A 115,343-nucleotide genomic window follows, 5' to 3' on the forward strand; every position below is an offset into this window, starting at 1 on the left:
CAGCCCGGTCAGTGTTTCATCGCGGCTAAGGTTCAATAGCGGCTCAAAGAGGGCTGCAATCTTTCGGTCAATGAAATGTTGTAGGCGGCGCTGTACTTTCTGCGCAACCTCCGGACCGGCAATATCGTCCACGAACACCTCAACCTGAGGTTTCAACGCATCCGCTCCGGCCACAAGTTTGCCCACCGCGTCTTTGCCCCAGATCAGGCCGCCCTGTTCGGTGAAATCTATCTCGGTGTCAGGCGCGTTGTAAAACCGATCAGCGCGCAAATGAAACTGCGGCGCGAGCGCTTGGAGCGCAGCCGTCTTGATCGTCTTCGCCTCCGCGCCGCCAGCCCCCTTGTCCTGGCTAAACCGGAACCCTTCCAGTTTGCCTACAAATTCGCCTTCGACGGTTACTTCGCCGGTATTGCTTACTTCTGCCACCATGGCTTCCTTCTGGCCGAGCCGGCGCAAAAGCACGGATGTGCGCCGGTCTACAAATCTTTGGGTCAGACGCTCGTGCAGCGCATCCGACAATCGGTCTTCTACAGAACGCGCGGCATCACGCCAATGACTTTCATCATCTGTCCACCCTTTGCGTTGCGCGACATAGGTCCATGTGCGGATAAACGCCAATCTTTTGGACAATGCATCGATGTCGCCATCGGTCCGATCGATCCTTTTGATTTGCCGTGCAAGCCAATCGTTGGGCAATTGGCCTGACTGATGTAAGTAGTTGAAAATACTTTCCAACAGACCGGCATGCTCGGCATGGCTGATGCCGCGAAAGTCCGGGATTCGACAGACGTCCCATAGCAATTTTACAGATTGTCCGTCGCTGCACCGCGCCTCAATTTCTGCAATCTGCGCCAAGGCCTTGAGCGCGCCCAAATCATCAGATTCGCGCGCCTTTACCAAAATTGCATGATCGGGCGGGGCTTCCAATGTCTGGATCAACCGGTCGATTGAACCGAATTGCAAAGCGTGATTGCGCCAGTTCAGCTTGCGCTGCGGAGTAAAGCGATGGTCCATGATGGACTGTGCAACCGCGTCATCAAGCGGCGATGCCTCACCAGTCACGCCGAATGTGCCATTTTTCATACCCCGCCCGGCGCGCCCGGCAATTTGCGCCAACTCATTTGGTGCCAGTGGCCGCATCCGTCGCCCGTCAAATTTGGACAGACTGGAGAAGGCGACGTGATCCACGTCCAGATTGAGGCCCATTCCTATGGCATCCGTCGCCACAAGAAAATCAACCTCACCGTTTTGATACATATCGACTTGCGCGTTGCGAGTTCGGGGCGAGAGGGCACCCATCACAACCGCCGCACCGCCTTTCTGACGGCGGATCAGCTCTGCTATGGCATATACATTTTCAACCGAAAACCCGACGATAGCGCTACGGGGACGCATCCGGCTTATCTTTTTCGCACCTACATAGGAAAGCGTCGACATCCGTTCGCGTTGCACGAATTGCGCTGATGGAACAAGTTCCCGTATGGCTCCGCGCATCGTATCAGCACCCAGAAACAGTGTTTCATGCAATCCGCGCGCGCGCAACAATCGGTCGGTGAACACATGGCCTCGCTCCGGATCAGCACAGAGCTGGATTTCGTCCACTGCGAGAAAGTCGCACCCCATCCCTTCGGGCATGGCTTCGACGGTACAGACCCAATACTGCGCGCGCGGCGGTACGATGCGTTCTTCGCCTGTCACCAGCGCCACAACGGAGGGGCCCCGCGCCGCCACCACGCGATCATAGACTTCGCGCGCCAGCAGGCGAAGAGGCAGTCCGATAATACCTGTACGGTGGCCCAGCATACGCTCAATGGCATAGGTGGTCTTGCCTGTATTGGTTGGGCCCAATACGGCCACAACGCGTGTTTCACCTGTCACGGTGCTGTCCTTGCCTGCCTGGGGTCAGAGAGTGCGACCGATACCACTCTGTTTGAGCTGTTCCATCGCTTTATTGGCGTTTTCGTGGTGGGGGTTCAGTTCCAGAGCCCGTTGAAACGCCTCGCCAGCTCGCTCCAGATCACCGAATTCCTGCAACATCACGCCGAGGCCAAATATCGCATTGTAATTGTTGGGATTTAAAGCCAAAGCGCGCTCCAGATCGTCCAGTGCCGGGCCGTAAAGACCAGCCTGATAGTAGGCCGTCGCCCGCGCGTGCCAGCCTTCGGCAAAGTCCGGCGCATGATCTGTCAGTGCCGTCAGGTGATCAATCGCAACTGAGTTCTCTTTCGCCTCCATCGCATCGCGCCCACGAGTCAACAACAAATCCATGGCAGGGGAGCCAGAGCGCTCCCATATGAGGGTCAACTCACGGTCCAGACGATTGGCTTCCGATTCGGACGCCTCCAGCAGTTGTTGCAACAGTTCTTCTTCGCTCTGTTGAGCGTGCAGCGGCGCAACATTTAGCAAAAGGACGGTAAATGCCGTAACGATAGGTTTGAGGAAGGGGTATTTCACAGTCATAACACCGTGGAATGTAACAGGCGCACGGAGCAATTCCAGTACCCTTGTGCGCAGAATGTCAAAAGGACCAAAAAATGAGCGATATTGTTAACCAAGCTGTAACAGTTCTGAACGAAAAGTTGGTAGGCGCGGACTTTGGCGGCACTGCCAAATTCGATATCTCAGGAGAGGGTTGCATCATGATGGACAGCGCTGGAGCGCGTGCAGGAGACGCGCCTGCCGATGTCACGCTGACCGCTGATGCAGAAACGTTTCAATCCATACTTGAAGGCGACACCAATCCGACCAGCGCATTTATGACGGGCAAACTCAGTGTTGACGGCGATATGGGCATGGCAATGCAATTGGCAACTGTTATCGCCTGATGCCTCTGATCCCCGCCCCCTTCCTGAGCGATATCGCATATGGCGCGGCGGGCGGGGCAGCACATTGGGCCCAAACGTCGGATAATCTTCGCATTCGCATAGGGCATTGGAAACCGTTTGATGCCAAGGGAACGGTTTTGATTTTTCCCGGCCGCACCGAATTCATTGAAAAATATGACCAATGCGCCGCCACCTTTGCGCATCGTGGATTGGCCAGCATGGCCATTGACTGGCGCGGTCAGGGATTGTCGGATCGATTGCTGCACAATCCTATGGTGGGCCATGTCGCCCATTTCAGTGACTATCAGAAAGACGTTGATGCCTTGGTGCGCGCCGCACGCATGCTGGAAATGCCCAGGCCGTTTTTCCTGCTTGCCCATTCCATGGGAGGGGCGATTGGTTTGCGTGCAGCGATGGAAGGTCTCAGCGTTCAAGCCACAGCATTTTCCGCGCCCATGTGGGGCATTCATCTTGCCCCACACCTGCGCCCGATGGCCTGGGTGCTCAGCCATCTGATGCCACAGGTCGGACAGGGCCACCGTCTGCCACCTGGTACCAAGATCGAACACCATGTGTTGAGCGATGGTTTTGACGACAACCTACTTACGCGTGACCCGGAACAATTCGCCATGATGCGCCAGCAGCTCGAAGCGCATCCGGAACTTGCCCTTGGCGGTCCCAGTTTTGTGTGGCTGCGCGAAGCATTGCTGGAAACACGACACCTTGCCAGCCGTCCACCGCCCTATCTGCCCTGTGTTACGTTTCTCGGCACAAATGAGAGAATCGTCGATGTGCCTGCAATCCGCGAACGCATGTTCACCTGGAAGCGCGGACATTTGGAAATTGTAGAAGACGGGGAACATGAGGTTTTGATGGAAAATGCGGCGCGTGTCAGCCCGCTATTTGATATCATGATCGAGTTGTTCAAAAGCGGCGGACATGGCTAAGTCTGGGCAAACGGGTTTGTTCCGCTAAATTGCCTGCAATGGATACCTCGCCCACCCTCACTTTTACGGATCGCGGCATTTACTGTGCTGCAGGGGATTTCTACATTGATCCTTGGCGCCCCGTAGAGCGCGCATTGATTACCCATGGCCACGCGGATCATGCCCGCAGCGGGCACAAATCATATCTGGCTACTCATGCGGCAATCCCTGTAATGCGTCACAGACTGGGCGATATTGCTGCTCAGGGCCTGTCCTTTGGTGAGACCCTGCAGATAGGGGATGCCACCGTGTCCTTTCATCCAGCCGGTCATGTGCCGGGGTCAGCTCAAATCAGGGTTGAAGTAAATGGAGAAATCTGGATTGCCTCAGGTGACTACAAGACCGAGAATGACGGGCTTTCGGAAGGTTTTGAATCGCAAAAATGCCATCACTTCATAACCGAATCGACTTTCGGGTTGCCGGTGTTTCGGTGGCAACCACAGGTGAAAGTGGCACGGGAATTAAATGACTGGTGGGCCAGCTGTGCAGCTGCAGGAAAAACCGCTTTTCTTGGTGCCTACGCTTTGGGCAAAGCACAACGACTGATGACAATGTTGGATCCTGACATAGGACCAATCCTCACGCATGGGGCCGTTGAGGCCACCAATACAGTGCTGCGCGCCCAAGGTTTGAGCCTGCCCGCAACCGTCCCCGTCACGGCACAAACGGATCCAAAGGCCCATAAGGGAGCGCTGGTGCTGGCACCGCCCTCTGCTCTTGGCAGCAAATGGGCGCGCAAATTCGGCGCGCAAGAAAGCGCTTTCGCCAGCGGATGGATGCAACTGCGCGGTGTGCGCAGACGGCGCGCGGGGGACCGGGGCTTCGTGATTTCTGATCACGCCGATTGGAATGGATTGCTGGAAGCGATCAAGGCGACAGGTGCGGAAAACATCTATGTCACACATGGATATACCGATGTTTTCACGCGCTATCTTACTGAAAACGGCTGGAACGCGCAGGTTGTCCCCACCGAATTCGAAGGCGAGACGATAGATGTCGAGAGTACAGAATGAAGCGTTTCGCGACCCTCTTCAATGCAATTGATCAAAGCACAAAAACAACCGTAAAAGTGTCTGCTTTGGCCGATTACTTCGACGCCGCTCCGCATCAGGATCGCATGTGGACGATGGCGTTGTTTTCAGGGCGGCGTCCGAAACGGGCGGTGACCACAACGAGGCTACGCGAATGGGCTTCAGAGGCGGGGGACATCCCGCTTTGGCTTTTTGAGGAAAGTTATCCGATTGTCGGGGATCTGGCTGAAACGATCGCGCTGGTATTGCCGCCAAATGACACCACCAGTGATCAAAGCCTGTCTCATTGGATAAATGCCCTGCGCGATCTGGCCAAAGAGGAAGAAGACGCACGCAAGGCTTTTGTCCTTGCGGCATGGGCCCAGCTTGGCGGGACCGAACGGTTTGTTTTCAACAAGCTGATCACCGGCGGGTTTCGCATGGGGATCAGTCAAAAACTGATGACCCGCGCTCTGTCCCGCGCCACGGGCAAACCGGAAGCGGAACTGGCACATCGCCTCATGGGGAACTGGCACCCGGATGACACCACATGGGACGCATTGATCGAAGCCGAAGACGCGATGGCAGACGCTTCGCGCCCCTATCCGTTTTATCTGGCCTATGCGTTGGAAGACACGCCAGAAGCCCTTGGCGATCCCGCAGGATGGCGCGCGGAGTGGAAATGGGACGGCATTCGTGGGCAGTTGATCCTGCGCGACGGGCAATATTTCATCTGGTCGCGCGGCGAAGAACTCATGACCGACCGTTTTCCCGAGCTTTCGCGCGCGGTTGATTTTCTGCCGCCCGGCACGGTTTTGGACGGCGAATTGTTGGTCTGGCAGCCGGGTGCGAACGGGCCAGACAGCTTCAATGCCTTGCAAAAACGTATCGGGCGCAAAACCGTGCCCAAAAAGCTGCTGGCGGAGGCACCGGTTGCCCTGCACGCTTATGATCTTTTGGAATGGGAAGGCGCGGACCTGCGCGAAGCACCTTTTGCCAGGCGCCGCACGCTATTGGAAGAGGCCTGCGCCGACCTGCCCGTTGACGCTCCTGTGCGTTTGTCACCGCAACTGACGTTTGAGGCCTGGTCGGAGCTGGCCGATCTCCGCAATATTGCGCGCGACGAAAATGCTGAAGGACTCATGCTGAAACGTGCCGACAGTCCGTATCGCATCGGACGCAAAAAAGGTGATTGGTGGAAATGGAAACTGGACCCGCTGACGATCGACGCGGTCATGATTTACGCGCAGGCCGGACACGGACGGCGCGCGAACCTGTTCACGGATTTCACTTTTGCGGTTTGGAATGGCGACGATCTGGTGCCATTCACCAAGGCTTACTCCGGTCTCAAGGATGCGGAGTTTCGCGAGATCACCAAATGGGTGCGCAAGAATACCCTGCAACGTTTCGGGCCCGTGCGGCAGGTCACTCCCCACCACGTATTTGAAATCGCGTTCGAGGGTATTCAAGCAAGCCCACGCCATAAATCTGGCGTGGCCCTTCGATTTCCGCGCATGTCACGATGGCGACAGGACAAACTCCTGCAAGAGGCCAACACGTTAGACGACCTAAAGCAGATGCTTGCGACGTTTGGGTGATGTTCAGCTACAACTCCCCTCCAGCCCGACCATACCATTGCCGACACCTGTGACAGTGACGGTGCAGGTCAGATCACCAGCCATTTTTTCAACGGAGGCGCCTGCGCCAACAGTCTGTGTCTCCACCCCATTGATCGCGATCCGCGCGCTGGAACCATCACCGGCCAAACCGGACACAAAAACCTTCAATGCGCCATCTGCCATAACGGCAACCGTTCCCGGACGATGGCCACTTTCCGGCGCTGGCGGCAGCGCAGACGCGCTTGATGCATCCGACATACCGCAATCGGATCCAACCGTCACACCATCGCCGCTCAACGACGCGACTCCAATCTTGCAATCTGCACCGGCAACAGTAGCTGTTTCACCGACACCGACGGACATAGATGCACCGTTCACGCTGAGCCGCGCTGAGCCGTTTTCACGATCCAGTCCAGACACAAACGCGCGCACTGCGCCCTCGGCAAAGACCGCGGTCTCACCGACACCCAAAACGCCCGAGGTTTGCATGTCATCGGTCGCGTCGCCCGTCGACTCGGAAGAGGAACCGACCGCCGCCGCCGAAAGCGCGCTCAATGCTGCTTCCAAATCCTGAGCCTGAGCTGTTGCTGCCTCTGAGACTGCATCGATTCTGGCACTGACATCTTCTTGCAGCGACGCCAGCTTGTCTTCCAAGCCGGTCGCGGCGGCGGCGCTACTCTCACCAAGACTGGCTTCAAGCTCTGCGAGCCGGGCACTCATGCTCTCCGTCGCTTCGCTCAACGTGGTGGCACTGGCATCCTGTGCTCGCTCCAGCGCTGCGGATATTTTTGAATTGGCGCGCGACTCGCTGATCGCGACGGCCAGAAGAACGCCGAATATCAAGCCCCCGATCGCGATGATTTTTGGTTGATTGTCCATTAATGATTTTCTCCCCATTTTTTCACAATTAAAAACAAACTTGCGATTTTTGATCCACAAAGTTTACCGGATTCGTTTCAGTTTCCTACCGAATTTTTGTCGTGCCGGTTGCGATATGCGGGCAAGGCCTTTACCTGCCTTAGGGCATGCAACCTCGGGTCGCCAGACACCGGGGCATGTTCATGAAAGTTTCAGAGGACAAGAGATGGCCAACCACATGCTTTTCGACGCCAATGCCCATGACTCCGGTTCATCCAATCCATTGGGCGATCTGCCCGAATGGGACTTGGATGACCTTTACACCGGCGAAGATGCTGCGGAGCTAAAACGCGATCTGGATTGGCTGGAGCAGGCCTGCGACAGTTTCGCCACAGATTTCGAAGGCAAACTCGCCGACCTGGATGCAGGTGGATTCCTCGATTGCGTATTGCGTAACGAAAAGATCAATCAGGTGGCCGGGCGCATCATGTCCTTTGCAGGCTTGCGGTATTACCAGAAAACCACAGATGCGGATCGTGCAAAATTCATGTCTGACTTGCAGGAAAAGATCACCAATTTCACCACGCCTCTGGTGTTTTTCACGCTCGAAATTAATCGCTTGGCGGATGATCATCTGGACGGGCTTTATGCTCAAAATACCGATCTGGCCCGCTACAAACCCGTTTTTGACCGGGTGCGCGCAATGAAACCCTATCAGCTCAGTGACGAGTTGGAAAAGTTCATGCATGATCTCGGCGTGGTCGGGGATGCATGGGAACGGTTATTTGATGAAACCATTGCGGGTCTGGAGTTTGAAGTTGATGGTGAGCAACTGAACATTGAAGGCACGCTGAACCTCTTAACCGATCCGGATCGTGCAAAACGTGAGGCTGGTGCACGCGAGTTAGCGGATGTTTTTAGCGCCAACATCAAAACCTTTGCCCGCGTGCATAACACACAGGCGAAGGAAAAAGAGATCATCGACCGCTGGCGCGGCATGGAATCAGCGCAGCTCGGGCGTCACCTCAGCAATCAGGTGGAACCCGAAGTCGTAGAGGCGCTGCGCAACGCGGTTGTGGAGGCCTATCCAAAACTCAGCCACAGGTATTATGAATTGAAACGCAAATGGCTCGGCCTTGATAAAATGCAGGTCTGGGACCGCAATGCGCCGCTGCCGATGGAAGACACGCGCGTAGTGCATTGGGATCAGGCGGAAAAGACCGTAATGGATGCCTATAATGCCTTTGATCCCCGCATGGGGCAGATCGCTGAACCTTTCTTCAGCAAAGGTTGGATTGATGCAGGCGTGAAACCGGGCAAAGCGCCGGGTGCTTTTGCCCATCCAACGGTCACGAATGTTCATCCCTATGTGATGCTGAACTACCTAGGAAAACCGCGCGATGTCATGACCTTGGCGCATGAACTAGGGCACGGCGTGCATCAGGTTTTGGCGGCAGAACAAGGTGAAATGCTGTCCTCTACCCCCTTGACGCTGGCAGAAACAGCCAGTGTTTTCGGGGAAATGCTGACCTTCCGCAAAATGCTGGATGGGGCCACGGATCCAGCACAACGCAAGGTCATGCTCGCGGGTAAGGTCGAGGACATGATCAACACCGTTGTGCGACAGATTGCGTTTTACGACTTTGAATGCAAACTCCATGCCGCGCGGCGGGGTGGCGAATTGACGCCTGACGATATCAACGCGCTTTGGATGTCCGTGCAGGGCGAAAGCCTTGGGCCAGCTTTTGAGTTCATGGACGGATACGAAACCTTCTGGGCATATATCCCGCATTTCGTGCATTCGCCGTTTTACGTCTACGCCTATGCGTTTGGTGATGGTTTGGTGAACGCACTCTATGCCGTCTACGCAGAAGGCGATGCTGGATTTGAAGACAAGTATTTCGAGATGCTCAAAGCAGGTGGCTCAAAGCATCACAAGGAATTACTGGCGCCCTTCGGGTTGGATGCGTCCGATCCTGCGTTCTGGGACAAAGGTCTGTCGATGATCTCCGGCTTCATCGACGAATTGGAAGCGATGGAGAACTAAGGCCCTTTAGGCGGGCGCTCCCCCTGCTTGAAACGTCATGTCCATCATCCTCTGCGTGCCTTTGCTGAACTCCAGCGGGCACGCGTAGGGCACGCCATCACGCGCGGACGTGGCAAAGGCTTCGACCTGCAAGACGTAGTGGTTTACACCGGGAAAGCGCTCTACGATCCGCTTTTGTCCCGAGGTTTCAAGGCACAATTCTGCCTGATCATGCACGGCAGCATTGAACGGACATGTCATGCGTAACACCCCCTCATCCCCATGAAAAACAACCTCCTGACGGTTAAACAGGCGCATAGAAATCACAGCTGAATAGGTAAAATCAGGGAATTTTGCGGCCATCTGCACAAATGTGTCCACGCCGTTTTCATAGTCGATATGCGCGAAAGGTATCGATTGCGGCTCTTGTCCCGTGACAAATCTGACGGATCCAAACGTATAGACGCCAATATCTGGCAGTCCCCCGCCCCCCGCGGCAGACTGGTTGCGGATATTGCCCTGATCCGCGTTGAAATATGAAAAAACCGCGTCCACGTGGCGCAGCGTACCGATCGCACCTGCGTCCACGAGTTCCTTGGCGCGCAGGAATTGCGGATGATGCACGATCATAAATGCCTCAGCCGCCAACAGTCCGGAGGCGTCACGCGCCGCGATCAGGCGATCAAATTCATCTGCCTGCAAGGTCATCGGTTTTTCGCACAGCACATGTTTGCCAGCTTCGAGCGCTTTGATCGACCAGGCGACATGCAAATGGTTTGGCAGTGGGATGTAGACCGCATCAACCGTTTCATCCGCCAAAAGCGCGTCGTAATCGCCATGTATGGTCAGCCCGGGTGCAAAAGCCTGAAACGCTTCAGCTTTTTCAGGCGACGACGTGGCAAGAGCAACCAGTTGAGCGCCCTTGGCCGCGTGGATTGCAGGCCCCATGAAGTTCGCTGCAAAATTCGATGCTCCCAGAATACCCCAACGCAATGGTTTCATTTATCCGCCCTCCCCCAATTTGGAACACGTTAGCGCAAGCACAATCGGGAGCGAATAGCAGAATCTCGATAAGATACGAAAAATCCCCGCACGACGATTGTCTGCGGGGATCTAAATTGGTCAGGCCGAGGCCATCATACCTTTTTCTTTTGCCAGATCGCGCATTTTCTTTTGCAGCTTTTCGAATGCCCGCACTTCGATCTGGCGGATCCGTTCGCGGCTCACGTCATATTCCGCGCTCAGATCTTCAAGCGTCACTGTTTTGTCGGACAATCGGCGTTGCGTCAGAATGTCCTTCTCACGGTCATTCAGCACTGTCATCGCATCAGCCAGCAACTCGCGCCGCGCCTCAAGTTCGTTGCGCGCTTCATAATCGCCTGCCTGATCTGCTTCTTCGTCTTCAAGCCAATCCTGCCACTGCATGGTCCCTTCGCCCTCAGAGCCGACGGTTGCATTCAGAGAGGCGTCGCCACCAGACATGCGACGATTCATGGAAATGACCTCTGCTTCGGTCACGCCCAGATCCGTTGCGATCCGCGCGACGTTTTCCGGACGCATGTCGCCTTCTTCCAACGCGCCAATTTTATTCTTGGCCTTGCGCAAATTGAAGAACAGCTTCTTTTGACCAGACGTCGTGCCAAGCTTCACGAGGCTCCAGGAACGCAGGATATATTCCTGAATAGAGGCACGGATCCACCACATTGCATAAGTGGCCAGTCGGAATCCTTTTTCCGGGTCAAACCGTTTTACGGCCTGCATCAGGCCCACATTGGCCTCCGAGATGACCTCGGCTTGCGGTAAGCCATACCCACGATACCCCATTGCAATTTTTGCGGCCAGGCGCAGGTGCGACGTGACCATGCGGTGCGCCGCTGCGGTGTCTTCCTTTTCGACCCAGGCTTTCGCCAGCATGTATTCTTCTTCGGGTTCCAGAAGTGGAAACTTCCGAATCTCCTGCATGTAGCGGTTCAATCCGCCTTCCGGTGTTGGGGCCGGTAGATTTGCATAATTAGCCATGAGCGCCTCCCAATGTTTAAGGGCTTAACATAGATATGGTATCTAAACTGATCGGTTCAAGTCTGGGACCGTGAAAATCTTAACAGAACCAGTACAAGTGTTCGATTAATGAAGGTTTGACATGCCGCGCCAGGGTTAACGCTTCACATGTCAGTGCGTTCACGCAGGCTTGCGATTTATGTCATACACTACGCAAAACATCGAGCAACCTGGTCATGTCAGCTGGAAGAGGTGCTTCAAACCGCACTTTTTCCCCACTAACAGGGTGATCAAACCCCAAAACTGCCGCATGCAAAGCTTGCCGTGAAAAAGCGCGCACAGCCTCTGAAGCTGCGTCAGGCAGCGCCTTGGCCGCGAGTTTTCGTTTTCCCCCATAAGTTGGATCCCCAACCAACCCGTGCCCCGCATGTGCCATATGCACCCGTATCTGGTGCGTGCGCCCCGTCTCCAGCCAGCATTCCATGAGGGCAAGAACGGGTGGGACACCAAACCGTTCGATCGTGCGCGCCCGTGTGACGGCATGGCGACCGCCATGGAACAGGACCGCCTGACGTTGCCGGTCAGTCTTGTGCCGGGCCAGCTGTGTCGTGATTTTCAGGATGTTACCAGACTCGAAATTCGTGCCTTTGACGCCGCGCAAGCGGGGATCGTTTGCATCCGGGACGCCATAGACCAACGCGCGGTAATATCGCTCCACGGTATGGGCTTCGAATTGCCCTGCCAACCCATGGTGTGCGGCATCCGATTTGGCCACGACGAGCAAACCAGACGTCTCCTTGTCAATCCGGTGCACAATGCCAGGGCGCTTCACCCCGCCCACGCCGGAAAGATCATCACCACAATGCGCCAAAAGCGCATTCACCAATGTCCCTGACGGCGTACCGGGCGCTGGGTGCACGACCATGCCAGCCGGTTTATTGAGGACTATAAGGTCGTCATCCTCGAATATGATCTCAAGAGGAAAATCCTCAGGAAGAATATGACTATCCTGCGCCTCCTCGACCTTGATCGATACTTCCGCGCCAGCTGCAATGCGTGCGCGTGGATCTGTCACCACATCCCCGCCGACAGTCACCGCGCCCTCTGCGATCAATCGACCCAAGCGTGTCCGCGATAGTGCAGCCTCCACTGGCACATCACGCGCAAGCGCCTTATCAAGGCGCGGCGGCGGTGTGTCGTTAATGGCGAATTGGATGTAACGAAACGGCATGGAAAATCCCGACGTAAAACCTGAGGAAGAAACTGCCGAACCCGCGAATCTGCGGTTTTTACGGCGGTTGGTGACCTTGCTGACAGCGACGATGATTGGCGGTCTTCTACTGATCATTGCGTTGATTGTCATCCGCTTCAACGATGCCCCCCCCAAATTACCGGCAGAAATTGAACTACCAGGGGGTGCGACAGCCATTTCGTTCACACAAGGCCCTGATTGGTTTGCGATTGTAACGGATGCAGATGAAATTTTGATCTTTGATCGGATCACCGGCGGTTTGCGCCAAAGCATCCAGATCGAGTAAAATAAGATAGCCGGGTAGTACCACCTCCCCGACGTGAACGGCGGGTCCCCTTATCCACAATCAGCGACTTTGTCCTGCGAGCCATTGTCTTTGCTTAGCTTTATAGGGGCTCGTGGCAGACTAGTCACCGAGTTAGAGTGAGAAAAAGAGTTTGTTATGGAGCAGAGTGTGGACTGGGCTGACTTATGAAGGAAAGCGCTGTCTAAGGAGCGACACGCAGACTGGCCCACCGGAGGCTACGCGATTTCTTTGGAAGGCCTCACATTTCTTGGCATTCATGAGAAGGATCAAAAGCTGTACTGGGACGGTAAAGAGATTGTCACCAGTACAGTAGTTCGACTGAGAGGTTATGAGTTACTACTCGCTACGCTAGCTACTGGTGCGACCGTTGGTATGTTTGTACTAGGGTCAGGTACCGCACTTGGGTAGTGGGTCGAGTAATTCAGTAGCCAACTTCGGAAGTGGTCGAGCCCCTGAGACCTTGGCCAAAACAACGTCGTCATGATTACCATGTTGTTCAATGGACAGCACGGACCTGTTTGCTAGCATCGTCTCATATGTCAGATTGTGCTCTCCAAACAGAAGCTTAATTTGAGCTTCCCTTGCTTCAACCAACATCCTGACATGGCCTCGTCCCAACCAACGTTAATTTTCCTTACTGATGTGCTTTGCGCAGTTGGCTTTTAGAATGTTTAGCTTTTCATTGAATTCCATGTGACCTCATGGTGCCACAAACCCAAAATCCTGCGACCACACCCTGTGGATAAGTCCCATTCTTAGTCTCTTCTGAAAAAGAGGCCAGTTTAGCCTCTCCCAACTACCTGGAATTGTTTATCTTTTTAGACCTCCCGATAAAAGATCAGGAGGTAAAAGAAACTAATTCTGACAAAAAGTGGCTAAAAAAAACCCTAAGATGCCACTTTTCTTGAGGTTTAATGGTACCACCTCCCCGGCTTGAACGGGGGACCTCCTGATCCACAATCAGGCGCTCTAACCTACTGAGCTAAGGCGGCACTGATGTGGATTTAGCGGCCCGGATCGCAGATTGCAAGAGGGTTAGAACCGATAGGTCCAGCTCTGCTCCACCAAATCCTGACCGAAAGAATGCACTGGTTTGCTACTGATCATGCGCCATCCGACCGAACGATACAGCGCGCAGGCCGCTGAATGACTTTCATGAGTCCACAATTGCATATCGGTGTAACCGTGATCTTTGGCAAAGCCCATACAGGTCATCAGAAGGCGTTTGCCCAATCTCTGACCACGTGCCTCGGGAACCAGTAAGAACAAGCGCAGCTTCGCCGTCGTGGCCGTCAGCCCGACGCAAAAAATAGATCCCAACCGTGCGCCTTCATCCTCGGCAATCCAGCCTTTTTCCCGCTCGGGGTTATGTCCTAATACAAATGCATCAAGGATTTCTCCCACAAGCACACCAAAGCTGGCGTCAAACCCGTCGTTCTTTGCATAGAGACTGCCGTGCTGCTCGACCAACCAGTCCCGGTCCTCGGCGGTAAAACTGCGAATGCGAACCTGATCCATACTCACAGAAAAGCGCATGTCAGCTTGCGTTTCAAGCCTGTCCGCGTTAGCCATGCGGCCAATTTATTCCGGAGAGCAGACATGGGCATTGATACCGAACGCGACATTGAAGCCAATCTGCAAATCGGCCCGACAGACAAGGGTATGGTGCGCATTTATGTCGAGGCAGGAGGTGCGGAAATTCCAATGGATTTTTCCCCCGATGATGCGGACGAGATTGCCGAAGAAATCGCCGCGGCGGCAAATCGTGCCCGGTCCATGCAAGGTGGCCGCCGCTAACCCCAGATCGCGCCGCACTCAGGGTCACGCAACATGTGCAGGCGTCGCGCCGCCGTGTTCGCAATTTTCTGAACCATGCTCTTGCGGCGCGCGGCGGCCAATTTTTGCTCTGGCCCCGTGCGTATGATTTCCGCACCATAGGCATCACCTATGATCAGACCGGTCTCCGCAGGTAACAGTTCGGTTGGAAAATCCGAATCGACAGCCCAGAAAAAGCGGTCGCACCATTCCAGATACCCCTGCCACTTATGATCTGATTGATAATCTGCGCGACTGGATTTGCATTCTACGATCCAAATCTCGGCTTTTGGCCCCAATCCGATCACATCAACACGCAAATGGCGCGCTGGCACGAGTTCCTCGACGCTGACGAAACCGTGCTCCGCCAAACAGCGTGCTACTCCGCGCGCAATCAACTGTCCGGGTTGGAATGTCTTAACGTCACTTTGTAGCATACTGCAGATATGAACATTTCAAGAACATCATGCAAGCCTATTCGGTGACGTCGGGCAGTTTGCCTCTTGTCGATCGTGACTTGTCGACCTACATAAGCTGAGTGGCGGGTTCTGCTCTTCGCGTGATTGGTTACGTTCCAGTGGCCTTAAGCAAATCCGAGGGAGCTGGCTCTGTCCTGGCCCTGGCCTGGTTACCTGGCGCCCACCTGTATATACAGGTCCTCGGGAATATAGAACCAAAACGGTTGCAACGGGCCCGTCACACCGAACCCGTCAGCTCATTCAAAAAAAGTCCGTATCAGCGGCGGAACGGTTGTTTCCGCTCATCGTCGGCGCGCACAGGGATGAGCAATGCTTCGTGCTGCGGCTGAGAAAACAAACTTCGGATTATTTGCAGGATGGTATCAATCATTTTCGCTCTCCTCATATGTAAGATGGCATCTGAATGCCAAAAGTCCATAGGGTACTGTCAACAAATGGGCTTAAGATTCCGTAAATCTGAAATTTAGGTAAACAAACCGACAGAAAACCGCAATATTCCACAGGACATCAATCGGATTTCTTGGCGAGCTGCGCCATGGAATAAGCGAATTGCACGCCTGAAAAAACAATGCCATTCAGAATCCAGAACGCCAAGGTTGCAAGTACCCCGATGTCTGATGTGAAAATCAGATGGCGCAAGTTCACCACATTGAATCCAATGATCATTGCAACAAACACTGCGGAAACCGCAAAACCGATGATTGCACTGGAGATGTATAATCGGAAAATCCGTGGCATGAGATACCTATCGCGCTGTTGGTATAAAAATAGCCCAACACAAGCGCGATGCAAATGCTTCAAAACGCCTCGGGCTGGGCTTCGCGCGCCATGTGATCCAGTACCGCATTCACGAATTGCGGTTCTTTACCATCTGGGAAGAACGCCCGCGCCACGTCAACATATTCGCTAATGACGACCCTGGGCGGGGCTTTCTTGTCATTCAACTCTGCGCCTGCTGCACGGAATAAAGCCCGCAATGTAGGATCAATGCGCTTCAACGGCCATTTCACCACAAGTGCGCGATCCGTCATCTGGTCGATGGGAGCCTGATAATTCACGGCACCGTCAAGTATGAGGGCAAAGAGGTCGATGTCCCCGTCCTGCATTTCGTTACCGTCATAGGTGGCCCCAAACCGGTGATCGAGAAACTCGGCGCGCACCACATCAACGGTTTGCGCTGAATGTTCCATCTGGAACAACGCCTGTACTGCGTAAAGGCGCGCCGCCGATTTCATTTTTCGGCGTTGATTGCCAGAGAGATTGCCGTGCAGTGATGTCATGCGATTGTGGATCCGTCCTTTGAACTGGCGATCAGAATATCCTGCCCTGTTGGCTTGAATCCGATGCCTTTGGATTGGGAGGCCCACTTACGGGCCATCGCCACCAGATGCAAGGCTGCGGCCGCCGCGCCGCCACCTTTGTTCTGGCCGCCTGTTTCGGCGCGTACTTCGGCTTGGGCGCGGTTTTCCACGGTCAATATGCCATTGCCGACGCACAACCCCTGAAGGCCCAGCAATTGCAAAGCGCGGCTGCTGTCATTGCACACGGTTTCGTAATGCGTTGTCTCGCCACGGATCACACATCCCAACGCCACGTAGCCATCAAAATTGCTGCGCCGGTCCGCGATGCCAATCGCGGTGGGCACTTCCAGGGCGCCGGGCATTTCAACTAACTCCCATGTGCCGCCCGCGGCTTCGATCTCCGCCTGCGCGCCCGCAACCAGATTATCGGCAATGTCCCTGTAATAAGGCGCAACCACGATCAGGATCTTGACCGGTTTGTCAAATTCAGGGCGGGGCAGGACATAGTGTTGTTCGGCTGTGGCCATGGTCTATTCCTTGGTGATCGGGCGCGTGCCCACGATGGTCAGGTTATAAGCTTCAAGCCCAAGGTATTTGGTTTGCGGGCTGTCCGTCAGCAAAATCAGATCGCTGAGCCCGAGTGTTGACATGATCTGCGCCCCCACCCCAGTTCGTTTGATGGTGCGAGGACCTTCGTCTTCATCTCCTTCAAGGCGCAGTTTTGGGTGCGGTTCCCGAAACAGAAGCACCGCACCTCTGCCTTCCTCTGCGATGATTTGCATCGCGCGGGGCAGTTCATCCGCCGGGCTGGGCCCCAACCCCAACACATCTTCAAGCGCGTTGAGCGCGTGGGTTCTTACCAGAACCGGTGCGCCCGTTGCCAGGTCGCCCTTGGACAGCATCACATGATCAGTCCCGGTGATCTCATCGGCGAAGACTCGCATCAGCCATTCGCCACCGTATGCCGATGTCACAGTCCGCTCACTGCGCAGGCGCAAAAGGTTGTCATGCTTGAGGCGGTAGGCGATCAGATCGCTGATCGTGCCAATTTTCAGACCATGGGCTTTGGCAAAATCCACCAAGTCGGGCAAGCGCGCCATCTCGCCATCCGGCTTCATTATTTCACAGATTACGCCAGACGGATGCAGCCCGGCCAAACGACTGATGTCCACTGCCGCCTCCGTATGTCCCGCCCGCACCAGAACACCCCCTTGCCGGGCGCGCAAAGGAAAGACATGGCCCGGTGTGGCGATATCCGCCTGCCCCTTGTCCTGATCGATGGCAACAGCAACGGTCAACGCGCGATCCGCGGCAGATATCCCGGTACTAACGCCCTCGCGCGCTTCGACAGACACCGTAAAAGCCGTTTCATGACGCGAAGAGTTATTCACCGCCATCATCGGCAAACCCAGTGTCTCAATACGCTCTGCCGTGAGCGGCATGCAGATCAGACCGCGCCCGTAAGTCGCCATGAAGTTGATCGCGTCAGCATCGGCAAACTGCGCCGGGATTACCAGATCACCCTCGTTTTCACGATCCTCATGATCCACCAGAATGAACATGCGTCCGTTGCGGGCGTCCTCAATGATCTCTGAAATTCCTGAGATGCTTGTGCTCAGGTCTATTTCTACCGGTCCCGGCGTTTCAAAACTCATCGCGCACATGCCTTTCATTCAGCTTGGCTGGCTCATACCTCAGCCAAACATCATTGACCAGATCTGCGGCATGCTCAATGCGCGGGCATTTCGGCAAGGCGCGCAACGTAACGCGCCAGAGTGTCGATCTCCAAATTGACCAGATCACCAACCGCAACGTCGCCCCATGTGGTGACGGTCTTGGTGTGGGGAATGAAGTTAATCCCGAAATCCGTGCCGGAGACATCGTTGACCGTCAAAGACGTACCGTTCAATGCAACAGATCCTTTGGGGGCAATGAAGCGCGCCAATGCCTCCGGTGCGCGCAGCGTCACTCGGGTGCTGTCGCCTTCGTCAAGCACGGATACAACTTCGGCAACACCATCGACGTGTCCGGAGACGATATGGCCCCCCAATTCATCCCCAACCCGCAAGGCACGTTCGAGATTGACGCGTTTGCCCTGTGACCAGTTGCTGCGCCCGATATTGGTTTTCTCCACGGTTTCTGCACTGACTTGAACTTCGTACCAATCCGCGCCCAGGTCCACGACGGTCAGGCACACCCCATCCGATGCGATGGAAGCGCCCATGTCGATGCCTTTGGTATCGTAAGAGGTTTTGATCCGGACGCGTAAATCGCCCTCCTGCACCAAAGAAGTAATCGTGCCGATGTCGGTGATAATGCCTGTGAACATGGTCAATCCTTCTTGCATCCTTGCCCATGAACTAGCCTCGCATGAAATTGCTGACAAGACCCAGTTGTCGGCCGGGATGAGAAAGGCTCAGAACACATCGTAGCAAATTTGAACACGCAGCAACCAGAAACTCATGGTTTGCGGGACAATGACTCTGCGCAATCATTATTGTGTATGGAGCTCGGCTTCACGCAATCTGGTCATTCAATCACGATAGCCGGAGTGATCAAACGCAAAACACGGGCACCAACCTGCGGATCACACCATTTTTTGCTTGCAAGCACGGAACTGGATCAGCCGCCCATCCGGTGCCAGATGTGAAGGACATCCTTGCCAATTGGTTTGCAGTCAACAAGTGAATAACGCGCAGCATTGCGCAGGTGACTGATGCCCAGAGCCCCGACGGACGGCAAGCCTTCAGCGCCTAGGGTCAACCCCGCCGTGTATCCTACCATTTGATCAACCAGGTCCGCCTCTATGAGGCTGGCGGCCAAAGCACTGCCGCCTTCACAAAAAATGCGCGTCACCCCGTGACCCGCAAGTTGCTTCAACACATCGGCCGGATCCAATTGGTTGCCGCTGAGCCCACAAGAAAGCAGATGCGCGCCCAGATCTTCCCACGTTCGGACCAGCGTCGGGTCCGCATCACTGCCATGGCACAGGATCACCGGCACGTCCTGCGCGGTCCTGGCCAGTACTCCCATCAGTGGCAGATCCAGACGGCGGCTGACCACAATACGCGTTGGTTGCCAATCCGTCCCAAGCCCGCGTACGGTCAGGCTCGGATCATCTTGTCGGGCAGTCCCGCCCCCGACCATCACCGCATCATGACGTGCGCGCAGCATATGGACGTGACGACGCGCAGCAGCGCCAGTGATCCACTGGCTTTCACCCGTTGCAGTGGCAATCCGGCCATCAAAGCTGCTCGCTAATTTTAGCGTGACCCACGGACGGTTGCGCTCAATTCGAGTGAAAAACCCCGCATTTGATGCGCGGGCTTCCGCTTCCAGCACACCTGTATGCACGGCTATCCCGGCAGCACGCAACATGTCGCAACCCCGCCCACTGACCCTCGGGTCACTGTCAAGCGTCGCCACATGAACCGCCGCAACCTCAGCATCAATTAAAGCCTGCGCACAAGGCGGCGTTTTGCCGTGATGCGCACAAGGTTCCAATGACACGAATACATCCGACCCACGGGCGGCCTCACCTGCCTGCAAAAGCGCTTGTGTTTCAGCGTGCGGACGCCCGCCCGGTTGCGTCCAGCCCCGACCCACAATGCGCCCCTGTTTGGTGATCACGCAACCCACAGACGGGTTCGGCCAAGTACGTCCCTGCCCGCGCCTGCCTAAGGATAACGCAAGCGCCATAAAACGTTGCGGGTCATTCACTCTTCTGGTGGAACGTCTGGGCGCAATTCACTGACAAATTTGTCAAAATCATCTGCCGCCTGAAAGTTCTTATAAACGCTGGCAAAACGCACATAAGCGACGGTATCAATCCGCGCCAAGGCCTCCATCACGATCTCGCCGATTTGTTTCGATCCGATATCGGTTTCACCCATGCTCTCGAGGCGGCGCACGATGCCGGAAATCATCTGGTCGATGCGTTCAGGATCAATCGGGCGTTTTTGCATGGAAATACGGATCGAGCGTTCAAGCTTGTCCCGGTCAAAGTCTTCGCGCTTACCGTTGGATTTGATCACGACCAGATCGCGCAATTGCACACGCTCATAGGTTGTGAACCGCCCGCCGCAGGCCGGACAAAAACGGCGGCGACGGATCGAAACATGATCCTCTGCCGGGCGGCTGTCTTTCACCTGGGTGTCAATGTTTCCGCAAAACGGGCAGCGCATGGGCCGTCCCCCTTCTTTTATCCGCCTCTTTTGTGGGATCATCGCCCCACTTGGGCATACTTATAGGGGAGCGGCTAGGTTTTGGGTAGGGGGGAAATGCGCGCCCAGATGTGGTAGATCAACCGTTGCCGAGAAAAGACACTGCGATGTGACGCTGATACGCCTCTGTGCGATGCTCAAACAGGAAAATGCCCTGCCATCTGCCAAGCGCCAACCGGCCGTCTCTCACTGGGATCGAGAGATGTGTGGGTAAAAGGGCCGCCTTGATATGGGCGGGCATGTCGTCCGGTCCCTCATAAGTATGGGTCAGGTAGGACATCGCCGGATGCGAGGATGGTGGCACCAGACGCGCAAAGAAGTTTGTCAGGTCAATCTGCACCTCAGGGTCTGCGTTTTCCTGAATGAGCAGGCTCGCCGAGGTATGGCGGATGAAGAGCGTGAGCAGACCCGAGCCTGTAAGGTGTGTGATCTGATCGGTAACTTCATAAAGCCCCGGCCCTTGTGTTGAAATGGTGATCTCATCGGGGAGGGCAGATGTCACCGAAACAACCTATCACCCTGTTCATCGATAACTTGCTTGGCCTTGCGGAAACAGGCCGCCTGCGCATCCTCAAAACCCTGCACGGTATCGGCGCGTATCAACTCGTGACTAAGCGTTTCGCCCTCAACGTCTTTTTCGATCGTTGCGCAGACGCGAAACGTACTGCCTTCCGAAATCGGCTTGGCGGTAATGCGGTAACCTTCATAGGTTTCGGTTACCGCTTTGGTTTCCGGCGCACTGCCCCCACCGCCGAAAAGTTTCTTGAGAAATGACATTGGCGTTCCCCTGTTCCTTTTGAATTAACCTAACGCGGCAGGTGACAACTTGAAAGCGGGATGCCGGTGCGTGCCATCATACCTAATTAATCAGTTCAATCTCGTCGTAGAAAACGCCCCAGCGGTTACCGGTGCCAGACAGGCGGATCGTATCGCCGGGGCTTGCCGAATTCCAGATTTCATCCGGCGGATACGGAACGCCACTTGTGAATTTAAAATTCCCTTCAAATTCAAGTACGTCGGGACCCTTACTTCTTTCATCAAGCGCTTTAACAGTGAAATCGTGCGTGATCGGGCCCCTCACAAAAATCGTGGTCGCCATAGGCACCCACATGACCAAAATGCAGACTGAAAGAAATCTCATCACCAAAACCGCACCCAGGAACATTGCCAAGGATTTGGCTGGCGTCTCCGAAATGCGCGGCGGGTCCCCCTTCCAACCTTTTCGTTTCCAACGGTCAGCGGTAAATGCATCGTACTGCTCTTTGAAAGAGTATTTCATTAGCACGTGAAGCAAAGCCAGCGACCACAAGCAGGGAACAGCGATCCACCAAACTTTCGCCACCCATTCATTACTGGCCGCGAACCGGATGATGGGGAAGAAGAAAATCGCGAACCAAGCAGCAGTGCCCACAAAAAAGACGCTGGCCTCGATCCACAGCGACCACCGCATCCAGACCGGGAACGTCTGGCCCTCGCTCACGCTTTAGCTACTGATCTAGGAAACTACGGAGTTTCCGGCTCCGCGAAGGATGCTTGAGCTTGCGCAGCGCCTTCGCTTCGATCTGGCGGATGCGTTCGCGGGTCACAGAAAATTGTTGGCCGACCTCTTCGAGCGTGTGGTCAGTGTTCATGCCGATCCCGAACCGCATGCGCAGCACGCGTTCTTCACGCGGCGTGAGCGACGCCAGCACCCGTGTCGTGGTTTCCTTGAGGTTTTCCTGAATGGCGCTGTCCAACGGCAGCACGGCGTTCTTGTCCTCGATGAAATCGCCCAGCTGGCTGTCTTCCTCGTCGCCGATGGGCGTTTCGAGCGAGATCGGCTCCTTGGCAATTTTCATCACCTTTCGGACCTTCTCAAGCGGCATCTGCAGCTTTTCGGCTAATTCTTCTGGCGTCGGCTCGCGGCCAATCTCATGCAGCATCTGACGGCCCGTGCGCACCAGCTTGTTGATCGTCTCGATCATGTGCACAGGAATACGGATCGTGCGTGCCTGATCCGCAATGGAACGCGTGATCGCCTGCCGGATCCACCATGTGGCATAGGTCGAGAATTTATAGCCACGGCGGTATTCGAATTTGTCCACGGCCTTCATCAGACCGATGTTACCTTCCTGAATGAGATCAAGGAACTGCAAGCCGCGATTCGTGTATTTCTTGGCGATCGAAATTACCAGACGCAGGTTGGCTTCGACCATTTCTTTCTTGGCCTGACGGGCTTCTTTTTCGCCCTTCTGAACCTGCTGAACAATGCGACGGAATTCTGAAATATCCAAACCGACATATTGTCCGACCTGCGCCATATCCGTGCGCAACTCTTCCACTTTGTCAGAGGAGCGTTCGATGAACATCTGCCAGCCGCGACCCGCCTTTTCGGCCATCCGCTCCATCCAGTTGGGGTCAAGCTCATAGCCGCGGTATTCGTCGACAAATTCGCGACGGTTGATGCGCGCCTGATCTGCCAGCTTCACCATCGCAGAGTCGATCTGCATGATGCGGCGGTTGATGCCGTAGAGCTGGTCAATCAGCGCTTCGATCCGGTTGTTATGCAGATGAAGTTCATTCACCAGCAACACAATCTCTGTCCGCAATTTCTGGTAGAGCGCCTCATCCGCTTCTGTAAAGCTGCCGTCCTCGTTCAACGTGGCCGAAATCCGGCTGTCCTGCATTTCCGAGAGTTTGACGTAGTCATCAGCAATGATATCGAGCGCTTCGAGCACCTGAGGTTTGAGCGCGGCCTCCATCGCGGCAAGCGACATGTTGGCCTGTTCGTCTTCATCATCATCATCATCTTGCGCAATGGGGTTGCCATCGGCGTCCAACTCTGGGCTGGCCTCTTCTTCCTTTTTGACGGCGCTGCCGTCTGCCGCCACGATGGGCTCATCCACGGCTCCGTCTTCGTCCATCTGGTTGCCAAATGTGGCCTCCAGATCAATCACGTCGCGCAACAGGATGTCTTCGGACAAAAGTTCGTCGCGCCAGATCGTGATGGCCTGAAATGTCAGCGGACTCTCACACAGCCCGGCGATCATCGTATTGCGACCCGCCTCGATACGCTTGGCGATGGCAATTTCGCCTTCGCGGCTCAGCAACTCAACGGAACCCATCTCGCGCAGATACATGCGGACCGGATCATCGGTACGGTCGAGCTTCTCGGATGTACCGGAACCAAGCGTTACTTCGCGCGTGCCTTCAGTAGTTGCCAGTTCGGTGGAGCCCTTGGCTTCCTCTTCCTCGGCGTCTTCGTCTTCGATGATGTTGATGCCCATCTCCGACAGCATTGACATCACATCTTCGATTTGTTCGGAACTTACCTGATCGGGCGGCAAAACCGTGTTGAGCTGGTCATAAGTGATGTACCCTTTTTCACGCGCCTCGCCGATCATTTTCTTGACGGCGGCTTGACTCATGTCGAGAGAATGGCCTGCGTCCTGATCGTCCGGTTTTGCGTCGGTATTGCTATCTTTGGCGGCCATTGCTGCTCCTAACGGTCTCGTCGATTCGCTTGCACGAATCACTTACGGATGATCTAGCGGTTTTGGGTGATTCGGCCACCCACTTAACTGCTTTTTCTGAAGGTTTCCCGTTCAAATATGGTTAATCCTTAGATCGGCCCCGCTTTTTGAAGTCAATTGATTCGAAAAAACCGCGACTCTTTTTCAATTGATTCGCGTCAACGAGGGCACCATTGTCAGCAACTTCAAAATCACCGCCCCTGTTTTCCTCATTCCGCTGCGCCGAGTCTGCGGCGCGTTTCGCCTCCAACAAACGCCATGTCAGACCCTCATCAGCAACACTTGTCATATTGTCTTCAGCGGCTTCCTCAATCTCGACACGCAGGCCTCGCGCACTCTGCAGCTTTGCCAGATAGTCGGCGATGGTCATGGTGGCCATTTCCACGTTACCGCGTTGTCGGATGCATGGTTCAAGGGCGACATGGCGTTGCGCCAAGAGAATTTCAAGAGCGTCCGGCCCCATTGCATCCGAAATTTTGTCTCTGAGGGCGGCCGCATCCAGATCCATGTGTTGCAATAGCAACAACCGAATTTCGGAATGCACCGTATCGTCACAGCGCATTTGTTCAATGCCGGACTCGTAGGTTTCGATCAGTTCGGGACAGGTCGAAAGCGCCGCCAGAATAACCGCTTCGCGCAAGTGATCGGTGAAATCCGCCTCCTCTGCCGCAGCCAACACGGAAGACTTCGCCGTGGGTGAGGCCCCCGCCTTCGGGGGTGTCCACTTACCCGAATTGCCGCTTCGCTGCGGTTTCCTTGCCGTATTCTGTGGACGAAAAAGCTGCCACCGCAGGTCTTTGATTTCCTGCCCATAGTGGCTTCGGATCGATGCGTCCCTGATCGTCATGATTTTGTCACGCAACGCTTTGTCCAAAGCCGCCTTGCGTTCAGGGCTGTCAAAAACGCGTCCCTCGGTCTCGCGCTGCCACAACAACCGGACCATGGGCATCGCCTCATCCAGACGCTTTTGCAGCGCGGCGCGCCCTTGTTCGCGCAACAGATCATCCGGATCCTTGCCCGCAGGCATGATCGCAAACCGCAAGGATTGCCCGGCCTCGACCAAAGGCAAGGCCAGATCGATCAAACGCATCGCCGCGCGCAAACCTGCCGTATCCCCATCAAGCGCAATGATCGGTTCCGGAGCAATACGCCACAGCATCTGTAACTGGTTTTCTGTAATCGCCGTACCCAAGGGCGCCACGGCCGCCTCGAATCCAGAGGAGGCCAGCGCGATGACGTCCATATAACCTTCGGCCACGATCAAAGGTTGCCCCTTGCCGGCTGCCGTGCGCGCAGGTCCTTGATTGTAAAGGCTGCGGCCTTTGTCAAAAAGCTCCGTTTCAGGTGAGTTCAGATATTTCGCATTGTCATTTGGGTCCATCGCGCGACCGCCAAATGCAATTGCACGTCCGCGCGCATCCCGGATCGGGTACATAATGCGTCCGCGAAACGTATCATAGGGTTTGCCGCCTTTAGCTGAAGGTTTGGCAAGTCCCGCATCAAGGATCAACTGATCTTCGACGTTTTTACCTTTGAGATGATCCCAGAGCCCCTGCCACTGATCCGGCGCATACCCGATTTCCCAGCGTTCCAGGGTTGCACCGTCCAAGCCGCGACGTTCTAAATAACCGCGCGCCTCTGAAGCCGCGCCGGTGTTCAGTTGCAGCCTGAAAAACTGAACCGTCAGTTCCATGACCTCAACCAGTTGCGAGCGTTTGTCCGCCTTTTGCTGGGCCTGTGGGTCGCGTGCGGGCATTGGCATCCCAGCCTCGCGCGCTAAGATCTCAACCGCCTCCATAAACCCGACATTCTCGGTTTCACGCACAAAAGATATTGCGTCCCCTTTGGCATGGCAGCCAAAGCAGTAATAAAACCCTTTGCGGTCATCGACGTGGAAACTGGCTGATTTTTCCTGATGAAAAGGGCACGGCGCCCACATGTCGCCTTTTCCCTGATTGGATTTACGCTGGTCCCACATGACCTTGCGTCCAACCACCTGGGTCAGGCTCATTCTGGTGCGCAATTCGTCGAGAAATCCGGGTGGTAGGCTCATCCGTTATATATCGTAGTTGCCCGTTTCAGAGTCCATAGGGCAGCGCATTTTTCAAAGCCTCGCAGCGCCCAGAGGCCTTGTTTGTATCACCGGTAATTACGCTTATTGCTCAAGCGCCATGCATTGTTCGCGCCACCACCCTGCAAGGTCTTCGTTGCGCAGATCGCGGCGTTTCTTTTCATAAATGGACGGCGCAACGATCGGAATGATGTTGTTGTATTTTTCCGGCCAAGTCGCGTTTTTGGCCAATTCTTCGCGCAGCTTGCGTTCTGAAACACGATCAAGGCGCGCCTGTTTGATCGCCCCCACGACATCCGCCTGATAGCCACAGCTGATCTCTTTTTCGCTTTGGGCGAAGGTCGGTTGAGCCAATAGCGTAATCGCGCAGGCCAAAGAATATCGCAACATTTGGTGTCTCCGTATTACTTTAGTTGCGCCCACTCTAACCGCGTGCAGCGACCCCTTCCATAGCCTCTTTGAGTTCATGTACCAAAGTCGACGCCATTGAGCGAAAAACGAGGATCAGAAAAACATCTGCACCCGTGCGCGTAATAGAGCCGTTCATGTGCCCAATCTGCGACCGCGCCGTGTGTCCAGGTTTGAACTTTGATGCGCGCAAATCCACAGGCACAAGGCGCGCCAACACGTCCTCAGCCCCTTCGCCGGACAGCGTGACACAGGCCCATGCGTCTGATTGGTCAACAACCGCGGCGATGTTTGCAAGTCCTGCATCCGGAGCCGGACCCGCCAGCAAAATTGCGCCACGGCCAAACCAGATTGCGCGCGCGCCCTCTTTGTCCGAACTGCGATTGGGGCGTGGGAGGCCAACCCCATGTGCGGTTTTCAAAGCCTTCGCGACTGCGTTTTCTTGTCCCGAGAACGGCGCAATTGACGTCAGTTGACCCAGATCCAGCTCGGCTAGGGTCAAATCCGCCACGCTCATCGGCAACAGGCCCGCACAGGGGCCTTTGGCAACAAGTTCAACCACGTGTCTTACCTCCTTCCGGATCAAAAAACACCGGTGAACAAACCTCTACTTCGGTTTCGACACCTCTCATGTGATCGACGATACGCATAACCTCCCCGATCCGTTCGGGCCCGCGCTGCACAAACCCCAGTGCAATGAAATGGCCAAGCGTCGGCGAATATGCAACAGATGTGACATAGCCTTGATCATTCACGCGGATCGCCATTTCAGATCGCTTGAAAATGCTCGCTCCAGCGGTAAGTTCCCCGCCCCTGTTGACTGGCTTCAACCCCACCAATTGGGCGCGCTCAGGATCAATCAGGCCTTCGCGCGCGGCCATCCGCTGGCCGATACAATCTTTCTTTGGGCTGACCATCCGCGCAAATCCGATATCAAATGCCGTGGTACGGCCATGGATTTCGGCATGCGTGATGTGGCCCTTTTCAATGCGCAAAACATTGAGCGCTTCCATCCCATAGGCCCCGCCGCCCAAACTTTCAGCGCGCTCGACCAGCACATTGAACAGGCTTTCGCCAAAACGCGCTGGAACCGCGACCTCGTAGGCATGCTCACCTGAAAAGGAAATGCGGAACAATCGCCCACGGACACCCGCAACCTCGACAGCGCCGCAAGCCATAAACGGCCATGTCTCATTATCAATCGGTGCGGACAGCAGGCCATTCAACAACTCACGCGACCGGGGTCCTGCCACGGCGAACTGCGCCCACTGCTCTGTCACAGAAGCAAAGTTCAAATCCAACTCTGGCTTCAACGCTTGATGAACGAACTCCAGATGACGCATCACAGGACCTGCTGCCGCCGTGGTGGTGGTCATCACATAGTGGTGCTCCCCAAGGCGCGCAGTCGTGCCATCATCCATCACATGCCCGTCTTCGCGCAGCATCAATCCATATCGGACGCGCCCGGGTTTCAGCGTTGAGAACGTGTTGCTGTAAACGAAATCCAGAAATGTCGCCGCATCCGGTCCCTGAATGTCGATCTTGCCCAATGTGGACACATCACAGACGCCTACCGCGTTGCGCACGTGGCCGACTTCACGGTCACAGGAATGCCGCCATGTAGTTTCTCCCGCGCGCGGAAAATAGCTCGGGCGATACCACAGCCCGGCTTCGATCATTGGTGCGCCACGCGCGACGCTGGCCTGATGCGAGGTCGTGTAGCGTTGCGGCGCGAACCCCGCGCCTTGACCACCGGCGCCCATCGCCGCAATTGAAATCGGCACATAGGGCGGGCGAAACGTCGTTGTGCCGGTGTCTGGGATCCCGCGCCTGGTCGCGTCCGCCAAAACCGCAAGAGCGGCAACGTTGGAATTCTTGCCTTGATCTGTTGCCATACCCTGCGTGGTATAGCGCTTCATGTGCTCGACAGATCGGAGGTTTTCCTGCGCGGCTTGCGCGATGTCCTTCACGGTCACATCGTTCTGAAAGTCGAGCCAGGCCCGACCAGTGCCTGGTACCGCCCAAAGCGGTGATACATTATACGCGTTGTCTTCTGCATCAGGCACGTCAGCCCGTGCAACTTTGAGTCCAAGTTCTTTTAGGATGCTATTGGCGGCTTCAACACCCGCTTTCAGGCAAGCGGACGTACTGAATTCCCCATTGCAGGCACCCGCTGCCAGCAGCCCCGGTATTGCACCTCGCGTTGGCACGAAACTCGCAATATTTTCATACCATTGCGGACGCCCATTCATGTGACAGGTCAAGTGGATTGTGGGGTTCCAGCCCCCCGATATCGCAAGACAATCCGCATCAATATGATGCTCGCCGTTTGCTCCTTTCACCGTGACCGACGTCAACCCCTTACGTCCCGAACTCCCGCTCGCAACGCAGCCTTTGTGGATCGGGAACTCCCCTCCAGCGATCGGCGCCTCGGCGCGACTATCAATCAATGCAGCAACCTCGACACCGGCCGCGACAAGGTCAGCGGCGGTGCGATGAGCATCATCGTTATTGCCGAAAACCGCGACCCGCTTCCCGGGGCTGACCCCCCAGCGGTTGAGATAGCTGCGCACAGCACCGGCAGTCATGATGCCCGGTCGATCATTGTTTTCAAACGCGACGGGGCGTTCCAAGGCGCCCGCCGCAAGGATCGTATGTTTCGCAGCAATGCGCCAGAAACACTCCAGCGCCGCCCCCTCTTCCCGGACACGGCGATGGGCATTGATGCGCTCCAATGCGCCATAGGTACCTTGATCATAGGCACCGGTCACCGTGGTTCGCGTCATCAGGCGGACATTGTCCATACCTTGCAATTCAGCAACAGCGGAGGTCGCCCAGTCGCTCCCCGACGCCCCATCAATCGTGTAGGTTTCGCTGTTTAGACGCCCACCCATGAGACTGTCTTCATCCACGAGCAGAACATCAGCACCTGCCCGCCCGGCGACCAAAGCAGCCATCAGACCCGTTGGCCCGGCCCCGATGATCAGGACATCGCAGAACGCATAGGCACGCTCATACTTGTCGGGATTGTGCTCTCCGCTCAAACCACCCAGCCCCGCAGCGCGGCGAATGATAGGTTCATAGAGCTTTTCCCAAAAAGCGCGCGGCCACATGAAGGTTTTGTAATAGAAACCCGCCCCCAAAAACGGCCAGACATAGTCATTAATGCCCATCACATCGTGGCTCAAGGACGGCCATGCGTTCTGGGATCGAACGTTTAAACCATTGTAAATCTCTTGCACTGTGGCGCGGACATTGGGCTCCTGTGCGGCTCCACGACCCACCATCACAAGGGCATTGGGCTCTTCGCTCCCAGCGGTCAAAACGCCACGCGGTCTATGATACTTGAACGACCGCCCCATCAGGCGCTGCCCTTTGGCCAGAAGCGCCGAAGCCACCGTATCGCCTTTGAATCCGGTGACGCCGATGTCATCGAATTGAAAGCGCACTGGTTTGGACCGATCAATCAGACCCTTTCCGTCAATCCTCATGGTTTTGCCCTTACTTCATCTTCGGCAAGCGACGTGGAAAACACCTCATGGGTCACTGTGTTGCGGGTTACGACGATCCACGCACCGCATCCTCCCTCGTGCTGCCACAGATCACGGGTTTGTCCCGCGGGGTTGTCACGCAAGTGCACGTAGTTGTCCCAAGCTTCATCGCTCGCGTCCGGAGCCGGCCGCTGCAAAGCGATGGCATCGCCTTGATAGTAAAACTCCCGGCGATCCCGCTCGCCACAGATCGGGCAGCTTAGCCTCATGGCGCTATCCCCTTATTTATATGGAAAATTTTAGTTTTTCGGACCGATATCATAGCTTTTTCGATCAGTGCAGATTGTGTTGAGAGCCGGTGCCCTCTTCATCAATCAACCCACGCCCCGTTCGGAAACGGTTCAAACCGAACCCCCCAGCCGTTTCATGGCTTTGCCCCGTTGCCACAAGATGCGCCAACGCATAGCCCGACGCTGGCACCGCCTTGAATCCGCCGTAACACCAGCCGCAATTGAGGAACAAGCCCTGGGTATCGGTGGCGTCGATGATAGGTGAACCATCCGGCGTCATATCCATGATGCCCCCCCAACTGCGCAGGACCTTGGCTTTACCGATCATCGGCATCAGCGTCATGCCCGCTTCCATCACGTGTTCTGCCATCGGAAGGTTGCCACGCTGTGCGTAGGAGGCGTAAAAATCCAGATCGCCCCCGAAAACCAAACCGCCCTTGTCGGATTGGCTGATATAGAAATGGCCCATGCCAAAACTGACCACATGATCAATGCACGGCTTCAAACCCTCAGTGACAAAGGCCTGCAATACGTGACTTTCGATGGGCAAACGCATGCCGGCCATGGCGGCCACCTGCCCGGAGCGCCCCGCGGCGACAATGGCGACCTTTTTGGCCCTGATGGCACCGCGACTGGTCTGCACGCCTTTGACCGCGCCATTTTCAATGTCGATGCCGGTGACTTCGCAGTTCTGTAGCAAGTCCACTCCGCGTTGATCGGCTCCGCGCGCATACCCCCAGGCCACCGCGTCATGGCGCGCCGTGCCCCCGCGCGGATGCATCAATCCGCCATAGATCGGAAAACGCGTGTTTTCGAAATCAAGATAAGGCAGGTATTTGCGCACGCCATCCGGATCCAGCAAAACCGCATCGTCACCCTGATTGGCCATTGCATTGCCACGTCGCACAAAGGCATCGCGTTGACCATCAGAGTGGAACAGATTGATCAGCCCGCGCTGTGAATGCATCACGTTGTAGTTGAGATCCGCCTCCAGCCCTTCCCAAAGCCTGAGTGAATGGCTGTAAAACTCGGAATTTCCGGGCAAAAAGTAATTGGCACGTACAATCGTTGTATTGCGTCCGATATTGCCGCTGCCGAGGTATCCCTTTTCCAGCACGGCGATATTGGTCAAGCCGTGGTTCTTGGCCAGATAATAAGCGGTAGACAAGCCATGCCCTCCGCCGCCGATGATCAGCGCGTCATATTCGGCTTTTGGCTCAGGATTGCGCCAATGGGGCGCCCAGCCTTTGTTGCCTGTGAGACCTTCCCTGAGAACACGTAAACCAGAAAATTTCACATCTTAAGCTCCATCCGTTTCAGCAGAGCCTAACAACAGAGTGGCGCGGGTTCCATGGCCGTTAACGACGGATATTGTCGCAGAAAGAATCTCAAATGGTGATGGGAGTTTTACTCGCTGTAAGCTGCTTCGCGCTCTGCTGGTGTTGCCACATGTGGTTGCGCGATTGGCGTGCCATCAGGCATAAAAAACGGGCTTTGACGCGCAGTTCCAGACATATAGGCCGACAGCGACCGCTTGATCAGAGACCCCATCATCCGCGCAAGCCCTTTGTCTTTGCGCGGGCCGCCGTCCTCGCGCAGCGCCATTTTGGTAAACCCAAGTGTAACGACCGGCCCAAAGGGATCCGTTTTTGCAAAAAGCGGCCGCCACATCCCTGCCAAAGGCATCTTGGGTGTTCCCACCGTGTTGGCCAGTGGCGTTTTGCAACACGCCGCATACCAGCGGTGCAAGCCTTTGGACGACATCCGCATACAGGCAATGTTCTGCGCACCCTCGGTGACTTCTATCTTGGCTGGAAGCACTTGAACCAAAGGGCTGCCGCCCCCTGGCTCAAGCGCGTCGGTTTGCCCCATGTGCCGGGCGAACGCGCGGCAGTCTTTGCAATAGCAGATCAGATGACATCCGGTCGCAGGCGATACGTCATGAAGAACCCCTTTGAGGGCGCCACAATTGCAAGCAAAATCCACGGATGTCGTCATGCCATTTACCGCCCCACTCATGTTGAAAACCGCGCAACATCACTACCTGTTGCGCGGTTTGTCCAAGTATCAGTAGTCCGGCAGAAGCTGCGTCACAACCCCTTCGCGCGGTAGCTCGCCGCTACCTTGTCGATGGCCACCAGATAGGCGGCGGTGCGCAGATCACCCACGTCGTCACGCGAATGCCAGACTTCGGCCATGGATTGATAGGCAATGCGCATCGTGTCATCGAGGCCGGAGCGCACCAGCTCCAACTCGCCGGCGCCACGCAGGTATTGCTCTTTGAACCCCGGGCTCAGCGACCAGCCAAGTTCCTTGTCCTTACTCAGTCGCTCCAACTCATCCAGCAGCAACTGGTGGCGCGATTCTTCCTGCCGCCGTCCCATGCGACCAAATCGAATGTGGCTGAGGTTTTTGACCCACTCGAAATAACTGACCGTCACACCGCCCGCGTTTGCATACATGTCCGGGATCATCACAACGCCTTTTTCACGCAGGATCTGATCCGCACCCGCCGTCACAGGTCCGTTCGCAGCCTCGATGATCAAGGGGGCCTTAATACGGTCCGCGTTCTGCAGGTTGATGACACCCTCCAGCGCCGCCGGGATCAGAATATCGCAATCCTCTTCCAGGACCTTGGCACCCTCTTTGATCATATGCATGTCGGAATATCCGGCAATGCCTCCGTGTTTGGCGATCCATTCGCGCACACGATCAACATCCAGACCATCCGGGTTGAACAGCGCACCGTCGCGTTCGATGATGCCGGTAATCAGGCATCCGTCTTCTTCGCCCAGGAACTTTGCCGCGTGATAACCCACATTGCCCAGTCCCTGCACGATGACCCGTTTGCCCTCCAAATCTCCGCTCATCCCGGCTTTCTTGACGCCAACATCATCCCGGAAAAATGCACGCAATGCATATTGCACCCCACGACCGGTGGCTTCCACGCGGCCGGCAATTCCGCCGGCATTTGGCGGCTTGCCGGTTACACAGGCATTGCCATTGATGTCCGTCGTGTGCATGCGTTTGTACTGATCCGCGATCCATGCCATCTCTCGCTCGCCCGTTCCCATGTCCGGGGCAGGCACGTTTTGGCTTGGGTTGATCAGGTCCCGCTTGATCAACTCATAGGCAAACCGCCGGGTAATCTGTTCCATTTCATGATCATCAAATTCACGCGGATCCACGCAGAGCCCGCCTTTGGAACCCCCGAAAGGTGCTTCTACGAGCGCGCATTTATAGGTCATCAAGGCGGCAAGCGCCTCAACTTCATCCTGATTGACACCCAGCGAAAACCGTATGCCACCTTTCACCGGTTCCATGTGCTCGGAGTGCACTGAACGATACCCGGTAAAGGTTTGGATTTTACCCCGGAGGCGGACGCCGAACCGCACGGTATATGTGGCATTGCAGACGCGTATCTTTTCCTCCAGCCCTGGCGAAAGATCCATCAGGCTCACCGCCCGGTTGAACATCTGGTCGACGCTTTCTCTGAAGCTTGGTTCGCTGCTGTGCTGGTTCAATGTCTATCTCCTGTTGGAAAATCAGTGTTCTACTTTTGACAACAATTCCACCCTAGGTCGGTGAAACGTGCATTGCCAGTTTTTTGGGCGCTTTGTGAAAAAGAGATGAACTCCACTAAATCAAACCTGCATTTGGAAACAAAACAATCAGCGCGCTCCCTGCGCATCGTCGATAAAAACCCTTAAAAAACAGTGATAAAAACCTAAAACTTTAACGCCTTACACGCCTATGGCGCGTTTATGCCCGTTTTTTGCCACAAAATACTGCGATGTCCAAAAGTTGCTTCAGAGCGTCGAGAGACGTCCCATCGCAACGAATTGGACTTAGAATGACACAGCTTTCCGGGGAGAATCCCAGATCAGAGTCGGTCGTGCGCACCCATCTCAATCGGTTTTCCCGTGAAGAAGATGGGGTGTTAACAATTTTTACCATCTTCATGATGTTCATGTTGTTGATGGTCTGTGGCATCGCGGTGGATCTCATGCGCAACGAAATGGAACGGGTGAAAGTCCAGAACACGTTGGACCGCGCCATTCTGGCCGCTGCCGATTTACAGCAGACCCTGGATCCGGACGTCGTTGTCACGGATTACTTTGAAAAAGCCGGAATCGAAGAATATCTTGGTGATATAACGGTGACCCCCGGAAACAACCTGCCGACCAACTATTTCCGTACTGTGACGGCTTCGGCACGCGCGCGCACAGCTTCGCCCTACATGGCGATGACCGGTGTAGACGATTTACCACTCTATGTGTCTGGCATGGCCGAAGAAGTTGTGAGCAATCTGGAGATCTCGCTGGTTTTGGACGTGTCCGGTTCGATGAATACCAACAGCCGTCTGGTGAATTTGAAAGTGGCGGCCAAGGACTTCGTGGATCAGATCGTGAACAACAGTCTGGACGGACGAATGGCGATCTCGATTATTCCTTATGCCACACAGGTGTCCATTCCGGACAACGTCGCTAACGTCTTTGAACTTGAAGGAACAAATGCCCATTCCAACTGCATTAACTTCGCGGCAAGTGATTTTTCGACAGCCGGAATGCGGGTGCCTTCATCCGAGGCCGGTGCGCCGGCTGTGCTTGCCTACGAGCGCACCATGCATTTTGACCCCTGGACCTACAGAAGCGCGCTGAGCCAAGGCGATGGTCGGTATTCCGAACCACACCAATTGGTCAGTAGTCCGGTCTGCGAAGCAGATTCGAAACGCGAAATCATGGTGCTGCAAAAAGATCGCGACGTCCTGAAGAATTACATTCAGGCGCTGACCGCGCGCGGAAACACGTCGATTGACGTTGGTATGAAGTGGGGTACAGCACTGCTCGATCCCAGCCTGCAGCCTTTGGTGGACGACCTGATCGCGGACGGCACTGTATCCGTTAAATTTGATGCCCGCCCGGCGCCACATAATTCGGATGAGTACCTGAAGGTGATCGTTCTGATGACAGATGGTGAAAACACCAGCCAGTATTTCATCGAAGACGGCTATCGTGCCGGTCAAACCGACATTTGGTGGAATGCGCAGGAGGAAACATATTCTTCCTATGATGAAGACAACGAGCGGTTTTACTACTCGCGACATTTCGATACGAACGGCGACGGCGACGTGCGCAACGGTGATCGCTGGGGACGTGCGCCTTACGGCTGTGATAACCCCTCCAATTCCAGAGACGAGGAGGATTGGGATTGCAGTCCTGACGCCTCTGAGGGCGGAGCTTACAACATCAGTTTTCCGAGCCTCTGGGCCCATACGCCCATCAAGGAAAACTACTACCAAAACTATAGCGCGTGGCAGTCCGGCGCTGCCAACCGCTGGTATTACAACGTTTTTGACAGTGTCGGTTCCGGCACCAAAAACAACCGGACGGATGACATCTGTGCACGGGCCAAAGAGTCAGGGATTGTTGTTTTCGCCATCGGCTTTGAGGCACCTGAAAACGGTCAGACCGTCCTGAAGAACTGCGCCAGTTCAGCAAGCCACTACTTTGATGTGGACGGATTGGAAATCGCAGATGCTTTCACCGCCATCGCCCATGAAATCACGCAGTTGAGGTTGACGCAATGAAAGCGCGGACCGCGAAATACTTTCGCCATTTCAGCGAGGATGAGGATGGTCAGATCGCAATCGAATTCGTGATCTTCGTACCCCTGATTTTCTCCATCTTCCTATCCTCTGTCGAGCTCGGCATCTATTCGATGCGTCAGATGTGGATGGAGCGCGGGTTGGAAATTGCAGTCCGCAGCGTCCGATTGAGCACCGGCAGCGCGCCCCAGCATGATCAGTTGAAACAGATGGTGTGTGATCAGGCCCCGTTTTTGCCCGATTGCACGAACCGGTTAAAACTGGAGATGACCCCGATAACCCCCACTGCATTTGCCGGGCTGCCGGCGACGGCAGATTGCGTGGACACCAGCCAACAGGTCAATCCGCCACGAACCTTTGTGCAAGGTGGCAACCATGATCTGATGCTGATCCGCGCCTGCCTTGTGTTTGACCCGGTTATTCCGACGACCGGCCTCGGTTTCGAGTTTGATCAGCAAGCAGGCCTGCCGCGCATGGTTGCAATGTCAGCCTTTGTACAGGAGCCGAACCAATGACCCACGCCCTGAACAGATTGCACCGATGGGCCAAAGCGTTCGCACGGCGCGAAGATGGCAATGTCACTCTTGAGTTTGTCATCATCTGCCCTTTGATGTTCTGGACTCACATGGCGATGTACACATATTTTGACGCTTTCAAAGAACAGACGATCAATCAGAAAGCCGCCTTTACTGTCGCTGATCTGATCTCGCGTCAGGCGGTCGTGAATTCTGACTTCATCGACGGGTCGCATTCCGTTTTCAACACATTGGTGCGTTCCAATACCGATACCGCCATTCGCGTCACCAGCGTGACATATGACGCGGAGGAGGATGAATATTCGGTGCTCTGGTCACAGGAACGTGGCGCGGATACCGCATTGACCAGTGACATGGTAAAGGACTGGCATGCGTATTTGCCGGTCATGTATGATACTGCCACCGTGATTGTGGTTGAAACATGGTCCGGTTTCAGCCCGGTGTTCAAGATCGGCATGCGCGATCGGACGTTACACAACTTTACCTTTACACGGCCGCGCTATTCGCCAGCCGTTGGATGGGAACCGGCCGGAGGCGCATAGACGCTACGCGCTAAATCAATCCGTCGCGTTCCGCCAGCATTACCGCGATGATCTCGGACATATATTTGGTCTGGCGTCCCGGCGTCATTCCCCCGACGCCAACCCGACGTCCAACCCGCCACCACAATCCGGGTCGCCATTTGCGAGCATCAGGCGCTTTGAGCCGGAGCAGGAAGCCGTTTGAGGGCTTGAACGCAAAGGTGCCGCGATCAATCCCGACAATATTTTCCACCTTCGCAATGACAATACCGCCACTGTCACGCAACTCGGTTTTGGTCAATTCAAGCCGATGCGCAGTAGAGCGACGCATCGCGTCCGCCATCATCAGCGAGATCACCCCCAAAGCCACCAGAAACATCTGCCAGCCAAAGGACGGTGGAGAAACGAACGCAACATAGATCACCAGCACACCCAGGAAAGCAAGCATCCCGATGCCCAGAAAACGTCGCCCGGCGGAGGCGGCAACTGTCGCGAGGACTTCGGTCTCGTCTGTATCTTGCATCTGGTTGAGGCTCTTTGCTTGCTGTTTCAGCCTCCTACCTTGCTCCTCCCCTTGCTCACAAGCGAAAACGGGACATTTGCATGGCCGCGACGCAGCAATCCCGGCATTAGTCGCGTCAAACTGCCCGGTCGGTAGGTTGGTTCACCCGCAACGTGCAAGCGCACGCTGTCATCCAGATCCCATGGATGTTCGGGGCCTGCGCGCCATTTCAACAACCACGGGAAAAGCTTATAAACCCACCTGGTTTCAGCCTGATCTATGGTCGCTTTTTCAGCATGCTTTGGTGCTGGCTCGGCATCCATATCGGAAGCCATCAGCAGACCACCACTGACAGCCCCGTCTCGTATCCATGACAGAGTGGCCTCACTATAGGCGCTTCTTCCACGAGACCCTCCAACACTCCCGTGATCACCCACAAACCACTTTTGCTGATATGGTCGGTTGGGGCCATTGTCTGCGCCATTCAACCCCGGAACGCCACCCTGCGACGTCAAATTATCCCATTGGCTCGGTTTGAAAAAGACCCGCCGCTCATCCAGCGCACTGGCGTGACGCGCCGCTTCGACCAGATGGGTCAGCCGCGTGTCATGAAATTCATAACGCTTGTTCCACCAACGGGCGACACCCCCGAAAAAGCTTTCCGGAATGCCAAGCGCGCCCACGGTATCCCACACACCCAGATAAGAAATGCGCACGAGGGCGCTGTCGTCTTGCCGCGCCATGATATCCGCCTGGCTGGTTGCGAATTGAGGCGACAGCCTGCGACGCTGGGCGTGAATAAGCGATGCATCTGGTGCGTTTTCGGGACCGCGCAAGCGATATAATTTAAATGCGCGCGCCACGTTTGCATGTGTGGGAAATTGCAAGATGCCACATTTACGGATCATCCCGACCAAAGAACGTGCTGTATAAGCCCCGCGCGAAAACCCGAAGATCATGATCTTGTCACCGGGTCTGTAAACCTTGCACAAGTCCCCGTAGGCAGTCTTGATGTTACGGTTCAAACCCCACCCAAACAGGCCGCCGCCAATCCTGCTGATCCAACGACCAAAACGGCTGGTCATGCCGGTGCCAGTACCCACCCCATCGAAATAAAGCACCTTTTGCGCGTCACTGCGCTGGCAGGCAGATGAAAGCCGCAAGACATGCGTTCTCGATCCATCATGCGCAGAACTCCATGTGCCGTCGCAGAAAATTGCGATATGTGCCATTTGCCATTCCCCTTTTGCGACCTAAGAATGGCAGGGCAATGATCTTATGCGCTTAAGGCACCGCGCGGTGCGCTAACTGTTTTGCGGCATATCCCGCCTGAAGAGAGAAATACATGACACCAAAAACTGTTGCGTTTGCCGCTGTGGCATTGGCACTGGGCTTTGCAGCCTCGCCTTTACTCGTTGCTGATTTCAATGGCTTTGATCCGGACCAGTTTCCGGTCCCGCAAATCGACCCCCCGGTGCAGCCCGCTGGCTATGCCTTTGCCATTTGGGGGATCATCTATGTGTGGCTGATTATCGGTTTGGGATTTGGCGCTTTGCGGCGCGCAGATGATACGGATTGGCATGCGATGCGTTTGCCTTTGTGTCTGTCGTTGGCAATCGGAAGCATCTGGTTAGCCGTGGCCGTGCGCAGCCCGATCTGGGCGTCTGTTCTGATCTGGGCCATGCTGTTGAGCGCGCTGGTCGCGCTCTATCGATCGCCAAGGCAAGACATCTGGTGGGCGGCATTGCCGGTGGGGCTCTATGCCGGATGGTTGAGTGCTGCAAGCTGCGTGTCACTGGGCCTCATTACGGCCGGTTATGGCTGGCTGGACTCCGCAACAGCCGCGCTGGTTTTCGTGTTCTTTGCTCTCGTGTTCGCATCATCCGTGCAATCCACATTGCGACGTGCGCCGACCTATGGGATTGCGGTGATATGGGCGCTGGTGGGCATTGTCATTCATAATTTGAACGGTGATCAAACCGTCGCCGCCCTCGCGGGCGGTGGTGCTATTGCGCTCTTGGTACCCACCTGGAAAGCGGCGCGCGCTTAGCGGTCAGTCCCGACGCCGCCCATCTGTATGTTTGCGCAGCTTTGAGGGTGGTGCTTTCTTGCGACCCTTATAGGGATTGGCATCGTTCTGCCCGCGCATCCACAACCGGATCGGCGTGCCCGGCATATCGAAATCGACGCGCAATCCGTTGACCAGATAGCGACTGTAGCTTTCCGGCACCTTTTCCGGGTGTGAGCACATCACCACGAATCCCGGCGGCCGGGTTTTGGCTTGCGTCATATAGCGCAGCTTGATCCGCTTGCCTTGCGGTGCGGGCGGCGGATGCGCCTCGACCATTCCCGCAAGCCACCGGTTCAGTTGGGCCGTGGTAACCCGGCGGTTCCAGACCTCATAGGCACGCATGATGGCTTCTTGCAAACGATCTAGCCCCCGCCCGGTCTTGGCCGACACAGTGATCAGAGGCGCGCCCCGCAACTGCGGCAACAGACGCTCAAAACTCTCCTTCAGCTCCTTGAGTTTGCCCTGACGGTCCGCTTCAATGTCCCATTTGTTTACGGCAATGATAACGGCCCGGCCCTCGCGTTCCGCCAAATCCGCAATGCGCAGATCCTGTTGTTCAAAAGGAATCTCCGCATCCAACAAAACGACGACGACTTCGGCGAACTTCACCGCGCGCAAGCCATCCCCAACCGATAGCTTTTCCAGCTTTTCCTGAACCTTCGCCTTTTTGCGCATGCCCGCGGTGTCAAAAATGCGCATCGGGACCGGCTCGCCCTTTGGCCCCGCCCAGTCCGTGCGCAGAGAAATCGCATCCCGCGTGATCCCGGCCTCGGGGCCCGTCAGCAAGCGGTCCTCGCCCAAAATCTGATTGATCAGCGTTGATTTACCGGCATTCGGGCGCCCGACCACAGCCACCTGCAGGGGCTTTTTATCGGTGGGCATTGGAATGGCGGCTTCCATGTCACCATCTTCTTCATCCAGTGTCACATCCGTTTCGGGGGCATCCTCAGCGGCGCGTTCCGCGTATTGATCCGCCAGCGGCATGAGGTGCGTGTAAAGATCGTTCAAGCCTTCTCCGTGCTCCGCAGACAAGCGGATCGGCTCTCCCAGACCCAGCGAATAGGCCTCAATCACCCCTGCATCAGCGGCAGATCCTTCGCCTTTGTTGGCGGCCAGAATCACATGGGCGGAACGTTTGCGCAGGATATCGGCAAACACCAGATCCGATGGGGTAATCCCGACCCGTGCATCCACCATGAAAAGACAGATATCGGCCATATCAACAGCGCGTTCTGTCAGACGGCGCATGCGGCCCTGAAGGCTGTCATCGGTCACCTCTTCGAGGCCGGCGGTGTCAATCACTGTAAAACGCAGGTCAGCCAAACGCGCGGCACCCTCGCGCAAATCCCGCGTAACGCCCGGTTGATCATCCACCAGCGCCAGGCGCTTGCCCACCAGACGGTTGAACAGCGTGGATTTCCCCACATTTGGGCGCCCTACAATGGCGAGCGTGAAAGACATGACCGAGGCTCCGACATCCGGATTAAAAACGCGCTGTACCCTACATGGCGGTCAACGGAAAGCGTGCAATTGCCCTTTTGTGGAGACAACGTAGAGAACACCGCCAGCCACCACAGGAGCGCTTGTCGCGCCATCTGGGATCTCGATTGACCCCAAAAGTGCGCCCGAAGCCGGATCAAAACTGCGCAGCAAGCCATCATTTGAAGCAATATAAATCCGACCGCCTGCGAGAATTGGTCCGTGATGCGCCACAACCTCGGAACGGCGTTTGGGTTTTTCCTTCACAAAGTTTGGCAGCTGCGTACCCCAGATTCGCACCCCGTCAGAAGCTTTTATGCGTAAAAGCTCTCCCAATTCGGAGATGACAAATATGCTGTCGCCCACTGGAAGGACGCGGCCAACAGCCCCCTCCCGCGAGGTCCACACGCGTGCGCCCGACGCAAAATCAAGTGCAACGATGCGTCCCGCCTGGTTTCCAATATAGACCCGATTGCCCGACACAACAGGAGAACCTGTTACATCCCCGACCGCGCCCAGCGCGCGTGCCGAACGTTTGCCCAGGGCCGATGCATCCCAGCGGCGCAACCCACCCCGGCGAAAAACGGCCTGAACCTCACCCGATCCAAACGCAAAAATCGCCAGATCATCCGACACAACAGGCGCTGGCGCCCCCAAAACATTGTTGAAATCCTCAGAGGCCGTAAGTTGCCATTCGATTCGGCCATCTTCGGCCCGCAGCGCCCATCCGGTATCGTCGCCGGAGGTCGTGTAAACCAGATCGCCAAAGACCGTGGGGCTTCCTGAACCGGTACCTTCGAGACGTTGACGCCATTTTTCGCCTCCGGTGGAGGCATCCAGCGCGACCAGAGACCCATACCCAAGCGATACAAACAAGGTTCCATCCTTGAACGCCAGCCCGCCCCCGGTGGCGGTCCCCGAATCGTCACGCAAAGGTTTGGTGTCTTGCTGCCATATGGTTTGACCTGACGTGGATGTCGCAGTTACCAGGGCGTCCGCATCCAAAGTATAGACAACGCCGCCCGCGACAACAGGGTCCGCGGTGATCCGTTGTCGACGGCTGTCGCCCGCGCCAATGTTAGCGGACCAGATGAGTTGTGGTGCGGCGCTGAGCGCAGCATGACCAACACGGGTCGACGGGGTTCCAATGCTCTGCGTCCAATTCGCGTTGGATTGAACCGACGGCAACGAGATGGGCTGTGCCCGATCTGCCGGCACCTCAACGGCGGCTGGCGCGTCCTCGCTTTGTACGACAGAGCGAATGTCTTCGCGTTTGCCCGGCAAAATGATGTCCGGCTCAGAACACGCCGACAAAAATACCGCCACCGCCACCGCCGCGAAGGGGAAAGGCCTGCGCACAGATGTCTTTCGAAATTGCATCATGACCTGCCTGTACTTCCCCTCTTACACCCGATACCCAAAACAATCCCAGACCCGCAGGTCAGTTTCCTGCTACTGGCAAGTTTTCCAGATCTGGCGTGCCTCCGAGCGCCACAATCACCTGTAAGGCGCGCTGTTGCAAGTCCGAGGTCACGGCGGCGTCCTGAAGAATGCTCTGATAGCGTTCTATGGCGGCCGCATCGTCACCGCCCGCAACATCCATCAAAGCCAACTGTTCGACCGCGAGCAAGCGCAAAGGCGATCCAGCCAAGGCCAAAGCTTCGTAACCCTGCCGGCGCGTTGCCGAATCCAAAGTTCCCGCCTGCAGGGTCAGGGACTTGAAGCTCGCGATCTGACGATAGATCTCGGGAACATCCCCGTCGGTGGCGACAGCGTCGAGTTGGGCCGCTGCGTCCTCAGCCTCACCTGCTTGCTGGGCCTGAGCCGCAGTCAGCATCGCCACCAGTGCCTGCGCAGTGGGGTTTTCGACACTCAAATCGGCCAAGGCCACCGTGCGCGTCTCCGCGTCATCGCTTGCCAACGCGGTCAGCATGGCATCCCCAAGTGCTTCCGCCTGCGCTCTGGTCAGTGATTTCTGGTACTCAGACCACGCAGCGCCGCCAACTATCAGAACCACGACAAGGCCACCGATCCATCCGTACTTCTTTAACAGGCCAAATAGCCTGTCGCGTCGGACTTCTTCATTCACTTCTTCAATAAAACTATCGGTGTCGCTCATGGCTACCTGCTGGTTTGCAATTGCGCCCCTCTTAGCGTGCTCCTCGCAGCAAGCCAAGAGGCGCGATTAATTGCATTGCAGCGAACCATTGCGCAGGCCGAAAGAAACTCATAAACTGAACTGGTCAGTTTAGCTTTCGTGTCGTACAAACCACCTAAGCTCGAACGCGCGAATTGTAGCTGCAGTTGGCACAGACAAAAAAAGGTTGAGGCGAAACTTATGCGGTTCTTTTCAATCATTGCTGCCCTTTTGGTATCAGCAGTATTGGCTTTGTTTATTCTGGATCGTCCCCGCCTATTCGCGATTTTTGGCGGCGACTCCGCCGTGACCGAAAATGCGACAGACTCTGAAATCGACGAGGCTGGCGACATAGACACAGCGTCGCTGGTCAAAGTCGTTGTTCAGAAATCCAGAGCGCGGCAGATAGATACCGCTGTCGTGTTGCGCGGCCAAACTGAAGCGGCGCGTACTGTAGGCGTCCGAGCCGAGACCTCTGCGACAGTGATTTCTGACCCGCTGCGCAAGGGGACCAGAGTGCAGACAGGGCAGGTCCTATGCCAGCTCGACGAGGGAACACGCGGTACAGGGTTGGCCCAAGCCCGGGCTCAACTGGAAGAAGCCCGCGCCCGTGTGCCAGAAGCAGAGGCCCGTTTGGATCAATCTCTGGCACAGCTGGATGAGGCAGAGATCAACCAAAACGCCTCAAACAAACTCAGCGCGGGCGGTTTTGCCTCGACCACACGCGTCGCCAATTCAGACGCAGCCGTCGCCACGGCACAAGCCGGTGTTGAGAGCGCGCGCGCAGGACTTCAGGCCAGCCAGTCCGGCATTCAAAGCGCTCAAGCCGCTGTAGCGACCGCAGAAAAGGAAATCGAACGCCTGACCATCAAAGCCCCGTTTGGGGGCCTTTTGGAAAGCGACACTGCCGAATTGGGTACCTTGCTACAACCGGGATCGCTCTGCGGTACAATCATACAGCTGAATCCGATCAAGCTGGTGGCCTTTGTGCCGGAAACCGAAGTGGCCCGTGTCTCGCTTGGCGCGATGGCTTCTGCCCGGCTCGTTGCGGGCAGTGGTGCGCTGACCGGAGGGCCGGAGGCGCGCAGCAGTGCAGTGCGCGGCGCAGTCACTTTCCTGTCGAGTTCTGCCGATCCGACGACCCGCACGTTCCGCGTCGAAATTGAAGTTCCGAACAGCGAAAACAAAATTCGAGATGGGCAGACCGCCGAAATCATGATCGCCGCAGAAGGTGCAACCGCTCATTTGCTGCCGCAATCTGCACTGACCCTGAACGATGAAGGTACGTTGGGCGTGCGCACCGTTGATGCCAATGCGATTGTTGAATTCCATCCCGTCGCCCTGATACGCGATTCCGTTGACGGGGTTTGGCTGACTGGCCTGGCCGATACGGCGGACGTTATCGTTCTCGGTCAGGAATATGTGATCGCCGGGGTGCGTGTTGCCCCGACATTCAGGGAACTCAGCCAATGACCGGGATTGTCGATTGGGCCGCCAACCGGGCGCGGATGGTGGTTGCCTTTATCCTGCTATCCCTTGTTGTGGGCGGTTATGCTTACACCACCCTGCCCAAGGAAGGCGAACCGGACATAGAAATTCCGGCACTGTTTGTTTCTGTTGCCTTCCCCGGCATCTCAGCGGCCGATAGCGAAACGCTGCTGATCAAACCGATGGAAACGGAACTTGTCGATCTGGACGGCCTCAAGGACATGTCCGCCACGGCTGCCGAGAGTTACGCGGGCGTGGCGCTGGAGTTTGAGTTCGGTTGGGATAAAACCAAAGTGCTCGCGGATGTGCGTGACGCGATGAGCAAGGCGCAAGCTGATTTCCCGGATGGCGCCGAACAATATACCATCAATGAAATCAATTTCTCTGAATTTCCGATCATCATTGTCAATCTCACCGGTCCGGTACCGGAACGTACAATGGTGCGGGTTGCCAAGGACTTGCAAGACGATCTTGAAGCCGTAGATGCCATTTTGGAGGCAGGAATCGCTGGCAGCCGAGACGAGATGCTGGAGGTCCTGATCGATCCGTTGCGCTTGGAAGCCTATAATGTCACGGCTGCTGATCTGATCAATACTGTTCGCAACAATAACCAGTTGATCGCAGCAGGCGAAGTGGACACGGCGCAGGGTTCATTTGCGGTAAAAATCCCATCCTCGTTTGATGATCCGCGTGATGTTTACAACCTGCCTGTTAAGACAAATGGCGACCGCGTTGTGACGCTGGGCGATCTGGCCGAAATCAATCCTACTTTTGAAGATCGCGTTGGAACTGCCCGTTTTAATGGCGAAAACTCCGTGGCGTTACAAGTCGTCAAGCGCAAGGGCTTCAACCTCATCGACACTGCTGCCATCGTCAAGGAACTGGTGGCCGAACAGTCCCAGACATGGCCCGAAGGACTGCAGGCCGCCGTAGAAGTTGGCACCTCCAATGATCAGTCGCGCATCGTCAATGGCATGGTGCAACAGCTTCTCGGCTCTGTCTTTACCGCCATCGCGCTGGTGATGATTGTTGTCCTGGCAGCGCTGGGTATTCGAGCTGCCTTGCTGGTGGGTTTTGCAATCCCGACCTCGTTTTTATTGTGCTTTGCGTTCCTCGCCGTCATGGGCATTTCCATTTCCAATATCGTGATGTTCGGTCTGATCCTTGCCGTTGGCATGCTTGTCGACGGGGCCATTGTGGTGGTGGAATACGCCGACAAGCGCCAACAAGAAGGCGAAGGCCCGATGCGCGCCTACGTCGAGGCCGCCAAGCGCATGTTCTGGCCGATCATTTCCTCTACCGCGACCACGCTCTGCGCCTTTTTGCCGATGCTCTTCTGGCCCGGTGTTCCGGGTGAATTCATGGGCATGCTGCCGGTCACGCTGATCTTTGTGCTGTCTGCCTCTCTGGTTGTGGCGCTGATTTATCTGCCTGTGATGGGCGGGGTCACGGGTCGCCTGGAACGCTGGATGGCCGATTACATGACCGCAATCGCCGGATTGCGCTGGTATCTGCACGTTGCCCTGTTCCCGATCGCCGCTGTGATGATGGCGATGTCCGGTCTGATGAGTCCGATCTTTGCCGCAATTGGCGCGCGTTTTGCCATCATGGACAGCCTGAATCTTCTGGGCTCTGTCATCCCCACGCTGTTTGTGGTCTTCCTGTTCATTCTGGTGGCGGCAGCTAGCCTTTTCGTGGCGCTTGGAGGGTTTATGCTGGGGCTGGTGTCAGTCTTTGCAATTCTGACCCGCATGGGCCGCAGAGGACGATGGCTCGCCAGCCGCCTGTTTCGGGCTGAACCTCAAAGCATCCGCTCTGGGTATCAACGCTCCGCTTTTGGCCATGTCATCGCGGCCATTGCCGGGAACCCGGTGATGCCATTGGTGGTTGCTGGAACCGTCTTCATATTTGTCGGTACCGTGTTGATGTTCTTCACCAATAACAACAATGGCGTTGAATTCTTTGTGGAATCAGAACCCGAGCAAGGCATCGTCTATGTGCTGGCGCGCGGCAACCTCAGCCTTGAAGAGAAAGACGCCCTCGTTCGTCAGGCCGAAGACATCGTGCTGGGTCATCCCGGCGTCATCAACGCATTCTCATTTGCCGGTGAAGGCGGTTTGAACACTGATACGGGCGGCGGCACGGCACCCAAGGATATGATCGGCCAGGTTCAGTTTGAAACAATCCCCTGGGAAGACCGCGCAGATCAGCCCGAACTGGACGGCGACATCGTCATTGCCGAGTTGACCGAGCAGCTTGAAGCACTGCCCGGTGTTAAAATCGAAATCCTCGCACAAGCACGCGGGCCAGCGTCGGGCAAACCCGTGCATCTGAGGTTAAAATCAGACAGTTTCCCGGATTTGATCGACGCGGCCACCCTCGCGCGCGCCGAGTTTGATCGCACCCCCGGCCTGACCCTTATTGAGGACACGCGCCCCCTGCCCGGCATTGACTGGCAGATCGACGTGGATGTTGAAAAAGCCGGACGATACGGCGCAGATGTCGCCACAGTGGGCGCGATGGTACAACTGGTCACACGCGGTCTTTGGTTGGATACGATGCGCGTGGATACATCAGATGAAGAGATCGACATCCGCGTGCGCCTTCCCGAAAAGGACCGCGTGCTATCCACGCTCGATACGTTGAAGGTCCGCACCCAGGATGGTTTGATTCCCCTGTCAAACTTCATCATCCGCACGCCCGTGCCAAAGCTGGCGGAAATCAACCGGATCGAACAGAAACGATATTTCGATGTCAAAGCGGATGTTGCACCGGGCCTGATGAAAGTAGTCGAAACCCGGCGGGTAGATGGCGTCGATGTGAATGAAACGCTGGCTGTTCTGCGACCCGCCGGGGCGGACGGCGATATGACTGCTCTTGATGGGTCAGCGTTCAAGATTACGGATCGCTTGGATGATGGCGTGGCAGATTTGCAGGATGGCGTAAGTGGAGGTGATTTGCGCCTTATCCCTGTCAACGCAAATGAGCGCATTGGCGTTTTGTCGGAATGGCTGGAAACGAACCCGCTGCCAGCAGGTGTCGAGTTTGAATGGACCGGCGACCAAGAAGAACAGGCTGAAAGTCAGGCTTTTCTGTCATCTGCTTTCACCGCCGCCTTGGGCTTGATGTTCATTATTCTGCTGGCGCAGTTCAACAGCTTTTACAACGCGATCCTCGTACTTTTGGCTGTTGTTTTGTCGACCACGGGCGTACTTATCGGTATGCTGGTGATGGGTCAGACCTTCTCGATCATCATGACCGGCACGGGGATCGTCGCGCTTGCAGGGATTGTGGTGAACAACAATATCATCCTGATCGACACGTATCAGGAATACAGCCAATATATGCCACGGATCGAGGCGATCATTCGCACCGCACAAGCACGCATTCGCCCTGTATTGCTCACCACCATTACGACCATGGCGGGCCTTGCGCCGATGATGTTTGGGCTGAGTCTGAATTTTGCCGATGGCGGTTATACCATCAACAGCCCCACAGCCTTGTGGTGGAAACAACTGGCCACAGCCGTCGTATTTGGTCTTGGGATTGCGACGGTACTGACCTTGATGGTGACCCCATCGATGTTGGCCATAAGAGTATGGGCCTCAACCTATTTACAGTGGATTGCGACGCTCCTGGCCAAGATGTCGATGGGGCGGGCTTCGCGTGCCGCGCGTGATTGGGCGCTCCAGAAAGATGCGCGCAATGTGATTTCCGGTGAGATTCTTTGGGACGACCCCTCATTCCCGAGCGCGACACCTGAAACGACAGGAGCCTTGAAAGCGGCAGAATAATGCGCGAACACAGCGTTGTGATGTGCGCGCACCCGTCAATTCGCTAATGTGCCCAAGAATTTTGAAACAGGAATGCGCAATGATCAGATCACTCACTCTCAACCTCGCTCTTGGCACAGCTCTTCTCTCCGCACCGGCACTGGCAGACGACATGATCACAATAACTAGTCCACATTCTGTCTCTGAGACCATCGACAGGCTGGAACAAGCTGTGCAGGGCGCTGGCGCCACTGTTTTTGCACGTGTTGACCACGCCGCTGGCGCCGCAAAGATTGATGCGGAATTGCGACCGACACAGCTGTTGATCTTCGGCAACCCGAAAATTGGAACGCCCGCGATGCAAGCGGCGCAAACCATGGGCTTGGATTTACCTTTGCGGGTGCTGGCGTATGAAAATGAAAGTGGCGAGACCGTCGTAGTCTATCATGCTCCGGCGGCTGTGGCAGATGCCCATGGCGTGGAAACATCTGCTCCGTTTGTTCAAACCATGACGGGCGCGCTCAACAAACTGACTGCCAAAGCGACTTCAACCGAGTGATCCGGGTGGCCTGAAGCCCACCCTACGCCGTAAACCGTCAGGTGGGTTCTCAGGCCACAGTTGCTGCGCTTTCGTCGGACTGCTGGCGCAACCACAATTGGGCATAGCGCCCTTCATTAGCTAACAGGGCCTCATGTGTCCCTTGTTCGACCACGTCTCCCTGCTCCAGAACGACAATCCGGTCTGCTTCTGCGATTGTGGAAAGCCGATGGGCAATGGTGAGCACCGTACGACCCCGTCCGGCTTGCATCAGCGCTTCCTTGATATCCTGCTCTGTTTCGGAGTCCAGAGCCGAGGTGGCTTCGTCCAACAGCAAAATAGGTGGGTCCTTCAGCAAGGTGCGCGCGATCCCGACGCGTTGCTTTTCGCCACCTGAAAGCTTGAGACCGCGTTCACCAACAGCCGTGTCATACCCATCGGGCAAACTCTGAATGAAGTCATGAATCTGCGCAGCTTTTGCAGCGGCCTCAATTTCATCCTGCGTCGCATCACCGCGCCCATACCCGATGTTATACCGAATTGTATCGTTAAACAGCACGGTGTCCTGTGGCACCACACCGATGGCTGCGTGCAAACTGTCTTGTGTGACATCCCGAATATCCTGACCATCAATCCGCAAAGCGCCTTTGCCCACATCATAAAAGCGAAACAGCAAGCGCCCAATCGTGGACTTCCCCGACCCCGTAGAACCCACAATTGCAACCATTTCGCCCGGTTCCGCAGTAATCGATACCCCCTTGAGAATGGCGCGTTCCGGATCGTATCCAAACTCGACGTTATCAAGCTCAATGCGACCGCCCTCCACAGCAAGCGTTTTCGCATCCTGTTTATCAGTGACTTCCTGGGGCTGCTCCAACAGATCGAACATCTCGCCCATGTCCACAAGCGCCTGCCGGATTTCGCGGTATACAGTACCCAGGAAATTTAATGGTACGGTGATCTGCACCATATAGGCGTTGACCATCACGAAATCGCCAACGGTGAGCGACCCGTTCTGTACACCAATGGCCGCCATCACCATCACGCCAATCAACCCGGCCGTGATCAGCAATGATTGACCAAAATTCAAAAACGCGAGGCTGTAATTGGTTTTGATCGCCGCCGCCTCGTAACCCTCCATCGCGGCATCATAACGGCGCGCTTCACGTTCCTCGGCGCCGAAGTACTTGACCGTCTCATAATTCAAAAGGCTGTCTATGGCCTTCTGGTTGGCGTCGGTATCCTGGTCATTCATTTCGCGACGCAACTTCACGCGCCATTCCGTTACGGCAAAGGTGAACCAAATATACAAGGCGATCGTTCCGGCAACGATCAACAGATAGTAGATATCAAAAACCAGAGCCAAAATGATACCCACCATCACCAGTTCCAGCATCAAAGGTCCGATCGAAAACAGCAAAAACCGTAGTAGAAAATCGACGCCTTTCACGCCGCGCTCAATGATGCGGCTTAGCCCCCCGGTCTTACGCGAAATGTGATACCGCATGGACAACCGGTGAATGTGTTGGAATGTTTCCAGGGCGAGCATACGAAGCGCGCGCTGTCCCACCCGCGCGAAAACCGCATCACGCAACTGCTGGAAACCGACGGTCATCAGGCGTGCTACACCGTAGGCGATGGTCAGGCCAATCGCCCCGAGCGCAAGCATTGGCACCCCTTCTTCGGCCAAAGCATCCACGGCTCCTTTGTAAAAGAAGGGTGTGGTTACTGAAATAACCTTGGCAAAAATGAGCAATGCCATGGCACCGAGTACCCTGCGGCGAACCCACGCAAGATCTGCTGGCCAAAGATAGGGGGCTACTTTGCGAATAGTGCGCAGTCCAGAGCGGCGTTCTTCGGCGTCGGTTGGTTGTGACCCTTGCGCCGTTTTGGCGTCGGGCGTCGCAGTGGTGTCGGTCGGCATGAAATGTCCCGCTTGCGTTAGAAGCGTTACCTAATTCACTCCCCACCCTATTGCCAGCCCCGCAGGGTATTATTCCGTTCTCAAGGCAGTGCGACCCGCTTTCGGATCTTAAAAACGGTAACTTGGAGGAGATCTGTTACTCAATAGGGAGATCGAATACCTGACCGGGGTAGATTAGGTTCGGATCTCGTATGGCATCACTATTGGCTTCAAAAACCCGCACAAAAAGCAGCCCTTCCCCATAGCGCTCCCGCGCAATTGCCCACAACGTGTCACCGGTTTGCACGGTCACTGCTTGCACCAGGCCATCCTGTCCGGCGATCGCTTGCGCCAAGACAGACGGTGCTTCGCGCCTGAAAGGGGTTTCCACCCGGCTTGTGACGTCACCTGCTGCATTTACCTCGTCCACACGCAAGGTGTATATGCCGGTGTCCACGTCCGGTACGGTGCCCCGCCACGTACCATCCGCGTCGACCTGCAGTGAGGACACGAAACGGTTGTCCAAATACAAGCGCGCTTCGAAGCTTCCAAGCGTGGCGCGCCCTGACAGTTCCACTTCCCCCTGGGCGCTATACCCAATGGTGTCAATGCCAATGCTGACGGTTGGTGGCGCGTCTGTTTGCAACAGCGTGACGCCTTCTTGGGTAGACTTCAAAACCGCGATAGGCTGTTGCGATGGCTCCTCGGACGTGGCTGGAGCCTGGTCCGGATTTATGGGTTGCGATCCAACGTCCACAGCGAAGTCATTCGTGGCTTCTGGTGACACATCGTCCGGCAGATCGCCCGGTCCGTCTGAGGATACGTCCTCCAAAGCTTCGGAAACCAGTGCTCTTGGCCTCGGCGCTGGCGTGGTGACGTCGGACGACAATGCAAGCACATCATCGACCGGCGGCGGTGGCGTCCCTTGGGGTTGTCGTCCAACCTGTGTGTTTTCTGGGTCCGGGTCATTGCCGCCAGTTTCGTCTGGCACGATGCGCGCCAACCGGTCATCCTTGCGCTTTTCTTCCTCGACACCGTCAGCAGGTCCAACGGATCCCGCATCGGTTTCATCGGTGGTTTTCAACTCTTCGGCTGTCGGATCGACCTGCGCCAGTTGCCTTGCGACCGGCGCCAAAATCACATCTTCCGTCGACGCAATTGTCACCCCCGCAGCCTCTGCCTGAAGCGTTAGAATCCGCGCGCCCTCATCGCGCCCGACAAAAGCCACTGCAGCAAAAAAACCGCGTGCATCCGCTTGTGTCGTGGCAACCTCGGTCCCATCGATCAAGACCGAAACGGTAGCGCCAGGTTCAGCACGACCCCCGATCACTGCCAACCCGTCATCCTCCAGTCGCACCTCGCTGATGCTCGGCGTGATAGGTGGGGGAGATTTGGCTTCCTCTTGAGTTGCAACTGCCGCAGTGTCCGCCTCTGTCTGCCCTTCGGCTTGCGCAGCAGGTTCGCCAGAGCGGTCCACTGTCTCTGACGCAGGAGCCAGAACCGCTGACAAATCCTCTTGGCTGGGCGTGTTTTGCGAACGGATGGTGATGTAGGTACCCATCCCCATCAAACCCGCGACGATCAGGCCAGCCATCAGCAATCCTGTGCCACCGGGCTTGGTGATCGAGCCATCTTCTCGCATAACCGTTTCTTCTTTCTATCAAAACACATGTCACGAGCAGAGCGACAAGCGTTGAGCCTACATAACAACTGCTCTATCACCGGTCAAAACATGCACTGTCACATTTCCTTTAATAACAACTGCAAGGGATGACCACATGAGACCGAAGTCCGTCTGCGTTTACTGCGGCGCGCGCACTGGCGGCGATCCCGCCTACATGCGCGACGCAGAGTCGATTGGTACCATGCTGGCCGAGGAAGGCTGGCGCCTGGTCTATGGCGCGGGCGATGTGGGTTTGATGGGGGCGGTAGCGCGTACGGCACAAAAGACCGGCGGCACGACATTCGGTGTGATCCCTCAGCACCTTGTGGCTTGGGAAGTCGGAAAGACAGATCTGACAACCTATGTGGTCACTGAAACGATGCATGAACGCAAAAAGGTCATGTTCATGAATTGTGACGCAGTGGTTGTTTTGCCCGGTGGCGCAGGCTCGCTTGATGAACTGTTTGAAGTCTTGACATGGCGCCAGCTGGGCTTGCATGATAAACCTGTTTTTCTTGTTAATACAAATGGTTACTGGGCTCCCCTCATGGCTCTCCTGCGCCATGTAACCGATCACGGGTTTGCTGCTGAAACGCTGCATGACTACTACAGCGTTGTGCCTGACAGCGCCGCTGCACGCGCGGCGTTGCGCACGGTTTTATCCTGACGCAAAGCGGAAGGAAGAGGGCGCCTGCGCTGCGTCCTGATCAAACTAAAACGGTTACATGCTGAGGTGCGACGGGTTCTGCCCACATCAAAACCGCATGGTCAAAATACCGCGCCAGATTGATCCATTGGAGCCGCCTCAGCGGTATATTCCACACTTTCGGATCGCGAAGATGACCCGGGTACATGCCAGATTTGCCTTTGGACCTGCAAGGATTATTAATCCTGAAACATGCAGATCTTCCGCAAAGACAGGCCGCCTGCTGTGATAGGTTTGCAACATAATAGTCGCTGCACCAGCAACAAGAGACGGCTATTCAGCGGGAGCAAAGATGATTTCCTGCGGATACACTTTTTTTTCGACTAAAAAAGTCCGAATAACAGCACAACATTCTGGTAAAATACTGTGCCAAACCTGATCGGCACGTGGCACATAGCAAGTACCACGCGCCCAACTGATTTCCGACATCAGGCTGCCAACTTTTAGCCGATAGATATTACGCAGGCAGATTGAAAGAACGCTGTTGGATGAGACCCGTGTCATTCGCTGGGTTTGAACAGATCAAACACACAGAACTCAATTCGGCGCGATGATTGATGATGCCACTGCAAGCAAGATGCGCGATTCCGGCCCGGTTTCCGACCTGGATCCCATCGCACAACCGGCGTTGCACTATCAGAAAAACCCGCGGCAAGAACAGGCCGTCACCTGATGCATTTCGCCAACCTACGGCAACAGCTTGCAAGAGATCGGCAAACCGCCAGTCCCTATGACCCGGTCGGTCGTCATGTGATATGCCTACACCAAGCTGACTTGCGGTCTTGGAAGCGGAGACCGACAAACAAAAAGGCCCCACCAGATGGTGAGGCCTTTCATCACAAAAATTGCGGTCGATTACATACGCGATGCGACGTTTTCCCAATTCACCAGATTGTTGAGGAAGTTCTCAAGATAGGCAGGGCGCTTGTTGCGGAAATCGATGTAGTAGGAGTGCTCCCACACATCACACCCCAAAAGCGCCGTCTGACCAAAGCAGACCGGGTTCACGCCGTTTTCCGTCTTGGTCACTTTGAGGCTGCCATCCGTATCCTTGACCAGCCACGCCCAACCCGAGCCAAACTGACCCGCGCCTGCTGCGGAAAAGTCAGCCTTGAATTGATCGACCGATCCAAAACTCTCGACGATTGCTTTTTCAAGCTCTCCCGGCATCGCGCTCGCGCCGGGCCCCATCATTTCCCAGAACTGATTGTGGTTCCAAAGCTGGCTGATGTTGTTGAAGATGCCGTTTTGCGCCACGGCTGAACTGTCATAGGTGCCTTTGATGATCTCTTCGAGAGATTTGCCATCCCACTCGGTGCCCTCAATCGCCTTGTTGCCATTGGTCACATAGGCGTTGTGGTGCAGGTCATGGTGGAACTCCATGGTTTCTGCGGACATGCCATGCGCCGCAAGCGCGTCGTGGGCGTAGGGAAGATCAGGAAGTGAAAAAGCCATGGTGGGCCCCCTTGTTATTTCAGTTGGGTATATTGCACATGAAGCGCACGCTCGCCTGAGTTCAAGTCCTATCGGAGTAAAAACGCCCGTATCCGGCTATTTTCCGACCCGCGTGGTCTTTGGTTGCAGGCCCGAGCCGTCGCAACAGCCGCCTTGGTCGGCAATAGGCCGATGTTCAACCGCAGAGCGTTCGCTTTCCGCCATGGCTGTGTTGCTACTCAACCCGTAGTTTGCACTGACCCCTGCCAGAAAAGCTGCGGCGGTGCCCGGGCAGATTGCCGCGAACCCTGATTTGATTGGAAGGTTTCGAGATCACCGCAGAGTATTCGGCATCGGGCAGCAGGATCTCGCGGTCCTTCGCCTGCAGCAGGCCACCGGTCAAACGCCAGTCCAGTTTGATATCGCGCTCCGTGGTGGTCAGACGCGATGCTTTCAGCGTGCTACGCCGATAATTCAGTATAACCCCATCGGACACCACAGCGGAGCCATCCTGGAGCAGGACAATCCCGATCTTATTCGAAATCCAGAAGGCGTTCCGCTCAGAGCGTGTCATATCGCAGTCATAAAACACCCCACCGGTTGTCTGCGCGGCAGCGCCGCCCGAAAAGTTCGCCATCAGAGCAATCGCGGTGCAGACCGCGGCCAGACAATGCGACAACCTGAACTTGCGTGTCATCGCCCGCGTCTCAGCCTGCGATCTTGCAGCGGCCTTCACCGCGTGCGTCATTGTCATAACCGCCGACCCTCGCTTCCATAGTGTAGCTCTTGGCGACGTGGTTGAGATCCGCACGGTAGGTGACATTCAAGGCGCCAGCCTGAGTCGGCACGTTTATGACACGCCAGTCGATGCGATAGACCTTGTCGGAACGTTTGGTCAGTTTACCCTCGATTGGCGCTCCGACAGTGCCCTGAACGACGCCGTCTAGCACCCGCACGATTGCTTTTTCCGTATCAATGAAAAACACCACACGGGGTCCGATGAAACCTTTGCTGGAGTTATAAGATGCGCTGCAGTCGTAAATCACTTCGGCGGCGGTCGCAGCTGTAGCGGCACCGGCAAGCGCCAAAAGTGCAGCCCAAAATGTCTTTTTCATAAAAATTTACCCCTTAAACCCAAGTGATAACAGCGGGCAGTTCGACCTTTCGCAAAGCCATGTCCAATAGGGACTACTGTCGTTGAATTGGCGGGGAGGTCAACGCTCTATCAGCGGGATCCTAGTAACAATTCAACTCTGAACCCAACTGCGCGGAAACAATAAGAAGATCATAGACATATTGTGCTTGGCTGCGGAAACAGATGACCTGAAACGTTTCTTCATTAGGCATCCAAAAGGCGGCAGGTACTTGCGCCATACGCGTGCGGCGAAACATGCCCGGTCCGAAAGCAGCACCCGACAAATCGACCGGACAGATCTTGGCCATGACTTCACGCGCGAAAGGACCCTGCACGCTGAACAAAGCACGTGCATCCGAAACGTTAACCGCAAGAGCATGCGCATCGCCCAAAGCTGCGTTCATTGCGTCTAATCGCGTAGCGACCTCAGCGTAGGGGCATAAAACCAACAACTCGTCCGGGCTCATCCAGAAAATACCCTCATTTGCGCCGCAGCTTGCGTGACCGGGCGCGGGTATATCGACAGCCGCTGCGCGAGTGGCCGCGTCTTTAACCACCGCGGAAGAAAGATCGCCGCGCAAAGTGATCATGCCCTGCAACGGAACTTCACTGATTGTCGCGATACCTGCATCAGAATGCGCGCCATTGAGGGCGGTGATGGCTTCAGACATTCCCCTTCTCCCCTTCTTTGTCATAAAAAACCGGATCGACAATGCGCGCCTTGAAGGTTGCTCCTTCAGTGCCCGGGAATTCGATCACCTCGCCCATACGATCCGGCCCGTTCAGAACAAGCCCCATGGCGATACCCTTGCCCAAGTTGGGCGAATAGTAGCTCGAGGTCACCCGCCCGATAGTATTTTTCTGACCGTTAGCGTTTTCGCCGGTTCCTATGGCATAGGCCCCATCCGGCAAAACTGCGCCGGAAAGGGTTTCTAACCCCACCAGTTTCCAGCGTGCTGAATCGGTCATATGCGAACGTTCATGGGCACGCTTGCCCAGAAAATCCTCTTTCTTTTTCGACAGCGCCCAGTGCAGGCCAAGGTCCTGCGGGATCACGGTGCCATCGGTTTCATCCCCGATCATGATAAAGCCTTTTTCTGCGCGCAGAATGTGCAAGGCTTCGGTGCCATAGGGCATCACACCTAAATCCGCGCCGACCTCCATCAACGCATCCCAAAACGCCTGACCCTGCCCCGCGTCCACCGCGATTTCATAGCTCAACTCGCCAGAAAATGAGATGCGGTAGACCCGGCATTTGAACCCACCCAGAACGCCATCCGTCCATTCCATGAACCCCAGCGCGTCTTTGGACACATCCATACCACCGAGTTTTTCCAGCGCTTTGCGCGCATTAGGTCCGACAACGGCGATCTGAGCATATTGTTCGGTGACATTGGCTACATAGACCTGCCAGTCCCACCATTCGGTTTGCAGCCATTCCTCCATGTGCGCATGGATCCGTTCAGCACCCCCTGTAGTCGTATGGCACAGGAACGTATCGTCATCGATCCGCGCTACAACACCATCGTCCATCAGGAACCCGTTTTCCGAACACATCAAACCATAACGGCATTTGCCCGGTTTGAGCGTAGACATCATGTTCGTGTAGAGCATGTCGAGGAATTTGCCCACATCCGGACCCTTCACCACCAGCTTGCCCAGCGTCGAGGCGTCCAGCAGCCCAAGGTTTTCGCGCGCGTTTTTGGTTTCGCGCATGACCGCATCATTCACGCTCTCGCCGTTGCGCTGATACGCGTAGGGACGACGCCAGTGCCCGACCGGTTCCCAATGAGCACCATGCGTTTCATGCCAATCATGCATCGGCGTACGGCGCAATGGTTGGAATATATCGCCCCGTGCTTCGCCCCCAATCGACCCCATGGAAATCGGTGTGTATGGCGGGCGGAACGTTGTCGTACCCACCTGCGGAATGGTGGTGTTGAGCGACCCGGCCAACGTCGCGAGACCATTGATGTTGCTCAGTTTACCCTGATCCGTCGCCATACCCAGCGTCGTATACCGCTTGGCATGCTCGACGCTTTCAAAACCTTCCTGAGCGGCAAGTTGCACATCGGACACCTTGACGTCGTTTTGATAATCAAGCCAGGCTTTGCTGCGTAATTCGATGCTGGCACCTTGTGGCATCAACCAAACGGGGGCCATCGCGGCCTCTGCGGGACTGTCTGCGACAGGGCATTGAGCTTGCTTTACTTTGAACCCCGCGGCTGAGGCCGCGAGCCTGCCTGCCTGATCGCCATCACCGAGAATATCGCCTAAGCGCAAACCGCCATTTGCTGCCCCTGCCGCCGTCACGAAGGGTTGCCCATCCGCACCGGTCGGCGCTTTGTCCACATCCGGACGGAAATGGGCCTGTTGCGCGTCCCACACCAGCTTGCCACCGCAATGAGACCATAGATGTACGACAGGTGACCACCCACCGGACATCGCGACAGCATCACATGCGATCTCTTCGAGAACCGCGCCCTGCCCGGCTTGACTGCATACCGCAATGCCAATGACGCGTTTGCCGCCTTTGATCTTGGCGATGCCATGGCCCATCATGACCCGAATACCGAGTGCCTTGGCCTGCTCCATCGCCGGGCTGTCCTCGCTTGCAGGGCGCGCATCAAGGATTACCGGTACATCGAGACCCGCGTCTTTCAGGGCGAAAGCCGTCAAATACGCATCATCATTGTTGGTTACAACCACGGTCCGGTCCCCGGTAGAGACGCCATAGTTCACCAGATAGTCGCGCATTGCGGAGGCCAGCATCACTCCAGGAATATCGTTTCCAGCAAAGGACAAAGGCCGTTCAATCGCACCGGTTGCAGTCACAATGTGTTTTGCACGGATGCGCCATAACCGGTGGCGAGGACCGGATTTTTCCGGCGCGTGATCGCGCAGTTGTTCATAACCCAGAACGTATCCATGATCATAAATCCCCGCGCCCATCATACGCTTGCGCAGTGTTACATTGGGCATCGCCTCAAGTTCAGAAACGATTTGCTCCACAAAGCCTTCCACAGGCGCGCCGTCGATGGTGCCGCCATCAACAGGGGCCCGCCCGCCCCAATGCGCGGTTTGCTCGACCAGCAGAACTTTCGCGCCGGATTGCGCCGCGGTTTTGGCCGCTTGCAAACCCGCTACTCCACCACCGATGATCATCACGTCGCAGAAGAAATAGAAGTGCTCATAAGTATCCACATCACGCGCCTTAGGTGCGCGACCCAGACCAGCGGATTGCCGGATGATCGGCTCGTAGACGTACTTCCAGAACGGACGCGGATGGATGAACATTTTGTAATAAAAGCCGGCGGGCAAAAAGCGACTGAGATGCGTGTTGATCGCGCCCACGTCAAATTCAAGGCTGGGCCAGTGATTTTGGCTGGTTGCCGACAACCCATCAAAGAGTTCGGTGGTCGTGACACGCTGGTTTGGCTCGAATGTGCCCTCAGCCCCGAGGTTGACCAGCCCGTTGGGCTCTTCCGCGCCGGATGCAACCACACCGCGCGGACGATGATATTTGAACGAACGCCCGATCAGCATCTGGTCATTGGCCAGAAGTGCCGACGCCAGCGTGTCGCCCTCAAAGCCGCGCAAACGCTTACCGTTGAAGCTGAAATTCACCGCATTTTGCTTGTTGAGCAGGCGGCCCCCTGTGGACAAACGGGTACTCATAGCTCGGCCTTTACCAGAAGTGGGAATTCGGGGCGTCGCCCGTGGAAACAATTGTGAGTAAACGAAAACCTGAAAGGCGTCATGAAAAGCCCCTCCAGGTCCAACCCGGGCGCGCTTCGCTGATCAGGTCACATAGCTCTTTGGGCGGCTCCAGAGTCTGCGCCGAATAGGTGCCGAATACCTGCAATGTGGTTGTGCAGCGCGCCGCATGAAACCACTTGCCGCACCCATAAACGTGGCGCCAGCGTTCAAAATGCACCCCTCGCGGGTTTTCACGCATGAACAGATAAGCCTCAAAATCATCCTCGGATGCGCCCGGGCCAAACCGTTTCAGGTGCGCTTCGCCGCCGCCATGAAATTCGGTTTCTTCTGCGGTCACGCCGCAAACAGGACAGGTCAGGGTCAGCATGGCAAAGCTCCGACGTTCGGCGCACGGCACGACAAAAAGGCGGGCGTCAAGAGACGCCCGCCGACTGCGGTTCGCATTTTCAAGTTGGTGTTATTCTGCGACAGCCGGTGCTGGATCAACCGGAGCGGCAGGCGCAGATTCGATTGCTGCGGGTTGTGCAGCACCGTCAGGATCAGTGGGGACAGTGCCTGTTCCAAGCACTGCCAGCAGGAAGACAAACGCGCCGATAACCAAAAGCGCGATAAAGATGCCTTTACCACTGACGCCGTCATTGTGGGTTGTATAGTCAGCCATATCTGTGTCTCCTTGTTACGGGACACCAAATTGGCGGCTTGTGCTGTGATCGCAATATCGGCGGAAATCCCCGGTCGTTTTGGGCGCACGTGAGCCGGATGCGCGCCTTCATGGTGGCCAAATCGTGCCGAACTGACATTTTTTTGTGTTTGCCGAGGGACGCTGTTTTCACAATTGTGAAAAAATCTGGTGTTCTGCGCCGGACATACTTCGTCGTCGCCATACGTGATTATTTTCGCTAAACTTGTAAAAGCAAAGGAAAAGGAGACCCCAGAATGAGCAAGGAAATGATGGCCGTTTTGGCCTTTGGCGTCATCGCCGCCGTTGCAATAGTCATGCTGATCGTGGAACGGCGTGGTATTGCTGCCCGCAAAGCGGCACGCGGCGGACGAGAGGTGGATGTCAGCTCCCTGATCGCCTTTGGCTCGGCGGCGGGCGAGGCACAGAAAACGAAGACACCCGAATAAATGCGTTCCCCAACGCGCTTGTTTGCCAGCCTTTTGGCGATTTGAATCATTGTTGGTACGGTCTTGATTTGGACCAAAAGCAAAGCGCCGTGGCGCAAGCAGCACGTCCCGGCCCCCAACACAGGACAGCGCGGACACGGTTTTAAGGCCGGCGATGAGGGTCATGGCGGTCATTAGTGTGCGACTCCTGCCGCCACGCTTTCGTCGATAAACCGTCCCTCGCGGAAACGCTCCATGCCAAAGGCGTCGGTCAGTGGCCCGTGCCCCTTGGCAATCAGTTCAGCCATGGCCCAGCCTGATCCAGGCGTGGCTTTGAACCCGCCCGTGCCCCAGCCGCAGTTGATGAACACATTCTCCACCGGGGTCTTGGACAGAATCGGCGAACGGTCCCCGGTGATGTCCACAATGCCGCCCCACTGGCGCAACATTTTCAACCGGCTGACCATCGGGAAGGTTTCGACCAGCGCGCGCACGGTTTCCTCGATATGATGGAATGAGCCACGCTGGGTATAATTGTTGTACCCGTCGGTCCCACCGCCGATGACCATCTCGCCTTTGTCGGACTGGCTCATGTACCCATGCACCGTGTTGGCCATCACCACAACATCCATGCAAGGCTTAATCGGCTCAGACACAAGCGCCTGAAGCGCAACGGATTCGATGGGCAACCGAAAACCCGCAAGCCCAGCCACGTGACCGGAATTGCCAGCCACGACAATTCCCATCTTGTCGCAATCAATCGCGCCTTTGGAAGTGTCGACACCAACCACCTTGCCGTCCTCGCGACGGATACCGATAACTTCACATTGCTGGATCACATCCATGCCCATGTCCGAACAAGCGCGCGCATAGCCCCATGCCACCGCATCATGACGCGCTGTGCCACCCCGCGCCTGCCACAGCCCGCCAAGGACGGGATAACGCGGACCGTCGATGTTGATGATCGGAACCAAGTCCTTCACACGCGTCGGGTTGATGAATTCCGTCGAGACGCCTTGCAAGGCGTTGGCGTGTGCGGTGCGTTGATAGCCGCGCACTTCGTGATGGGTCTGGGCCAGCATGATCACACCGCGCGGGCTGAACATCACGTTGTAATTGAGATCCTGCGACATGGTTTCATACAAGGAACGGGACTTTTCATAGAGCGCGGCAGACGGATCTTGCAGGTAATTGGACCGGATGATCGTGGTGTTTCGACCCGTATTCCCGCCGCCAAGCCAGCCTTTTTCCAGGATCGCGACATTCTTGATACCGAAACGCTTGCCCAGATAATAGGCCGTGGCCAGACCGTGTCCGCCCGCTCCGATGATAATCACATCGTATTTCGACTTGGGGGCCGCATTGCGCCACGCGCGTTCCCATCCGGTATGATACCGGGCAGCTTCCCGTGCCACCGCAAAGACAGAATATCGTTTCATGACAAAATCACCTTAAAACGCGTAACATCGGTGTCAGACTGATGCCCAGATGTCACCTGTTCTGCTTTAATATCGGGAAAAGAGGATACTGGGGGCGTCACTTTCTCGCAAGTTTGCGACAATTCAGGCAATTCCGCGAAAAACCGTTAATGCCGTGATCATTTGTCCCTTTTGCAACGGCTCATTCCTCACTACATGCAGTGGTCAGGGAGCAGTGGAATATGACGTTTTTCTGGATCACGGCTGGTGTGCTGGCATTGACTGTAACGCTTTTGCTTGCGCTGGGACTACGTGCGCCTCGCATTGGCACGGCAGAACCGGCAGCGGCATACGACCTGCGTGTTTACCGTGACCAGTTGCGAGAGGTCGACAAGGATTTGGCGCGCGGCGTGGTCACCGAGGCCGATGCCGAACGCATTCGCACTGAAGTATCACGCCGTATTCTCGCCGCAGATGCGAATCTCCAAGCAGATCAAGTCTCTCTGGACGCAGATAAAGGGTCTCCCAAGCTCGTCGCTGCTGTGTTTGCTGTGGTGCTGATCGGCGGAAGCTTCGCAATTTACCTGCAACTGGGCGCACCGGGATATGGCGATCTTGCCCTCGCGGACCGCATAGAAATGGCAGATAACGCAAGATCGGAGCGTCCCAGTCAGGAAGCCGCCGAAGCTTCCATGCCTCAAAGTGGCACGCCCGAAGGCGCAAGTCCGGACTATGTGGCCCTTGTAGAGCAATTGCGCGAAACGGTTGCGGCGCGTCCGGATGATTTACAAGGCAATGTCCTTTTGGCGCAAAACGAAGCGAATCTCGGCAATTTCATTGCAGCCTCACGCGCTCAAAGCGAAGTCTTGCGGATCAAAGGGGCAGATGCCGGACCCGCAGATTTTGTTGATTATGCCGACATGCTGGTGCTCGCGGCAGGGGGATATGTATCCCCGGAAGCCGAAGCAGCACTGAACCGTGCCCTCAGTTTCGATCAGACCAACGGTACCGCGCGATACTACATGGGCTTGATGATGGCACAAACCGGACGGCCCGACACGGCGTTTCGCATGTGGGATGCTTTGCTGCGCGAAGGACCCCAGAGCGCGCCTTGGATCTCTCCCATACTAGCGCAGATCGAGGATATGGCGTTTCGCGCAGGCGTAACCTATCAGATTCCTGAAATCGGTGCGGGACGCGGACCAAGCGCGTCGGACATTGAAGCGGCGGGTGATATGAGCCCAGCCGAGCGGATGGAAATGATCCAAGGCATGGTAGGCGGTCTTTCAGAACGCCTCGCCAATGAAGGCGGCACCGTGGATGAATGGGCGCAGCTCATTGGTGCTCTGGGCGTGCTTGGCCGCACAGGTCAGGCGCGCGCCGTGTATGAAAACGCGATTGAGGTCTTTGCCGATGATACCCGCGCGCTGGATCTTTTGTTGCGTGCAGGCCAACGCGCACAAGTCGCGGAATGATAAATGATATTTGAAGACATTGCCGCCTTTGCTCAGGCGCTCCCGACATTGCACAGCATCGCCGGCCTTGATCTCGGGACGGTGACCATCGGGGTGGCCGTTTCCGACACATTCCTGTCCGTCGCCACGCCGCTGGAGACCATCAAACGCCGGAAATTCACGCTCGACGCGGAAAGGCTGTCCGAGATCGTGGCACAACGCCGCATCGGCGGCCTGGTTCTCGGGTTGCCGCGCAATATGGACGGTTCAGAGGGGCCCCGTTGCCAATCCACCCGCGCCTTTGCACGTAATCTCGAAAAGGCCGAGGGTCTGGGCATTCCGCTCACTTTCTGGGATGAGCGTCTGTCCACCGTGGCCGCCGAACGCGCGCTATTGGAGGCGGATACGTCGCGAAAACGTCGCGCTGAGGTGATTGATCACGTGGCGGCAGGGTATATCTTGCAGGGTGCATTGGACCGAATGCGCGTTATTCGCGCAACGGCGGAAGGGTAGAGAATGACAGACGACATCTGGCGACGCGACGAGGTGGAAAGCCCCTGCATAAAAGTGTGCGTCGTTCACCCTGAAGCGCGCCTGTGTACCGGATGTCTGCGCTCTATTGACGAAATCACGCAGTGGTCCCGGATGACGCCAGAAGCTCGGCGCGCGGTGATGAAGGAGCTGCCGCTCAGAACAGGCCAGATCACCAAACGACGCGGCGGACGGGCAGCGCGACTTGCACGCTAATCAGCAAGGTGGCCACTGACGGTTTCTTTTTGCGCTTGTACTCGCTTTTCCGCCACTGGTCTGCGCTGTTTGGCGAACAGTATTGTTTCTGTCGCAAGCCGACCGCCGGTTCAGGACGCGTTTAGAACTCAGGTTGCGACCGTCATAATACAAAATGCCTTGTCCGCCGCATACTATTGCGCCTGTAATTTGCGTGCTTCTTCGCCAGCAAGTTTCAACAACTGCTGCATGAAGGGCTTATCCAGATCATCCTTTCGTACCGCCGCATAGAGCCTGCGCGTGATACCCTGTTTCGTGAGGGGGCGTGTCACATAGTCCGACGAATATTTAACCTCGCGTACGACCCAATCGGGTAAAACCGAAACGCCCCGATTAGACGCCACCAAAAGCAAGATAACTGCGGTCAGTTCAACCTGCCGGATCGCGGCAGGTTCAACCTTTGCAGGGATCAACAATTGGCTGAATATATCCAAACGGGAGCGCTCTACGGGATAGGTGATCAGCGTTTCGCCCCGAAAGTCAGTGGCATCTACATATGTTTTTTGCGCCAAAGGGTGCGTACTTGCCGCGACAAAAACCGGTGCGTAATCAAAGAGTTCCACAAACTCAATACCGGGAAGAGACTCTGGATCCGAAGACACAACCAAATCCACTTCTTCCTTGAGCAAAGCAGGCAAGGCATCGAATGCCAATCCAGGACGAATATCGACATCTACTTCGCCCCAGCTTTTGCGAAATTGCTCCAGCACAGGGAACAGCCATTCAAAACACGCATGACACTCGATGGCGATGTGCATGCGGCCTGTACTGCCCGCGCGCAACCCGGTGAACTCGTCCTGCAACGCTTGCACCTGCGGAAGAACCTGATGTGCAAGCTTCAGCAAACGCATGCCAGCAGGTGACAGTTTCAGAGGCTTTGAGCGACGCACAAACAACTCAACCCCCGCCTGATCCTCTAACCCTTTGATCTGATGACTCAAAGCCGACTGCGTGATGTGCAACTGGTCCGCGGCGCGCGCCAATCCGCCTGCATCATGAATGGCCTGAATGGTGCGCAGGTGCCGGAACTCGATATGCATACGATCCTCATATTAAAGATGAGAGTTATGAATTTGTCTCACGAAGCTGTTTGTGGCACAAGACAAGAAATCATGAGGAAACCACCCGATGCCAACGCCTGCTGTTTCATTCGAAGTCTTCCCGCCCCGCTCGATCGATGCATCTTTCAAGCTCTGGGAGACGGCACAGGCGCTGGCCCCCTTGGAGCCACGGTTTTTCTCGGTGACTTACGGCGCCGGTGGCAGCACGCGTGACCTTACACATGACGCCGCCTACACTTTGCACAAATCCTCTGGCCTGCCGGTTGCGGCGCATTTAACATGCGTCGGGACCTCCAAGGCCGAAACGCTGGCCATGGCACAACGGTTTGCCAAAGCAGGCGTGACCGACATTGTCGCGTTGCGCGGCGATGCGCCCGAAGGGCAAGATCGCTTTTCCCCGCATGCCGATGGTTTTGCCAATTCCTGCGAATTGATCGAGGCCTTGGCACAATCCGGTCAGTTCACTTTACGTGTGGGTGCCTATCCCGAAAAACACCCCGATGCCACCAGCCAACAGGCCAATATTGATTGGTTGAAAGCGAAAATAGATGCCGGTGCGGATGAGGCAATAACCCAGTTCTTTTTTGAGGCGGACACCTTCCTGCGCTTTCGCGATGACTGCGCCAAAGCTGGTATCAACGCGCCGATCACGCCCGGTATCCTGCCAATCATCAATTGGAGCAGTGCACGCAAATTTGCTCTGCGGTGCGGCGCGACGGTACCCGCCTGGCTGGATCAGGCCTTTGACGCAGCCGTCCGGGACGACCGCCATGATCTGCTGGCCACGGCACTATGCACGGAACTCTGCTCGGAACTGGTTGATGAAGGCGTGGAGAACTTGCATTTCTACACGTTGAACCGACCAGAAATGACGCGTCAAATTTGCCATGCACTGGGTGTCACGCAAGCGGCGACGGGTATCAGAGACGTCGCGTAGCCCTTGAAACTGCGACATCGATGCGCATAGCTGCCGGGGGAAAACATACCTCGGAGCGCTCGATGCCAATTGCAAAATCCCCCGCCGATTTGATGTCCCCATCCGATATCCTGTCCATGTCTGGTTTGGAATTCATGCAAGGGATTATTGGCGGAAAACTCCCCGGCCCCCCGATCGGTGCAACCATGGGCTACACCCTGTGGGACGTCCGCGAGGGGCAAGTGATTTTTCGCGGCACACCAGAGTTGAACGTTACTAACCCCATGGGGTCCGTTCATGGTGGTTGGTATGGCACGCTGTTGGATTCAGCCATGGGCTGTGCGGTGATGACACGGGTGCCGCGCGGTTCGGTCTACACAACGCTCGAATTCAAAACCAATATCACGCGCAACATTCCACTGGGCATGACTGTTGAATGTATCGGTTCAGTGGATCATGCGGGGCGGTCCACCGGTGTCGCGCATGGCGAAATCCGCGGCGTGGAGGATGGCAAGCTCTATGCAACAGGTTCGACGACCTGCATCATCATGAAGATGGCCTGACCCGGGCATCTAAATTACGTTGACGCAGTGTTTTCTGGTATCGCCTGCGCGCGCGCTGCAGTTCCTGACTTCGCGGAGTATTGACTTTGGTCAAGCGCCCGCCAGATATGAGCGTGTTTTAGGATAAGAGATTTCAGGTATCGAGTATGGCCATTTTCAAATCCGCAATTCAGGCATTCCGCGCAAATATTTTGATCCTCTGTCTGGTGCCTATTTTTGACCTCGGGGTATCGCTGATCGATACCGGGTTTAATACTTTGGTCCCAAAGATGTTCTTGTGGACTTATGTTCTGTTTTTATTGCATCGCACAATTTTGCTTGGCAGCCCCTCTGGCCCGGCCGTGCCCGTAGATGCGATTTTGCCAAACGTGTCTTACCCCAAAAACCCGCCTTTCAAGATGTGGGTTTTGGTGGGCGGATTGGTTGTAACAATGATCGCGTTGATGGTTGGTCTCATCAATCTGCTTGATCCACTCGCCGCGGCGTTAAGCTTCGACAAAGATCAACGTTTCGGTCTGATGTTTATGTTTTTCATACCCATCTATTGGCTCATTCTGGCTCTTTTCGGCACCGCCATTCCCGCAACTGCCCTGAACCATGAAACAAGTCTCTGGGCGGCGCTGCGTCGCGCTCGATACACGGTGTTTTCCGTCGCCTTTGCCTTGTTGTTGGGGCCCGGACTGATCATTCTGCTTTCAATCGCAGCACTTGTCTTTTTTGAAGCCTTGGGGGTCTACAGCTTGGATTGGAGTCATCTAAAAGACTTCACACCCTTGGGCGTCGCGATCGAAATAGCAGTCCTCGGACCTTGGCAGGGTTTTGCTGCGGCGCTGACGGCCGCGATTTTGTCCCACGCCTATCTGCGAGGGCTGAAACGGCTGGCCGCGCAAGCCGCTTAGCGACGCGCTTATCCCCTCAGACGGTTTTACCAAATCGCATCCAACCGCGCGGCACTGGATTGGCCGCTTTGCGCAGGGTAACGCTGTCATGAAAACTCTCAGATGGGTCCTGCATCACCTTGCGCGCGCGACGCGTCACAAACCATTTGCCATTGCCCCGGAATGTTCCGAGCATCGGCGCACTGGGGTCTTGTCGGAACCGGCTGGACCATCCATCCGGCAAGGGCAGACCGTTCATTTGCGCACGTTCAAGCATCCAAACCAGTGGAATATTGGCAAGCGGACGCGCCTCCTCAAATCCACCCAGCTGCCCACCAACATCGCCGTGCGTCCCGGAAAACCAGACCTGTTCCACACGCCCCTGAAACCCTTCCGGCGATGTCCACATGACCGGTTTGTAAGCGACACGTGTCTCATCAAGGGCCAAGGCGTGAAAACCCGCTTTGACGTTATGGCTGAGATGGTGGCTGTGAAAAGCGTGACGTTTTTCGCTCAAACGCCACAGGATCGGCGCATTGAACCCAAGTGACTTCACCGAGTCCCATATGCCAATCATCTCGATCTGAACCTTGTCAAGACAATGAGCGGCTGCAAAACGTTGCGCGCATTTGCTGGTGGGATCACCTTCATAAAACCGGTATACTTCGCGAATGTTTCGCTCGGTCGCATCATCGGCCTTAAGCAGCCCCATGAGATCAATAACGCCTGCCAGACTGCGCACCGCATAGGCACCCCGCGAGTACCCCATGAGGAATATCTTGTCGCCCGGCCGGTAGCGCGATGCGAGATAGCCGTAAGCGCGGCGAATCTGGCGGTTGATGCCCCGCCCTTGCATCACGTCAATTGCGGAGCGCCAGTCATTCCATTGCAAACCCGGCTCATAATAGATCGATACGGATCCAGTCATTTCGCGACACAGCTGGTACGCCCGCCCGGCGTTGGTTTCGTTCCCCGGTTCAAGCGAGGACATGGTGCCATCAAGGATCACAACGTGAGTAACGGGGCCGCGGCGGGGGCCAAAATCGCTATCGGGTCGGCGCCAGAACCTGCTGCGCAACCAACCGAGCCATTTCTTATTCTGCCGCGAGGGCCTCACTGTTCAACAACTCCCAAACTTTATGCGGGGTGAATGGCATGTCCGCCTGTCGCACCCCCTGATCCCAAAGCGCATCCTGTACTGCATTCGCCACGGCGGCCAATGCGCCCACCGTGCCGGCCTCGCCGCACCCCTTCATGCCCATGATGTTGGCAGTGGACGGCACAGGCTCTGACGTAAAACTAATAGTGGGGACGTCATCCGCACGGGGCAAGGCGTAGTCCATGAACGATGCCGTGAGCAATTGGCCCTCTTCGTCGAAAACAACATGCTCTGTGATCGCCTGTCCGATGCCCTGCGCAACACCGCCGTGCACCTGACCTTCGGCCAGCATCGGATTGATAAGGTTTCCAAAATCATCAACGACCGTGTAACGTTTCACGGCTACAACGCCCGTGTCTGGATCAACTGTAACTTCTGAAACATGACACCCATTGGGAAAGCTGCGCGCAGGCAATGTTGCACGCGCTTCATGCACTAAAAGATCACTCCGCCCTTTGGCGCGCGCCATCTCTGCGACCTCGAGCATGGTCGGCGTCAGGTTGGACCCTTCCGCTCGGAAACGTTCGTCATCGAAGCTGATCTCTGATGCGGGCACGCCCATTTCATCCGCAAGAAACGCGGTAAAGCTCTCGGTGATTTGCGAAACAGTCGCCAGTGTTGCGTTGTTCTGGACCGTCACGGAACGTGATCCACCTGTTCCGCCACCCTGCGCAATCTGGTCGCTGTCGCCTTGCACGACGGCAATCTTGTCCGCAGGAATACCGGTTTGATCGGACAGAAATGCGGCATAAACCGTTTCATGTCCTTGTCCTGTGGATTGCGTGCCCACATAAATCGTCACGGTACCATCCTCATTAAACATAACCTTCGCACCTTCCGAAGGATCACCCAAAATACTTTCAATATAGTAACACACCCCGACGCCGCGCAGCAGACCTTTCTTTGCATCAGCCTTTTTACGCGATTCGAACCCGGCCAGATCAGCCTCATTCAGCGTACGGTTCAGCAGTTTATCAAAGTCACCAACATCATATGTTTCCCCCGTTGACGTCGTGTAGGGGAACTGCTCCGGTTTGATGAAATTGCGACGGCGCAGGGCGATCGGATCGACACCCAACTCCCGCGCAGCCCGGTCCATCAACCGCTCAAGGATATAAATCGCTTCTGGTCGCCCGGCACCGCGATAGGCATCGACATATGTCGTATTGGTGTAAAACCCCTCTACGCGCAGCCACGTATTCTGCACATCATAGACGCCCATCAATACCTTGCTGAACAACTCGCTTTGGATGAATTGCCCAAAATGACTGTTGTAGGCGCCGAGGTTGCAGCGCGTGTGAACGCGATAGGCGGTGATCTTGTTGGTTTCATCAAAGGCAAATTCCGCCAGTGAGGTCAGATCACGCCCAGCGTTATCAGTCAGCATCGCCTCGGTTCGATCCGACATCCAGCGCACAGGACGACCGGTGACGCGCGCGGCGTGGGCCGCTAGTGGGTATTCAGGATAGGGAAAACCTTTCATCCCAAACCCGCCGCCCACATCCGGGTTGGTCACGCGCACGTTCTTGGGATCAATCGCCAGGGCTTTGGAAATCGCATCCTTGTGGGCCCAGACACCCTGCCCGCCCAAGGATACATGCACCCGCTCGCCGTCCCACTGCGCAAAACAACCGCGCGGCTCCAGCGAACTGACCAGAATGCGATTGTCACCGATCTCCAGACTGACAGTGTGGGCAGCGGTTTTGAACGCCGCATCTGTCGCTGCCTCATCGCCCATGCCCCAGTCAAAGCCTCGATTGTCCGGCACATCATCATGCACCGGAGCGCCACCAACGCCCATATCCATTTTGACAGGCAGATCATCATATTGCAGGTCAATCAATTCCGCCGCATCCCGCGCCTGCTCCAGCGTCTCGGCGACGATGAATGCAACCGGCTCACCCACAAATCGCATCTTTGCCTTGGCCAGCAACGGCCTGTCAGGATTCGCCCCGCGCGTTCCGTCAATGTTTTTCACCGTCGCAGCGAACATGTTGATGTCCATGCCAGCCGCTTCGAGGTCATCCACAGTCAAGACCGCATGCACCCCTTTCGCATCACACGCATCACTCACATCCAGCGAGGTAATTATGGCATGTGCCACCGGGGCGCGAAAGACAAAGGCGCGCAAAGCCTCTGACGGGGCAATATCATCAACATACCGCCCGTGCCCGGTGAGAAACCGCACATCCTCAACCCGTTTGACCGACTGTGACTTACCGAACTTGTCCATGGGAGGCTCCTTTTTGTGTGCGATGTCTTCGGGGACACTAGCGGCGCGCAGGCACTTGTCCAGCCGAAGCGATCCATCGCACGCAAACGCCATGGTTTTTTTCGTCGCTTACCAAAAAAGGCGCGCATGAAGCCCGGTATTCTCGGCCCGCACCGACATATGCCCCGGCGCGCGCAGTTCCCTTTCGTCCTGTAGCCCCCATATAGGAATGTGTCTGAGATCATGAAACCCATCCAGCAAATGACAACGCTACTGGGAGCCCCTGAAATCGGCCGTCAAGCGTGTCGTCGCGACACGTTGGGCAAAACGCGTGTGACCCGATTTGATCGTGAGGGGATGGAAAGCTGTTGTGCTTGCAGCCCCAACACGCAGGCCATTTGGACGATCCAAGTCATGAGCAGTGGCGTTCCATGGCGCCTCGGCAAATTGACAGGCGTGGAAGACCTCTTTCCCTCCAGCATTAGTTTGGGTAGATCACAGTCCAATCACTGTTTTGATGGATGACGCCGCGATGCCGATGGAAAAAAAATTCGATGCAAAACGAGCCGAGGCGCGCCTCTACGACGCCTGGGAGCAGCAAGGCGCGTTCAAAGCGGGCGCTAATGCATCACGCGATGAGACCTTCTCCATCATGATCCCGCCGCCCAACGTAACGGGGTCCCTGCATATGGGGCACGCGTTCAACAACACATTACAGGACATTCTGGTGCGCTGGCACCGGATGCGTGGGTTTGACACACTGTGGCAGCCGGGCACGGATCATGCGGGCATCGCCACCCAAATGGTGACGGAACGCGAAATGATGCTGAACCAGGAACCGAACCGCCGCGACATGGGGCGTGAAAGGTTTGTTGCACGGGTCTGGGAGCAAAAAGTCAAATCGCGCGGCACGATCATTGGCCAGCTGAAACGACTGGGCGCATCCTGTGACTGGTCGCGTGAAGCCTTTACCATGGGCGGCGCGCCAGGCGATCCGGATGCTGGCCAGGGGCCGAATTTCCATGATGCCGTGATCAAGGTCTTTGTCGATATGTACAACAAGGGCTTGATCTATCGCGGCAAGCGTTTGGTCAACTGGGACCCGCATTTTGAAACGGCAATCTCTGACCTTGAGGTCGAGAATACCGAAGTCAACGGCCATATGTGGCACTTCAAATACCCGCTGGCGGATGGTGCGAGTTATGAATACGTCGAGAAAGGCGAGGATGGCAACGTCACCCTGCGCGAAACGCGTGACTACATTTCAATTGCAACGACACGGCCTGAAACAATGCTGGGGGATGGCGCGGTTGCGGTTCACCCATCAGATGAGCGCTACGCGCCAATCATCGGAAAATTATGTGAAATTCCTGTTGGCCCGAAAGAGCATCGCCGGTTGATTCCGATCATCACGGATGAATATCCGGATAAGGATTTTGGCTCCGGTGCTGTGAAGATCACGGGCGCGCATGATTTCAACGACTATCAGGTCGCCAAACGTGCGGGCATCCCGCTGTACCGGTTGATGGATACCAAGGGCGCGATGCGCGACGATGGCGCACCCTATGGCGAGGCGGCCTCTGTTGCGATGGCTGTGGCCAAGGGCGAGCAAACCTTGAATGAGACGGAAGCGGACGCGGTCAACCTGATCCCCGACGCTCTGCGTGGGCTGGACCGGTTTGAGGCGCGCAAACTGGTGGTGAGCCAAATCACCGAGGAAGGTCTCGCGGTCATGACCACCGCAACGGTCAAAAATGACGATGGCGAAGAAGTCGACACGCTCGTTCCCTTTGTTGAGAACAAGAAGATCATGCAGCCTTTTGGCGACCGCTCAAAAGTGGTCATCGAACCCATGCTGACCGATCAATGGTTCGTTGAGACCTCTAAAATCGTGCAGCCCGCAATTGATGCGGTGCGTGACGGCGACGTGACGATCCTGCCCGAACAGGACAAGAAGGTCTATTTCAACTGGCTGGAAAACATCGAGCCGTGGTGCATCTCGCGCCAGCTCTGGTGGGGTCATCAGATCCCGGTTTGGTATGGACCAAAAGTTCAAGAAAACGATGAACTTACCGAAATCAATCCACTACTCGAACCCCTCACAGATGTATTTTGTGAACCCACAAAAACGGAAGCATTAGAGTCGGCATCAGCGCACTATGGGAACAACAAAGTTATAGAAGTTGCTGACTCTAACGCAGCGCTCGGCGCATTCGCCCGCTGGCGTATGGACAAATCGAAGCCAATTCCAATCTGGCGCGATCCTGACGTACTCGACACTTGGTTCTCTTCTGGTCTCTGGCCCATCGGGACGCTGGGTTGGACGGGCGACGCGGAGCATGATTCAGCCAACGAACCTTTGCAAAAATACTTCCCGACTTCCGTGCTGATCACCGGATTTGACATCATCTTTTTCTGGGTCGCCCGGATGATGATGATGCAATACGCCGTGACGGGCCAAAAACCGTTCAGCACTGTTTATGTCCACGCGCTGGTGCGTGACGAGAAGGGCAAGAAGATGTCCAAATCGGTTGGCAATGTCATCGACCCACTGGACATGATCGATGAATTCGGCGCGGATGCGGTACGCTTTACGCTGACGTCGATGGCGGCGATGGGGCGCGACCTTAAGCTCAGCTCGCAACGCATTGCTGGGTATCGCAATTTCGCCACCAAACTGTGGAACGCCGCCTCTTTCGGCGAACGTCACAACGTGCATATGGTTCCGCACCGCGATGCGCCGCCAACGGCCAGCCTTGCGCTGAACAAATGGATCATCGGCGAGGTTGCCAAGGTCCGTGAAGACGTCGACACCAGCCTGACCGCCTATCGTTTCAATGACGCGGCCAACGGGCTCTATGCCTTTGTCTGGGGCGTGTTCTGTGACTGGTATCTGGAACTTAGTAAACCGGTTCTTGAAGGCGCCGACGACGCAGCGGCTCAGGAAACCCGCGACGTTTACGCCTGGGCGTTGGATCAATGTCTGATCCTGCTGCACCCCATCATGCCCTTCATCACAGAAGAATTGTGGGGCCTCAAGGAGCGTCCCGGCATGCTCGTGCACGCCGACTGGCCAACCTACAAGGCGGCCGATCTGGTGGACCCGGATGCGGATGAGGAGTTGAATTGGACCATCGGGCTAATCAACGCCATCCGTTCGGCGCGCGCGCAAATGCATGTGCCCGCTGGCGCTTATGTGCCCCTTGTCGTAGTTGATTTCGAAGATCAGGCACGCGCCGAATTTGAGGCCAATGAGGCCATGATCAAACGCTTGGCACGGGTTGAGGCGATGAGTGAAGTCGATGCTTTCCCCAAAGGATCCGTCACTTTGGGGGTACCGGGCGGTAGCTTTGGCCTGCCCTTGGCTGATATCATTGATGTTGCAGAAGAAAAAGCGCGCCTTCAAAAGACACTCGACAAGCTAGCCAAGGAGTTGGGCGGTCTGAAGGGGCGCTTGAACAACCCAAAGTTTGCAGCCTCCGCACCGGAAGAAGTAGTGGCGGAAACCCGCGCCAACCTCGCCTTGCGCGAAGAGGAAGAGGGCAAGTTGAAAGAGGCGCTCGCGCGTTTGGCCGAATTGGGGTAGGATTGCGCCATGCGTAGTCTGAGATCACTTGTCGAACGCCAGATCGCCAAAGCTCAAGCCTCTGGCATTCTAAGCAGCCTGAAGGGGGCGGGCCACCCCCTGCCCGACCGTCGCGTTGAAGCCCGTGGTGAAGCGTCAATCTCTGCAGGCATGCGCATCATGGCAGAAGCAGGCGTTTTGCCAGAAGAATTCACGCTGAAAAAGGAACTGGAATCGGCGCGAAGCACATATTCCAAGTGTAAAACGGACGCAGAGCGCAAAGAGGCGATGCAACAGCTCGCCGACCTCGAATTACGCTATGGCATAGCCCGCGATGCAAGGCGCAAGTTCATGACCTGAACCCGGGGCTCGGCCGCAATCAGTCAAAGACAGCAGGACGTTTGGCAAATTGTGCGGCAATCACCTCCATTTGCTCCGGCTTGCCCAGCAACCTGGCTTGAAAGCGCGATTCTGCCAGCAGCACCGCATCTGGCGGTTCAGATTCCGCAACGTCAATCAGAGCCTTGGCCGCACGCACGGCTTTTGGGCTTTTACCCGCGATTTCAGCGGCCAGCGCGAATGCCTTGGCCAGTGGATCCTCGGCGATCTCCGTCACCAACCCCCAGCTTTCGCCCTGCGACGCCTCAAAGGGAGCTGCGGTATAGATTAACCGCCGCATCACATCCGAGCGCACCAGACGCGGCAGCAACACCATACCGCCCATATCCGGAATAATGCCCCATTTCATTTCCATCACTGCCAGTTTGGCGTCTGGATGGGCGATCCGAACATCCGCCCCAAGTGCAATCTGCAGACCGGCCCCATAGACAACACCGTGCAGCGCAGCGATTACTGGAATTTCAAGGCGTTGCCAGACCAGAGCGGCCTCTTGCCATTTATTCGTTGTCCCCAGGCCATGGGTGCGCGGCATGATCATCGCATCAATGTCCTTGCCAATCATCGCGCCCAGACTTGCGATATCAATCCCCGCGCAAAAGCTTTCTCCCGCGCCGGATAACACCACCGCGCGCGCATCTGAAGCCGCCACCTGTGCACCAGCCGCGATGAGATCATCAAACATCTGTTGATCCACAGCGTTGCGCTTTTCGGGGCGGTTTAACTGGACGTGTGCAATGTGCTCCGAGACATTTAAAGTTACATGCGACATCGTGCTCTCCTTGCGTTGCTCTTATGTGACCCATGTGGCGTGTTTTTGACCAGACAAAGGTTAGCGCAATCTCTGGCTTGCCCCAGACCGCTAACCCGTTTTATGAGACGCCATGACTCACTATCGCCTTACTCCGCTCGCTGATACCCTGCCCGATACCGTGCCATTCGTTGGACCCGAGACGCAGGAGCGCGCCCGTGCACGGCTGTTTGATGCGCGCCTTGGCGCCAACGAAAGTGTCTTTGGCCCCTCTCCCATGGCATCAAGCGCAATGGCTGAGACGCAAATGTGGAAGTATGGTGACCCGGAAAGCTTTGATTTGCGTGAGGCGTTGGCGGATCATCACGGCATCGTACCAGAAATGATTATGGTTGGCGAAGGCATTGACGGCTTGCTTGGCTATCTTGCGCGTTTGATGGTCGCGCCCGGTGATGCAGTTGTGACCTCTGATGGTGCTTATCCGACATTCAATTACCACGTGGCCGGATATGGCGGGGTGATTCACAAGGTCCCCTATGCAAGCGATTTTGAGGATCCCGATGCGCTTTTTGCAAAAGCGGGTCAAGTGAATGCGAAACTGGTTTATCTGGCAAATCCGGACAATCCGATGGGAACGGCGCATGACGGCGCGGATATTGTCGCGGCGATGGAAAAATTGCCCAAAGGGACATTGCTGGTGCTGGACGAGGCCTACCTTGAGTGCGCGCCGGAAGGCACGGCTTTACCGCTGCCAATGGATGATCCAAGGGTCATTAGGTTGCGCACCTTTTCAAAGGCTTACGGGCTCGCCGGTGCCCGCGTGGGATATGCCATTGGGGCGCCAGATCTGATTGGATTGTTCAACAAAATACGCAATCATTTCGGCATGAACCGGGCTGCGCAAGCGGGCGCTTTGGCTGCGTTGGACGATCAGACATGGCTGCGCTCTGTGCAAGCGCGAATCGCGGCATCGCGAAACCGCATCACATCCATCGCCCGCAAAAGCGGTTTGCGACCTCTCAAATCCGCCACTAATTTTGTGACAATTGATTGCAATCAAAACGAAGTGTTTGCCCAAAAACTACTCGGCGAAATGATCAACCACGGCGTTTTCATCCGCATGCCTATGGTCGCGCCACAAAATCGATGTATTCGGATCAGCTGTGGTACACCGGCAGATTTGGACATTCTCGCTGAGGTGTTGCCCTTGGCCTTGCGCGCCGTGGAAAAAAGCTGGCGTTAACCATTTCCGAGCTATAATTTTCCGAGTGTTGGTAGAACGAGATGCATATTATGGAAAATCATAAGCTTGGCAGCGCGCCAAACTACACAAACGCCTGTATTGTCATGTTCGGTGTGAACCTGACACTTCTGTTGTTGTTCCTTTTTGCACTCTGGGGGCTGGTGGTTGCGGTTTTCGTCGCATTGACTGTCAATCACTGGCTCAACTGGCTTGATTTCAGACGTCGTAGCGAAGAACAACGCTGGGCGCGCACGCCAACCAATTAACCTTGAGCGATGACAGCAGCCGCAGCAGTTAACCCGCCGGAACCATGCTGAATATCCAACGCGCGCATGCCAGCCTCAATCCCCCCTAAAAGGCCAAGGATCATATGGCCATTGACATATCCCATGTGACCAAGTCGGAAAAACCCGTGCCATGCCGGATCATTGGCATCCACCATACCCAGCCCGATACCGAGCGTCAGGCCCAGTTCCCGTTCGGTCCAGTCGCGCAGCGCCGTCGCCTGCGGTGCCTGCAGATGCAACGACGTCACGGCGTGGCTGCGGTGCGCGGGGTCTTGAACGTTCAAACGGAATGTGCCGGCCTGAGCCCAGGTGTCACAGGCGGCCCAGATGGCCCGCGCCAGCATTGCATGCCGCTCCCACACCGCCTCGATCCCTTCAGCATGAATCAAATCGAGGGCGGCGCGCAAACCATAGACGTGATGGGTCGGCGCCGTGCCGTTCCAATATTCATAAAACCCCTGTGGATTGGCACGCGGGGCCCAATCCCAATACCTGCTGACCCGGGGCATTGCGGTGCGCACCTCGGCGGCCTTGTCATTGAAGAACACAAAACCGACCCCGGGCGGCACCATTAAGCCCTTTTGGCAGCCTGCGACCATGACATCGACGCCCCATGCGTCCATTTCGAAGACATCACACCCCAAAGACGCGATGCAATCGGCCATCAGAAGTGCCGGGTGCCCCACCATATCCATAGCCGCGCGAACGGCCGCAATATCGTTGCGCACAGAACTGGATGTGTCCACATGAACGGTCAATACAGCCTTGATCTGATGCCCACTGTCCTCTTTGAGAGTCTGCGCGACACGCTCTGCATTAATCGTCGCCGCTTTACCGAAATCCAGCACGTCAACCTCAGCGCCAATTCCTTCCGCCATGCCCGCCCAACCGTGGCCAAAAAATCCGGTGGTCAACACGAGAACCTTTTCGCCGGGCGCAATCACATTGGACAGGGCCGCCTCCCAAACGCCGTGACCGTTGGCAATGTAGATTGCCACATGCCCTTGGGTGCGCGCCACACGCCGCAGGTCTGCCACCAATGCAGGCATCATATCCGGCAGCTCGCCGGCATAAATATTCGGCGCTGGCCGATGCATCGCGTTTAGCACCGCTTCCGGCATCACGGATGGACCGGGGATTGCAAGATATCCGCGGCCTGCAGCACGGGTCGGCTTAAGTGTCATTTGGGTCGTCCTTTTTCAAATCACGCCGACATTAACCTGCAGATCTCTACGGTCAATTAGCGCGTATCCCGCATGGAATATCAGCATCGCGGACACCGCTGTATAAGGGATCAACGTCGATAGCCTTCGGCCAGACGCACCGGAGATGTGCCTGCAAAATACCGCATCAAGGTCCACAAGTTGCGCGTACCGCGCCGCAGCCACCCATGGCGTCGATACCGCGCTGCACAGGTTTCCGCCACCGCATCAATGCCAGTCAGCCTGCCCTTGAGCATGCGCGCCATCGCCACGTCTTCCATCAACGGCTGGTCCGGATAACCGCCTGTCCCCACATAAAGCGTGCGCGGCATCAGCAGGCCCTGATCGCCGTAGGGCAAACCAAAACGACTTCGCAAATTTGCCCAAGCCGCGACCAGTCGCCCCGCAAGGCCACCCTTGGAAAAAGCCAAGCGGAACCAGCCTGCCTTGCGGCTCTCCAGATGCATTGCTGTGGGTCCGGCCCATCCCGATTGCAATTCAGTATCGGCGTGCAATATCAAAAGCCAATCGCCTTTGGCCTGTGCACATCCACGCGCCAACTGCCCCCCCCGTGACGGTGCGCCTGTCACCACGTCTGCCCCCCAGGCCTTCGCTATCGCGACAGTGGCATCCTTGGACCCCCCGTCAGACACGATGAGCTCGCGGATCAGGCCGGCCTCCAGACCCGACATCAAAGCGGTCAAACACGGTCCAAGATGCGCCTCGGCGTTCAGTGTGGGTATGATCACCGAAATCGGTGCACGCATAGGTTATGCCCCTTCTTATTTGCGGCGAAACTTTTATATGTCATGCAAGGCCAAGAGAGGAAGCCCCTATGACCAAACGCCGCATTTTACGCCTGTCGGGCTCCGATGTCCGGGAGTTCCTTCAAGGATTGATCACCAATGACATCAAACATCTGGATACCGGACTGGTCTACGCGGCGATATTGACACCCCAAGGTAAATATATCGCTGATTTCTTCCTGATCCCGGCGAAGGATGATGTCTTACTGGATGTTGCTGCAAGCCTTGGTGATGCTTTGGTTCAGCGCCTGAACATGTATAAGCTGCGCGCAGATGTCATTTTGGATGAAACGCAACTGCATCTTCATCGCGGGCTGGGGGACCGTCCAGAGGACGGGTTCAGCGACCCGCGTCACGCGGAAATGGGCTGGCGCGCTTATCGCGATGCGCCACAAACGAACGATGTGGTTGACTGGACAGCGCTGCGCGTCGCCCATCTGATCCCGGAAACCGGTATCGAACTTACACCCGACACATTTATCCTGGAGGCCGGGTTCGAAAGGCTATCGGGTGTCGACTTCCGCAAAGGCTGTTATGTAGGCCAGGAAGTGACGGCTCGGATGAAACACAAAACCGAGTTACGCAAAGGACTGGCGCGCGTATCGATATCCGGTGAGGCCGAAACGGGCAGCGAGATCACTGCTGACGGCAAGACTGCTGGCACGCTTCTCAGCCGTGCATCCGATAGTGCGATCGCTTATCTGCGGTTTGATCGCGCAAAAGGTGAAATGCAGGCCCAACAGGCCAAGCTCAGGTTTGAACACCGCTGAAACACTGCGGGCTATTTGTACATTAACGGCAGTGTCGGGTCAGGCGCGCTCTGAATATTCCATGGTTTCGGTATTGACCACGATATCTTCGTCTTGCCCGACGAATGGCGGCACCATAACCTTGACGCCATTTTCCAGAACCGCTGGCTTAAACGAATTGGCGGCTGTCTGACCTTTGACCACGGGTTCAGTTTCAACGATTTTGCACGTGACTTTTTGCGGCAACTGCGCATTCAGAGCCTCATCGTCGTAAAATTCCACGACGATTGTCATACCATCCTGGAGGAACGGGCGGCGTTCGCCCAACAACTCCGCTGGCAGTTGGATTTGCTCATATGTCTGCGTGTCCATAACGACCAACATACCATCATCCTCATAGAGGAACTGTTGATCTTTTTGTTCCAGGCGCACGCGTTCGACTTTGTCCGCGCTGCGAAAGCGTTCATTGAGTTTTGATCCGTTCCGCAAATTGCGCAACTCAACCTGAGCAAAAGCACCGCCTTTTCCCGGCTTGACGTGGTCAACTTTGACCGCAGCCCAAAGACCCTCGTTGTGTTCCAGGACATTTCCGGGGCGTATCTCGTTTCCGTTAATTTTCGGCATATGACCTAACCCTTACAAAAGGTTGATGAATTACTAAAGCACCCTATATCTGGCAGGTGAGTGGGTGACAAGACAACGATATCTCGTGCTGCAAGTGCAAAAGCCATGCGCCAAGCGCATGGGTGCCATGCAAAAACAGGCTATCCGAATCATCTCGTCTCCGTCATAAGAGGCTTCACGCCGAAAAGACAAGAGCAAGAATAATGGAAAGGACGACGAATGAAGGATTTCGTTGACGGCACGGCCTTTAATAACGAGCAAGGCAACCGTGCACGTAAACTTTTTGCAGCCGTGGTACTGGCAGCATTGGACGACGCAATTGCGGACGATAAGAAATATGGAAATGGACCTGAGCAGATCGCACGCTGGGCGCGCTCCAGAGATGGGCGCGAAGTGCTGAGCTGTGCTGGCATTGATCCCAATGAGCGGGTTGTGACTGGCTTGATGGACTTTGTAGGAAAAGGCGTACGGACGTCGGTTGCACTGTCTCGAGAGGAATCCGAGCGCAGAAATGCCGCTCAACAAGCGGAAGCCGCATAGGCAGATCCAAGGAATTCAAATCAAAAACACGTCCCTCGCGGGGCGTGTTTTTTTGTCAGCTGTCGGTAAAGAAAAACATCCATTGGCTGACCACCCAAAGCTCTGCAAGCAGTAGAACACCAACCAATCCCGTAACCGGCCAGCCATGTTTACGTCGCCACAGGGCGGTTGCGGCTATAACTGCGAAAAACGCACCAAGCGGGGCAAACCATAACCCACAGTGCGCGCGATCCCAGTAGCTGAACGGGCTCTCAAATACCCATCTTGTAACCGGCCAGAAATGGGCACGTCCATCGTCATGATGGAGCGGAAAATCAAGACAAAGATGTAACAAACCTGCCCCCGATAGCGCTATGGCCCAAGGCTTTCGGTACCATAAGGCAACCCCAAAAGCCGCGCCCCAGATCAAGAAGGAATTATCAATAGCGAAGATCGTCTGCCACGCATCCGAATAGTATAAATCGTTGAACACCACGTCCGGCGATAGGCCAAACACAAACAATGCGCTACCAGCCAATACATAAAGCGAAAGGTCAGGTAAAAGCGCGCCCGCAAAGGCCGCCCAGACGACCGCTTTCTGCGGCCCTCGTCCAAACGCTGCGGCACCAATCAGCAGATGTGCGGGCGTATTCATTTTTGCTCCTTTTCCTTCTGCTTATCATGCGTCAGGTTGCACCAAACAAAAAGAGGTGGCACGTGAGCCAGGCAATAATGATCCAAGGCGCGGGCAGCAATGTCGGCAAATCCATGATCGTGGCAGGCTTGGCACGCGCTTTCACACGCCGGGGTCTGGCTGTGCGGCCCTTTAAACCGCAGAATATGTCGAACAATGCCGCTGTGACGACGGATGGCGGTGAAATCGGTCGCGCCCAGGCTTTGCAGGCGCGTGCAGCAGGTGTTGCACCACATACGGATATGAACCCGGTTTTATTGAAGCCGCAAACCAATACCGGCGCTCAAATCATTGTTCAGGGTCAGGTTTTTGGTGCGCAGGATGCACGCGATTTCGGGGCCGCAAAAGATAGGCTGATGCCTTTCGTTCTGGAAAGTTTTGATCGTCTCGGACAAACATGCGATCTGGTATTAGTAGAGGGCGCAGGCAGCCCTGCGGAAACCAATCTTCGGGCGCGCGACATCGCGAATATGGGGTTCGCGCAGGCGGCTCAGGTGCCGGTTGTCCTGATGGGCGACATTGATCGCGGCGGTGTCATTGCACAACTCGTCGGCACACAGGCCGTTCTCGACAGTTCCGACAATGCACTCATAAAAGCCTTTTCTGTCAATAAATTCCGGGGCGATGTTCAACTTTTTGACAAAGGGCGGGACGACGTCATTGCACGCACCGGATGGCCCTGTGTTGGTGTCATCCCCTGGTTTGCAAACGCCCACCAGTTGCCTGCCGAAGATGTCGCGGACTTGCCTGCGCGCACCCGTTCCAAGGGACGAGGACTTAAAATCGTTGTACCGCAGTTGCCACGCATATCAAACTTTGACGACCTCGACCCACTCGCGGGCGAACCGGACGTAGAGCTTGTGATCGTACCTGGCGGCACACCCTTGCCTGCCGATGCCGATGTGGTTTTGCTGGTAGGTAGCAAGGCCACGCTCGCAGATCTTGGGGCCCTGCGTGATGAAGGCTGGGACATCGACATTGCCGCACATTTGAGGCGTGGTGGCCATGTCCTCGGTCTGTGCGGAGGTTATCAGATTTTAGGAAACACGATCGCAGACCCGGACGGATTGGAAGGGACGCCCGGCTCCGCCAAGGGCCTTGGCCATCTGAATGTAGATACTGTGCTCCAACCGCGAAAAACGTTAAGTTTGACTGAGGGTATTCACATGCCAAGCGGCGCTTTTCTCAGCGGATATGAAATCCATATGGGCCGGACGATCGGCCCGGATTGCGACCGCGCATGGTTGCAGTTGGATGATGGTGTGCAGGGCGCAGCGTCAGAAAACGGGCTGGTACAAGGGTGCTATCTCCACGGCTTGTTCAATTCAGATACGTTTCGCGCGGCTTGGTTGGCGCAGTTCGATCTGACCTCAAAAACGTCTTATGATCAGACTGTAGAGACCACCCTCGATGCATTGGCTGATCACCTTGAAAAACACATGGATCTGGATCTGCTGCTTTCTTTGGCCGCCCCGTGTCGACCTCGGCAAGCATAGGCGATCTATCCAAGGTCACGCGACGCCAAAGCACGTTGGATTTCGCGGCGCACCAGTTTTCGAAGGTTTTGTGTGATCCGCTCGCCAAGCGCGCCCTGTAGTTCGGATCGCACCATTTCTGCAACAAGATCGCGCAAAACGGTTTGGTCCACAACATGCTGGATCTCCGCGTGGCCGGAGGTGTCCGCGGGTTGCGCCGGTGACTCCTCGGCTAGCGGAGTGCCTTTGGCATCAAGTTCCACGCTGTCCTGCCACGACATCGCCTTGGGCTGGGTGCCTGAATAGGCATCCCTGCTCATGCCATCGGGCTCCCACTGATCTGCGGTGCGAGCAATTGTTGTCTCAAGGGCAGCGATTTTTGCTGTTAATTCACTAATTCCGAAAGCTTTAGGCACTTCACTTGGTGAATTGTCAGCCTGTGACGAACCTGGCGCATCCGCTTGAACAAGATGATGCCCGATGTCTTGTCTCTCATCACCCGGACCCTGTTTCGCAGCGGGCGTGATCGACTCTTTCGATCCCTGCTCGGAACTGGTGTCGATGCTCTCCCTGTCCCTCTCAGCCTTTACCGCATGCTGTGGTTCCAGGCGCAAAACGCCGTGACCCGGGACCCGCAAGTCTGAAGAGAGCACAAGCCGTTCAGATGCGCCGTCTTGCGCTTTGCTGTCATCAACCAGACGACGAACGGAAGGCAGGACACCCTTCTTATCAGATCCTGAAACAGGTTTGGACATGTGCACACCATTACTGAACAGCGCAATTCTACCGCTCAACCGGTTGTTTCACAATGGGGACGACCAACCTCAGTTCTTTTGAAGCGCGCGCAAAACCCGGTCCAGTTGCTGGCCTTGTGCGGAAGATGGGATGGGCGCGTCTTTTACCAGATCATAGTAAGCATTTGGATCATATAGCTGAACATCCAAGGATAGGTCCTTCGCAGTCAGCCGACCAGTCGATTGCAACACAGAATAGGCCGCGATGTAGAGATTGGCCTGCGCCGAGATACGTGACGTCTCTGCGTCCAAAAGCTCTTGCTCCGCGTCCAAAACATCCAAAGTTGTCCGGGCGCCTAAGGTGGCTTCTTCGCGCACACCCTCAAAGGCGATGCGTGCGGCGCGGATGCGCTCCTCACTGGCCTGAAGGCTGGCCCGTTGCGCGGAAAGTGCCGCATAGGCAGATCCCACGTTCTGTGAAATCGTTTTGCGCGTATCCAGCAAGCTGCCGCGCTGCGCGTCCCGGGACGCCATTGAAGAACGAATTCCAGATGACAGCGCGCCGCCGTTATAGATCGGACCAGTCAATTCAACGCCCACTGTGCCCGATTCCGAGTCAGCGATCGAGCCAAGGTCTTCTGATAAACTCAGGGATCCAATGGCTGAAATCGTCGGGCTCAAAGCCGCTTTTGAACGCATGATGTTGAGCTCGGCAACAGCCACCAGATGCTGTGCAGCGCGCAAATCCGGGTGGTTTTGCACTGCGAAAGCGCGCGCGTTCTCAACATTGCTGTCCAATTGGGGCAAGGAGGGTGGCGGTGCCAAATCGCCGGGCGTACGCCCGATAACGCTGCGATATTCCTCTGCCGCTTGAATGAGGTCCCCCTGCGCTGTTGCCAGACCGCTGCGAGAATCTGCGAGACTGGATTCCGCCTGTGCGACGTCTGTCCTTGTAACTTCGCCGACTTCAAAACGATCTTGGGCCGCGCGCAATTCCTGTGTCAGCAGGCGCAGGTTGTTCTGGCGCAACTCGACGAATTCTCTGAAAGCAAACACGTTTAAATAGGCTTCAACCGCGCGGATCAACACGTTTTGCTCAATACTGATCAATTGCTGTCGCGTCGCCAATACGGTCTCTTTTGCCGCTTCAGCACCAAGCGCCGTCGCGCCGTTGTCAAACAAGAGCAATGAAGCTGAAAGCCCAACCGTAGCTGTGGTGTTTTCCAGATTTGTCGTTGTGGGTAACCCGGTGGCCGTACGGGAATCGCGGTCGCCAAAATCACGCCCAATACTGGCCGTGTAGCTGATAATTGGTCTCAGGGCCGCGATCGCGGTCGCCACATCCTCGTCGGCTGCACGCAGTAAAGCGCGGTTTTGCTCCAAAAGTCCGCTGGTTTCATAAGCGCCGATTAGCGCATCCGCCAGCGTTTCTGATCTCAGATCCTGTCCGGCAAATATGGCTATCATGCCAACGGACATCGCCACACCACGATACATTCTTCGCAAACCAACCGTATTTTTCATCTCGCCCATTTCAGCGTGCCTCTTTGTGATCGTGCCCTATTGCGGGCTTTGATTATTCTTAGAATTCAAACGCTTTTTCTTTAGCAAACCCGGAGAGCACCGGGGCTCCTGCATTGAATGACATACGCCAGGATAGACGGCCACCTTGCTTGTGGCCGATCCGCACTTCGCCCAGAGCGCCTTGCATGTATAGGCAGGCTACGCGGCCCCCTTCTTTGATCTGATCCTGAAGTGTCATGGGAAGTTGCTGGATGCCACCTTGGACAATCATCACATCATATGGACCATGCTGAAGTGCGCCTTCAGCCAGATCGGCCTGATGTAGGATCACATTGTCGATACCAGCGTCCATAAGTGCTTCTTGCGCCTCAGAAAGCAAAGTTTCGTCGTTTTCCACCGCAACCACAGCAGCCGCCATATGCGCAATAACTGCCGCCGAATAGCCCATGGCGCTGCCGATATCTATAACCAAATCATCATTCGAAATATCCAGTGCATCCAGCATTTTTGCCAAAGTGCGCGGCTCAAGCAGAACCCGCCCACCGCCGAGGTCGAGGTTCCCATCCATGTAAGCTGCTTCGCGTTGGGCCGCAGGCACAAAATTCTCGCGCGGTATAGTCAGCATTGCATCAATAATTGGAAATTTCGTCACATCTGATGGCCTGACTTGCGTATCAACCATCATCGTACGGCGGGCGGCGAATTCGCTCATGTGCTCAAGCTCATCTTTTCTGTAACTCAGACTCAGATGTGCCACATTCGCGCCGCTGCGGCAACGTCCATACGTCGCATTTTGCCCAACTGTGATACTTGCAGCACCTGAAGCGATAAAATGCCAGGCGACTGGCATTGCATGACACAGATCGACTTCATTTTACCTTGCCTGATCGCCGAAACTCCAGACGCTCTACAAATCACAGTTCCTTTTGATGCGACCACTAAGGCCAGCGGGTATAGGACCTCAAAACCACTCGATTGAGGAAGACCGGCGACTGAAAGTGTTCATGTAAAGACTCGTTCCGGGCTGCAGCCCGCCTGTGCTCGGTATAAACAGCCTTTGCTATCCTGCGCCGAAAGGACAGCTGCCGATCGTTTATTGGAGGGTCAAACCCCGTTAAGAAACCTGGCACATGGGTTGATGCGCACTTAAGAGTCGTGACATCGCGATTGCGGAGATCCCGGTTAGGAAGATGACGAACTTGTATGACCCGCTCCCGTCTTCCCGGATGGAGGAGATGCCATGACGAGCCCTATCACCGGCCGCCACCCCGGACCTGAAGATGGTCAGCCCCCACAGTGTAAGCACCGAATAATACGCGAGATACAACTGAAAGTTGGTGATGGCCCTTGAGGGGTGGCATATCATGGCGTTGTTCAAGCGCCGCAATTTTCGTTTGAGAAAAGTATATGCCACATGATCACAAATACCATTACCCAACTGGGCGATCCACAGGGATTTTCGCCTGACCCATTAACTGATATTCTGCAATCTGGTGCTCAACCCCTCATCCAGTTGGCGGTGAGGCTGAACTTTCTGTTTTGCTGGAGGCGCACGCATCTGATGAAACGGACGATGGCCGCGCTCGGCTCGTTCGCAATGGCCACCTGCCTGAACGCAAGGTGATCACCGGGATTGGCGCGGTGCCGGTCAAGGTGCGCCGCGTGCGAAATAGAGGCAATGAAGCCGAGGAATTCCGGTTCACATCAACGATTCTGCCGCCCTATCTGTGCAAAGCCATATCCATCGAAGATCTGCCGCCCTGGCTTTATCTCAAAGGTATTTCCATCGGTGACTTTCACGAAGCGCTTGCCGCTCTGCTCGGCCCCAGTGCCGCGGGATTTTCCTCAAGTACGATCTCGCGACTCAAGGCCGACCGGTGGGATGAGTACGACTGCTGGCAGCGGCGCGACCTGAGCACCCGAAGGTTCGTCTATGTCTGGACTGACGGCGTCTACATTCGACTCATAATAATTGATTAAAAGCAATGTGTTCTGGTGTTGACCGGCGCGGATGACTGGGGACGCAAGGAAATCATCGGCCTTGCCGAAGGCTACCGCGCAAGTACCCAGAGTTGGCGCGAACTGCTGCTCGATCTGCAACGGCGCGGCTTCACCCATGCGCCTGATCTTGCCATTGTGCATGGTGCTTTGGGGTTTTGGAATGCGCTGCGCAAGGTCTTTGGTGCCACGAAAGAACAGCGCTGCTGGTTCCACAAAACGGGCAACGTGCTGAACACGATGCCCAAATCGGTTCAGGCCAAAGCAAAGGGCCATTTGCACGATATTTGGCAAGCAGAGACGCGCGTGGAAGTGGAGGCCGCGTTTGATTACTTCGTGGTGTCCTACGGCGTGAAATACAACGAGGCCTTGAAAAGCTGGCAAAAGACCGTGACGTCCTCTTGGCATTCTATGATTTCCTGGCCGAGCACTGGAAGCACATCCGCACGACGAACCCGATCGAAAGTACCTTCGTAACCGTTCGCCATCGAACTGGAAAAACCAAAGGGTGCCTCAGCCGCAAAACCGGCCTCGCTATGGCCTTAAAATTGATGATGTCAGCGCAAGGCAAACGGCGCAAACTCGACGGCGCAAACCGAATGCCTGAGAACATTGAAGGGATTAAATTCAAGGACGGGATCGAGTAACTTCAAAACGCCGCCTGATCACTCCGTCACCAATTTTCGGGCATAGCTCAGGATGCGCCCGCGCGTCCGACATCACCGCGATCGGTCAACGGTTCGAAATGGCCTCCTTGATCGTGTCAAACGCTATCGCCGATGGAACTTCGATCGATAGGTTTCGGTCACAAGTCATGGAATACATGGACATCTCCAGCTCGGCTGCTGGCAAGGCGCGGCAAAAGATGAGGACCACACAGGCATCGAGAAAACGGAAGTGAACAGAACAAGCATAGAACAGAAACATGATAACCTGTGTGATAACCACTTGCAGGCGGTTTAGGAAAACCGTAAAGAAACCAAGGCTTCGGCGAGTTGGCGGAGTGGTTACGCAGCGGATTGCAAATCCGTGTACAGGAGTTCGATTCTCCTACTCGCCTCCAATATTTTCATATACTTAGCGCCTTCACGGGAAATGCGGTCATCACAACGGTTATCAGGTTCGCGTTCTGGGCTTGTTCTGTTCATTTGCGCTTTGCTGCGGCCTGACGCGCCCTCATGACCTGTCTTGCCTCTCCGGCGTACTTAACAATCATGTCTTTTTGACGTGTGGCCGCTGTAGCTGGCGATTTCATCATCGGTGCAACCAGCCCAAGCCTATTCCATTACACCACGATAGCGCAGCGCATGTTGGTCATATGCCATAAGACCCAGCCGTTTGCGCTCGCGCACCATTTCCTTGGCTAGCGCGTCATAGTTCATGGGAGAGCCATCGGGCCGCGTTAAGATGTGGCGCGACGGGTGTGGTGAAAATTCCAAGTTAACCTTGGCGCGGTCCAGCGCCGTCTTGAGCGCGTTTGTGCATGGAAGAAGCAGCGGCTGGTCAGTTTTGTTCTAGCGTAGCTTGAGGTTCTCGCCATCATAGTCACCCCACTGGAAATCTACCAAATCTCCCGGCCTCTGGACACTTCCAACACCCATTTCAAAGATCAAAAGGAGCAACGCCTCACCCTTAGATCGAATCTTTTCAAGTGCCGCATCGGTCCATGGTAGATGCGGTTTTCGGCGTGACTTTGGAACCTTGAGCGGTTCGATATTTATTGCAGGGTTGTCTTTTCGCCAATGCTTGCGAATTGCCAGCTTTGACAGCATGCTTATCGCGGTCGGGATGCAGTTTGCAAAACGGACGCGGTGCCGGTTTCTGTCCATCACGTCATAGATGTCAGCCTGAGTAAGTTGGGAAACATCCCGTTTTCCGATTTTTTTTCAATCAGATACTTGAAGACCGGCTCCAGGTCCTTGCGATAGCGAGGCGAAAGATCAGCCCACTTATCTGTCTCGCGCATCGCGGGAATGAGGGCAACCCAAGACGTCTTTACCGCCGCCCGCCTGCCAGCAACGATTTCCCACTACTGACGATCAAATTCGGCCGTTCCTTCGGGGGCCGTAATCCTGCCGATGTATTTCCCGTTCTTACGCACATAGACGAAGCCTTCTTTGGGTTCATGCAGATACTTCTTTCCTCCCCAGCGACTCACCATTGTACGTCTCCCATTCCGTCAATGGCGTCACCCGAGGCGACTCGGCATAGCTCCATTGTGTCCCAGCGCTCAAATTCTCCGATTGTCTTCGGCCTCGGCAACGCACCGCCTTCAACCAACGCTCGCAATTGCGCGAGTCTTTGGTCGAAGAGTCTGGCGGCTTGCCGCTCGCCGACTAGGATGGGAAGCGGTTCACGTTTCATAAAACAACCTCCATCACGAAAGTTTCCTCAAACGGCAAGTCCAAACACCTTGCGATATACTGGCAGACCTCCGTTAAATTCAGAAAGATATTGGGCTGCGGATCTGCATCAACTGGGGTGGGTCTGCTAATCAGTGCTTTCTGACCGTCCACGCCATCTAGACAAGCATCAAAGAAAATTTCAGCATTTAAGTGCCCCCACTATCGCCCCATGGCGATACTACTAGCCAAGTGTTACCATCGCGAAACAGTTTTTCCGCATCATGTGACTGGGCTTTGCTCGACTTATGCGGCAAGCTATCTCCTAAGCCCGGCGGACACTCTTTCCTTAGATAAGCTATCCTTGCGCCGATCTTGTAGGCCCTCAATACTTCGACTCCGCAATGGATCAACCCTAACGCAGTGCAACCTTGGATAACGGCTTCCACCGACAGCATAACTTCCTTGCCACCCCCAAGACCGTCTGCGCCAGCGTGGTTTTCAATATCAACAATCTTTCCGTATTTTTTATGCCCATACCAACGCCGTCCTTTGGGACCCATAACGCCAACGGCCCGGCTTGCCGGAAAGGTTCTGTCTTCTGGTATCATAGACGTGTCCTCTACAGTCATCCACCCACCTTCAGAAAGGTGCAAGATGTATTCCTACTTCACACAACAGAATCGCTGTGTATGGGAGTTTGATTCGGAACCACTTTCGGGAAAAGATTGGGCAAAAGGCGAAAATATTCCCCGTTTTGACCGATTTGTGCTGGCCTAATTCTTTGCTAGTCGGCGGCAGCACGGAGAATGTGTCAAAAGAATTCAGAATGCGACAACCCGATGAATGCTTGAAAGGGGTCATACAGAAAATGAGCCGTCAAAGTGACGCAGATGCAATACCAGCCCAAAGCGGACATGACGGCCCCGCACCTCGGGCGAATTCTGTTGAAAAACTCTTGCTTGATCGGGTGTCCGTTCGCTGATTCAATTCCTTAATTGGTTGGAGGATTTGGCGCTGATGGGAGCGAAACGAGAAGCTAAGGCGGCGCTATTTTACGAGTTTTCGCTTGAGGATCATGTCCCGCAAGATCACCTGCTGCGCTCGATTGATCGGTTCCTCGATCTGAACGACATCCGGGAATATTTGAATGAGTTCTATAGCCATACAGGCCGTACATCGATTGATCCCAAACTTCTGATCCGCATGCTGTTGGTGGGCTATTGCTTCGGTATCAGGTCAGAATGCCGTTTGTGCGAAGAGGTGCATCTGAACCTCGCATATCGCTGGTTTTGCCGGCTTGATTTAGTCGATCCGATCCCAAACCACTCGACCCTCTCAAAGAACCGACACGGGCGTTTTCGGGAAAGCAAACTGCTATGGCATCTGTTTGAGAAGACTGTTGCGCTGTGTATCGCAGATGGCTTGGTCAGCGGCCAGCGCCTTGCAGCAGACGCCAGTTTGATTGAGGCCGATGCGAACAAACAGAACTCGACGCCAAAGGAAGATTGGGATCGCTGTGCCATTGATCCGACCGATGCGCCGCGTGCCGTGAAGGAATATCTGGATGTCTTAGATGACGCAGCTTTTGGCGCAGCATCGGAGGTTGTGCCCAAGTTCACATCCCATTCTGATCCCGCCGGTCAGTGGACAGCGGCCCGCAAAGGCCCTGCATTCTTCAGTTGTTCGACCAACTACCTGATCGACACCGATCACAGCGTAATTGTTGACGTCGAAGGTACGAAATCAATCCGACAAGCTGAAGTCGGCTCTGTGCGAACCATGCTGGATCGCATCAAGAATATGCACAATATTTATCCCGAACGATTGATCGCAGACAGTGCCTATGGATCAGGACCGATGTTGGGCTGGCTGGTGGATCGCGATATCAAACCCCACATCCCTGTGCTGGATAAAGCAGGTCGCACAGATGGCACATGGTCCCGCACAGACTTTGAATGGGACCCTGAAAACAACCACTACGCTTGCCCAGAGGGCGAGCCGTCGAAACATTTCCGACGCGACTATTCTGAGTCCAACCGTGGGCCCACCGGCAAGGGCGTCGCCAAGTATCAAGCGCTCAAACACACCTGCAAAGCCTGTCCATCGAAGATGAAGTGCTGCCCAAAAGCAGAGGCGCGCAAGATCACCCGCGAAGAACATGAAGATGCCCGACAAGTCGCTCGCGACATCGCCAAGACAAAGCAATATACGATCTCAATGCGATTTCGAAAGAAAGTCGAGATGCTCTTTGCACATCTCAAACGCATCCTAGGGTTGGGACGGCTTCGACTTCGCGGCCCATGCGGGGCAAATGACGAATTCCTGCTCGCCGCAACCGCCCAAAACCTCCGCAAACTAGTCAAGATTTTTCCCGCACCGCAGCAAACGTGCAAAGCCTGATAAAAAAGGCGCTCAAACTTTATTTGGAACGCCACGTTCTGCACTCGCAAAAAGTTGTCTTTCTACAGAATCGGGCGGATTCCGGACCTTCGCTGCAGGTGCGAACCGATCATTCTGGCATCGTGAAAGCCGACATTCAGCAAAAGCTGAAAAAGATTTTCCTCTTCGTTACCGCAAGGCATTACATGGCCACTTGCAGATCCTTTCTTGGGACGATGAAACTGCATGTTCCGGCACTTTTACGCTTGAGAACATGGCGACGAGGCCAACCTTGATCGAACCCCGGCATGCTTATGCGTTGCGCGCAGTGCCAAGTTGACTGCATGGCGCGTATCGGGAACAGTCAAGTCACTATTGGGCAGTCATCGGTATCTGAAGGAAGTCGTCAGTCATGGGCCGCATCTTCATCAGCCATCAAAACAATTCTGCCGACAATTCCCGGGCCGAGAAGATACACCGATGGATCAAGAATCAGAAGGGCATAAACGGTTTTCTCGACTTTGACATTCAGGACGGACTTCAGGTAGGTCAGCAATGGGAGGACGAGATATACGCCGCCATACGTAGTGCGCAGGTCGTTATCGCCATCGTGTCGAATGACTGGCTCAAGTCCCACTGGTGTACAAGCGAGGCGCGCATGGCGCGGCTGCTGGGCCTGAAGTTGATCCTCATTATTGCCGAAGAGTGCGAGGTTCCCTTCCGAGATACGCAATCCATCCGCCTTGAGAAGCACGGCGAGATCCGGGCCTTCGAGGAACTCAGACAGGCGCTACGCACGACCCACAAGCTACCCGATCGCCCCTATCCGGGCCTCGCCGCGTTCGACGAGAAGGACGCGGCGGTTTTTTTTGGCCGCGAAGACGAGACCCGCGACTTGGTCAACAAGGTCAACAGTCTGTTCAAGGGCCGCCCGAAAACGCCTCGCATGTTGTTGGTTCTCGGGGCATCGGGTTCCGGCAAATCTTCGCTCATGCGTGCAGGGTTCCTCCCAGAATTCAAAGCCGATCCGGAGAACCTCTGCATTGGGCCGATCATCCCAGGCGGCGACGCGCTCGACGAGATCGCAGAGGTTCTCGACGCGCCACTTGACGGCCTTGATGCCGAAGCAATGGCTGATGCGATCGCTGCATCAATGAAATGCGCAAACCAGTCCTACAAGCGTGCCGTGATCTGCATAGATCAGGCGGAGGAGTTACTGGAGGAAGAAAGGGACAGCACATTTTTCGATGTCATGCGCGCGCTGCTCGAGAAACGCAGGGGACGGGTTGTCGTGCTCGCTACAATGCGTTCGGATTTCCTGAACGAATTCCAGAAGAACCGGCTGATCGGCCCAGACGCGAAGCTTGCATACGAGACGATGGCACTCGACCCGCTGCCTGAAGATCACCTTGGCGCCATTATCCGGCAACCGGCGGAACTCTTTGGCGTGAAGTACGAAAATAAGCTCTTCGCCCGGATTTGCAAAGACCACAAGGGGCCGGACGCGCTGCCGTTGCTTGCGTTCTTTCTGGATGAATTCTGGCGCAGAGATTTCATCCGAGACGGTGTCCTGCAACTCTCGGAGTACAAGGAGTTCGGGGGTGTGGGCCAAGCTTTGGAAAAGGCCAAGGATCGAGCGATCAAGGACTGCGCACGGCTTGACGCGGCTTATGACGACCGGCAAGTGCTGCTTGATGACGTCCGTGAAGTTTTTCTGGGGCTGTTGGTCTCTATCAACGCGGCCAGCGGCGCTGCAGTGCGCAACCGTGCACCTGCGTCCGCGCTCAGTGAACGGCAAACGGCCCTTCTGATGGCATTCGCAAACCAGCGCCTGCTGATCCTGAAGAACGACATGTGGGAGGTCGTGCACGAGGCGCTGTTGCGGCAATGGACCGAGCTTGAAAAATGGGTTGCCGAAGCGCGCGATGACCTCGTCGCCATCGCCCGCATCGAGGCGGCCGCGGCCAACTGGACCGAGGCAAACGAAAATGAATCTGACGTAACACATGGCGGCGACCGTCTGGATACTGCTGTCCGGTTACTGGCCAGCCCCCGCTATGCCGACCGCTTCGACGGGTGTGCTAAGGCATACATCGAGGCGTGTCAGGCCAAGGAAACCGAACGGTACGAACAGGAGAAGAAACACCTTGAAGAGTTAGAACAGCAAAAGGCCGGGGCCGAGGCAGAAGCCCGGCGGGCACTGCGCAGCCAAAGACTGAGCCTTGCGGCGCTGTCCTCTACCGCGCTGAAGTCCGGGCGGCCCGATGAAGCGGCCTATCTCGCGCTGGCCGCGTGGCCTCGGAAAGGCTCCGACTTCGATGACCTCAGTGAGTACGGGACGGTTGTCCTCAATGCGCTTGCCGCGGCGTTGCCGGCGCTTCGCGAAATAAGACGATTCCCGCTCGGGGCAGTGGGAGACGGATCATGGTTTTACAGAGATCTGGCGGTGTCGTCCGACGGGATCCATATCGCGCTAAAGGATGACAACAATCAATTCTGTGTTTGTCGCCTGCACAATGACGGGAGCATATCCCGACATGAACTGAAGATTCAGCCGAAAAGTGAACGCTTCAATCGGCTCACGCTCGGGGGGTACTCCTTTTCGCCTGATACCCGCACCTTCGTGGTGAGATACAGGTGGTACGACGAGGACGGATCGTCGGAGGAAGGATGGCCCGAGTATGAAAAGGTACTGGACCTCGATGAAATCTTTGGACCGTCCGGGAGAGGCTTCGCGGGCGATGGTCCTGGTCCTTTACCGGAGCGCAAATTTTTTCTGAGATACGCCTTCGAAACCTCCGGTTGGGAGTTGGCCGACCGGGAGACCGGAGAATTGATCAAGCCCGTTCCTACACTTGGTCAGATCCTCCTAAATGAATTTCATCGCGGTGACGCGCATATCACTTATGTCGATGATGAAAACCGTATCTGGCTATGGGCTCTGGCCGAAGACGAACCTAGAGAGATTCTGAAGAGTATTCCTAAAAAGTGGGAGTTCACCCTATTTGAGGATCGCCTTGAAACGGCTGAGGCACAGATCGTTCTTTCCCCGGACGGGGCCTTCGTGGCCATTTGGGTACAACACAAGGTCCAGGTTTTTGAGTGTGTTTCCGAGCGGGAGTTGGTTTCCATTGATCGAGCACATACAACTTCACAAAATTGGGAGCCAGACTATATCATTGGCTCTTTTTCGCCATGCGGGTCTCTCTTTGCGAGCCTTTCCTTTCCGATACGCGATACGGAAGAGGTGCAGGTCCGCCTGTGGGATCTTCGGCGCGGATCCAATATAGCCATTGTTCCCAAAGCGCCTGATTTTTCACGCAAAGAACAGCCACTTAAGCCTAGGCGGGCGACAGATCGATCAGTTCGCGACATCCGATGTTCGACGGATGGTAAGAGCCTTGCCGCCGTCGTGCCGACCGAAAAAGGGGTCGATGTCGTCAGGTGGAACCTTGAGGATGGTCGTCGTACCGCGTCCCTTGAGCTGTCAGTCAATACTAAGGGTGAGCCGCCCGACGTCGTTTTGTCCCCGGATTGTACGCTGGCCGTGGTGGCGGCAATAACAAAGCCTTATACAAACGAATCCGATGGCTCTGAATCGTTCCTGCCAGAGAACAATCGCGTGATCGAAATCGCTTCGGGCAACGAAATCTCGGTCATGGAGACGGTCAGGTATAACGTGCGCTTTATTGGTGAAGGGCCCCTGTACACGGATCGGTCATCTTTGTCCGTCTCGCTTCATGACATTCGGTCGGGCCAGGATCTCATAACGCTCTATCCATGTCTTGACGGGGAATGGCAGTACCCAAATTTCGAACTGACAGGGTTGGTCGGCGCGGCAGCCTTTTCGCCGGATGGATCTTCGTTGGTGACGTACGAACAAGGGGTCAGTTTAGTCGTCGACGACGACGGCGACGGCGACCGGTGTGTTCTCAATCCCTTCGGTCCACAGGTCCGGTTTTGGACCATACGCGATGGGCATGCGCGCCTTTGGTCTGAATGGCAAAATATCGATAAAGACCTTTTCATGTCGAAGCCGTACCCCACCGGAGTGGGGGGGGAAGAGCTCGAGAGTGAAGCGCTTGCCATCGGTCGCCTGCTCTTTTCCCCGCGAGGAGAAATGGTTGCGCTCATTGGGGGGCGCGATCATGCAGAAATCAGCTTTCATGATCCGGCCAGCGGCGAACGCTTCGGGAAGCTACGTTTTGCGGACGAAGCAGTTGATGGTTTTGATGAAATCGCGTTTACACCGGACGGTTCAAGGCTTGCGGTTCCCACTCGATCCACAGCAGAAGTTGCACAGTATGGCACAGGCGTTTCGCTTTACGACGTCGGGACGGGGCAGCGGGTTGCGTACCTGCCTTGCCCGGGTGGTTTCAGTCGCATGACGATTGCACCCGATGGCAATCATATCTTCGTGGGACAGGGCGACGGCTCGATTCTGGGGTGGAACGTGGCGTATGGAACCGGCACGCTGTTCGATATCGTCTACCGGGTTATGCCTGTCCTGACGTCACCCGCTATAGCCAGCGAGTTCGGCATGGCGCTGGAAGACCAAGTGCATTCAAGTAAAGAACCGCTGCCCAATGATGTGCCCGTGCCTCGGGTCAAGGCAGAGGAAGCGCGTGACCTGGCCCTTGGATATCGAATTCCTGCATTCGCAAAAAATCCAGCCATCAATCACCGCGAGCCTCAGGTGCCTGACAATCGGGGCGATCTGTTAGGCGCTCCTCCAACCTCGGACGACCTTCCGCCGCCATCCGACAATCCTCTACCTCTTCCTGCGAATTTGCCCTCTGAGGATCTTCTGCCGCCACTGCCACCGCCTCCCATAGCTCCTGCACCGTCTTGGCTTGAGGATTCTGATCCGTTCGGGGTCGACACGCCGCCGATGCCATCCAATGCTTCACTGCCACCCCCCGCGCCCCCAGGTTTCGATGACGATAAAGATCCCTTTGCGTCATCTCCTCTACCTCTAAAGCGTCCTGACAAGGAACCAGAATGACCGACCTTCCATCGAAAATCACAGATGACCCGCGCTACCGCCGCGTTCATGACGAGCGCGAGCGGCACGCGGCCGAAGCCCGTGCCGCGCGGGCGCTCTATTTCCAGATGACACGTGTTTTCGTTGTGGCGTCGGCACTGGCGGCGATCGCGGGTGGTCTGGTGCTCTATGGCACCAACACCGCGCCGGACGAGAGCGACTCGATCCTCGTCCATTGGCTGGCCGGTGGCGCGTTGCGGACAGGTTTGATCATCGTGCAGGCCTTTGGCCTCGCAGCGGCGGCGGCCAGCGGCTATGTTCTCGGGAAACGAGAACCTGGAAAACGCTGGGTGGCCGCGCGCCTGAGGGCAGAAGATGGCCGGTTGACGCTTGCGGCGCGGGCGCTGTCGATCGGGCATGAAAACGGCAAGGACGCCTTCCGCGAGGCCGCCGAGTGGTTCGTCGGATTTCTAGAAGTCCAGCTTGGGCATCTCGACAAGAGCGCGCGGCGCAAAGACAGCGCGGCTTTTCAAGGGATCATCGTTGCCGCCCTGCTGGCAGCCCTAGCAGCCCTCGCAACGGCCCTGACGGGGTTCGATTCGAAGACGCTGATTGTCGCGCTGGCCATCTTCGGCGTGAGCATTCCTGCGCTGGCCGCCGCGGTCGAGAAATGGGGGGAGGCGACAGCCGACGGCAAACGCGCAGAGTTGCACCACGCAAGCTGGTCGGCGCTCAACGCGCTGCGTGACGATTTGCCTGGGTTTCAAGCGGCCGTCGATGCCAACGATCTCGAAACGGCCACGGCATTCGCGGATCGCGTTTTCCAGGTCCTGCGCGACGACCACGCTGGCTTTGCCTCCGTACATGGTGCTAAATCAACGCGCGATCCGTCTGCGGACTGATGTCGTCTCGGTCAGGTGCGTCGGTGGATCAGAATGAGAATCGCAGACTGATGCGTCGGTCTGGGGGTGGCGCCTCCCTGGCTTCAAAGATATTTACTTTCGGCTTTCCTACTTTGTAGATCTCCGGATAATTGCGCTCAATCAATTGATCAATGTCTCCTTCGAAGAGCCAAAGCGCAGCATCGGGCGGGACGGCCGAGTGGCCGGTTTGAGCCCTTAATGACTGATGCTGCGTTTTGCACGAATGTCTGCTTTAATATATCACAACAAAAGACTAGCGAGGCCTCATGACCAAGTCGCAAACTTCACCACTCGCCCAACCGCTGACACTGCCATGCGGCGCTACGCTAAAGAACCGGATCGCCAAGTCAGCGATGTCGGACTCGCTTGGCGACGGCGCTGGCAACCCTACGCCCGAACAAATCAGGCTTTATGAAAGATGGGCCGAGGGCGGTCTGGCGTTGTCCATAATTGGAGAGGTTCAAGGCACACCCCACTTTGCAGAGAAACCCGGCAACCTGATTTTAAATGACCAATCAGACAGCGACGTGCTTGAGCGCCTAGCAAAAGCAGGTGCAACCGACAACGCGCAGCTATGGCTCCAACTTGGACATGCGGGCGCAATGGCGGATGCACCAATCAGCAAACCAAAAGGACCGAGCGCGCTAGACTTACCCGGGCTGACTTGCGGCGCGTTAACTCTGGAAGAGATTCACGCGCTACCGGCCGAATTTGCGCATACTGCCAGCCTTGCAAAGGGACTTGGATTCGGTGGAGTGCAGGTACACGCGGCGCATGGATTTCTGCTCAGTCAGTTTCTGTCACCTTTGTTCAACAAACGAGAAGATGCCTATGGTGGTTCGCTCCAAAACCGAATGCGGCTGTTGCTCGAAGTAATTGATGAAGTGCGAAAAACTGTCGGCCCTGAATATCCGGTCGGCATCAAATTAAACGCAACGGATCAGCTCGCGGGCGGTTTTGCTGAGGATGAGGCCTTTGAGGTCGTCGCCGCTGTAGACCAAATGGCAATTGACCTTATCGACATCAGCGGCGGCACGTATTTCCCCGGTGCGGTATCCTCGTCTGATCGAGCAGGCTCTGGCCCTTACTTTTTGGAATTCGCAGGCAGCGCCCGCGAAAAAACAACGATACCTTTGATGGTCACTGGTGGGTTCAAGACACGCGCTCAGGCCGAAAAAGCTATTGCCGAAGGCAAGGCAGATCTCATCGGGTTGGCTCGTGCGCTGGTGGTCGATCCGGAACTTCCATCATTTTGGCTGTTTGGTCAGCGCAGCGAGCCGCAGTTCCCACGTTTCAAGAACCCACCAGAAGGCGGTGTGACCGCGTGGTACTCGATGCAGATCACTCAGAATGCAAAATGGGGTGCTACGCTTTCGCCTGATGATTTAGCAGGCGTGATCGAGACCTACGAGAGCCGAGACGAAATGAGGCGGCGTATATGGAATTCAAAGTATAGCTGACCTTCGTGCAGCCGCGGCGAAGTCCGGCTTTGTCCCGCGAACTGTGAGTTCGACCACCTCTTTATTTTGCGCCCGAAGCGAAAGTCCGGTATGGTGAAGCTGCACCGCAGCACTTGACTACTTTGGTAATGGCCGGTTTGGGCCGCCCGTGGTGCAGCGAAAGTCGGTGCTTCCCGAACCAGCCTTTCGTGACCAGCGCGGCGAAGGAGTCGGGAGAGACTAAGCCGGTCACTGGGATTTCATTCTGCGCGCGCTCGGAAATTTGGAAATGCTGTGTGAGCGAAAACTGCTATGCCGTTGCGCGGCGAAAGAAACAGCCACTAGTGCACCGCATCTGACGTCCAGTTGGAAGCTATGTCATGGCATGAGTTTTCCTTGCGTCTCGCATGAATTTCCCGCCTATGTTTAGTCCCCGCCGCGTTCAACGGCCAGAAAAGCAGCCATAGCTCTCGTAAATGGATTGACGTTCGCGAGAATCTACAGAATGGTTGCAATGCAAAAATCGCGTCTCACATAACGGAACGCGGATGCAACAATTGGGAGAGTACACATCATGAAGAAATCATTCACAGGTTTGATGGCGGGTGCCGTCATGGCCTTGTCGGTCCAAGCCGCAATCGCAGACGGCCACGGCGAAATCACCGTGGCATATTTCCTTGAGTGGCCCATGCCAATGATGGCCGCCAAAGCTTCCGGCGCTTATGACGAAGCGCTCGGCAAGAAAGTGAATTGGGTTTCCTTCGAGACAGGGACAGCAATGTCTGCGGCGATGGCGTCCGGAGACGTTCAGATCGCCTTGTCTCAGGGCCTGCCGCCCTTCGTGGTTGCCGTTTCCGGTGGCCAAGACCTGCAGCTTGTCGATGTTGCAGTAAGCTACGCAGAAAACCAAGGCTGTGCGGTGCACTCCGATCTGGAGATCACGCTGGAGACAGCCAGCGAGTTGGCGGGTAAGAAAGTGGCTGTGCCGCTGGGCACTGCTGCGCACTATAGCTTTATTCGCCAGATGGACCATTTCGGTGTGCCTCTGGACAGCTTGCAGATTGTTGACATGGCTCCTCCGGAAGGCGCTTCGGCTTTGAGCCAGAAAGCAGTTGATTTTGCCTGTGGTTACGGCGGTGGCTGGGCGCGTATGCAGGAGTACGGTGACGTTCTGCTGGACGGCGACGCCAAGCAAGAGATCGGCATTCTGGTGTTTGACGTGACGTCTGTGCCTTCGGCCTATGCGGCTGAGAACGGTGAAGAGTTGGCGAAGTTCCTCAAAGTCACTGCGGACGCCAATGCCGAGTGGGCTGCAAACCCATCCGATGAGATGCTAGCTGTGATTGCAAAGGAAGCGGGCATGGACCTTGACGCGGCTAAATCTGCGATTGCCACGATGAAGTTCCCAAGCATTGATGACCAGCTGTCTGAAGCATGGCTCGGCGGCAATGCAGCCAGCTTTATGAAAGGCGTTGGCGACGTGTTCGTAAACGCGGGTTCCATCGATTCAGCACTCGACAGCTACGAGGGTGCCGTGAACACCGGGCCGCTTGGTGCTGCCAAGGGCATGTAATCAAGAACGGGCGCATCCCTTCGCTAAGGTATGCGCCCGCATCGATGCAAATTCTGTTAACCTTTGAGTACCGCAGAAGACTAAGTTCTTTGTGCGAAAGGTTATATCAGGTTTGATCTCCCTGAAATTTTTTGCGAGGTTTCAGATCAAACTGGCCGCGCTTTTTGCGCGTCCTTTTTTCAGCGCATGTTGTCATAAAAATCCTCGATGCACCTTCGACATTGTAGGACATGTCTCAAGACGTTAACCTGTTTCACACAAACGGATCGTGCTTTCGGAGGCGTTGAGTATGTCGCGTGAGGTTCAAAGCTCAATCATTCAGAAAAGCGTCGCCGTCATCGACCTCCTAGCCAATCAAAAAAGCGGGTTGTCCCAGACAGAAATTGCCCAGACCACTGGCTTTAACAAAAGCTCGACACACCGCATCCTTACTATCTTGATCGGCCAGGAACTGGTCGAGTTTGACGAACGCGACCGGACTTATTCAACCGGACCATTGCTCATAAGCTGGGCGCGTGCAGCTTGGGAAAAGATGGACCTGAGCTTGGTCAAAGATCAGGATCTGCGCGATCTTGCTGAACAGACCGGAATGAATGTCGCGCTTGCCGTCCGAGTTGAGCATACCGTGACGTTCACGCGCGCAAACGTAGCGCACCCTTATCGATTGGCAGTCAAAGAGGGTGGTCAATCAGAGTTGCACAACACCGCCGTCGGCAAGGTGTTTCTTGCGCACATGACGGACCATGAGCGGGACGCTTATTTCGCAGTGGCTGAGCTGGAAAAGTTCACCGAGACGACGCTTACCACCAGACAAGAAATTGAGGCGATCCTTTCTAATATCAGGGCCACCGGATTTGCGGTGTCTGATCGCGAAGAGTTTTATCAAGTCGTCGGGATCGCGGCACCTGTATTGGATCACGATGGTCGTATCCTCGGCGCGATAAGCCTGTGGATACCGTTGCGCGTTGCGTCTCTGAAAGCGCTTCTTGCTTGCGCGCCTGCTTTGCTGACGAAGACCAAGGAAATATCAGCGCGCTTCGGCCAACTGAGCTGAGGCGAAAGAGCTGGCTATTCAAGGTTGTCCATCTGAGAGTTGTGTATTGTAAAATTATAGTCTTGCATTACAATATTTGCAGAGCGTGATCACGCCGAGTCGATATTGCAAGGAACTGCACGTGATACCTGAAGGCATCCACTGGCACCGCACCGCACCGCCGCCCCCTGACTGCGAAGCGTTAGAGAGCGAAAAGACAGCCGATGTTGTGATCGTCGGCGCGGGGCTGACCGGTTTGCGGACGGCGATTACGCTTGCAGAGAGCGGCGTGGATACCGCTGTTCTGGATGCCGAAAAGATTGGTTTCGGGTCGTCGGGGCGTTCAGGAGGTCAGTGTAATCCGATCTGGCGCGCAACACCGGACGACTTGCGCCGCAAATTTGGTGACACTCAGGCGGAACGGTTGATCAAGACGACTTTGTCCTCAGCCGACGCCCTCTTTGATGATATTAGACGGTACAAAATAGACTGTGGAGCAGAGCAGAATGGCTGGATACAGGCCGCGCACACACGCAAACAAGCGGATGATCTGCGACAGCTTCAGGCAGCATGGGCTGATGTAGGAGCCGACATTGACGTTTTGTCGCAACCCGAAACACACGCGGCTGTTGGCTCAGACACATACGGTTTTGCATTGCGCCACGCCAAGGGTGGCTTTGTTCAACCCATGGCGTTGACACGCGGCTATGCCAAGACTGCACAGGCCGCAGGCGCGCGGCTTTTTGAACAGGCACCAGCGCAAAGGATCACAAAGGACGGCACCAAATGGCGGATCGCGACGCCGACCGGCAGCATCACTGCAGATACCGTGGTCCTGACAACCAATGCCTATACCGATGACCTTTGGCCCGGGCTGCGCCAGACGATGTTGCCGCTCTACTCCATCTCATTGGCCACAGCACCTCTGACGCCAGAGCAGCAAGCGACCGTTCTGCCGGGGCGCAAGACCATCTCGGACACACGACTAGCGATCTTTTATGCGCGCTACGATGCAGATAACCGGCTGATCTTTGGCTGTGTCGGCAGCAACGACAGCGCCCGTACATTGGGCGGTGTGGGGCGGTTGCTGAACGGGTTGCATACCGTCTTTCCGCAGTTGAAGGGCATCAAGATCGAGACCACATGGGCGGGCCGCATCGGCGTAACGCAGGATATGATGCCAAAGATGCACGAACCGGCCCCCGGCGTGCTGGCCGGTCTGGGGTTTAGCGGGCGCGGGATCGCGATGACATCTGTGATGGGCCGTAGTCTCGCGCGCAAAGTGCTGGGTGGTCACAACGATGATCTGCCGTTCCCAATATCGTCAATTTCACCCATCCCGTTCCACAGTTTGTCCAGCCGTATGGTGCCGCTTATGGCCCCGTCGATGTCAATGAAAGACCACGCCAGCGTGATCTGGGATCGGATCACGCCTGCTGCCTCAAAAAAAGAGACCTGATATGCAATTCGTGAACTTTGCCGACCTGAACACTGAGCCGCGCAAGAAGGAATTCGCTCAAGACATCATCGAGGGCACGCCGGAGCAAAATGTCTGGAGCCATTTTGTAGGCGCAGAGGGCACCTTCAAATCCGGCATGTGGGACAGCACGGCGGGCGTGTTTCGCGGACCGATGAATGACCAGATTGAGTTTTGTCATATCTTGGAAGGTGAGGCGCGGATTGAGACGGCGGATGGCGCGTCGCGCATTGTAAAGGCGGGCGATGCTTTCGTGATGGACAACGGATTGCAGCCCGTTTGGCACGTCAAGAAATACATCCGCAAACACTACGTCATCGTCTCTGTTTGACAGAACGGGCACAGCAAGGAGCGGTGTAATGCCCAGAAGTGACCAAAACATCGAGGTGCCCGCACACACGTCACGGGCGTGGAATTATCATCCCCAGCTGCCAATTGGCATGTCCCCGGTATTTGATATACCCCCGAAACCTCGTGCCGCTTTTGCCTGGTTGGTTGGAACTTGGTTCAAGCTGGCCCCACCACTTAGCCACATAGCTCTTGCAATCATCACGGTGGCCTTTCTGCTGCCGTCCATGACCGCGATGCATACGCTGGACGCTGGCTGGATGCTCCAGATTGCCTCCATCAACTTCGGCTTGGCAATCCTCTTGGGGTCGGTTTTGCACCTCTACCTCTATGTTTTTGCAGGTCAAAAAATGCGGCTCAAATTCGACGTGCGTCCGATGGAGAAATCCAGCCGCTTCACATTTGGCCATCAGGTCTGGGACAACATTTTCTGGAGTTTGGCCTCTTCCGTCACCTTCTGGACGTTGTGGTTGATCTTATATTTTTACTTGGCCGCAAACGGCTGGGTGCCGACGCTGGACAGCATCGGGCAATCGCCTGTCTGGTTCGTGCTGTTTTTCTTTGTACTCCGGTTTTGGCAATCGTTCCATTTCTACTGGATCCACCGGTTGATCCATATGCCGCTGTCGTTCAAACACGTGCATTCACTGCACCACCGCAACGTCAATGTCGGCCCGTGGTCGGGCCTTGCGATGCATCCGGTTGAAGGGTGTCTCTATTTCTCGGGCATCCTGATCCATTTTGTGCTGCCTTCTCACCCTCTGCATGTGATTTTCCACATGTACGCGCTTGGGCTCGGCGCGATCTATTCGCACGCGGGTTTTGACAAGCTGATTGTCAGGGACAAAGAGGCGATGAAGGCCGGATCGTTTCACCACCAACTCCACCATCGATACTTTGAGTGTAACTATGGCTCTGAGGAGATGCCGCTGGACCGCTGGTTTGGGAGTTTCCATGACGGGACCGAGGCCGCAACCAAACGGATACGCGCGCGCAAAAAACTGATCTTTGCCCCGAAATAGGACACCCCGTATGAAGCACATCTACACCTATGGCGGGCAACTCGCTGCGCGGCATTTGACCGTCGGCTGTATCCTGAAGAACAAGGCCGCAGGCAAGCGCATGACACAAGTCACCGCCTTTGGCGCTGAAGAAGCCGCCGCTGCAGCAGATGCGCAGATCGACACGCTGACCATTGGCTGTGATACGGTTCAAACCATCCGCTCCGCCGCCCCACATATCTTCATCACCGCCGCCCAAGCGATGCGCGAACATGTGACCGAGGATGACGCTCTTGGCGGAGCCATCAACGCGATGGTGCAGGGTGCCGATGCCATTTACACCCCGCGCAGCCTGCGCCACATCGAACGCATTGCGCGCGAAGGGATCAGCGTTCAGGGCCATTCGGGCCTCTTTCCCGCTCGCGCGACGCAGTTCGGTGGTTTGCGGACCGTCGGCAAGACAGCGCAGGAGGCGCTCGATTTGCTGCACTACTTCCGTCAACTTGAAGACGCCGGTGCCTACGCCGTGGAAGTGGAGTGCGTGGCCGAGGAAGCTCTGGCCGAGATCGGCAAGCACACGAACCTCGTCACCGTGACCATCGGCGCGGGATCATCCGGCGACATCATCTTGTCCTACATGTCTGATCTGAGCGGTGACACCGAAAACCCGCCACGTCACGCCCGTGCTTTTGGTGATGTTGGCCGTATCCGCAAGGAATTGCGCGCGGAGCGTACCCGTGCGCTGCAAAGCTACCACGCGGCGGTAATGGAGAAGGCTTTCCCGGATGAGAGTACAACAGTATTCATGCCCGCGGACGAACTTGAGGTACTGCGCGAAAGGCTCGAAAAGCTGCAGCCGGTACATCGGTAAGCCGTCATGGTGCTGATCAACGTAACAGTTGAGAAAGTGACGCGAGAGGCGGAAGGCGTCCGTGCATTTGTGCTGGTGAAAAAAGGCCTGTTCAAACTACCCACCTATGCTCCAGGCGCACATATTGACGTGCACTGCGGCGAAGGGATCATTCGGCAGTATTCGCTGTGCGGTGATCCGAACGATAGACGACGTTTGATGATCGCCGTGCGGCAAGTTGATCCCTCGCGCGGTGGATCAGATCTAATGCACCGCGCCGTACATGAAGGTGACCGGCTTGAAATCGGCGCACCACGCAACAATTTTCCGCTGGATGAAAGTGCCGCACACAGCGTTCTGCTGGCCGCTGGTATCGGGATCACACCGATCATCGCGATGGCGGACCATTTACATGCGCTTGGTCGATCGTTTGAGCTGCAATACTTCTCACGAGCCGCAGAACATACCGCGTTTCGGGCCCGTTTGGAGCAGGGCAACTATGGGTCCAAGGTGACCTTCCATGAGGGCTTGGATGTTACTGCAACCGGCCAAGCACTTTGTGACATTCTGGTGGAACCCATTCCAGGCGGCCAAGTTTACATGTGCGGTCCCGGACCCTTTATGGATTGTGCGGAGGCGGCGGCGCAGGTCCATTGGCCGTCTGACGCGATAAACCTAGAACGATTTGCAGCGAAACCGGCACTTGCTGGTGCGTCTTCTAAACCCTTCACCGTTGAACTGGCACGCAGTGGTGTCTCATTGGATGTTGCGGCCGATGAAACCATCCTTGAAGTGCTCGAAGCCAATCAAATCGACGCCGCCTTTTCCTGCGAGCAAGGCGTCTGCGGCACGTGTGTCTGCGATGTTGTCAGCGGGCAACCCGACCACCGCGACAGTTTCCTGTCGGCGCATCAACGCAGGTCCGGGCGTGTTATGTGCCTATGCGTTTCTCGTGCGGCGGGGGGGAAGATCGTGTTGGATATTTAGGGCCACAACCAACAAAGCCTGCATGACTCCCGCAGACTTAAACACCAAATCTGTTTCATCTTGATCCACACTCTGCGCTATCCCAGTGTCATTGGCAAATGACGCTGGGGTAGCGCTCAGGCTTTTCGCGCCAATGAAATGAAAGAGCATGCGAGATGCAAAGACGAATTGAAACAAAAGATCTATTTGGACAATGTCACCGAAATCACTCCAGAAGGACCGCTCTGATGACATTAGCTGCAACGTAACGGAAAGAGTGCCGCGCGCGCGAAGCGATGCTGCGCTGGCAAAACCTGAAAACTGAATGACGGGAAAGTCCGCGTCTTTCCAGTACGTGCACGGTTTAGCGAAAGAGCGCTCGACACCAGACCAGCCTTTCGTTTACCGCGCGGCGAAGTGGGCAAAGGAGCCCAAAGGCGACGTCGGATTTTTCCGTCGCGATGGTCAAAAGGGCGGGAAGTAGCTTGCTTTGTCGATGCGAAGTTTCTGGGTGTCGATGCCTAAAGCGGACATTCGTAAAACATAGAGCCAATGCACTTAGATGTCCCGCCAATAGGTCGATCCCATCGCTGGGAAACGCTCAGACCGCCGCCCGCACCGCCAACTGCGTAGAGAACACCATTGGTGTTTTCTTCAAATTCCGCGTCGACGGTCACACGCGTTGACTGCCGGCCAACCCCGGGTGCTGCATACTCTGGCAATCGCTTGGTCTCAGGCCCAAACGTCCATTGATCGTAGGCAGACGCGATGCAATCCTGTGGATGGATACGCAACCAGTTGCCGGCACCGATTGGGAAGTCCTTGTTATCCTCGGCTACTTCGAGGAAACGCGCCTGCATTTCAGCAAGTTTATCTGGCATATCGGCTGCGAGATCATTGGCCTGGCTGGAGTCTTTGGCTAAATTGTAAAGCTCCCAAACGTCGTCGTCGGAGTCCCAGTCCGCAATCACGGCTGCTGACCCCGCGCTGTCCCAAGGCGTGAAGGGCCCAAATGTTCCGGCAAACCAACCGTCGATACAGATACCACGACTGCCATTGTTGTCGAAGAACTGTTCGGACTTCTGCGGTGCGGCCCCTGCCTCGTCAAAAGTATAAGCAAGGCTCACCCCATCCATCTGCATCTGCGTGTAGCCGTTCACGACCTAGGGATGGGGGATATCCAGAATCTCGTAGATGGTTGGCGCAATATCGATGACATGATGGAATTGCGTGCGCATCTCGCCGTCATGTTCGATCTTTCCAGGTCAGGTCAGGACACGACCATCGGGTTGCGCGTCCCGCCAAAACAAGACCCCATCAGCTTGGTGCCTTTGAAAGGGGTACTTCCCGCCCAGGCCCAGCCTGCGTGGTACATGTTATCGGTGCGCGGGCCTCCCAATTCCTCAATCCCACCAATTCGTTCGAGCGCATCGAGTTGCTGCTCGATCGTATTGGGAATGTTGTTTTGCGCCAAAAGCACGCAGATCGAGCCGCGTTGCCCCTCGGACGACGATCCGTTGTCACCGAAGATATGGAAAATCAGCGTTTTGTCACGCAGACCACGGTCGTCCAACCCTTGGAAAAGCCGATCGACTTGCGCGTCCGTGTGCTCCACGAACCCAGCGAAGATCTCCATCAAACGCGTCTGGAACTCATGCTGATCGGCGGGGATGTCAGCCTACTCCTGCATGGTTTCATCGCGCGGTGTCAGCAGCGTGCCTTCGGGGATCACGCCCAGATCCAACTGACGCTGGAAGGTTGCTTCGCGGTACGCATCCCAACCGTCATCGAACTGACCGTCGTATTTGTCAGCCCATTCGGGAAAATGTGGTGGGGTCCGTGCACTCCACCCGGCGCCCAATACATGAAGAACGGTTTGTCCGGGTCGAAAGCCCCGGTAATCGTCGAGCCAGTTCAAGGCATCATCCACCAGATCTTCCGTCAGGTGGTAAGTCGGGTCATCCACCGGCGGCTCAACGGCATCAAGATTTCGGGTCAGCCGAGGCTCCCATTGCGAGGTCTCACCTCCCAGGAAGCCGTAGAAATATTCAAAACCATAGCCAGTTGGCCAGCGATCCTTTGGTCCGATGGCTGTGGTTTCGGTTGCGGGCGTGTTGTGCCACTTCCCAAAAGCGGAGGTGTGGTAACCATATTCCTTCAGGATAACTGCGATTGTCGCGGCCTCTTTCGGAATGACGCCTGTGTAACCGCCGAAGGCAACCACGCGCTCGGCAATCGTCCCAGAGCCAAAACGTGGGTGATGGCGTCTTGTCAAAAGGGCTGCACGCGTTGGCGAGAAAATGGACGTCTTGTGAAATTGGGAGAAGGCGATACCTTCTGCCGCCAATGAGTCAAGCGTGGGTGTACTGACCCCGCCCCCAAAGGTTTCGGGTATGCCGAAACCGACATCGTCCAAAAGCACGATAAGGATGTTGGGCGCATCCTCGGGCAGTCGCTGCACCGGATCAGGCCACTGTATAGCGCTGTCTTGCAGGCGGCGCTCTGCTGTTCCTGCCATAGGTTCTGGCGGGAATGGTCAGACGGATCCATCCGTCAGAACACCATCGGACTATGCGCTGACTGGCGTCGTTAAACAGACGCTCATCAACATAGTCGCAAAGATATTAGCTTTGGTCTTGGAGAGCATAACAAACTCCATGTTCTAAAATGCGTATGTGACCGAAATCATGTACATATTTCCGGTGAGGCGATCAGAGGCGTCAATGTCGAACAGTGCCTTTGCGATAACACCGATGGACGTATCTCCGACCGGTACGGTCCATTGCGCAGACGGGCCAAGACCGTAGCTCCAAGCCTTGATGTCTGACGCGTCAATAGGCCCAACGACCGTACCTTCGTCCGTTTCGACCTGCGCGTAGAAATAGCCGCTAATCCCTGCAGTGAAGGTCTTGGAAAAGTGCTGTGCGACAGTCCAGTCCAGATGGACTTCATCGCCCGTGGTGTAGTCAGTGTCCGAGTTCTCCCAGTTGTGGAGGTATCCGAAACTTGCGGAAGCTTCAAAGCCGGTCTGGGGATTGAACCAAGTGTAAGCCCCGCCAAGCTCAGCGGTCCAATAATTTCGGCTGGTGTTCAGCGCCTTATCCGCGTCGAAAGACCCGGTCGGCGCATAGGCACCAAGCCGAAATGTGAAATGCTGTTTGTCTTTGGCCCAATTCAAAAGAACCGGTGCCACGTAGATGTCGGAAAACCCGTCAATTGAGGTTCCCACGCTGAATCCGCGCGGCCCGCTAACCACATCCCCCGAGATATCTGCGTCGAAGACATAGGTCAGAGCAACCGACGCGCCGTAGCGTCCGCCGAACACTTCAAAATCGCTCAGATACGAAACCTTTGTCGTGTTCAGCAGCACGGACTGCTCGGCGCCTCCCACGGCGACACCGTTTCGAATATGCGCACCTACATCGTAGTCGTAGTACCAGATGTCATTGCGTAGATAGACCCCAGGGGGACCGAAGACACCTAGAAGAAACTCGTTCTGAGTCCCGGGCACATAGTGGCTGCCTCCACCTTCACCAGCGAAGGCAAACGCCGGCGCAAACATGCTCGCAAAGACAGCGGTGTGCGCGGACTTCAAAAGAGAGTGCTTCATTTCGGAGTGTACCAAATTGGGGATGTGTACGCCCGTTCCTGTGTGATCATTTCGGTGCCCTCATCCATCTCAATTCCAAAGCGTACCGCATCATACGCTGTCCAACGCGGAGTGGGGATCTCGATGACCCGTGCATAGTAAAAAGCATGTTCATTTGGATCAAAGTCCGGATCAGCCCAGACTGTGCCTAGCTCAGCCCTGCCGATATCATTGGTCCATGACGGTATGCTCAGGTCAACTGTGTTGCCAACGGGCGGTAACTTGCCATGGTCTCCTTGTGCTCGATCCCCGGCCCACACTACGTCGTAAACCTTCTCTTGTGTCTCTCCTGTCTCGAGGTCCACCCACCCCTTTACGATCTGAATACGGTCAAGGTTGGCTCCAATTGGATCACGCAGAGCATAGACCAGAAAGGCCGGGGCTTTTTCATCTTCCAGTGGAAGCAGGTCAGAGCCCATAGGTACACCTTTGGAATACCCGATGCGCGCAAGATCACGATGTTTGATATCGTCTTCGTTAAAGTCGCCTCCGAACAAGCGCACCATAATTCTTGGACCCGTCGTCGAGTACACTTCGCGACGTTCCAGTGCGTCGAAGATACCCGCCCGGGTGTTCTCTGTTGCCCAGACAGCCGTCGGACCAGGCGTCGCGTATTGCCACCCCTTGTAAGATATGCCCAAGTTGTCATTGCCCTTGGCAATGCTGTTTGCGCGCGTGGCCGAAGGCTCCATCCATGTGAATGCGCCAAAAAAGTTGTTGTCGTCCTGCGTCGTCAAGCCAGTGTGGATGTCTGAGCCGCCAACAAACCCAAGCTTGAACGGGTTGATCCCTTGCTCGGACCCAAAGCGCAAACCCTCTTTGAGAATGCCGCGCGCGTACTCGTAAGGGATCATCTCTGGCGTCTTGGACGCAGAAACATCAAGGTTGGCCCAGTCCCAGGACTCATAATCCGCAAACTCATCCGTCGGTGAAATCAAGGGATGCGTTTCGCTGTCACCCTTGGTTTGCTGGATTTCCAGAAGCTTTTCCCAGTTTGCGCGCGTGCGCAGGTACTCTGCGTCAAAGGCCTGACCATCGCGAAAGGTGTCGTTGGGCGCGAACATGCGTCCGTTGGACAAGTTTGGATTATGCGGGATCGCGAGAACGTCGCCGCCGGTTTTGTCTTCGTAGTTCTGCATCCATGCCCAGAGGTCGCGGGGGTCAGAACTTCCGGCTGGCGGCGCTGTCAGGAAAGGAACAACTTGTAATGCGCGTTCGGGTCCATCGCGAAAGAGCACATTGCGGTGCAGATTGTCGCCAGCGACGAGGGAGGTCCATTCGTAGGCAATAATCGCAGTAAATACGTGCGGTTCGTTAAACTCTTCCGCCGCCTGAACCAAGTCGCGCCAGGTATTGTCATAGCCCGGGCTACCCGGCTGATAGAGAAGAGCCTCGCTCAAGGTGCCTTGGCTGAACTTTGCAATGAGTTCGATTGAGGCTTCTTTTGCAGCGTTTCCACCCTGCGCAAAAGCTTCATGAAACCTTTTCCCGTCAGCATCTGACATGATGTTGGGCGCACCGCGTTTGATGTCTGTGATCACGCCCATGCCGTCCGTATGCTCTGTGAGCATGTAAAAATCGAACGGGCGCGGAAGTTTCACGGGCTGTCCAGTATTCGACATGATCTGTTCACCGCGTGCAAAACGGTACATGTCGCGCGGCATCAATGTCGTCCCGCCGCCCCCTGCATCAGCGGACAGGGCAGAATGCACATGCGTGTCTCCAAAATAGACTTGTTCGGGAAATCCACGATCCGCGTTTGGCGAATACGGCCGCCCCGACAGGACATCGGCGGCTTGGTCAGGGGGCGTTTCCTGCGCAAACGCCGGCGTGGCCAGCAAAGCGGCAATTATGAGAAATCTTGAAAACATGGCTCTATCCTGTGAATTTAATCGATGCCCAGACCAAGATCTTTAGGCGGAAATTGGCGGAAGGTGGCGGCGTGTGCACGCATCTCGGCGCCGAGCGAGGCTGTCCATGCGTTCATGCGATGGCCAACCGGATACTCTTCTTTCGGATCGACGTAGAGGTTGAAGAGCCAAGGCGCGAGGCCCGTGGGCACGACCGTTGCCATATCAATCCAGAGAAACTTTTCCTGCGCCAGTGCAACATGCAAATGCGCTTTGTATTCGCGCATGCGCATGGCTGCCAGCGTTGATCCAAGCCAGTTGTACACATGCTCACGTTTGCTTTCGCCATCATCCACAATGAAGAACGACGTCTGATCAATCCCGTCCCAATAGCGGTCCGTGGGAAGCGTTGATGTGTCGACACCACCCAAAGCAAGTGACGTGTCAAAGAGATCCATCAGATCGAAAAGTCCATCTGAAACGCGGCCCGGTTCAATCATCCCACGCCAATAGGCGATCCCCGGCACGCGCACGCCACCTTCCCACGTCGTGCCTTTCGCGCCACGGAACGGCGTGTAGCCACTGTCGGGCCAGCTATCCATTTGCGGACCGTTGTCAGACGTGACGAAAATGAATGTGTTGTCGAGTTGACCAACTTCTTCCAGCACATCGACGATTTCGCCAATATGACTATCTACCTCGACCATGTTGTCGCGGTAGGGAAACTTCGACGCGCTTGCACCTTTGAAATCTTCTGCTGCGAAATTGTCCGCATGTACCTTCATGAAGGAATGGCTGATGAAAAACGGCTGGTCTCCATCACTGAGCTCGCGAATGCGTTGGACCGTATAATCCTTCAATCGCACGTCCGCCTCGGCCATTTTTTCGATGGAGTCGATGGTTTCCACCGTGTCTGTCGTACCATCCGCGAGGCCGTAGATCAGATCGTTGTTGGACCCGATGGATTCGTAGCGTGCGCGCTTGTCTTCATCGAGAACGAGGTCCGGAAAGCGCATCTCATAGACATCCTGCGTGTACTCCTTTTGCGCTTTGTAATACCCATAGAATTCGTCAAAACCCACGTCATGCGGGCGCATTCCTTCGTCTTCTCCGATATGCCATTTGCCGGTGAGAAGCGTATGGTACCCTGCTTCAGACAAAAGGCCGGCCACAGAAAGTTCACCTTCCCATGGGTTCACGCTGATGGCGTCGCCTGCGAGAATGGGACGGATCAGTCCCGTCCGAAATGGCAAACGGCCGGTGTAAACCGACGCCCGTGTAGGCGTGCAGGTGTATTGCGCGTAGGTGGATGTGAGCTTCAGCCCTTCAGCGGCAAGGGCGTCCATCTCAGGCGTGGCGGCTCCGATCATCTCCCCGCCGCCAAATGCGCCTGGATCACCGTAGCCCATGTCGTCGACGATGAAGATCAGAATGTTGGGCTTCTGTCCGCTGCGCGCTTCGAAAGCTTCCAGCTTTTCTAACGCGGCTGCATCCTGTTCCGGGCGGGGGATAGACGGTTGGCGGTTAGCAGCGGTTGCTTCTGCCCGGCTCAATTTCGACGCGGGTGCCGGCAGTTCTTGCGCGAAGCTGGGCAAACCTAGCAATGCCATGAGGGCAAAAAACAGGTAATGGCGAAAGTGTTTCATGTCAGACTCCTTTGGGGACCAAAAATTTGACTGTGAACCCGATCGTGTCGCGCGGGCCGCTGCGGTCGTCATAGAAATTGCGCTCGTAGCTGAGTTGATACTGGATTGGCACGCGACCGGACCCGCGACCTGTCAGCTTGGATAGCTTTACTCCGAGTGGGAGCGATGTGAATTCGTTTGCATCCCAATCGTAGACGTACGTCATCTCTGAAAACCCAAACGACCAACCACTGCCGATCGGCACGTTCAGAATGGGTTGCAAAGTAGAGATGTTGACGTCGGGGCGATCTTCGTCCCCTGCAACGGTCAATATGTTCTGATTGAACAGGCCCCAAAAGGCCCCAGCCTTCCTGGGCGGAAAAGCCGACAGCAGGCCCTAAGCCCCATTTCTCGGCACTTACGCCGTCTTCGCCCGTCGGAAGCAAAGCCACGGCACCAATGCCCCAGCGTCCCCATTCTCGTTGAAAAACTGTCAGATTGAAAAGCGTCGTGTCACCCAAACCGGTATCACCAGAAGGGGTGTCGGTCAGGTAGGGAAGTGTTAGACGCGCAATATTGTTCGTGCCGGCCAAGTTGAAAGGGATAGCCGCTCGAAACTGCACAGTGTTTTGTGTTTCATCATCCAGATTATGAAAGTCAGAAACGTAGAAGTCCTGTAGTTGAAAGGACATCAGCGACGCTGTCGGGTCGTTTGCTGCCGACGACAAATCTTGTTCAAGTGCTTGCGCGGTTGAGGCAGAAGGCAGAACGTACAGGGCTAACGCGACGCCGTACGCAAGTCTTTTAAGACATCTGGTGTACGCACAATAGAAACGTTTTTTGTTTGTATTTTTCAAATTGTCTCTCGAGCATCCAGAATCTTATTTGGAGACACTAACCCACTTTAACTTCAAGCATTGTCATCCTATGAACAATTGATGAAAAGCAAAGTGAAATTTAACACGTCGGTGTTTTCGGCACCTTGGCTCGATGGGATGCCCACTGAAGCGATTGCCCAGTTGAGATCAACTTCGTTGCCGTTCGCATTGTCCTCTGGCCGTCGATTGACAGCCATTGGAGACACGGCAGATTGCC

107 protein-coding genes, 2 tRNA genes and 1 pseudogene (2 of these 110 running past the window's edge) are annotated in these 115,343 nt (G+C 55.8%); 44 read left to right on the forward strand and 66 right to left on the reverse strand.

Annotated elements, in window-relative coordinates:
- Together R8G34_05940 and R8G34_05945 are read right to left on the reverse strand one after the other, a co-directional pair.
- Positions 1 to 1,878, reverse strand: the 5' portion of a protein-coding gene (locus tag R8G34_05940; protein ID MDW3222419.1) for a helicase-related protein. It extends 942 nt beyond the left edge of the window; the window shows 1,878 of its 2,820 coding nt (coding positions 1-1,878); it begins with the start codon at positions 1,876 to 1,878; the stop codon falls past the left edge of the window.
- A gap of 24 nt (positions 1,879 to 1,902) precedes the next feature.
- Complete coding sequence (locus tag R8G34_05945; GenBank protein MDW3222420.1) at positions 1,903 to 2,460, reverse strand: tetratricopeptide repeat protein; 558 nt, start codon at positions 2,458 to 2,460, stop codon at positions 1,903 to 1,905.
- A gap of 74 nt (positions 2,461 to 2,534) precedes the next feature.
- Here R8G34_05945 and R8G34_05950 point away from each other — a divergent pair, with 74 nt between their 5' ends.
- From R8G34_05950 to R8G34_05965, 4 genes are read left to right on the forward strand one after another with little or no spacing between them, the layout of a single operon-like run.
- Positions 2,535 to 2,825, forward strand: a complete 291-nt coding sequence (locus R8G34_05950) for an SCP2 sterol-binding domain-containing protein (GenBank protein ID MDW3222421.1) — start codon at positions 2,535 to 2,537, stop codon at positions 2,823 to 2,825.
- Entirely contained in the window at positions 2,825 to 3,772 is a 948-nt protein-coding gene (locus R8G34_05955; GenBank protein MDW3222422.1) for an alpha/beta hydrolase, read from the forward strand. The genes R8G34_05950 and R8G34_05955 overlap by 1 nt, the downstream gene beginning before the upstream one ends.
- A 38-nt stretch (positions 3,773 to 3,810) precedes the next feature.
- Positions 3,811 to 4,824, forward strand: a complete 1,014-nt coding sequence (locus R8G34_05960) for a ligase-associated DNA damage response exonuclease (protein MDW3222423.1) — start codon at positions 3,811 to 3,813, stop codon at positions 4,822 to 4,824.
- Positions 4,821 to 6,419 carry an ATP-dependent DNA ligase gene (locus R8G34_05965; GenBank protein ID MDW3222424.1) on the forward strand — a complete coding sequence of 533 codons (1,599 nt, stop codon included), beginning with the start codon at positions 4,821 to 4,823 and terminating at the stop codon, positions 6,417 to 6,419. The genes R8G34_05960 and R8G34_05965 overlap by 4 nt, the downstream gene beginning before the upstream one ends.
- Positions 6,420 to 6,422: 3 nt before the next feature.
- On the opposite strand, the gene R8G34_05970 is transcribed toward R8G34_05965, so the two are convergent.
- Entirely contained in the window at positions 6,423 to 7,319 is an 897-nt protein-coding gene (locus R8G34_05970) for a hypothetical protein (GenBank protein MDW3222425.1), read from the reverse strand.
- 205 nt (positions 7,320 to 7,524) lie between these two features.
- On the opposite strand from R8G34_05970, the gene R8G34_05975 reads away from it, so the two are divergent.
- Positions 7,525 to 9,345, forward strand: coding sequence for a M3 family oligoendopeptidase (locus R8G34_05975; protein MDW3222426.1), 1,821 nt, complete (start codon positions 7,525 to 7,527; stop codon positions 9,343 to 9,345).
- A 6-nt stretch (positions 9,346 to 9,351) separates the two neighbouring features.
- Here R8G34_05975 and R8G34_05980 read toward each other — a convergent pair whose 3' ends face one another.
- From R8G34_05980 to R8G34_05990, 3 genes are all read right to left on the reverse strand, one after another.
- On the reverse strand, positions 9,352 to 10,326 hold the full coding sequence (locus R8G34_05980; protein MDW3222427.1) for a Gfo/Idh/MocA family oxidoreductase: 975 nt from the start codon (positions 10,324 to 10,326) through the stop codon (positions 9,352 to 9,354).
- A 120-nt stretch (positions 10,327 to 10,446) separates the two neighbouring features.
- Positions 10,447 to 11,343, reverse strand: a complete 897-nt coding sequence (rpoH, locus tag R8G34_05985) for an RNA polymerase sigma factor RpoH (GenBank protein MDW3222428.1) — start codon at positions 11,341 to 11,343, stop codon at positions 10,447 to 10,449.
- Between the two features lie 181 nt (positions 11,344 to 11,524).
- Positions 11,525 to 12,553 (reverse strand): RluA family pseudouridine synthase, encoded by a 1,029-nt coding sequence (locus R8G34_05990; GenBank protein ID MDW3222429.1) that lies wholly within the window; start codon positions 12,551 to 12,553, stop codon positions 11,525 to 11,527.
- Here R8G34_05990 and R8G34_05995 point away from each other — a divergent pair.
- On the forward strand, positions 12,552 to 12,860 hold the full coding sequence (locus R8G34_05995; GenBank protein MDW3222430.1) for a DUF6476 family protein: 309 nt from the start codon (positions 12,552 to 12,554) through the stop codon (positions 12,858 to 12,860). The genes R8G34_05990 and R8G34_05995 overlap by 2 nt on opposite strands.
- 936 nt (positions 12,861 to 13,796) lie before the next feature.
- Here the strand turns inward: R8G34_05995 and R8G34_06000 are convergent.
- Positions 13,797 to 13,873 (reverse strand) — tRNA-His (locus R8G34_06000).
- A 43-nt stretch (positions 13,874 to 13,916) separates the two neighbouring features.
- Entirely contained in the window at positions 13,917 to 14,399 is a 483-nt protein-coding gene (locus R8G34_06005; protein MDW3222431.1) for a GNAT family N-acetyltransferase, read from the reverse strand.
- Positions 14,400 to 14,480: 81 nt separating this feature from the next.
- Here R8G34_06005 and R8G34_06010 point away from each other — a divergent pair, with 81 nt between their 5' ends.
- Positions 14,481 to 14,678 (forward strand): DUF6324 family protein, encoded by a 198-nt coding sequence (locus R8G34_06010; protein MDW3222432.1) that lies wholly within the window; start codon positions 14,481 to 14,483, stop codon positions 14,676 to 14,678.
- Here the strand turns inward: R8G34_06010 and R8G34_06015 are convergent.
- The 20 genes from R8G34_06015 to R8G34_06110 form a co-directional block, all read right to left on the reverse strand.
- A complete protein-coding gene (locus R8G34_06015) occupies positions 14,675 to 15,133 on the reverse strand; it encodes an MmcB family DNA repair protein (GenBank protein MDW3222433.1) in 459 nt (152 codons plus the stop codon). The genes R8G34_06010 and R8G34_06015 overlap by 4 nt on opposite strands.
- Positions 15,134 to 15,682: 549 nt before the next feature.
- Positions 15,683 to 15,913, reverse strand: a complete 231-nt coding sequence (locus R8G34_06020; protein ID MDW3222434.1) for a hypothetical protein — start codon at positions 15,911 to 15,913, stop codon at positions 15,683 to 15,685.
- 59 nt (positions 15,914 to 15,972) lie between these two features.
- Entirely contained in the window at positions 15,973 to 16,455 is a 483-nt protein-coding gene (gene nusB / locus R8G34_06025; protein ID MDW3222435.1) for a transcription antitermination factor NusB, read from the reverse strand.
- A complete protein-coding gene (locus R8G34_06030; GenBank protein MDW3222436.1) occupies positions 16,452 to 17,003 on the reverse strand; it encodes a 6,7-dimethyl-8-ribityllumazine synthase in 552 nt (183 codons plus the stop codon). Before R8G34_06030 ends, nusB begins: the two co-directional genes overlap by 4 nt.
- Before the next feature lie 3 nt (positions 17,004 to 17,006).
- Positions 17,007 to 18,131, reverse strand: coding sequence for a 3,4-dihydroxy-2-butanone-4-phosphate synthase (gene ribB, locus R8G34_06035; GenBank protein MDW3222437.1), 1,125 nt, complete (start codon positions 18,129 to 18,131; stop codon positions 17,007 to 17,009).
- Positions 18,132 to 18,205: 74 nt separating this feature from the next.
- Positions 18,206 to 18,805 carry a riboflavin synthase gene (locus R8G34_06040; GenBank protein MDW3222438.1) on the reverse strand — a complete coding sequence of 200 codons (600 nt, stop codon included), beginning with the start codon at positions 18,803 to 18,805 and terminating at the stop codon, positions 18,206 to 18,208.
- Positions 18,806 to 19,098: 293 nt separating this feature from the next.
- Positions 19,099 to 20,196, reverse strand: a complete 1,098-nt coding sequence (gene ribD, locus R8G34_06045; protein ID MDW3222439.1) for a bifunctional diaminohydroxyphosphoribosylaminopyrimidine deaminase/5-amino-6-(5-phosphoribosylamino)uracil reductase RibD — start codon at positions 20,194 to 20,196, stop codon at positions 19,099 to 19,101.
- The gene (gene nrdR, locus R8G34_06050; GenBank protein ID MDW3222440.1) at positions 20,193 to 20,660 is read right to left on the reverse strand and encodes a transcriptional regulator NrdR; all 468 of its coding nucleotides are present in this window, start codon (positions 20,658 to 20,660) and stop codon (positions 20,193 to 20,195) included. The genes ribD and nrdR overlap by 4 nt, the downstream gene beginning before the upstream one ends.
- Positions 20,661 to 20,778: 118 nt before the next feature.
- On the reverse strand, positions 20,779 to 21,201 hold the full coding sequence (locus R8G34_06055; protein ID MDW3222441.1) for a secondary thiamine-phosphate synthase enzyme YjbQ: 423 nt from the start codon (positions 21,199 to 21,201) through the stop codon (positions 20,779 to 20,781).
- On the reverse strand, positions 21,198 to 21,476 hold the full coding sequence (locus tag R8G34_06060; protein MDW3222442.1) for an HlyU family transcriptional regulator: 279 nt from the start codon (positions 21,474 to 21,476) through the stop codon (positions 21,198 to 21,200). The genes R8G34_06055 and R8G34_06060 overlap by 4 nt, the downstream gene beginning before the upstream one ends.
- An 82-nt stretch (positions 21,477 to 21,558) precedes the next feature.
- Positions 21,559 to 22,179: a hypothetical protein gene (locus R8G34_06065; GenBank protein MDW3222443.1), complete on the reverse strand. Its 621-nt coding sequence runs from the start codon at positions 22,177 to 22,179 to the stop codon at positions 21,559 to 21,561.
- 7 nt (positions 22,180 to 22,186) lie between these two features.
- Entirely contained in the window at positions 22,187 to 24,172 is a 1,986-nt protein-coding gene (gene rpoD, locus R8G34_06070) for an RNA polymerase sigma factor RpoD (GenBank protein MDW3222444.1), read from the reverse strand.
- 121 nt (positions 24,173 to 24,293) lie between these two features.
- On the reverse strand, positions 24,294 to 26,264 hold the full coding sequence (gene dnaG, locus R8G34_06075) for a DNA primase (GenBank protein ID MDW3222445.1): 1,971 nt from the start codon (positions 26,262 to 26,264) through the stop codon (positions 24,294 to 24,296).
- Positions 26,265 to 26,366: 102 nt separating this feature from the next.
- Positions 26,367 to 26,672, reverse strand: a complete 306-nt coding sequence (locus R8G34_06080) for a hypothetical protein (protein ID MDW3222446.1) — start codon at positions 26,670 to 26,672, stop codon at positions 26,367 to 26,369.
- Positions 26,673 to 26,706: 34 nt separating this feature from the next.
- Positions 26,707 to 27,252 (reverse strand): sarcosine oxidase subunit gamma, encoded by a 546-nt coding sequence (locus R8G34_06085; GenBank protein ID MDW3222447.1) that lies wholly within the window; start codon positions 27,250 to 27,252, stop codon positions 26,707 to 26,709.
- Positions 27,245 to 30,181, reverse strand: a complete 2,937-nt coding sequence (locus R8G34_06090; protein MDW3222448.1) for a sarcosine oxidase subunit alpha family protein — start codon at positions 30,179 to 30,181, stop codon at positions 27,245 to 27,247. The genes R8G34_06085 and R8G34_06090 overlap by 8 nt, the downstream gene beginning before the upstream one ends.
- Complete coding sequence (locus R8G34_06095) at positions 30,178 to 30,450, reverse strand: sarcosine oxidase subunit delta (GenBank protein ID MDW3222449.1); 273 nt, start codon at positions 30,448 to 30,450, stop codon at positions 30,178 to 30,180. The genes R8G34_06090 and R8G34_06095 overlap by 4 nt, the downstream gene beginning before the upstream one ends.
- A gap of 64 nt (positions 30,451 to 30,514) precedes the next feature.
- Entirely contained in the window at positions 30,515 to 31,768 is a 1,254-nt protein-coding gene (locus R8G34_06100) for a sarcosine oxidase subunit beta family protein (protein ID MDW3222450.1), read from the reverse strand.
- A 110-nt stretch (positions 31,769 to 31,878) separates the two neighbouring features.
- Positions 31,879 to 32,490 (reverse strand): DUF6151 family protein, encoded by a 612-nt coding sequence (locus R8G34_06105; GenBank protein ID MDW3222451.1) that lies wholly within the window; start codon positions 32,488 to 32,490, stop codon positions 31,879 to 31,881.
- A 71-nt stretch (positions 32,491 to 32,561) separates the two neighbouring features.
- The gene (locus R8G34_06110) at positions 32,562 to 33,947 is read right to left on the reverse strand and encodes a Glu/Leu/Phe/Val dehydrogenase (protein ID MDW3222452.1); all 1,386 of its coding nucleotides are present in this window, start codon (positions 33,945 to 33,947) and stop codon (positions 32,562 to 32,564) included.
- Positions 33,948 to 34,324: 377 nt separating this feature from the next.
- Between R8G34_06110 and R8G34_06115 the strand changes: the two genes are divergently transcribed.
- The 3 genes from R8G34_06115 to R8G34_06125 are packed head-to-tail and all read left to right on the forward strand — an operon-like array spanning position 34,325 to position 37,157.
- Positions 34,325 to 36,061 (forward strand): TadE/TadG family type IV pilus assembly protein, encoded by a 1,737-nt coding sequence (locus R8G34_06115; protein MDW3222453.1) that lies wholly within the window; start codon positions 34,325 to 34,327, stop codon positions 36,059 to 36,061.
- Entirely contained in the window at positions 36,058 to 36,594 is a 537-nt protein-coding gene (locus R8G34_06120) for a TadE/TadG family type IV pilus assembly protein (protein MDW3222454.1), read from the forward strand. The genes R8G34_06115 and R8G34_06120 overlap by 4 nt, the downstream gene beginning before the upstream one ends.
- Entirely contained in the window at positions 36,591 to 37,157 is a 567-nt protein-coding gene (locus R8G34_06125) for a hypothetical protein (GenBank protein ID MDW3222455.1), read from the forward strand. The genes R8G34_06120 and R8G34_06125 overlap by 4 nt, the downstream gene beginning before the upstream one ends.
- A 10-nt stretch (positions 37,158 to 37,167) precedes the next feature.
- Here the strand turns inward: R8G34_06125 and R8G34_06130 are convergent, their stop codons facing one another.
- A complete protein-coding gene (locus R8G34_06130; GenBank protein ID MDW3222456.1) occupies positions 37,168 to 37,659 on the reverse strand; it encodes a hypothetical protein in 492 nt (163 codons plus the stop codon).
- Between the two features lie 26 nt (positions 37,660 to 37,685).
- Entirely contained in the window at positions 37,686 to 38,870 is a 1,185-nt protein-coding gene (locus R8G34_06135) for a DUF2235 domain-containing protein (GenBank protein ID MDW3222457.1), read from the reverse strand.
- Positions 38,871 to 38,983: 113 nt separating this feature from the next.
- Between R8G34_06135 and R8G34_06140 the strand changes: the two genes are divergently transcribed.
- Positions 38,984 to 39,688, forward strand: a complete 705-nt coding sequence (locus tag R8G34_06140; GenBank protein MDW3222458.1) for a hypothetical protein — start codon at positions 38,984 to 38,986, stop codon at positions 39,686 to 39,688.
- A gap of 3 nt (positions 39,689 to 39,691) precedes the next feature.
- Here R8G34_06140 and der read toward each other — a convergent pair whose 3' ends face one another.
- From der to R8G34_06155, 3 genes are all read right to left on the reverse strand, one after another.
- Positions 39,692 to 41,170, reverse strand: coding sequence for a ribosome biogenesis GTPase Der (gene der / locus R8G34_06145; GenBank protein ID MDW3222459.1), 1,479 nt, complete (start codon positions 41,168 to 41,170; stop codon positions 39,692 to 39,694).
- Between the two features lie 51 nt (positions 41,171 to 41,221).
- The gene (locus R8G34_06150) at positions 41,222 to 42,568 is read right to left on the reverse strand and encodes a PQQ-binding-like beta-propeller repeat protein (protein ID MDW3222460.1); all 1,347 of its coding nucleotides are present in this window, start codon (positions 42,566 to 42,568) and stop codon (positions 41,222 to 41,224) included.
- Between the two features lie 61 nt (positions 42,569 to 42,629).
- Entirely contained in the window at positions 42,630 to 43,307 is a 678-nt protein-coding gene (locus R8G34_06155; protein ID MDW3222461.1) for a tetratricopeptide repeat protein, read from the reverse strand.
- 219 nt (positions 43,308 to 43,526) lie between these two features.
- On the opposite strand from R8G34_06155, the gene R8G34_06160 reads away from it, so the two are divergent.
- The 3 genes from R8G34_06160 to R8G34_06170 all read left to right on the forward strand — a co-directional run bounded on the left by R8G34_06160 (position 43,527) and on the right by R8G34_06170 (position 49,145).
- On the forward strand, positions 43,527 to 44,798 hold the full coding sequence (locus tag R8G34_06160) for an efflux RND transporter periplasmic adaptor subunit (GenBank protein MDW3222462.1): 1,272 nt from the start codon (positions 43,527 to 43,529) through the stop codon (positions 44,796 to 44,798).
- Positions 44,795 to 48,607, forward strand: a complete 3,813-nt coding sequence (locus tag R8G34_06165) for an efflux RND transporter permease subunit (protein MDW3222463.1) — start codon at positions 44,795 to 44,797, stop codon at positions 48,605 to 48,607. Before R8G34_06160 ends, R8G34_06165 begins: the two co-directional genes overlap by 4 nt.
- 79 nt (positions 48,608 to 48,686) lie before the next feature.
- Positions 48,687 to 49,145 (forward strand): DUF302 domain-containing protein, encoded by a 459-nt coding sequence (locus R8G34_06170; GenBank protein MDW3222464.1) that lies wholly within the window; start codon positions 48,687 to 48,689, stop codon positions 49,143 to 49,145.
- Positions 49,146 to 49,194: 49 nt separating this feature from the next.
- Here R8G34_06170 and R8G34_06175 read toward each other — a convergent pair whose 3' ends face one another.
- Positions 49,195 to 51,048 carry an ABC transporter ATP-binding protein/permease gene (locus tag R8G34_06175; protein MDW3222465.1) on the reverse strand — a complete coding sequence of 618 codons (1,854 nt, stop codon included), beginning with the start codon at positions 51,046 to 51,048 and terminating at the stop codon, positions 49,195 to 49,197.
- 136 nt (positions 51,049 to 51,184) lie between these two features.
- Complete coding sequence (locus tag R8G34_06180) at positions 51,185 to 52,669, reverse strand: LysM peptidoglycan-binding domain-containing protein (GenBank protein MDW3222466.1); 1,485 nt, start codon at positions 52,667 to 52,669, stop codon at positions 51,185 to 51,187.
- Between the two features lie 136 nt (positions 52,670 to 52,805).
- Here R8G34_06180 and R8G34_06185 point away from each other — a divergent pair, with 136 nt between their 5' ends.
- Positions 52,806 to 53,357, forward strand: a complete 552-nt coding sequence (locus R8G34_06185; protein ID MDW3222467.1) for a TIGR00730 family Rossman fold protein — start codon at positions 52,806 to 52,808, stop codon at positions 53,355 to 53,357.
- A gap of 312 nt (positions 53,358 to 53,669) precedes the next feature.
- Here the strand turns inward: R8G34_06185 and R8G34_06190 are convergent, their stop codons facing one another.
- The gene (locus R8G34_06190; protein ID MDW3222468.1) at positions 53,670 to 53,900 is read right to left on the reverse strand and encodes a hypothetical protein; all 231 of its coding nucleotides are present in this window, start codon (positions 53,898 to 53,900) and stop codon (positions 53,670 to 53,672) included.
- Between the two features lie 46 nt (positions 53,901 to 53,946).
- On the opposite strand from R8G34_06190, the gene R8G34_06195 reads away from it, so the two are divergent.
- Positions 53,947 to 54,069 (forward strand): hypothetical protein, encoded by a 123-nt coding sequence (locus R8G34_06195; GenBank protein MDW3222469.1) that lies wholly within the window; start codon positions 53,947 to 53,949, stop codon positions 54,067 to 54,069.
- Between the two features lie 182 nt (positions 54,070 to 54,251).
- Here the strand turns inward: R8G34_06195 and R8G34_06200 are convergent, their stop codons facing one another.
- The 7 genes from R8G34_06200 to R8G34_06230 form a co-directional block, all read right to left on the reverse strand.
- Positions 54,252 to 54,851, reverse strand: a complete 600-nt coding sequence (locus R8G34_06200) for a superoxide dismutase (GenBank protein ID MDW3222470.1) — start codon at positions 54,849 to 54,851, stop codon at positions 54,252 to 54,254.
- Between the two features lie 214 nt (positions 54,852 to 55,065).
- On the reverse strand, positions 55,066 to 55,584 hold the full coding sequence (locus R8G34_06205) for a hypothetical protein (protein ID MDW3222471.1): 519 nt from the start codon (positions 55,582 to 55,584) through the stop codon (positions 55,066 to 55,068).
- The gene (locus R8G34_06210) at positions 55,538 to 55,945 is read right to left on the reverse strand and encodes a hypothetical protein (protein MDW3222472.1); all 408 of its coding nucleotides are present in this window, start codon (positions 55,943 to 55,945) and stop codon (positions 55,538 to 55,540) included. Before R8G34_06210 ends, R8G34_06205 begins: the two co-directional genes overlap by 47 nt.
- A 121-nt stretch (positions 55,946 to 56,066) precedes the next feature.
- Positions 56,067 to 56,636, reverse strand: a complete 570-nt coding sequence (locus R8G34_06215) for a sarcosine oxidase subunit gamma family protein (GenBank protein ID MDW3222473.1) — start codon at positions 56,634 to 56,636, stop codon at positions 56,067 to 56,069.
- A complete protein-coding gene (locus tag R8G34_06220) occupies positions 56,629 to 59,643 on the reverse strand; it encodes a sarcosine oxidase subunit alpha family protein (protein ID MDW3222474.1) in 3,015 nt (1,004 codons plus the stop codon). Before R8G34_06220 ends, R8G34_06215 begins: the two co-directional genes overlap by 8 nt.
- 79 nt (positions 59,644 to 59,722) lie before the next feature.
- On the reverse strand, positions 59,723 to 60,052 hold the full coding sequence (locus tag R8G34_06225; protein MDW3222475.1) for a sarcosine oxidase subunit delta: 330 nt from the start codon (positions 60,050 to 60,052) through the stop codon (positions 59,723 to 59,725).
- A gap of 90 nt (positions 60,053 to 60,142) precedes the next feature.
- Positions 60,143 to 60,346 (reverse strand): hypothetical protein, encoded by a 204-nt coding sequence (locus R8G34_06230; protein ID MDW3222476.1) that lies wholly within the window; start codon positions 60,344 to 60,346, stop codon positions 60,143 to 60,145.
- 275 nt (positions 60,347 to 60,621) lie between these two features.
- On the opposite strand from R8G34_06230, the gene R8G34_06235 reads away from it, so the two are divergent.
- Positions 60,622 to 60,813 (forward strand): hypothetical protein, encoded by a 192-nt coding sequence (locus R8G34_06235; protein ID MDW3222477.1) that lies wholly within the window; start codon positions 60,622 to 60,624, stop codon positions 60,811 to 60,813.
- 173 nt (positions 60,814 to 60,986) lie between these two features.
- On the opposite strand, the gene R8G34_06240 is transcribed toward R8G34_06235, so the two are convergent.
- Positions 60,987 to 62,231, reverse strand: a complete 1,245-nt coding sequence (locus R8G34_06240; protein ID MDW3222478.1) for a sarcosine oxidase subunit beta family protein — start codon at positions 62,229 to 62,231, stop codon at positions 60,987 to 60,989.
- A gap of 221 nt (positions 62,232 to 62,452) precedes the next feature.
- Between R8G34_06240 and ccmI the strand changes: the two genes are divergently transcribed.
- The 3 genes from ccmI to R8G34_06255 are packed head-to-tail and all read left to right on the forward strand — an operon-like array spanning position 62,453 to position 64,411.
- Positions 62,453 to 63,685 carry a c-type cytochrome biogenesis protein CcmI gene (gene ccmI / locus R8G34_06245; GenBank protein ID MDW3222479.1) on the forward strand — a complete coding sequence of 411 codons (1,233 nt, stop codon included), beginning with the start codon at positions 62,453 to 62,455 and terminating at the stop codon, positions 63,683 to 63,685.
- Positions 63,686 to 63,688: 3 nt separating this feature from the next.
- A complete protein-coding gene (gene ruvX / locus R8G34_06250) occupies positions 63,689 to 64,177 on the forward strand; it encodes a Holliday junction resolvase RuvX (GenBank protein MDW3222480.1) in 489 nt (162 codons plus the stop codon).
- 3 nt (positions 64,178 to 64,180) lie between these two features.
- The gene (locus R8G34_06255; GenBank protein MDW3222481.1) at positions 64,181 to 64,411 is read left to right on the forward strand and encodes a DUF1289 domain-containing protein; all 231 of its coding nucleotides are present in this window, start codon (positions 64,181 to 64,183) and stop codon (positions 64,409 to 64,411) included.
- 173 nt (positions 64,412 to 64,584) lie between these two features.
- On the opposite strand, the gene R8G34_06260 is transcribed toward R8G34_06255, so the two are convergent.
- A complete protein-coding gene (locus R8G34_06260; protein MDW3222482.1) occupies positions 64,585 to 65,490 on the reverse strand; it encodes a LysR family transcriptional regulator in 906 nt (301 codons plus the stop codon).
- An 88-nt stretch (positions 65,491 to 65,578) separates the two neighbouring features.
- Between R8G34_06260 and metF the strand changes: the two genes are divergently transcribed.
- The 3 genes from metF to R8G34_06275 all read left to right on the forward strand — a co-directional run bounded on the left by metF (position 65,579) and on the right by R8G34_06275 (position 67,889).
- On the forward strand, positions 65,579 to 66,448 hold the full coding sequence (gene metF / locus R8G34_06265; GenBank protein ID MDW3222483.1) for a methylenetetrahydrofolate reductase [NAD(P)H]: 870 nt from the start codon (positions 65,579 to 65,581) through the stop codon (positions 66,446 to 66,448).
- Positions 66,449 to 66,510: 62 nt separating this feature from the next.
- Positions 66,511 to 66,990 (forward strand): PaaI family thioesterase, encoded by a 480-nt coding sequence (locus R8G34_06270; GenBank protein ID MDW3222484.1) that lies wholly within the window; start codon positions 66,511 to 66,513, stop codon positions 66,988 to 66,990.
- A 146-nt stretch (positions 66,991 to 67,136) separates the two neighbouring features.
- On the forward strand, positions 67,137 to 67,889 hold the full coding sequence (locus tag R8G34_06275) for a hypothetical protein (GenBank protein MDW3222485.1): 753 nt from the start codon (positions 67,137 to 67,139) through the stop codon (positions 67,887 to 67,889).
- A 16-nt stretch (positions 67,890 to 67,905) separates the two neighbouring features.
- On the opposite strand, the gene R8G34_06280 is transcribed toward R8G34_06275, so the two are convergent.
- Positions 67,906 to 68,946 carry a DUF2235 domain-containing protein gene (locus R8G34_06280; GenBank protein ID MDW3222486.1) on the reverse strand — a complete coding sequence of 347 codons (1,041 nt, stop codon included), beginning with the start codon at positions 68,944 to 68,946 and terminating at the stop codon, positions 67,906 to 67,908.
- Positions 68,947 to 68,962: 16 nt separating this feature from the next.
- A complete protein-coding gene (locus R8G34_06285; protein ID MDW3222487.1) occupies positions 68,963 to 71,260 on the reverse strand; it encodes a xanthine dehydrogenase family protein molybdopterin-binding subunit in 2,298 nt (765 codons plus the stop codon).
- Between the two features lie 511 nt (positions 71,261 to 71,771).
- Between R8G34_06285 and R8G34_06290 the strand changes: the two genes are divergently transcribed.
- Together R8G34_06290 and R8G34_06295 are read left to right on the forward strand one after the other, a co-directional pair.
- Positions 71,772 to 74,825 carry a valine--tRNA ligase gene (locus tag R8G34_06290; GenBank protein ID MDW3222488.1) on the forward strand — a complete coding sequence of 1,018 codons (3,054 nt, stop codon included), beginning with the start codon at positions 71,772 to 71,774 and terminating at the stop codon, positions 74,823 to 74,825.
- Positions 74,826 to 74,834: 9 nt separating this feature from the next.
- Positions 74,835 to 75,164: a DUF1992 domain-containing protein gene (locus tag R8G34_06295; protein ID MDW3222489.1), complete on the forward strand. Its 330-nt coding sequence runs from the start codon at positions 74,835 to 74,837 to the stop codon at positions 75,162 to 75,164.
- Positions 75,165 to 75,183: 19 nt separating this feature from the next.
- Here R8G34_06295 and R8G34_06300 read toward each other — a convergent pair whose 3' ends face one another.
- A complete protein-coding gene (locus R8G34_06300; GenBank protein MDW3222490.1) occupies positions 75,184 to 75,972 on the reverse strand; it encodes a crotonase/enoyl-CoA hydratase family protein in 789 nt (262 codons plus the stop codon).
- Positions 75,973 to 76,084: 112 nt separating this feature from the next.
- Here R8G34_06300 and R8G34_06305 point away from each other — a divergent pair, with 112 nt between their 5' ends.
- Positions 76,085 to 77,194 carry a pyridoxal phosphate-dependent aminotransferase gene (locus R8G34_06305; GenBank protein MDW3222491.1) on the forward strand — a complete coding sequence of 370 codons (1,110 nt, stop codon included), beginning with the start codon at positions 76,085 to 76,087 and terminating at the stop codon, positions 77,192 to 77,194.
- Between the two features lie 50 nt (positions 77,195 to 77,244).
- Positions 77,245 to 77,460 (forward strand): hypothetical protein, encoded by a 216-nt coding sequence (locus R8G34_06310; protein MDW3222492.1) that lies wholly within the window; start codon positions 77,245 to 77,247, stop codon positions 77,458 to 77,460.
- On the opposite strand, the gene R8G34_06315 is transcribed toward R8G34_06310, so the two are convergent.
- Together R8G34_06315 and R8G34_06320 are read right to left on the reverse strand one after the other, a co-directional pair.
- The gene (locus tag R8G34_06315; GenBank protein ID MDW3222493.1) at positions 77,457 to 78,665 is read right to left on the reverse strand and encodes an aminotransferase class V-fold PLP-dependent enzyme; all 1,209 of its coding nucleotides are present in this window, start codon (positions 78,663 to 78,665) and stop codon (positions 77,457 to 77,459) included. The two genes, R8G34_06310 and R8G34_06315, sit on opposite strands and share 4 nt — an antisense overlap.
- A gap of 110 nt (positions 78,666 to 78,775) precedes the next feature.
- Positions 78,776 to 79,450, reverse strand: a complete 675-nt coding sequence (locus R8G34_06320) for a TIGR04283 family arsenosugar biosynthesis glycosyltransferase (protein ID MDW3222494.1) — start codon at positions 79,448 to 79,450, stop codon at positions 78,776 to 78,778.
- Positions 79,451 to 79,518: 68 nt separating this feature from the next.
- On the opposite strand from R8G34_06320, the gene R8G34_06325 reads away from it, so the two are divergent.
- A complete protein-coding gene (locus R8G34_06325) occupies positions 79,519 to 80,259 on the forward strand; it encodes a folate-binding protein (protein MDW3222495.1) in 741 nt (246 codons plus the stop codon).
- Positions 80,260 to 80,298: 39 nt separating this feature from the next.
- Here R8G34_06325 and efp read toward each other — a convergent pair whose 3' ends face one another.
- Positions 80,299 to 80,862: an elongation factor P gene (efp, locus tag R8G34_06330; GenBank protein ID MDW3222496.1), complete on the reverse strand. Its 564-nt coding sequence runs from the start codon at positions 80,860 to 80,862 to the stop codon at positions 80,299 to 80,301.
- A gap of 219 nt (positions 80,863 to 81,081) precedes the next feature.
- Between efp and R8G34_06335 the strand changes: the two genes are divergently transcribed.
- A complete protein-coding gene (locus R8G34_06335; protein ID MDW3222497.1) occupies positions 81,082 to 81,402 on the forward strand; it encodes a DUF6280 family protein in 321 nt (106 codons plus the stop codon).
- A 55-nt stretch (positions 81,403 to 81,457) separates the two neighbouring features.
- Here the strand turns inward: R8G34_06335 and R8G34_06340 are convergent, their stop codons facing one another.
- Positions 81,458 to 82,036, reverse strand: coding sequence for a cobalamin biosynthesis protein CobQ (locus tag R8G34_06340; protein MDW3222498.1), 579 nt, complete (start codon positions 82,034 to 82,036; stop codon positions 81,458 to 81,460).
- Positions 82,037 to 82,098: 62 nt separating this feature from the next.
- Between R8G34_06340 and R8G34_06345 the strand changes: the two genes are divergently transcribed.
- Positions 82,099 to 83,571: a cobyric acid synthase gene (locus R8G34_06345; GenBank protein ID MDW3222499.1), complete on the forward strand. Its 1,473-nt coding sequence runs from the start codon at positions 82,099 to 82,101 to the stop codon at positions 83,569 to 83,571.
- Positions 83,572 to 83,576: 5 nt separating this feature from the next.
- Here R8G34_06345 and R8G34_06350 read toward each other — a convergent pair whose 3' ends face one another.
- The 3 genes from R8G34_06350 to R8G34_06360 form a co-directional block, all read right to left on the reverse strand.
- Positions 83,577 to 84,305 carry a hypothetical protein gene (locus R8G34_06350; protein MDW3222500.1) on the reverse strand — a complete coding sequence of 243 codons (729 nt, stop codon included), beginning with the start codon at positions 84,303 to 84,305 and terminating at the stop codon, positions 83,577 to 83,579.
- 69 nt (positions 84,306 to 84,374) lie between these two features.
- Entirely contained in the window at positions 84,375 to 85,817 is a 1,443-nt protein-coding gene (locus tag R8G34_06355) for a TolC family outer membrane protein (protein ID MDW3222501.1), read from the reverse strand.
- Between the two features lie 49 nt (positions 85,818 to 85,866).
- On the reverse strand, positions 85,867 to 86,520 hold the full coding sequence (locus R8G34_06360; GenBank protein ID MDW3222502.1) for a methyltransferase domain-containing protein: 654 nt from the start codon (positions 86,518 to 86,520) through the stop codon (positions 85,867 to 85,869).
- A 702-nt stretch (positions 86,521 to 87,222) separates the two neighbouring features.
- Between R8G34_06360 and R8G34_06365 the strand changes: the two are divergent.
- Positions 87,223 to 88,453 (forward strand): annotated as a pseudogene (locus R8G34_06365) (IS256 family transposase).
- A 342-nt stretch (positions 88,454 to 88,795) separates the two neighbouring features.
- Positions 88,796 to 88,869, forward strand: a tRNA-Cys gene (locus tag R8G34_06370).
- Between the two features lie 451 nt (positions 88,870 to 89,320).
- On the opposite strand, the gene R8G34_06375 is transcribed toward R8G34_06370, so the two are convergent.
- The 4 genes from R8G34_06375 to R8G34_06390 form a co-directional block, all read right to left on the reverse strand.
- Complete coding sequence (locus R8G34_06375; GenBank protein MDW3222503.1) at positions 89,321 to 89,578, reverse strand: hypothetical protein; 258 nt, start codon at positions 89,576 to 89,578, stop codon at positions 89,321 to 89,323.
- A 257-nt stretch (positions 89,579 to 89,835) separates the two neighbouring features.
- On the reverse strand, positions 89,836 to 89,967 hold the full coding sequence (locus tag R8G34_06380; protein ID MDW3222504.1) for a hypothetical protein: 132 nt from the start codon (positions 89,965 to 89,967) through the stop codon (positions 89,836 to 89,838).
- The gene (locus R8G34_06385; protein MDW3222505.1) at positions 89,961 to 90,170 is read right to left on the reverse strand and encodes a hypothetical protein; all 210 of its coding nucleotides are present in this window, start codon (positions 90,168 to 90,170) and stop codon (positions 89,961 to 89,963) included. Before R8G34_06385 ends, R8G34_06380 begins: the two co-directional genes overlap by 7 nt.
- 187 nt (positions 90,171 to 90,357) lie before the next feature.
- Positions 90,358 to 90,759 (reverse strand): hypothetical protein, encoded by a 402-nt coding sequence (locus tag R8G34_06390; protein ID MDW3222506.1) that lies wholly within the window; start codon positions 90,757 to 90,759, stop codon positions 90,358 to 90,360.
- Positions 90,760 to 91,165: 406 nt separating this feature from the next.
- Between R8G34_06390 and R8G34_06395 the strand changes: the two genes are divergently transcribed.
- The 11 genes from R8G34_06395 (at position 91,166) to R8G34_06445 (ending at position 107,145) form a co-directional block, all read left to right on the forward strand.
- Positions 91,166 to 92,551: an IS1182 family transposase gene (locus R8G34_06395; protein MDW3222507.1), complete on the forward strand. Its 1,386-nt coding sequence runs from the start codon at positions 91,166 to 91,168 to the stop codon at positions 92,549 to 92,551.
- Positions 92,552 to 92,942: 391 nt separating this feature from the next.
- The gene (locus R8G34_06400) at positions 92,943 to 97,535 is read left to right on the forward strand and encodes a TIR domain-containing protein (protein MDW3222508.1); all 4,593 of its coding nucleotides are present in this window, start codon (positions 92,943 to 92,945) and stop codon (positions 97,533 to 97,535) included.
- A complete protein-coding gene (locus R8G34_06405) occupies positions 97,532 to 98,416 on the forward strand; it encodes a hypothetical protein (protein ID MDW3222509.1) in 885 nt (294 codons plus the stop codon). Before R8G34_06400 ends, R8G34_06405 begins: the two co-directional genes overlap by 4 nt.
- Positions 98,417 to 98,703: 287 nt before the next feature.
- Positions 98,704 to 99,897, forward strand: a complete 1,194-nt coding sequence (locus R8G34_06410) for an NADH:flavin oxidoreductase/NADH oxidase family protein (protein ID MDW3222510.1) — start codon at positions 98,704 to 98,706, stop codon at positions 99,895 to 99,897.
- A 553-nt stretch (positions 99,898 to 100,450) separates the two neighbouring features.
- Positions 100,451 to 101,449 (forward strand): ABC transporter substrate-binding protein, encoded by a 999-nt coding sequence (locus R8G34_06415; GenBank protein ID MDW3222511.1) that lies wholly within the window; start codon positions 100,451 to 100,453, stop codon positions 101,447 to 101,449.
- A gap of 289 nt (positions 101,450 to 101,738) precedes the next feature.
- On the forward strand, positions 101,739 to 102,503 hold the full coding sequence (locus tag R8G34_06420) for an IclR family transcriptional regulator (protein MDW3222512.1): 765 nt from the start codon (positions 101,739 to 101,741) through the stop codon (positions 102,501 to 102,503).
- 121 nt (positions 102,504 to 102,624) lie between these two features.
- Complete coding sequence (locus R8G34_06425) at positions 102,625 to 103,941, forward strand: FAD-binding oxidoreductase (protein MDW3222513.1); 1,317 nt, start codon at positions 102,625 to 102,627, stop codon at positions 103,939 to 103,941.
- Between the two features lies 1 nt (position 103,942).
- Positions 103,943 to 104,290 (forward strand): cupin domain-containing protein, encoded by a 348-nt coding sequence (locus R8G34_06430; GenBank protein MDW3222514.1) that lies wholly within the window; start codon positions 103,943 to 103,945, stop codon positions 104,288 to 104,290.
- Between the two features lie 28 nt (positions 104,291 to 104,318).
- Positions 104,319 to 105,329 (forward strand): sterol desaturase family protein, encoded by a 1,011-nt coding sequence (locus R8G34_06435; GenBank protein MDW3222515.1) that lies wholly within the window; start codon positions 104,319 to 104,321, stop codon positions 105,327 to 105,329.
- A gap of 10 nt (positions 105,330 to 105,339) precedes the next feature.
- Positions 105,340 to 106,179 (forward strand): 3-methyl-2-oxobutanoate hydroxymethyltransferase, encoded by an 840-nt coding sequence (locus tag R8G34_06440; GenBank protein MDW3222516.1) that lies wholly within the window; start codon positions 105,340 to 105,342, stop codon positions 106,177 to 106,179.
- 6 nt (positions 106,180 to 106,185) lie between these two features.
- On the forward strand, positions 106,186 to 107,145 hold the full coding sequence (locus R8G34_06445) for a PDR/VanB family oxidoreductase (protein ID MDW3222517.1): 960 nt from the start codon (positions 106,186 to 106,188) through the stop codon (positions 107,143 to 107,145).
- Between the two features lie 500 nt (positions 107,146 to 107,645).
- On the opposite strand, the gene R8G34_06450 is transcribed toward R8G34_06445, so the two are convergent.
- The 7 genes from R8G34_06450 to R8G34_06480 all read right to left on the reverse strand — a co-directional run bounded on the left by R8G34_06450 (position 107,646) and on the right by R8G34_06480 (position 114,579).
- Entirely contained in the window at positions 107,646 to 108,284 is a 639-nt protein-coding gene (locus tag R8G34_06450; GenBank protein MDW3222518.1) for a hypothetical protein, read from the reverse strand.
- A gap of 110 nt (positions 108,285 to 108,394) precedes the next feature.
- Positions 108,395 to 108,760 (reverse strand): sulfatase-like hydrolase/transferase, encoded by a 366-nt coding sequence (locus R8G34_06455; GenBank protein MDW3222519.1) that lies wholly within the window; start codon positions 108,758 to 108,760, stop codon positions 108,395 to 108,397.
- Positions 108,761 to 108,802: 42 nt separating this feature from the next.
- Positions 108,803 to 109,642 carry a sulfatase-like hydrolase/transferase gene (locus R8G34_06460; GenBank protein ID MDW3222520.1) on the reverse strand — a complete coding sequence of 280 codons (840 nt, stop codon included), beginning with the start codon at positions 109,640 to 109,642 and terminating at the stop codon, positions 108,803 to 108,805.
- A gap of 144 nt (positions 109,643 to 109,786) precedes the next feature.
- Positions 109,787 to 110,686, reverse strand: coding sequence for a transporter (locus tag R8G34_06465; GenBank protein ID MDW3222521.1), 900 nt, complete (start codon positions 110,684 to 110,686; stop codon positions 109,787 to 109,789).
- 44 nt (positions 110,687 to 110,730) lie between these two features.
- A complete protein-coding gene (locus R8G34_06470; GenBank protein ID MDW3222522.1) occupies positions 110,731 to 112,644 on the reverse strand; it encodes a DUF3604 domain-containing protein in 1,914 nt (637 codons plus the stop codon).
- A 17-nt stretch (positions 112,645 to 112,661) separates the two neighbouring features.
- Positions 112,662 to 114,269, reverse strand: a complete 1,608-nt coding sequence (locus R8G34_06475; GenBank protein ID MDW3222523.1) for an arylsulfatase — start codon at positions 114,267 to 114,269, stop codon at positions 112,662 to 112,664.
- A gap of 1 nt (position 114,270) precedes the next feature.
- Positions 114,271 to 114,579 (reverse strand): hypothetical protein, encoded by a 309-nt coding sequence (locus R8G34_06480; GenBank protein MDW3222524.1) that lies wholly within the window; start codon positions 114,577 to 114,579, stop codon positions 114,271 to 114,273.
- Positions 114,580 to 115,186: 607 nt separating this feature from the next.
- On the opposite strand from R8G34_06480, the gene R8G34_06485 reads away from it, so the two are divergent.
- Positions 115,187 to 115,343: the 5' portion of a Crp/Fnr family transcriptional regulator gene (locus tag R8G34_06485; GenBank protein MDW3222525.1), read on the forward strand. The gene runs 494 nt beyond the window's last position; 157 of the gene's 651 nt are visible here — the first part of the coding sequence; it begins with the start codon at positions 115,187 to 115,189; its stop codon lies beyond the right edge, outside the window.

The organism is Paracoccaceae bacterium (genome assembly GCA_033344815.1).
Lineage (GTDB): Bacteria > Pseudomonadota > Alphaproteobacteria > Rhodobacterales > Rhodobacteraceae > Roseobacter.

Excerpts from the sequence above, each read along its gene's own strand:
- R8G34_05945 (MDW3222420.1), bottom strand. The coding sequence starts at position 2,460 with ATGACTGTGAAATACCCCTTCCTCAAACCTATCGTTACGGCATTTACC.
- R8G34_05950 (MDW3222421.1), top strand. The coding sequence starts at position 2,535 with ATGAGCGATATTGTTAACCAAGCTGTAACAGTTCTGAACGAAAAGTTG.
- R8G34_05955 (MDW3222422.1), top strand. The coding sequence starts at position 2,825 with ATGCCTCTGATCCCCGCCCCCTTCCTGAGCGATATCGCATATGGCGCG.
- R8G34_05960 (MDW3222423.1), top strand. The coding sequence starts at position 3,811 with ATGGATACCTCGCCCACCCTCACTTTTACGGATCGCGGCATTTACTGT.
- R8G34_05965 (MDW3222424.1), top strand. The coding sequence starts at position 4,821 with ATGAAGCGTTTCGCGACCCTCTTCAATGCAATTGATCAAAGCACAAAA.
- R8G34_05970 (MDW3222425.1), bottom strand. The coding sequence starts at position 7,319 with ATGGACAATCAACCAAAAATCATCGCGATCGGGGGCTTGATATTCGGC.
- R8G34_05975 (MDW3222426.1), top strand. The coding sequence starts at position 7,525 with ATGGCCAACCACATGCTTTTCGACGCCAATGCCCATGACTCCGGTTCA.
- R8G34_05980 (MDW3222427.1), bottom strand. The coding sequence starts at position 10,326 with ATGAAACCATTGCGTTGGGGTATTCTGGGAGCATCGAATTTTGCAGCG.
- rpoH (MDW3222428.1), bottom strand. The coding sequence starts at position 11,343 with ATGGCTAATTATGCAAATCTACCGGCCCCAACACCGGAAGGCGGATTG.
- R8G34_05995 (MDW3222430.1), top strand. The coding sequence starts at position 12,552 with ATGGAAAATCCCGACGTAAAACCTGAGGAAGAAACTGCCGAACCCGCG.
- R8G34_05990 (MDW3222429.1), bottom strand. The coding sequence starts at position 12,553 with ATGCCGTTTCGTTACATCCAATTCGCCATTAACGACACACCGCCGCCG.
- R8G34_06005 (MDW3222431.1), bottom strand. The coding sequence starts at position 14,399 with ATGGATCAGGTTCGCATTCGCAGTTTTACCGCCGAGGACCGGGACTGG.
- R8G34_06010 (MDW3222432.1), top strand. The coding sequence starts at position 14,481 with ATGGGCATTGATACCGAACGCGACATTGAAGCCAATCTGCAAATCGGC.
- R8G34_06015 (MDW3222433.1), bottom strand. The coding sequence starts at position 15,133 with ATGCTACAAAGTGACGTTAAGACATTCCAACCCGGACAGTTGATTGCG.
- R8G34_06020 (MDW3222434.1), bottom strand. The coding sequence starts at position 15,913 with ATGCCACGGATTTTCCGATTATACATCTCCAGTGCAATCATCGGTTTT.
- nusB (MDW3222435.1), bottom strand. The coding sequence starts at position 16,455 with ATGACATCACTGCACGGCAATCTCTCTGGCAATCAACGCCGAAAAATG.
- R8G34_06030 (MDW3222436.1), bottom strand. The coding sequence starts at position 17,003 with ATGGCCACAGCCGAACAACACTATGTCCTGCCCCGCCCTGAATTTGAC.
- ribB (MDW3222437.1), bottom strand. The coding sequence starts at position 18,131 with ATGAGTTTTGAAACGCCGGGACCGGTAGAAATAGACCTGAGCACAAGC.
- R8G34_06040 (MDW3222438.1), bottom strand. The coding sequence starts at position 18,805 with ATGTTCACAGGCATTATCACCGACATCGGCACGATTACTTCTTTGGTG.
- nrdR (MDW3222440.1), bottom strand. The coding sequence starts at position 20,660 with ATGCGCTGCCCGTTTTGCGGAAACATTGACACCCAGGTGAAAGACAGC.
- R8G34_06060 (MDW3222442.1), bottom strand. The coding sequence starts at position 21,476 with ATGTCATTTCTCAAGAAACTTTTCGGCGGTGGGGGCAGTGCGCCGGAA.
- rpoD (MDW3222444.1), bottom strand. The coding sequence starts at position 24,172 with ATGGCCGCCAAAGATAGCAATACCGACGCAAAACCGGACGATCAGGAC.
- dnaG (MDW3222445.1), bottom strand. The coding sequence starts at position 26,264 with ATGAGCCTACCACCCGGATTTCTCGACGAATTGCGCACCAGAATGAGC.
- R8G34_06080 (MDW3222446.1), bottom strand. The coding sequence starts at position 26,672 with ATGTTGCGATATTCTTTGGCCTGCGCGATTACGCTATTGGCTCAACCG.
- R8G34_06090 (MDW3222448.1), bottom strand. The coding sequence starts at position 30,181 with ATGAGGATTGACGGAAAGGGTCTGATTGATCGGTCCAAACCAGTGCGC.
- R8G34_06095 (MDW3222449.1), bottom strand. The coding sequence starts at position 30,450 with ATGAGGCTAAGCTGCCCGATCTGTGGCGAGCGGGATCGCCGGGAGTTT.
- R8G34_06105 (MDW3222451.1), bottom strand. The coding sequence starts at position 32,490 with ATGAGTGGGGCGGTAAATGGCATGACGACATCCGTGGATTTTGCTTGC.
- R8G34_06110 (MDW3222452.1), bottom strand. The coding sequence starts at position 33,947 with ATGTTCAACCGGGCGGTGAGCCTGATGGATCTTTCGCCAGGGCTGGAG.
- R8G34_06115 (MDW3222453.1), top strand. The coding sequence starts at position 34,325 with ATGACACAGCTTTCCGGGGAGAATCCCAGATCAGAGTCGGTCGTGCGC.
- R8G34_06120 (MDW3222454.1), top strand. The coding sequence starts at position 36,058 with ATGAAAGCGCGGACCGCGAAATACTTTCGCCATTTCAGCGAGGATGAG.
- R8G34_06125 (MDW3222455.1), top strand. The coding sequence starts at position 36,591 with ATGACCCACGCCCTGAACAGATTGCACCGATGGGCCAAAGCGTTCGCA.
- R8G34_06130 (MDW3222456.1), bottom strand. The coding sequence starts at position 37,659 with ATGCAAGATACAGACGAGACCGAAGTCCTCGCGACAGTTGCCGCCTCC.
- R8G34_06135 (MDW3222457.1), bottom strand. The coding sequence starts at position 38,870 with ATGGCACATATCGCAATTTTCTGCGACGGCACATGGAGTTCTGCGCAT.
- R8G34_06140 (MDW3222458.1), top strand. The coding sequence starts at position 38,984 with ATGACACCAAAAACTGTTGCGTTTGCCGCTGTGGCATTGGCACTGGGC.
- der (MDW3222459.1), bottom strand. The coding sequence starts at position 41,170 with ATGTCTTTCACGCTCGCCATTGTAGGGCGCCCAAATGTGGGGAAATCC.
- R8G34_06150 (MDW3222460.1), bottom strand. The coding sequence starts at position 42,568 with ATGCAATTTCGAAAGACATCTGTGCGCAGGCCTTTCCCCTTCGCGGCG.
- R8G34_06155 (MDW3222461.1), bottom strand. The coding sequence starts at position 43,307 with ATGAGCGACACCGATAGTTTTATTGAAGAAGTGAATGAAGAAGTCCGA.
- R8G34_06160 (MDW3222462.1), top strand. The coding sequence starts at position 43,527 with ATGCGGTTCTTTTCAATCATTGCTGCCCTTTTGGTATCAGCAGTATTG.
- R8G34_06165 (MDW3222463.1), top strand. The coding sequence starts at position 44,795 with ATGACCGGGATTGTCGATTGGGCCGCCAACCGGGCGCGGATGGTGGTT.
- R8G34_06170 (MDW3222464.1), top strand. The coding sequence starts at position 48,687 with ATGATCAGATCACTCACTCTCAACCTCGCTCTTGGCACAGCTCTTCTC.
- R8G34_06175 (MDW3222465.1), bottom strand. The coding sequence starts at position 51,048 with ATGCCGACCGACACCACTGCGACGCCCGACGCCAAAACGGCGCAAGGG.
- R8G34_06180 (MDW3222466.1), bottom strand. The coding sequence starts at position 52,669 with ATGCGAGAAGATGGCTCGATCACCAAGCCCGGTGGCACAGGATTGCTG.
- R8G34_06185 (MDW3222467.1), top strand. The coding sequence starts at position 52,806 with ATGAGACCGAAGTCCGTCTGCGTTTACTGCGGCGCGCGCACTGGCGGC.
- R8G34_06190 (MDW3222468.1), bottom strand. The coding sequence starts at position 53,900 with ATGACACGGGTCTCATCCAACAGCGTTCTTTCAATCTGCCTGCGTAAT.
- R8G34_06195 (MDW3222469.1), top strand. The coding sequence starts at position 53,947 with ATGATTGATGATGCCACTGCAAGCAAGATGCGCGATTCCGGCCCGGTT.
- R8G34_06200 (MDW3222470.1), bottom strand. The coding sequence starts at position 54,851 with ATGGCTTTTTCACTTCCTGATCTTCCCTACGCCCACGACGCGCTTGCG.
- R8G34_06205 (MDW3222471.1), bottom strand. The coding sequence starts at position 55,584 with ATGACAATGACGCACGCGGTGAAGGCCGCTGCAAGATCGCAGGCTGAG.
- R8G34_06210 (MDW3222472.1), bottom strand. The coding sequence starts at position 55,945 with ATGAAAAAGACATTTTGGGCTGCACTTTTGGCGCTTGCCGGTGCCGCT.
- R8G34_06215 (MDW3222473.1), bottom strand. The coding sequence starts at position 56,636 with ATGTCTGAAGCCATCACCGCCCTCAATGGCGCGCATTCTGATGCAGGT.
- R8G34_06220 (MDW3222474.1), bottom strand. The coding sequence starts at position 59,643 with ATGAGTACCCGTTTGTCCACAGGGGGCCGCCTGCTCAACAAGCAAAAT.
- R8G34_06225 (MDW3222475.1), bottom strand. The coding sequence starts at position 60,052 with ATGCTGACCCTGACCTGTCCTGTTTGCGGCGTGACCGCAGAAGAAACC.
- R8G34_06230 (MDW3222476.1), bottom strand. The coding sequence starts at position 60,346 with ATGGCTGACTATACAACCCACAATGACGGCGTCAGTGGTAAAGGCATC.
- R8G34_06235 (MDW3222477.1), top strand. The coding sequence starts at position 60,622 with ATGAGCAAGGAAATGATGGCCGTTTTGGCCTTTGGCGTCATCGCCGCC.
- R8G34_06240 (MDW3222478.1), bottom strand. The coding sequence starts at position 62,231 with ATGAAACGATATTCTGTCTTTGCGGTGGCACGGGAAGCTGCCCGGTAT.
- ccmI (MDW3222479.1), top strand. The coding sequence starts at position 62,453 with ATGACGTTTTTCTGGATCACGGCTGGTGTGCTGGCATTGACTGTAACG.
- ruvX (MDW3222480.1), top strand. The coding sequence starts at position 63,689 with ATGATATTTGAAGACATTGCCGCCTTTGCTCAGGCGCTCCCGACATTG.
- R8G34_06255 (MDW3222481.1), top strand. The coding sequence starts at position 64,181 with ATGACAGACGACATCTGGCGACGCGACGAGGTGGAAAGCCCCTGCATA.
- R8G34_06260 (MDW3222482.1), bottom strand. The coding sequence starts at position 65,490 with ATGCATATCGAGTTCCGGCACCTGCGCACCATTCAGGCCATTCATGAT.
- metF (MDW3222483.1), top strand. The coding sequence starts at position 65,579 with ATGCCAACGCCTGCTGTTTCATTCGAAGTCTTCCCGCCCCGCTCGATC.
- R8G34_06270 (MDW3222484.1), top strand. The coding sequence starts at position 66,511 with ATGCCAATTGCAAAATCCCCCGCCGATTTGATGTCCCCATCCGATATC.
- R8G34_06275 (MDW3222485.1), top strand. The coding sequence starts at position 67,137 with ATGGCCATTTTCAAATCCGCAATTCAGGCATTCCGCGCAAATATTTTG.
- R8G34_06285 (MDW3222487.1), bottom strand. The coding sequence starts at position 71,260 with ATGGACAAGTTCGGTAAGTCACAGTCGGTCAAACGGGTTGAGGATGTG.
- R8G34_06290 (MDW3222488.1), top strand. The coding sequence starts at position 71,772 with ATGCCGATGGAAAAAAAATTCGATGCAAAACGAGCCGAGGCGCGCCTC.
- R8G34_06295 (MDW3222489.1), top strand. The coding sequence starts at position 74,835 with ATGCGTAGTCTGAGATCACTTGTCGAACGCCAGATCGCCAAAGCTCAA.
- R8G34_06300 (MDW3222490.1), bottom strand. The coding sequence starts at position 75,972 with ATGTCGCATGTAACTTTAAATGTCTCGGAGCACATTGCACACGTCCAG.
- R8G34_06305 (MDW3222491.1), top strand. The coding sequence starts at position 76,085 with ATGACTCACTATCGCCTTACTCCGCTCGCTGATACCCTGCCCGATACC.
- R8G34_06310 (MDW3222492.1), top strand. The coding sequence starts at position 77,245 with ATGGAAAATCATAAGCTTGGCAGCGCGCCAAACTACACAAACGCCTGT.
- R8G34_06315 (MDW3222493.1), bottom strand. The coding sequence starts at position 78,665 with ATGACACTTAAGCCGACCCGTGCTGCAGGCCGCGGATATCTTGCAATC.
- R8G34_06320 (MDW3222494.1), bottom strand. The coding sequence starts at position 79,450 with ATGCGTGCACCGATTTCGGTGATCATACCCACACTGAACGCCGAGGCG.
- R8G34_06325 (MDW3222495.1), top strand. The coding sequence starts at position 79,519 with ATGACCAAACGCCGCATTTTACGCCTGTCGGGCTCCGATGTCCGGGAG.
- efp (MDW3222496.1), bottom strand. The coding sequence starts at position 80,862 with ATGCCGAAAATTAACGGAAACGAGATACGCCCCGGAAATGTCCTGGAA.
- R8G34_06335 (MDW3222497.1), top strand. The coding sequence starts at position 81,082 with ATGAAGGATTTCGTTGACGGCACGGCCTTTAATAACGAGCAAGGCAAC.
- R8G34_06340 (MDW3222498.1), bottom strand. The coding sequence starts at position 82,036 with ATGAATACGCCCGCACATCTGCTGATTGGTGCCGCAGCGTTTGGACGA.
- R8G34_06350 (MDW3222500.1), bottom strand. The coding sequence starts at position 84,305 with ATGTCCAAACCTGTTTCAGGATCTGATAAGAAGGGTGTCCTGCCTTCC.
- R8G34_06355 (MDW3222501.1), bottom strand. The coding sequence starts at position 85,817 with ATGGGCGAGATGAAAAATACGGTTGGTTTGCGAAGAATGTATCGTGGT.
- R8G34_06360 (MDW3222502.1), bottom strand. The coding sequence starts at position 86,520 with ATGAGCGAATTCGCCGCCCGCCGTACGATGATGGTTGATACGCAAGTC.
- R8G34_06375 (MDW3222503.1), bottom strand. The coding sequence starts at position 89,578 with ATGCTGTCAAAGCTGGCAATTCGCAAGCATTGGCGAAAAGACAACCCT.
- R8G34_06380 (MDW3222504.1), bottom strand. The coding sequence starts at position 89,967 with ATGGTGAGTCGCTGGGGAGGAAAGAAGTATCTGCATGAACCCAAAGAA.
- R8G34_06385 (MDW3222505.1), bottom strand. The coding sequence starts at position 90,170 with ATGAAACGTGAACCGCTTCCCATCCTAGTCGGCGAGCGGCAAGCCGCC.
- R8G34_06390 (MDW3222506.1), bottom strand. The coding sequence starts at position 90,759 with ATGATACCAGAAGACAGAACCTTTCCGGCAAGCCGGGCCGTTGGCGTT.
- R8G34_06400 (MDW3222508.1), top strand. The coding sequence starts at position 92,943 with ATGGGCCGCATCTTCATCAGCCATCAAAACAATTCTGCCGACAATTCC.
- R8G34_06405 (MDW3222509.1), top strand. The coding sequence starts at position 97,532 with ATGACCGACCTTCCATCGAAAATCACAGATGACCCGCGCTACCGCCGC.
- R8G34_06410 (MDW3222510.1), top strand. The coding sequence starts at position 98,704 with ATGACCAAGTCGCAAACTTCACCACTCGCCCAACCGCTGACACTGCCA.
- R8G34_06415 (MDW3222511.1), top strand. The coding sequence starts at position 100,451 with ATGAAGAAATCATTCACAGGTTTGATGGCGGGTGCCGTCATGGCCTTG.
- R8G34_06420 (MDW3222512.1), top strand. The coding sequence starts at position 101,739 with ATGTCGCGTGAGGTTCAAAGCTCAATCATTCAGAAAAGCGTCGCCGTC.
- R8G34_06430 (MDW3222514.1), top strand. The coding sequence starts at position 103,943 with ATGCAATTCGTGAACTTTGCCGACCTGAACACTGAGCCGCGCAAGAAG.
- R8G34_06435 (MDW3222515.1), top strand. The coding sequence starts at position 104,319 with ATGCCCAGAAGTGACCAAAACATCGAGGTGCCCGCACACACGTCACGG.
- R8G34_06440 (MDW3222516.1), top strand. The coding sequence starts at position 105,340 with ATGAAGCACATCTACACCTATGGCGGGCAACTCGCTGCGCGGCATTTG.
- R8G34_06445 (MDW3222517.1), top strand. The coding sequence starts at position 106,186 with ATGGTGCTGATCAACGTAACAGTTGAGAAAGTGACGCGAGAGGCGGAA.
- R8G34_06455 (MDW3222519.1), bottom strand. The coding sequence starts at position 108,760 with ATGGAGATCTTCGCTGGGTTCGTGGAGCACACGGACGCGCAAGTCGAT.
- R8G34_06460 (MDW3222520.1), bottom strand. The coding sequence starts at position 109,642 with ATGGCAGGAACAGCAGAGCGCCGCCTGCAAGACAGCGCTATACAGTGG.
- R8G34_06465 (MDW3222521.1), bottom strand. The coding sequence starts at position 110,686 with ATGTTTGCGCCGGCGTTTGCCTTCGCTGGTGAAGGTGGAGGCAGCCAC.
- R8G34_06470 (MDW3222522.1), bottom strand. The coding sequence starts at position 112,644 with ATGTTTTCAAGATTTCTCATAATTGCCGCTTTGCTGGCCACGCCGGCG.
- R8G34_06475 (MDW3222523.1), bottom strand. The coding sequence starts at position 114,269 with ATGAAACACTTTCGCCATTACCTGTTTTTTGCCCTCATGGCATTGCTA.